Raw genomic sequence first — 107,254 nt, forward strand, 5'->3', positions numbered from 1 at the left:
GGATTCACCGCGTCAGTATTGGTATACAATCTTTTGACAAACAGGCCGCCGGGCTATTGGGTCGGCCACAAGAAATATTAACTGTTCTACGTGCGTTAGAGTTGCTGTCAAAGTACAACTTTCCCGTGCTGAATATTGACTTGATCTATGGCCATCCGGAGCAATCTTTATCGACTTGGCTAGAAGATATCAGGCAAGCTTTAAGGTTTGCTCCCAACGAGTTATATCTTTATCCGTTATATATTCGGCCCCAGACTGGCTTGTCGAAAATTCTCCCGTACCAGCATACGCACCGTGTTGATTTATATCAATCAGCGCGAGGACTGTTGCTATCGGAGGGATACCGCCAGTTGTCGCTGCGCGCCTTTCAAAAGCCAAGCGCTGCCCGCCACTCGACTTATGCTTGCCAACGCGATGGTATGATTGGATTAGGCTGCGGTGCTCGCTCTTATACACAGGAAATCCACTATGCGACACGTTTTGCGACGACACAAGCTGGCATCCAAACAGTGCTCGCTGAATGGATTCAGCAGACTCCAGCGGAGTTTGCATTAGCTACGCATGGTATCTGGTTGTCACGCGAGGAGCAGTTTCGTCGCTATTTGATTTTGAGCTTACTGCCCGTGGAAGGAGTTTTGTTAACTGAACTACAAAATCGTTTTCCCGATTTTGACTATCGTGACTTGTCTGGTATCAAACAACTCCAAGAGCGTAACTGGGCTGTGATTCAAGACCAGCGACTGCAATTGACACCTAAAGGTTTACAATACTCAGATCAAGTTGCTCCGCTGCTCTATTCGAATACAGTACTAGATAAACTCCAAGCTTTTGTGCAGTTTCAATCATCTCGCGAGCCGGTGATATGAAACTGACCATTCTTTACCGCGGTGAATTGGCTAGTTGCAACTATGCTTGTGGCTATTGTCCGTTTGCCAAACGCCGTGATACACAAAAACAATTGCAACTCGACCGTGTGGAATTAGCCAGGTTTGTCACTTGGTTGAAGGAGCAAGACCAACATCAGTGGCAGTTACTGTTCACACCGTGGGGCGAAGCACTGATCCGTCCTTGGTATCGTCGCGCGATCAGTGAACTGACTTTTCAGCCTCACCTCCAATCGGTTACGGTACAAACCAATTTGACTTGTCCATTACATTGGCTACTGGATTGTCAAAGCACGAAGCTTAATATTTTGGCCACTTTTCATCCAACTGAAACAACAATCCCGCAATTCCTGAAAAGAGTTTCGGCAGTTCAGTTGGCTGGCGTGCACATTACAGTGGGCATGGTAGCCGTGGCTGAGCAATTAACGTTGATCCACGAATTCCGTCGTCAATTACCCTCTGAAATCTACCTATGGCTAAACCCGCAGCAACCTCGCCGTCGGCCTTACACCACCAACGAGCTTGAGCAGTTTGAGCAGATTGATCCCTACTATCAACTGTCAGCGCAACGCCTGCTGTCTCAGGGTCTTTATTGTCCCACGGGCGAAACCTCGTTTACGGTATCGGGCTCAGGGGCGATGCGTCGTTGCCATTTTATAGATCAAATAATTGGAAATATTTACGACTCTGACTGGTTCTCAGCGTTACAACCCCGCGCATGCACGCGTAAAACCTGTGATTGTTACTTAGGCAAGTCTCAATTTTCCGCAAAGAAAATCGAGCCGATATTCGGAGAATTCACTTTGACGCGCACGCCCCTGCAGTGGCCTGCTCTGACTGGAATGATTTAGCATGTGCAGCTGAGTTGCTAAAGCAAGATTGCCTTGTTGCGTTATTCTAAAGCGATTCGTGGGACACAAAAATGATTCGTAAAGCAAATGGAATGTGAAATGATCATTTCCAAAGGCATTTCTTTACCTAAGCAGTTTTAGCACCCCACGCAACCTCTGCGCCAGGGAGTTGAATACCCGGATTTGTTATATAAAGTGATCCCTATAAAACGATGACCTGAGTGCCGTTATGCGGTCCATGCTCCGCCATGGCACCGCAAAAAGTGACCCATACCAAGCTGGGGGGGAATGGTTCCCCTCTGGAATTTAACCCAGCAGCAAAAACATGCGTCTGATTTTCCCCATTCTAGTCCTGTTGACTTTACCCGGTTTTACGGTGGTGGCTCATGCCGCCGACGTCGCGGGGCGTTCCCCCGAGTTGCAGGTATTGGACCGTTTTGTGGGGACCTGGGATTTTACCGTCACCGCCAAACCGCGCGACGGACAAGAGTCCACCCACAAAACCTCTGAAACACGGCACTGGTCGCTGGGCGGAAAGTTTGTCCTGTTCGAGAACGCGCAGACAGAGAATCCGGACGAGCCCCATCTTCATTTGTTAGTGACCTACGATCCCTCCACCAAGTCGTATCCGGCGGTCATGATGATCGGCGCCACGCGTTGGCTGGTCGACGGCACGTGGGATGAACAGAAAAGCACGATGACTTTTATGGGGAATTCGCCCGTGGATGGCCAAACCTTTGTCGTTCAGAATCGATTCGTCGACAAAGATCACTGCGAGACAACGGGAATGCTCAAAAACGCCAAAGGCGAGGTCTTTTTGGAACTGACGCAAAAGCAAACCCGCCGCGCGCAGTAAGTACCGCGACACACGCCACGCAACCGGGGCAATTGCCATGGTGAAAGTGTGGGAGTGCGTGGCATGACCGCATCGCGGTCCAAAAAACCGCACAGCGATCCTGTGTCAACGCCCAAGGGGCCTTCAATTGTTCATGAGATAATTCCTGCCCCGGGGCAAATGCAGGATACGGATTGAGGCCGTTTTGCGTTAGAAAGTGCCGTAGGGCAAAACGTGTCTCGCAAGTTAGCGTAGTTCCGACTTAGCACGGTAACAATGCCCCATAACATCGCCGCGATCTAAAACAACAGGACGTGATGCGCTGTACGGATTTGCTCCAGCCCTCCTTGTGTTGACACCGCCCTGCACACTACTTCACTCCGGCCCTCTCCCGAGAGAGGGTTGGTTAAGAATAATTCGCAACCATCGGGAGAGGGGGAAGAGTCGTGGGGCGGAACGTGTCTCGCCATAATGTCTGTCGGACCAGACATTACCGACACCAAGTGCTCGTTTCTTATTCACGCAACAAAAATCGCCCCTGGTTCGAACGGATCGGACCAGGGGCGATACACCAGAAGGTTTTTAGATCAACTTGAGCACATGCTCGGCAAGGTTTTTCTCGCCCAGCACCACGCTCAAGCGTCCCGCCGAGGCGATTTTTTCCAGGATTTCCAGTTCCCGGAGGCGCATCAGCGTGGGATTATCGGCCAACAATTTGGCGGTGTTGGACTGGCTGCGCATGGCGGCGGTTTCCTCGCGGCGCATGATCAAGTTGGCTTCGGCCGCCTTGCGCGACTCGATCACCTTGTTCATGAGGTCCTTCATGTCCCCCGGCAGGATCACGTCGCGAATACCGACCGAGCGAATTTCGAGACCCAACACCAAAGACCGCGTTCGCAGCGCTTGCTCGATTTCCCGAGCCACTGTGTCCTTGTCACTCAGGAACGCATCGAGTTCGCGCATGCCGATCACGCCCCGCAAAACCAACTGCGTTTCCCTGTAGAGCGCCTGGCGCGCGTCCTCGGTTGCGCTGACCGCTTGGCGGGCATCGGCAATCCGGTATGTCACCAAGGCATTCAAGCGCAGGGTCACCTTGTCGGCGGTCATCAGTTCCTGGCCGCTCACCTCGGCGGTCAACTCGCGCAGATCGACCTCGACCACCCTTGCGTCCGCCGTGCCGCGCCAAAACGCGTATAGCCCCGGCGAGAGGGTATCCGCGTACTTGCCGTCGATGTACAACACGCCGGCATGGTCTCGATCCACCGCGCAAATATCCAGCGACACGCGGGCCTGCGGCCAGCGCGCGATGGTCTTGAAGTGTTCATGCTCGAAACGCGCCTGACGGGCATCGATCACTTCCACCGCCACCTGCTTGTGGCCCAGCCAGTATGCGTACAAGCCGGGCGCCAGGATTTGGCTAAAGCGGCCATCGATCCACACGAGTGCCCGCTGGTGATCCCGCAAATCGAGCACTTCGGCCTTGCCGGCCAAAGCCCCCGACTTGACGATCAGGTCGAGTTTTTCGTGCGTAATCCAGGGGTCGCGCCGCGAGACCACATCCACCTTTACCTCGCCGAAGGGATCAAGCAGCCAATGCGCGCCGCTCCCCAGCACTCCGGCGAATTCGCGATCGCGAAAGCACAAACCATACTCGTCACTCCGCACCTTGATTCGCTTGACGCCGAACATACCGACACCTCCACTTCCATCACTGCCACAAAAAAAACAGGAAATAATTTGCCGACATTCGTGCCGGCAAAGGAATAAATGCAACACCGTTGGATGACAAGACGTTTGCCAATCCCACGTTTTCCGGCGGAATGCCCTTAAGCCGCGACTGGTTGGCGAGGTTCGCTAGTTTTAGGCGTGGAACGCGCTCCGCCGTAGACAGAGCGTTGTTTCGCCGCCGTTCACAAGTTACTATTCACCGGCCAAGCACGGCGGTATTCAGGCATTGCAAGGCTGAAATTCATGTTGCCGCGCGTCATGCCCAGGGCAACGCGCGCGGCGGATCGAGCGATCGTATGTCATCCGCGGGTTTCAGGGTGGGCGCTTGCGCGCCCGCGGACCGGTTAGCAACCGGTTGTTGGTACGGGAGTCGAACCCGCGACACTCAGATTCTTAGTCTGATGCTCTGCCACTGAGCTAACCACGCTAGGATACCCCGTCGTTAAAACCCATGTACGGAACACGGTCAAGGAAATGGAAACCATCCAGACCGCGCCGCTGGCCGGGAGTATCATTGCTTGCCTCTAAAAAACGCCCGTGGGAGTCGAACCCACGTAGCCCTGGTCGCAGCAAAGCGCCTTGCTGGCTGACTCTGGCGTTAAACAGTTTCCTGCCAGGATTTTTCAAACCATGTCAGGCGGTTAAAGAGATTTCCAGCCCACCCGCCAGCGGACTGGTAAATTTCAAAAGAGAACGACTGTTTAGCGTTCCCATAGCTCCGCCGTGCCAGAGCGCCGCCTGCCCGTCGGACGATCAACCCTTTATGTAGATAACCAAGCCCCGCGCCGCGGAAAGGATCAAACCTTTTCGCGACGCGCGCTTGGCTTTAATCGAGAAACGCCACGTGCCGCATGGCGGGCGCTTCGCTTTCTCGATTCATCAACACCTGGTGCCAATCGTGCAGGACGATCGTGGCGTGATCCGGATGGCGAACCCGTCCCCGGGCATATAAACCAGGGTTGCGAACCATGATTCGCCACTCCTGGTTTTTCTGGCGGGGACCGCGATTCATCAATTCGCGATATTTTGCCTCGGTGATTCCCGTGGGATAACGGGCCGAAACATACACGCGCTCTCCGCCCGTGCGATACGCATACTCCAGCCAATGCGATTTTCCGCGTCCGCGGGAAAGGCGTTCGTTATTCAGCACCGTCCGCGGATCGATCCGCAAACCGTTGACTGGCACGAAAAACCATTCCCCTTGACGCAGAAACGCCGCGTTATGCCGGGTATGCCCCTGCGCCTGCGACAACCGCAACTGCGACTGACGCTCTCGTACCTGCGCGGGTTTCAGAGCCTCCATCGCGTTGCGGACCGTCGATGTTGCGCCGTCCGGAACCGCCGCCACAAACCAATGCCGCTCGTCATGCCCGCACAGGAACTTGTGTTTTTCCCGGATCGTGGCATGCTCGCGGGTCATGAGCAATAAATGGCGCAGCTTGGGCTCCAGGTTGAGGACCAGCATTTCGGGCCGCGAACCCGGGGTAATCCGCACGTCAAAGTATTCACCCCGACGGTCATGCGCAATGTCCAGAGTCACCATACCCGAATCTTGTCCCCAATTGGGACGCGTTCGCTCATGCACCCGCACGCGGGCTCCAATGCGCGAAAACTGCCGTTCTAAAATGGAAATATCCATAGAATTTTCCCGTGAAAAATTCGGATTAACCCTCTCGGACCATCCGAAAGGGAACAAAACAAAACCGTTGATACTTTTCCGCTAAACAACTTGGCATGAGTTCCCTCCTTTCACAAAAAAATGGGGATGAACGGCCGGATCGCTATTCTGTGTAACGCCTGGCCAACGAATGTGCCCGGGCCACTGGGCCGCGGGTTTTACCGTCAATTCTGGGAGAAAGGACAGTCGGGCGGGAACTCGGTTCGCGCAAGAAAAGACGAAATTTATTACAGACTCCCTGCGAATAGGCCGATATTTTCACCGCTTGGGGGAAAACTTATTATCAGTACGCAATCCTAATTAACCGATCATAGTTGGATGGACCGGGAAACACGTTCCCGGTGAGGGTTTAGCCACGGTTAGTTGCAATCGGGCGGATCGTGTTCCGCCATCGTGCCTGATATAATGCGCCATATCGATGCGCTGTAATGCTGCGGGGGATCGTGTTCCGCCCTACGAACTACACTATGCGCTGCTGGCGCAATGTAACTAGGCGCGGCATAACCAAGCATCATCTGCCTCCTGGATTCACTCATACCATCGTGAAATCAATCTTCAGCCTGGCCGGGTTCATTTGGGCGTCGCCGAATACGCTTGTGGGGCTGGTTATCGGATCAATAGGACTTCTGTTTGGCGGTCGAGTGCGGGTCGCGGGACGGGCAATCGAGTTCTATGATGGCGGAATCAAGTGGTTCGTGCATCGCTTGCCTCACGGGCAGTTCACCCTGGCCCTGACGCTTGGCCATGTCGTTCTAGGCCAGACGGATGCGTCCTTGGTCATTTCCCGCAAACACGAGGCGGTCCACATTGCCCAATACGAACGGTGGGGGCCATTCATGATTCCCGCCTATTTCCTGGCTTCCCTCTCTGTTTATCTTGCGGGAAAACGATTCTATCGCGACAATCCCTTTGAACGCGAGGCCTATGACCGGGATGGGGGGGAACACGATCCGTGACAACGCGGCCCGCGAATACTCATGGTATTCCAACTCAACAGGCCACACCGCAAACTTTGTTATAATAAAGCCAATCCAATCAACTCACCAAATAGCGCGTCCTGCCCAAAGCGTCCAGCGCGGCGGCCCGCTCCTCCACTCCTGTCGCCAAAGGAGAACAGTTCGATGAAGAACGTTTTTTGCTTCGGATTCCTCTGCCTGAGCGTGTCGCTGGCCGCGTTATCCCATCCCCTGGCGGTAGGTCAATTGCCAGTTCCGTCCGGCGGCAATGCCACAAAGCCGGTCCAGCCCCGTCAACCTGGTGGTAGGCTGGGCGATCAACTGGGCGTCTACTTAACCATCGAGGGTGTCAGGTCCGAGGGGGCCAAGGTCGAGACCGGGACGTTGTTGGTGGATACCGTCGATGGAAAAAAACTTGAACAGCCGATACCGCTGGTCATCCGGGGGGCTATCGTTGCCGACCACAACCTGCAACCGGCCCACCTGAGTCTGCCCGCCCAGCGGCGTTGCATCCTCCGGGGATATGAGTCGGGGGAAATGATCGGTGTCCCGTCCGCTGTCTTGGCAGCCGCCAAAGAACAAGGCTGGGAGCAAGTCCCCCAAAGTCCCGTCGCATGGCAATGGCGTCCGTACTTTAACGCGCTGGTGGTGGTTGAACCGCAAGACTTGGAGCTGCGTCAATACTAGTGCCGAATTAGCGTTAGCAGGGGATACGCGGGAATCGCGGAATTGCTTCTCAACTTTGCCGCGCAGCCACAAGGGGAGGCATTAGCAGCCCAGAGGGCAATACTAAGGACCATGAAACTGGCTTGAGCAACGACCAGCACACAATCTTTGCTGGGCGCTGGTGTTATGGTCGGGTTAATGTGCGCTGTATCGACCAGGCGCTATCACTCACCCGTAAAAACTTTATGAAAATCATTTTACTCGGTAACGCGGGTTCGGGAAAAAGCACCCTGGCAAAGCTCCTTAGCGCGCGGCAGCCTACGGATGTGGCCAGATTGTCTTTGGACCAAATCGCCTGGGACAACGGCATAAACCGCAAACCCTTGGCTGAAAGTCAACAATTGCTGTTGGAATTTATCGCCACACACCAGCATTGGATTATCGAGGGGTGTTATTCCGATCTGCTCGTAACGGCAATCCCCTTTTGCGAGGAACTCCGCTTTTTAAATCCCGGCGTGGCGACTTGCATCCGTCATTGTCGTAGTCGACCCTGGGAACCGGAAAAATTTACAAGTCCGGAGGAACAAGCGGAAATGCTGGAACGTCTGATTGAATGGGTGGGAGAATACGAGACCCGGACGGATGAGTTTGGACTCGCTCGTCACCGCGCTATTTTTGAGGGATTTGCGGGAAAGAAAGTCGAATATCAACGTGTTGAGGATTACCAGGCCGACTAGGGGACGATGCCTTCGCTGTTAGCTGTAAATCATTTAAATATTCAACTTGCTAACTCATTCGGCGAGAGAATCGGCACGTACATTCTTTACAAATCTCCCGTTTCTCCGTCTGCTACTTCTCGCCTCTGGGCTTTGCCTCTTGTTCCCTCTGCGCGCCGCGGTCCACGGGCACACGCCCCCTACGTATGCCTTACCCCTGGTATAAAATTTGCTTAAGCTTTCCAAGCTTGTAATACCTTGGAATAGCCAAAAATTATATAAGGGGGTCTTTTATGGATAGTCTGCAAGTTCCCGTCGATCCCGTCGCCGTGGCGCCTGACCAACGTGACGAAATTCCCCCACGACAGCAAAATCCTGCCGGGCAGCCCTCGCGGGAAGCTGACTCGCCGGACGATGGCACACACCAAGTGGTGGCGGATCTGGCGTTTCAACGCCTGATGATCGCCAACGTTGTCTACTTTGGCCAGCCGGATGGCACTAACAGAGCTTGGGTTCTGGTAGACGCCGGCGTGCCCGGGAGCGCCAGCTCCATTTTGAGCGCCGCCGAAAACCGTTTTGGCAAAGGAAATCCCCCTGCGGCGATCATACTCACCCATGGACACTTTGACCATGTGGGGGGATTGACCCAATTGGCGGAGCGTTGGAATGTGCCAGTCTACGCGCATTATCTGGAAATGCCGTATTTGGATGGGAGCGCTTCCTACCCCGCCCCGGACCCGACCGTGGGTGGGGGCCTGATGTCCGCATTATCCAGTTTTTACCCCCGCGGGCCAATCAACGTGGGCGAACGACTCCAACCTCTTCCGCGGGATAACAGCGTCCCCGGCATGCCGGGTTGGGAATGGATTCATGCCCCGGGCCACACTCCGGGTCAAATTGCCCTCTGGAGGGAAACCGACCGGTTTTTGATCGCCGCCGATGCCTTTATAACGACCAGGCAAGAGTCGGCCTATGCCGTGCTGACCCAAACTCCGGAGTTGCACGGACCGCCGATGTATTACACCCAGAACTGGGATCAAGCCCGGGAGACCGTCCGGCATTTGGCGACGCTCGAGCCAGAATTTATCGTCACTGGTCATGGGCCGGCGATGCGTGGGCCAGAAATGCGCCAGGCTCTGCACACCCTGGCGCGGGACTTTGACCGGGTGGCGGTCCCCACCCAAGGGGTTTATGTGGAGAATCCGGCCACCGCCGCCAGCGGCACGGCATATCAACCGGCGAATTAACACAGGCGAATGGGTGAAGTGTCTCAGCCGTAAGGGAGGAGCGGGTACCGGCATGGTATCCTGATTGCGCCCCAGTGCAATAGAAAGGAACGTGTTCCGCCATTACCCGGTAACGATCTGCCGTAACGCTGCGGCGATGCAAAACGGCGGATCGTGATCCGCGCGACGAATCTAATTCCGCCGATGCCATCGGCGGCTTTGTACGCGTCGCGGCTAACCATCGCACGACTCCCCTACGCTTCTCGCTAAGCGGGCAAGCTGCGCATGTGCTCCAACGCGATGTAGACTATAAGGATTTCGTTGAATAAGATCTCAGGATATCTCTATTCAGGTTTTTTTACCCGAAATGCAATTTCTAGGCTCAAACCAACCGCAAATACAATCAAACCTGTATTTCTGATAAAAGCAAATGCACAATCCGGCCCACACGGGGGTGCAAGGAGCGCGCCAGCCATTAAACCCAGCACCAAATATAGCAGGCAGCGTGACAGTCGCTCGAGCGAAAAGAATTTACCCATCTGGAGTATTCCGGCGGTATCGCTGCCTCAACCACTGGCAAGGGGGCAATCATCTCAGGGGGATAGTTTTTGCCTACTTGCCGCAAATCCTTCTAATGCAACTTCGCCTACACTTCGGCGACAGAGTCGCCTCCTACAGCCTCTGCATTCGGCGACAGAGTCGCCTCCTACAGTTCAATTCTCTCCTCAAACTTCTCACTTCCCTCTGCACTCTTTCCATCCCCATTGTTCGAAAATCCCCGCGGTTCGCTTCCCGCCCAATCGATTTCCAGTTGGACGCCAAAGACCTCGTTAAACATCTCGGTCCGGCGACGCGCCCCCCACAGGTCGACTTCGGGCAGTTCTGGCGCCAGGGCCAACAGCTGGCATTCCTTTCCTTCGCAGAGCAGCCGGACGCCGCGCACGGTTTGGGTGCGGCTGCGGTCTAAGCCCCCCGCCACCCGCAAGATCGCCGCCAACTGCCGCACTTTTTCCTGGTCCGCTTTTTCCAGTTGATTAAAATTCTCGTGCTTGGGCTTGGGCTTGGCCCCGCGGTGATAGCGGGCGACATTGGCAATAAGCTGCAATTCCCGCGGGCGAAAGCCGGGCAGATTGCTATTCATGATCAAGTGGTAACTATGTTTATGATGCTGATCGTAGTTAATCAGATAGCCCACGTCCTGTAGCCGCGCGGCGGCTTCCAGAATGGGCCGGTCGGTCACATCCAGGGCAAAGCGGGGAATCATTTGCTCAAAGAGCATCCCCGCCAGTTGGGCCACGTGGCGGCCATGTTCGGGCTCTCCGCTACAGGCCAGGGCAAACCGCTCGAGCGCGTCCTCCCGGCCGGCGGCATGCTGCTCGGCGGCGCCTTGTTGTTCCTCGAGCATGGTCAAGATCAGCCCATCGCGCAAACCCCGGTTATGGATTTGCAGCATGTTGATTTTAAAGCGGGCCATGATCCGGTCGATAATGGCCAGCCCCGTTACCATAATGTCCGCCCGGTCGGGGGTCATGCCGGGCAAGTTGCGGCGCTGTTTGAGCGGAATCTTGCGCAGGCGATCGAGCAGGTGGCTCACTTCCGCCCGCGTGACCAGATAGCCGCGCACCGGCAGGCCGATCTGCCCCTTTTGGGCCATGATCATTTCGGCCAGGGTGGTAAACGTGCCGCCGGTCCCGATCAGCAGGTGCGGCATAAAGAGGGGCTTGCGGGTGTGCTTTTTTAAGAGGTCTTCCACATCGGCGATCAGTTTTTCGTATCCGCCGGGGATGGTCGAGGGTTCGCTGCCGTGAATTTCGGTCAGGCGGACGGTCCCCAGCGGCGTGGAGTAGATCGCCTCGATCGCGTTGCCGCTGGCCATGACAAATTCGGTGCTCCCCCCGCCAATGTCGACCACCACCACGTTTTTTCCCGTAAGGTCAAACGCCCGCTGCACGCTGGTAAAGGCCAGCCGCCCTTCCTGCTGGCCGCTGATCACCTCGATGGAGAGGCCCAACTCTTCCTGGGCGCGGCGGACAAAGTCTTCGCGGTTGGCCGCTTCGCGGACGGCGCAAGTGGCGATGCAGCGCAGTTGGGCGACCTGAAAACCGGCGGCGATTTGCTTAAACCGGCGGAGCGCGGCTAGGGAATGTTCGATCGCCCCTTCGTCCAACATGCCCGAGGAATCGAGCGAGCGGCCCAGGCGGGTCGGTTCGCGGTCTTCGTCCAAGATGCGGTAATTACCCCCGCGCAGCGGTTCCGCCACGATGAGGCGGACGCTATTCGAGCCGATGTCGATGGCGGCCAACCGGGTGGCCAGTTCCGCAAAGACCTGTTGTTCTTCCATAGAATTCCGCAAAAGATTCTAGCGCACGCCTCCCCGCGAAAAAGCGGTCGTGCGATACTTTTATCATAGCATGAAAGGGAAAAATTCGGCAGGCCGCGGCAAAATTGTCATTGCCCCTCGTTTTTAACCTGACCTTTCAAAAATTCCAAATTCACCATTGGGGTTAAATTTGTTACTATTACATATTGAAACAGAGCCATTTTTTTGATGGGGCCAAAAAATAATCTCCATCGTCCAGCCCGCTTAACGTCTGTATTTCATTTGCCGCATGCTGGTTGCCCATACGCCTTTGCCCCCTCCGAATTTCTTTGGCCAGGGGGGCTGCGCGCTGGCTATTGGCAACTTTGATGGCGTCCACGGCGGCCACGCGGTACTGCTCGAACAATTGGTCCAGTTGGCCAACTTGCAACAGTTGCCCGCCGTGGTCCTGACGTTTGAACCGCATCCCCTGGCCTTGCTCAAGCCCGAGCTGGCCCCCATCCCCTTAACCACGTTAAACCGCAAAATCGAACTCCTGGCCGCGCGGGGCATCGCGGGGGTCTGGGCATATCCCACCACGCCTGATTTTTTAAATCTTTCGGCGGCGGACTTTTTTCAGAGGTTGGTGGTCGAGCAACTAGCCGCGCGGGTGTTGGTGGAGGGACCCAATTTTTATTTTGGCAAGGATCGGTTCGGGGATGTGCGCTTGCTGGGCCAATTGTGTGCGGCGGCAAACATTGAATTGTGCGTGGTTCCCCCCCAGGCGGTCGCGGGAGAGTTGATCTCGAGCACGGTTGTGCGAAATTTGCTTAGCAGGGGGGATGTCGCGGCCGCGCGGAGGCTGCTCACGGCCCCTTACCAAATTAGCGGCCAGGTCACGCTGGGGGCGCAGCGCGGGACGGGACTGGGCTTTCCCACGGCCAATCTGACGCGGATCGCCACGCTCATTCCGGCGGCCGGCGTGTACGCGGGCCTGGCAAAAATCGGCCCGCAAACGCTGGCTGCGGCGATCCATATCGGGCCTAATCCCACCTTTGGCGAAACCCGGCCCAAGTTTGAAGTGCATGTGCTGGATTGGTCGGGTAATCTGTATGATCAAGAATTGACGGTCACTTTTTTGTGCCAGTTGCGGGGCGTCCGGACATTTGCCAACGTGACAGAGTTGCGGCAACAGTTGCAAGTCGATATCGCGCGGACACGCGAGGCAGCGGCGACGGAGCTGCGGGGTTAGAATTATTCCTATTTCAGCAACAAAAGTCGGTCCCTTATTTTTGGCCATGGAGGAACCTCCTGGGGGCAAATGTCTAAATTCCTCCAGAATTTCTCCGCCAGACTGGCTAGCTGGAATCGTCTGCATGAAGGATAATACCAATGCCCCCCATGAAAGCAGATCATGCTCCGACAACTGTTGTCGGATGCTCGGCCTTGTATTCTGCCCTGCTTCGCACTCCTTTTTGCCTGCATCGTTATCATGAGCCAAGTGGACTGGGTCCGTTTTTGCCAAGTCATTCGCCAGCATGACCGTTTTTTGCTGACCAGCCATATTCGGCCCGACTGCGACGCCCTCGGCAGCGAACTGGGCATGGCGGGCGTGCTGCGGGCGATGGGCAAGACAGTGAAAATTATCAATGGGCACGCCACCCCCCCCAATTTGCGGTTTATCGATCCTTTACACGAATTGCAGGCGATCGGGGTAGATGTCACGCTCGAGCAAGTCCTGGCGGATGACTTTCAAGTGCTTATCGTCCTGGATACCAGCGCTTGGGCCCAACTTGGCCCCATGGGGGATGTCTTGCGGCAAACCACCGCCAAGAAAATCATTCTGGATCACCACCTGAGCAGTGACGATCTGGGGGCGGAAGAATTCAAAAACACCACCGCCGAAGCGACCGGCCGATTGGTTGTCGAGGCCGCCCATCATTTGGGCGTGGCGTTGACTCCGGAAATGGCCGCTCCGTTGTTCGCGGCGGTGGCCACCGACACGGGGTGGTTTCGGTTTGGCTCGGCTGGCAGCGGAACGTACCGGACGGGGGCGGAATTGATCGACGCGGGGGCCAAACCGTCCGCCATTTATAATGCGTTATACGAACAAGACACGCTCGCACGGGTCAAGCTGGTGGGGCGGATATTAGCCCGGGCCGAGACTCTGCTGGAAGGACGGCTAATCCACACGGCGGCGTTGCTGGAGGACTTTCAAGCGACGGGAGCCCTTCCCCAAGATACCGAGGACGTCATCAACCTGACGTTGCAAGTGGGAGGGACACAGGTGGCGATAATCCTAGTCGAGCAGGCCAGCGGCGGGTTCAAAATCAGCTTTCGCAGCCGCTGCCATGTCGAATGCAACAAACTAGCCGAAAAGTTCAATGGCGGGGGGCACAAAGCCGCGGCCGGGGCGTTTATTAAAGAGCCATTCGCCGTGGCACAAAAAATGGTACTGGAGGCGGCGGTTCAGGCAATTACGAATGACGAATTACAAATTACGAATTAAAGCCCTGCCTTGCCACCGTCCACTGCACACTATCCACTATCCACTATCCACTCCCCCCGCCCATGACTTCTGTTAAGCAAGAGACCCCGCCGCCACCGTCGTCCCCCCAGGCTCCGCGCCGTAGCTTTATGACAGCCGTGTTGGCGGGGACGATTGGGGCAATCGTGGGCCTGGTGCCGCTGGTGAGCGGGCTGATTATGTTTTTTGACCCGTTGCGGCGCAAGGGGGCCGCGGGTAATTTTCAGCGGGTGACCACGCTGGGGGCGCTTTCCAATCGTCCGCAGTTGTTTCCGATCTCGCAGGACCGAGTGGACGCCTGGAATTTTTACCCGGATGAACCGGTGGGAGCCGTCTATATCCGCCGCATCGGGGAGCAGCCACCAAAGATCCAGGTATTGCACGCCACGTGTCCCCACCTGGGCTGCGCGGTGGCGTTTTCGGCCGAGGGGAATAAATTTCAGTGCCCGTGCCACAACAGCGCGTTTGAAATCGACGGGGCGATGATCCAACCGTGCGCCAGTCCGCGAGACTTGGATGAGCTAAACTGGAAGCTGGTTAACGCCAACGGCCAGGAAGAAGTTTGGGTGGAGTTTCAAAACTTTAAGACCGGCATCGCCGAAAAACAGGTCAAAGCATGAGCGGTTTTGTCGTCTGGCTCGATGAACGAACGGGAATCCGAGGATTGATTCATGAGGCATTGTACGAGCGCATCCCCGGCGGCGCGCGATGGCGGTACGTCTGGGGGAGCACGCTGGTCTTTTGCTTTATGACCCAGGTCGTGACCGGCTTGTTTTTATGGATGGCCTATAGCCCCAGCCGCACGACCGCCTGGGAAAGCGTGTATTACATTCAGCATGAATTGGCGGGAGGCTGGTTTTTACGCGGTCTGCACCACTTTACCGCGCAGGCGATGGTAGTCCTGCTGGCGTTGCATCTGTTGCAGGTGGTGATCGATGGAGCGTACCGCGCCCCGCGGGAGGTCAACTTTTGGCTGGGGCTTGTTCTCATGCTGATCACGCTGGCCCTGGCCCTGACCGGCTATTTGCTACCGTGGGATCAAAAAGGGTATTGGGCGACCATTGTCGCGACAAACCTCAGCGGTCTTTCGCCGGGTGTCGGCCCGGAGGTGCAAACCCTAGTCGTTGGCGGTAGCGATTACGGCCAGTTCACGCTGACGCGGTTTTTTGCACTGCACGCGGGTGTATTGCCCGCGCTCTTGGTCGGTTTTTTGGTGCTGCACGTGGCCTTGTTTCGCAAGCATGGCATTCATGCGCCGGACCCCAAACGCGCCCCGGACGGCGTCTTTTGGCCGGATCAGGTGCTGATGGACGCGGTCGCCTGCCTGGCGGTGTTGCTGGTGGTTGTGTTTTTGATCTTGTGGCCGGGAATTAGCGGACGCGTCCCCTGGAGCGACACCGGCCACCTAGGGGCGGAGCTGGGCGCGCCGGCGGATGGTTCGACCACGTATTCCGCCGCCCGCCCAGAATGGTACTTTTTGTTTTTGTTTCAGTTTTTAAAACTCTTTGAGGGGCAGGGGGAGACCGGCGAGTTTTTGGGGGCGATCGTGGTGCCGGGGCTGTTGCTCTTGGTGTTGTTTCTCATGCCGATCCTAGGCCGCTGGCAACTGGGGCACCGCTTTAACGTGTTGTTTCTCGTAATTGTCCTTGCGGGCGCGGGGTGGTTGACCTACTCCGCCATTCATGAGGACACGCTGTCCCGCGGAATCGACCCCGCCCAGTTCGAGCAAATTTCGCGACAGGTCAAAGTTAAAAGCTATAACCCCGGGCACGCCTTTGCCGATGATCCCGACGGGAAACAGTACGCCGCGAACAAAAAGCGCTTTGATGAATACCTGAAATCGCGCGCGTACCTGGACGCCGTCGCCGCCGCCGAGCACGAGGCCCAGCGCGCGGTCGAATTGGCCGGCGGACCGACAAAAATTCCAATTACCGGAGCACTCAGCCTGTTGCGGCGGGACCCCGTCACCCAAGGACCGCGGCTGTTTAGCCAGCACTGCGCGGGTTGTCATGATTACGCCGCGCCGCATACCGCCAGCGCTAACGAAGCAGGTAAGGAGCATTCCAGCGCGCCGCGGATCACGCAGGATCGGCTGCTGCTTCCCGCGTATGACACCTTGGTCAAAAAAGATGCCGCTGGCAAAGACGTATCGTTTGCCCGGGTAAAACGGGATGAGAACGGCGAGGTGGTCTTTCCCCCCACGGGCGCGCCGAACTTGTATGGCTTTGCCACGGAACGCTGGATCGCGCGGCTGCTACAACGAGAGCCAGAAGTTGCCCAGCCGGTCGCGCCCCCTGCGAAAAATCCCCCGGAGATGAATCCCATGGGCAATAATCCGCAGCCAGCCCGCGCCCCCATCGCCCATGCGGACGTGGTGGTGTTGTTGGAGCCGGGGAAAAATGATGATGCCGAGAACGCGCTGAATTACCTTCGCGAGGCGCGGCACGCGAATTACTTTGGCAACACGGCCCACCGCGAAGGGGAAATGACCAGTTATGTGGAAAATGACATGAAGCTGGACGCCCAGCAAATCCAGGCGGTGAGCGCGGCCCTGGCGGCGGAGGCGAACTTTCCCGGTCAAGCAGAAGCGGACAAATCGCCCGACCGCCAAAAGCTGCTTGCCACGGGGCGGGGGATTTTGGTCAGTAAGCAGCACTGCGCGAACTGCCACAATTACCGGTTGCCGGACAAGCGGACGGAGCAAGTCGATTGGTCGAGCAAGGACTACGAGGATGTCCCCGACCTGGAGGGGTACGGCTCGCGCGAGTGGTTGACGGCGTTCATTGCCAATCCCGCCCATCCCCGCTTTTACAATAATAATAACGATCGGATGCCAGCCTTTGCCGAAAAGCCAGCGGGCGATCCGGGTAACAAGCTCACCCCGCGCGAGTTGGAATTGCTGGTCCGCTGGCTCCGCGGCGAGCGGGAATTGGTGAAGTAAAGTAGTCATCACACTCCGTGTGATGAAACAAGAAATAAGTAGATTGGTACTAGCCGCCCAACGGCGTGGCAAATTTGTATGCGTAAGCGGCGCAGTCACTTCTTTAACCAATCCACTCATCCCCTGGTTTGATAGTAAGGGAAATATCTGATTATAAAAGAGTGTCATGGTGCCGCTTTTCCCACCCTACCGCGGCAAATTGGAATTAGTGAAGTAGAGTGAGTGGGTGGTGGTTAGTGGAGAGTTCAATTCTTAATTCATAATTTTTAATTGCCTCACTCCCCGACCGCACCGCGCTTTCCATTGTCGCGGGCCAGCCGGTGGCGATCCAGTCACCCGCTAGGTTTAAACCAGGGATTTCCGTCCGCGCGGGGGGACGCAGAGCGTCGCAACCCGGCCGCGGGGCAAAGACCGCCCGTGGTTGACGGATTACCCGTGCTTGCAACAGCCTCGTTGTCGGCGGCACGGCAAATGCCCCTCGCAATTCGCCATCCACGGTGGCCCCCAGCCGTTCGTTTGACCAACTGAGCAGCTCATCCGCGGCGCTGATCACCACTTGGTAGAGGTACGCCAGCGACGGGGCAGGGGGGTTGGCGGATTCCGCCAAGGAAGTCTCATTTACATGTGGATAGCCCAATGGATTACTGTCGAATCTATCTGGGCTAGCGCCCATAAGCGACACCCCTCCCCGTGCAAAGACCCATTGGCTGACGCGCCCCGGCAACACCGCGTGCGGCAACTCGGTCAGTGGCTGGTCATACCCTAAATGCACGCTGATAATGGCCGTGGCTGGCAAAGTCGCCAACCCCGCTAGCCACGGCAATTGCGCGTGCCACGCTGGTTCGAGCACGCCCGCCACCTTATGCCACGGTACCGCCAGAATGACTCGCCTTGAAATCAGGCTCCCGCCGTCCGCTAATTGCACGCGGAATCCGCCGGGCGCAGCGGTCGTATTGGTTTCATCCGTGTTACTCCCCCGTTCCCCCGTGATCAGTTTGACCGTGGTCCCCAGTTTTACCTCCACGCCCTGTTCCCGCAGCCAAGGGAGCGCCCGCTCGTGTAGAATTTCCGCCAGGGGCCGCCGGGGGATTAGCATTTCGTACCCATCGCGACGGGATAAAAACGCGTCATAAAAAACCTTATGCGCGGCGGCGTAACCCACCTGCTCCAGCGTGTCCGAAAGCGCGCTTTCCACCACGGGCGTCCAAAAAAGTTCGCATAAACGGGGACTATTGCCACAGTCCCGCAAAAACCGGCCAAAAGTCAATTGCGGTGGCATTTTCCCCGGCGGGGACCGCCATAATCGCCAAAACGTCCAGCCGATCCGACATTTTTCGGCCCAGGTTAAGAAGCTTAAATTCCTCATGCCGCCGGCCAGGTGCAACGGCGCGGGAAGGTAAGGATTGGCGGTAAAGCGGCAGACGCGGCCGTCCGGGCCGATAAAATGCAGCGTCCGTTCGCGGATAAATTCATTTTCACAGCCCAGGCGTTGCATCAACCGCCAGAATTCGTCACAGCAACCCAGACTGACATGCTGACAGAGGTCCAGCCACTCGCCGGTTTCGGCATCGATAAAGGCTCCCGCGCGGCCCCCCAGGCTCGACCGGGCCTCGATAAGCGTGATTGGCACTTTTGGCTTGTTAGATTCGTGCTTTGCGCTTTGCGCGGCCTGCTGTGCCAACCGGGCGGCCGCGGCCAGGCCAGCCAATCCTCCGCCAATGATCACGACGGGGAAGGGGGCCCCTCCAAGCTGCTCCTTCGCATCTCTGTTGTCAGCCATGCGGTTGATCCCACAGCCAACAGCGGGCCGCAATCCGCAGCTTGTCCCATCTGCTCAGCCGGACCGGTTCTGTCCGCAAGGTCGCGATTCCTTGCCGTACTTTGGTTAAAATCGCCGCGTAACTGCTGTGCATGGCGGAGTACATCTTGCGCGCGGGTCGATCCAAATGTGTTAACAGCGACCGCGCCTCCGCAAATTCTTGCTCCGCCCGATCACAGCCCAATCGAAGCAAGGCGCGTAACGCTGCGGCTTTTTCCGTGATGTTCCCCTGGAGGTCATAGCCAGCCTGGGTGAAAAATTCCAGCGGCAGATACAGCCGACCAAGCAGCGCGTCCTCGTGCCAGTCGCGCAGGATGTTGGTCAGTTGAAAGGCCCGCCCACAAGCCGCGGCGGAAGGAAGGGCGGCGGGGGCATGCGCCCGCCAGATGCAGAGGCACATCCAACCGACCACCACCGCCACGCCGTGCAGATATTCGCAAAGTTCATCCCAGGTGGCGTATCGCCTGCCCGTCACATCCATCGCGGTGGCCCGCAGCACGGCCAGGAAGTATTCGACGGGAATCTGATAGCATTGCGCGGTATGGGCCAGGGCCCGGTGGACGGGATCGGGGTTTTCCCCGCGCAGCGCGCTTTCCAGCGCATCCCTCGCCCCGGTCAGGTCCGCTAACCGTGGCGGCGTCAGGGGGGATTGTTCGGCCACAAGCCAAGAGAGGGTCGTCCCTCTCTTTGGGCAAAAATCCGGCAACTCTGGCAGGCGGTCCGCGGATTGGGTGGTACTTACCTGCCGATCCACGAGCCCGAGTTTGTCGATGGCGGAAGACGTCGCGCCGCGGGGTGGATCATCAAACATATCGTCCACTTGCCGCAGCCACGCGTACAGCGCGTACATGGCCCGTCGCTGTTCCCGCGGCAACAGCGCAAATGAGTAGATAAAACTGCTCCCCGAACGCCGGGAAATACGCTGGCATACGGCGTAACATTCGTCCAGGGAAAGCCGGGGGGTAACGCGATGCGCGGTCGGAGAAAGCGGGAAATTCATCGGTCCCACTCCACGTCAATTTTTCGCTGAGCGGATTTTTTCCACTCTTCTCGCTCTGCGGCAGAATTAATCGCTTGCAATTCAAGGCTCATAGTATCCAAGCTCGCAAGCAATTCCCGGTCCAATGCCTCATAAGCGGAATCCTGGTTCCATCGGCCCGCATTCAACCAAGCTTGGCAGAGAATTGCCCCTTTGGTCCAGCGCGAGAGCCTGGGTCGCCTAACCAGGACATCGTACTTCTGCCTGGCAATCGCCTCGCAAATCGCCAGCCCCCCGCGCACAATTGCATCGATCACGCGGGCATAGGGGCGGGGAAGCAACCCCACGAGCGGCCAGCCCCCATATAAAAAGGCTTTCGCGCGCGACGTTTCAAAATCGACTAATTCTCGCAAGTTGTAACTGGAGATCGTCGCGGAAAAATCCGCCTCTGTCACGTCGCACATTTTCCACGAATCCCGCGGCAGATATATTCGCCCCCGCTGGTGGTAATCCGACCCAACATCCTGGCAAAAGTTGGCCAGTTGCAAACCTGTGCAAATGTGGTCTGAAAGTTCCTCCCTTTCCGCATACTCTGCGCTTCCCGCATGATAACCAAATAGCCCCAATACCAACCTCCCCACCGGGTCGGCCGAACCACGGCAGTAGCTCTGCAACTGGTTAAAACTATCGTAACGTTTGCGGTTTTGGTCTTGTTGAAAGGCCGTCAGCAAATCCAGAAAGGGCCGCAGGGGAAGTTGGTGTCGGGAAATGACGGTTTGTAGGGCGACTAAGATGGGGTGCCCCGCTTTTTCCCCGGCATGGCAGCGAATCGTCTCCTGCCTCCACCAGTCCAATAACTCCTTGCTTTTACCAAAATTGCCCGTTTCATCCGCCAGATCGTCCGCCCAGCGGCAGTAGGCGTACAAAGCGGCAAACGGTTCCCGGAGCTCCCGGGGCAGCAGCCAGGACAACACGGCGAAGTTTTCATAATGGCGACTGGCAAGCTGGCGACAATAGGTGAACGCCTGCGGCAGTCCGCCGGCAAAGGTTTCTTGCCGCGGCCCATGCCGGGCCAATTCGTCCATAAATTTTGCGCTGTCCGTCACGGCAAGGTGTTCCCTGGGCAGAAGTTACGCCAAAGATTATGATATTTTTTGGGTTCTTTGTCGATGCGGATTGCCTAGTCCTCTGGAATTCGTTTTAGAAGGGATTGATTAACTTATCCATTTGCAGCCCGACACCCCCAACCGATCCGGCCAAACGCCCCCAATCATTTTCGCTGACCAACGGAATTATTGCCATACCCTTATGTGACGGGCTGAAGCCCGCGTTATGATTTATGAAAATCCTGCTTGCCAGCCCCCGCGGCTTTTGCGCTGGTGTCAATATGGCGATCGAAACGCTCGATCTGTCGATCAAGCTGTTTGGCACGCCCATTTATGTCTATCACGAAATCGTGCATAACCGCTATGTGGTGGAGCGTTTTAAAAAGCTAGGCGCGGTGTTTGTCGATCATCTGCACGAGGTCCCCGTCGGCTCGCAATTGCTGTTTTCCGCGCATGGCGTGTCGCCAGAAATTCGCCAAATTGCCCAGGATCGCCAGCTTAAAACAATCGACGCCACTTGCCCCCTGGTGACCAAAGTCCACCTTGAGGCGATTAAGTTTGCCAAGGATGGCTACAAAATCGTGCTTATTGGCCACGAGGGGCATGATGAAGTCATTGGCACGATGGGTGAAGCGCCTGATGTCTTTGTGCTGGTCGAGGATACCGTGGATGTGGATGGGCTTCCCTTTGATCAAACGACCAAGCTGGCGTACCTTACGCAAACCACGCTTTCGGTTGATGATGCCAATCGGATTATTGAACGGCTAAAGCTGCGTTTTCCGCAGATTATTGGCCCACCGAAGGAGGACATCTGCTATGCGACGCAAAACCGGCAAGAGGCGGTCCGGCTGCTGGCGCCGGACTGTCAACTGGTTTTGGTGCTAGGGTCGCAAAATTCTAGCAATAGCCAGCGACTGGCGGAACTGGCCCGGGAGGTGGGTGTCCCCGCGCACCTCATTGATGGGCGGGCGGATATTCGGGACGAGTGGTTTACCGGGGTGGAAACCGTGTTAGTCACCGCCGGGGCGAGCGCGCCGGAATCGGTCGTCAGCGAGACGTTGGATTACCTGCGGGAAAAATTTGCCGCAACGGTGGAAGAGCGGAGCATCCGCGAGGAGGAAGTGTATTTCCCGCTGCCACGGGAATTGCGGGTGTTAACAAAGGTGTGATGGGATGGCTTACGGACGACTCAGGGTAAATTAGTTTTCCTATGCGAGTAGTTTTTGGTTTCCCTTAAACATAGCGGGCCAACGGCATTTGTAATTTTTTTTGCGGGCTTAAGGCCCGACCAATTCCAGCCCGGCGGCAAGTGCAGCGTCGCCCTAGTTTATAAACATTAATTCTGTTTCATCTCACGGAGTGAGATGAGTACACTACTTTCCCTTGGGTCGGGCGGCTTGGTCCAGGCGGAGTTTTTTGCGTAGTTCGGTCTCTAGCTCGGTGATGTGGATTCCCCGGTTGGCCACTTTGCCCGTTTCGTCCACCAGCAGCATGAGCGGCAAATTGAGCACGCCGATTTCGTTGGCCAGGCGGCTATCCAGGCCCCCCTGTTCGTGTAGTTGCACCCAGGGAAGGCGGTTGGCGGTAAGAAATTCCACCGCTGTCTCGGCGTTTTCGTCCAGGTTGACCCCGATTAGCTCAAATCCCTGCTTGCCGTACTTGGCCTGCAGTTCCTTCAATTGCGCCAGATCCACTTTGCACGGTTCGGACCAGGTCGCCCAATAGTGGATGAGGACCACTTTTCCCTTATATTTGGCCAGATCGACCGCCGCACCGTTCCCCAGGGCCTTTCCAGCCAGGTTGAATTGTCGGCCCACACAGTCGAGACGGGTAATGGCCCCCGCGGCTTTTTTGGCGGCGGCAGTCCCGGCAAAATTGGCAACTAACTTTTTGTACCATTCCTTGGCTGGTTCTTCCTGTCCGGCAAACTCCGCCGCGTTCCCCAGTTGCAACAGGGCGTCGGCGGCGTCGGGACTGGTGGGATATTTTTCGGCAAAAGCTGTCAACTTTTCGGTCCAATTGGCTTGGATTTTGGCGTAGTCGGGGTTTGCGCCTTGGAGGGCGGAATTGTACTCGGCCTGCAAAAAGCGGTATTTCACAAAGGCCGCGGTTTCGGCATCGGTGCCCGCCGTTTCCAATTCGTTGGCCAGTTTTTCGAGCCGCGCCAGGCCGGTGCTATAGTTTCCCGCCTGAATCGCGGCACTCAGCACGTCTGCCATTTGGCGGGTCCACATTCCCCGTTCGCGCGGTTCGGCCATCTCGGCCACTTGCGCCAGCAAGTCGGCCCGTCGGTCATTTAGCTGAATTAACTCCGCGGGAGCGGCGGTTTGATTGATTTGCGCGTCAATTTTTTGCACTTCCTCGATCAGCTTGGCCATCGCCTCATTGGGTGCGCTAGCGGCCGCGGCGTCTGTTCCGGTCAAGCCACTCTGGGATCCATGAAAGAACGTCCCCGCCGTGCTTTCGCTGGTGGGGGCTTCGATCAAACGCCACACCGGACCCGCCTGCACCAACGTTCCCACGGGCAATTGACCGCTTTTGCCGGCGGTCTCGATCATGGCGATCGCATGTTCATAGGCCGTCACATCCGCCGTGCTACCGTGTGTTCCGGCGGGAACCATGCCCGGCGTGCCCGCGGCAAAATCCACCCAGGTGCTGTCGGGAGTAATCAGCTTTTGCGATTTGACAAACGCGGCAAACCCCGCCGGAGCAGCAGCCAGTTTGGCCGATAACTCCGCTTGCAGGGTATCGCCCAGACCGAGGGATTTGAGTTCCGCGGTGGTCAAAAGCAGCCGACCATAACGCTGGGCGTCGGCGGTGCGGATGGCCGCGACCAATTCGGCGGTGACTTCCTCCGGGGAAATGCTTTTCCAGGCGTCGATTTGTCCATCCTGGTTTTTATCGACCCCCCAGCGGGTTCCCGCGGTGTTAAGCCAGCGGTGCTGGTCGGCTTTGCCATCAAAGTTTTCATCAATATCGCGGTAAACCTCGATCCCGTCCTTGTAGTAACTCCAGCGATCCACGACGTTGTCATTATTGGTGTCCACAAACTCCCGCAAAATCAGCCCGCGTGGATTGCGCACCACATAGCCGGACTGTACGCCGGTTTTTTCAGATTTGATCGTGCATTGGTCCAGTTCCGCTGCGGCGGGCTGGTCGATCACCACATCCCGCTGATGAATCGGGACCAGCTTTAACGCTTGGGTGGCGGTGGGATTTTGAGCGGCTAAATCATTTGTGGCAATTGCCCCCGCCACCACGACCGCGGAACCAGGAACCAACCAACGCCATGCGCGCGACATAGATCGCATCCTTGCAAAATATGGATATCAGAACCACCCACTGGACATAGCCAGCTAGGGTGAGTATCGGCAATCGAGCGCGCGTATCATCAGCCCCGGCGGGAAAATGTAACGATTGGGGGGCTTTTTCAAGCTGCTAGCGTGCGCAGTAGGTCCCGTCCGCCGGACGGGACTGGTGCAGCGGGAGACGGGAGACGGGAGACGGGACTCCACTACTCCAAACTCCACTACTCCATTCCTCCAACCTCCACCTTGCGCTCCAATCCAAAGTCCCCCCGCAAGTCCCGCCAAATGCTGTGGATGTGGTTGGCCATGTTCCCCTCGGCATCGGGTTGGGTGTTGTTCAGTTCGATGATAAATGTCGGCCCGGAAATGACATAATGGTGTCCCACACCCGGTTTTAACGCCCCTTGCCAGTTAAAACGAACATTTTCCCAGCCGCCGGTTTGGATTCTGGCCAGCCGTTCTTGCGCGACCAAAAAGGGCAAATTATCGGCGTAAACTTTGACCAGGGCCTGCAATTTTTGTTGTTGGGCCTGGTTCAGATCCGCAAATCCCACTCCTTGCGGCTCAAACGGCCCAAATTGGGCTTTTCCCGCGTCGCGGATATCCTTGGGCGCGGTCTCCGCCGTAACCGCGGCCTGTTTCTGTTTATCATCAAGGGAGTTGACCAACTCAAACGCCAGTTTTTCCTCATCGGCTAGTGCCCGCGTCCCCGTGGCTGGTCCACCGACAAAGGTGGTTTTGACCTCGGCGGGATTCGCTCCAAAAAACGTCGGCGTCGTTGCGGTCACGCGGCCATTTTCCACGGTAAAATTCAGCGACAAATGATGCCCTTCGATGCTGATCCCCCAAGTTTTGTCCTTTCCCGGCTCGCCAAAAAGAGTCAAATAATAACGCTCGGGATCGCGAATATTCGCCATCGTTCCTTTTTTAGACTCGATATCGCGCAGGATTTGCTCCAGCAGCATAATCGTGGTCGCCTTTTCGTAGCCTGTCTCGCTGGTCAACACCCGCAGTAAATCCCGCGATGCTTGGCGCTGCTCGGCGGACATCTCCTTGTACTGCAGTCCCTTGCGTTGGGCTTTGGGGATAAAATGCCAATCCACCCGTCGTTCGTCGGTATAGGGCAAGAGGGCCACGGTGCGTTGTTCGGGCGAAAGTAATTTTACAAAGGCCACCGCTGGAGAAACGAGTTCGTCTCCCGGCTTACGCAGGAACGCCCACGCGCTGGCCATGGTGATGGTAAAGGAAATCGCAAATAAACAGATGAGCGTGCGCATGGTAAAAAACGATCCAGCTAAAGGAACAGGCCGAGAGGGGGGATGGGTACCGTGTTCGGGCCGCGACAGGGGTCAGGTCAGTATTTGGGTCGTTACCGCCGAAATTTGCCGCTTTTTGCGGGAAGCAACACGGTTGGGACCCATTGGCGGGAAGGCGGGGGGTAAAATGATTTCAATCACAAGGGAAACCATCTACCGGGCTATAAGATAACCCCGTGGCGGCAAAATCTCCACTCTTTTCCGGGAAAAATTGATTTAGCGAACGAGCGGGGCCGCGGGATACCCGCAGCCGGTCCTGGCACGTGGCTTTCCACAGGAGATCAACATTCGGCGGAGGAGTGAGCGCCGGACCTGGGGGAAAGATCGCCGGGGGAGGCATTTGACAGGCCTAATTTGCAACTTACACTGCGCGAATTTCAATTCGCGGCCCCGTAGTCGGCGGCGCGGCGGCCATTTATCCGCTTTATCACGTTTAACGTGGTTCAACCTGCTCATTTTGCGGCTTTTTCTGGCGGGTAAAGGACTGTCTAGAGTGCCACTTGTGCCGGGGCTGACGATTAAGCCTGGATGATTGTTAAATATTTTTAGGACGGGCATGGATTCCTGGGATGCTTTTGCCCGGGCCAGTCGATCTGTAATCTTGGCCACAGCTAGAAAGACATAGTTCCCTTGTCTGTGGCCATGGAAACGGACTTCCATACGTGAACGGGACAAGGCGTCCCACCCCCAACTTAGGAATTACCGGACGACTCTCCCCCAGCCAGTAGGATGGCGCGATCAACGGAGAGTGAACGGAGTTTCCCATCTCACAGGAGTCACGATGATGAAGTCCGTCCGTAGAATGAGCGCGCTGGTGGTGTTGAGCGGTTTATTGACCGCCCCCGCCTATGCGCAAGATTTGGGCGCCGCGTCTTACCAGACCGGCCGCTATGCCCAACCGAGCCTGTTGCCGGAATATCAACCGGCTCCCGCGGTCATGCAAACCGCTGGGCAGCAACCTTATGGCAGCTACACCGTGGCCGCCCGCCGCGGTACCGAAGGGTTGGAAGCCGCCCCCGCCCCGGTGAATCCCCCCTCGGTGGTTTCCGGCAGTCCTTCCGATGAAACAGTGACCGCCCAACCACTGCCGCCGACTGGCGATTGCGGCGCGGGTTGTAATGGCGGAACGCCGATCTTTAGCGCTCCGGGTTATGGCTGCAGCAGCGCGAACCCCTGGACCGACGCCGTTTCCGGCAATTGCGCGAGCGGCGCTTGCGATGTGTGCCTGCCCACTTGCTGCCCCAACTGGAGCGTGTATGTCGGCGGCGTGGTGATGAGCAGGGATTCGTCAAATAAGAAATGGTTGACGTACGAAACCGGCAACAACGCCAACCAACTGATGTACCCGCCCGATGCCGACTGGGGTGGCGGACCCGAAGTCCGGATCATGAAAGCCATCGGGTGTAACCCCTGTGGCGGCTGCCCGGCCAACTATATCGAAGGCGTTTACTACGGTGTTTATGGGATGGACGGCTATGATAGCCGATATAGCCCCACTAACCAGTTGAGCACGCCTTTGGATGTCGGTTTTGTGAACTATGTGAGCGCCGGGTTTCCCGCCGTGGGCTTTTTTGACAACGCCCGGGAACACCGCGTTTGGCGCGAAGACGAATTCCACAATGTCGAAGTCAACTGGGTGCATTACTTTTGCGGCGGTTCGCCTGGCTGCAACGGCCAACCCTTTTCGATCGCGGGCGTGGCTGGTTTTCGCTTTATCAAATTCCAGGACGAATTGCTGTTCGGATCGGTCTCGAGCGGTAACGAATTCGGCAGCAACGGCGGCGTGAACGAGGCGTACTTTACCAGCGATGTCGATAACAACCTGTATGGGTTTCAAATCGGGGCGCTGATGTCGCATCGGATCGGCTGCAATTGGAATCTGTTTGCCGCACCCAAAATTGGTATCTTTGGAAACCATATCGAATTTTCCACCCACGGTTATCGGGGAGACGGCGCCACCGCGACCTTCTCGACGACTGGCAACGCCTTTAACCTGTCCAACCAAAAAGACGACTTTGCGGTGATGGGCCAATTGGACCTGGGCGTGGATTATTGCATCAATAGCAACTGGAAGATCACCGGTGGCTATCGCGTGTTGGGGATTGCGGGCGTGGCCCTGGCGGATGATCAAATTCCGGCGTATTTGGCGGCGGAAAATGATTGGACGGACATTGAGTCCAATGGCACGCTGATCATGCACGGGGCGTTTGCGGGAGTGACTTATAGCTGGTAAGGAATGGGGCAGTTGGCCGGGATGTGCAGCAGTGAGTGACAGCAAGACGGAGTTTCTGCGAGAGAAAATAGCTGGAACGTGTGTGTGGTGCCGAGGGTGGTGTGCCAGAGACGTCCTGGCACACCGCACGGCGGTAAAAAACAGCAATTAGGCCGGATTTATCCGCCCCGGTTGCGAAACAACGACCCGGTTGCCCCTGGCAGCCGGGTTTTTTGTTTTTACGGTGGTTTGTGATGTTCCAACGGGTGACGCGACGGGAAATGCTTGGGCAAAATTGCAGAAGCGCGGGGCGAATTTTTCTCCAGGATTTTCAGGGGAAAAGACGATAGTAGTTGCTCTGTGGAACAACCCCAGGGAATTTCAAGGGCTGCGAAGGAGGAGGCAACGAGGGGAATCGTGACAAATTATCCACAGAACAACTACGGAAATTGGCCGTAAAAATAGGGTCAAGAGGTTTTAACCCGGTAATCAATCGAGGCCCTTGTGGGTCGGGCTGATACCGATATAATAAATTTCTTGCTGCGGTAGAACCAAATTCTAGCGTGGTCGTAGAAAGAGTTCCGGGTTATTCGAGACCTAAAAAATCAATAATGCCAGCGTCGAGAGTTGGCAAAAATATTTTTTAGACCCCCCTTTACTCGGTAACAAGATTTGAATAGATTTGTACTTCTGTCACTTAACTGACCCCAGTTGAATTGACAGGTGAAAATGGCACGCGGCCAAGTTCATTTGTGGAATGCCGATTTTTTTCTAACATTATGTTAGGCAATCACTTGTGGCCTGCTTGTTGAGTCCGGGTGGTTGTGGGATTGGCATTTTGGCACATGGTTTTGGCCCTGCGTTATTTTTAGCAGGATGAAGGTTGGTTTCGTGAGAAATCGATTTTCAGTAGTTCTTTGACAATTTGATTGTGGAAGATTGGCATCTTCGAAGAAGCACGACTGGTGTGAACCTGTTTTGCCCGTGAGGGTATTTCGGGGGAAACACCGGAAATGTTCTTCCAAAGCACTTAGCTCCAGGGGATGTAACAATACTTTTTGGTATTGCTTATCCGCTGGATTTCGGATGAATCGTTTTTTACGGATTGCCGTCAGCCTGTCGCGCTTGACAGGTGGCAATTCGCGATCAGTCTGAATCAGCCCACTTTATGCTATCGCCTTTAATTCTGGCAACGGAATTTTTGGGGATTTGATAGAGTCTTTGATTCAGGTGGTCAAGTTACTAAGGGCGCATGGGGGATGTCTTGGCGTTAGGAGGCGTTGAAGGGCGTGGAAGACTGCGATAAGCCTAGGGTAGCTGTCAAGCAAGTGATGATCCTAGGGTACCCGAACAGACCGGCAATGAATCCATAGTTGCCGGTAGCGAACGTGGACAACTGAAACATCTCAGTAACCACAGGAAAAGAAAGAAAAATCGATTTCCTCAGTAGTGGCGAGCGAACGGGAAACAGCCCAAACCGCGAGGATTTTCCTCGCGGGGTTGTAGGGCTCTTCACATGAGAGTTACCAATCAATTCGTTAGCGGAACGGTCTGGAAAGGCCGGCCAAAGAGGGTGACAGCCCCGTAGGCGTAAACGAATTGACTCTCGAAGAGTACCTGAGTAGGTCCAGTCACGTGGAACCTGGACTGAATCTGCGGGGACCATCCCGCAAGGCTAAATACTACCTAACGACCGATAGTGAACTCAGTAGGGCGACTGAAAGATGGGAAGAACCCCGGAAGGGGAGGTCAGTGAACCTGAAACCATGTGCCTACAAGCGGTCGGAGCTCGTAAGAGTGACGGCGTGCCTTTTGCATAATGATCCGGCGAGTTGCTGTTAGTGGCATGGTTAAGACCCTCAGGGTCGAAGCCGAAGGGAAACCAAGTCTGAATAGGGCGTTAAGTCACTGGTAGCAGACGCGAAACTGCACGATCTACCCATGAGCAGGCTGAATCTCGGGTTATACCGAGTGGAGGGCCGAACCCGTCTGGGTTGAAAACCGGTGGGATGACTTGTGGGGAGGAGTGAAAGTCTAATCAAGCGCAGAGATAGCTCGTTCTCTCCGAAATATATTGAGGTATAGCCTCGGGCAACTACGCAGTGGGGGTAGAGATACTGAATCGACTTGAGGGCCTTTCCTGGCTACTCTGTTGAACCAAACTCCGAATACCATTGCGACTATCCCGGGAGACAGTCCGCGAGCGATAAGGTTCGTGGTCGAGAGGGAAACAACCCAGATCATCCGCTAAGGTCCCCAAGATGTACTTAGTCACTAAGGAAGTTGAATTGCTGTGACAGCTAGGATGTTGGCTTAGAAGCAGCCACCATTTAAAAAGTGCGTAACAGCTTACTAGTCGAGCAATTCTGCGCCGATAATGAACGGGAGTAAGTACATCACCGAAGCGGTGGGCTCGAAAGAGCGGTAGGAGAGCGTTGTACACCAGATACACGGCGAACCGTAAGGAACGCTACCGGGGTGTACAAGTGATTATGCCGGAATGAGTAACGATAAAACAGGTGAGAATCCTGTTCGCCGAAAGCCTAAGGTTTCCTGGGGAAGGTAATTCCGCCCAGGGTTAGCCGGTACCTTAGTCGAGGCCGAAAGGCGTAGACGATGGATAGCAGGTCAATATTCCTGCGCCATATTCATGAACTGATGGAGGGACGGCGTGTCAACGGTGAGGGGGTGTTTAGTCGCGCCCCTCGCTTGCAGGGACTCCGGCCGTAGGCAAATCCGCGGCCATCAGGGGTTTCTGTGAGACAAACGTTGGATAGTCATCCGCGACACGTCCAAGAAAAGCTCCTAAAGGTTAAAGTGAATATGACCGTACTAAAACTGACACAGGTAGGCGAGACGAGAAGTCTAAGGCGCTCGGGAGAACTCTGGTTAAGGAACTCTGCAAAATGATCCCGTACGTTCGCAATAAGGGATGCCCGCTTAGCGGGTCACAGTAAATCGGGAGCAGCAACTGTTTATCAAAAACACAGGACTCTGCAAACACGCAAGTGGAAGTATAGAGTCTGACGCCTGCCCGGTGTTGGTAGGTTAAGGAAGAGGGTTATCGCAAGAAAAGCCCGCGACCGAAGCCCCAATAAACGGCGGCCGTAACTATGACGGTCCTAAGGTAGCGAAGTTCCTTGTCGGGTAAGTTCCGACCTGCATGAATGGCGTAATGACTGCTCTACTGTCTCAACCAGAGACCCGGTGAAATTGTAGTCGTGGTGAAGATGCCACGTTCCCGCAGTGTGACGGAAAGACCCCATGAACCTTTACTGTAGGCAGGTATTGGTCTCGAATGTGTTCTGTGTAGGATAGGTGGGAGGCTGTGAAGTGGTGGCGCAAGCCATCATGGAGCCAACGTTGAAATACCACCCTGAATATGTTTAAGTTCTAACGCTAACCCGTGAATCCGGGTAGCGGACAGTTCCTGTTGGGCAGTTTGACTGGGGCGGTCTCCTCCGAAAGAGTAACGGAGGAGTTCAAAGGTACCCTCAGCCTGGTCGGCAATCAGGCAACGAGCGTATAGGTAGAAGGGTGCTTGACTGCGAGACTCATAAGTCGAGCAGGGTCGAAAGACGGACTAAGTGATCCGGCGGTTTCTGTATGGAAAGGCCGTCGCTCATCAGATAAAAGGTACTCTGGGGATAACAGGCTTATCGCTTCCGAGCGTCCATAGCGGCGAAGCGGTTTGGCACCTCGATGTCGGCTCATCACATCCTGGGGGTGGAGAAGCTCCCAAGGGTTTGGCTGTTCGCCAATGAAAGTGGTACGTGAGCTGGGTTCAGACCGTCGTGAGACAGGTCGGTCCCTATCTGCTGTGGGCGCACGAAACTTGAGAGGATTCTTCTTTAGTACGAGAGGATTTGGAAGGACGGACCTCTGGTGTCCCAGTTGTCGCGCTAGCGGCACGGCTGGATAGCTATGTCCGGAACGGATAAACGCTGAAAGCATATAAGCGTGAAGCCCGCTCCAAGATTAGGTTTCGTTGGGCTTAGGCCCGAAAGTCCCCTGGAAGACGACCAGGTTGATAGGCTGGATGTGTAAGTGGGGTAACTCACTCAGCTAACCAGTACTAACGGACGAATACTTGACCACTTGTATCAAAAACTCTAACTGATTCAAGGATTGTTTGTGAAAACAGTCCTCCGAATTCAGCTAAGTGCTGACAAGTGACACAATCCCACGTGTTTTTTCGCGTGCGGAATGTGGCCACCAATCTTCCACAATCGTAATTTGCGTGGCCGATCGAGACATCGGTCGGTCACGTCTTTTTCCGGTGATCACATCTGAAAGGTCACACCTGTTCCCATCTCGAACACAGCAGTTAAGCTTTCAGAGCCGATGATAGTTCCAAAAGAGCGAAAGTAGGTCTCGCCGGAAATAATTCAAAATCCCCAACCAGGCACAGCCCGGTTGGGGATTTTTTTTATTTTCCATTCCTTTCTGATATACTAAAAATCGCTGGGTGGTACTGTCGCAATTAATCCATATCAGCTTTTCTTAGCATTACATTAGCGGGTGAAAAATGGCCACCGCGGAAATTCCCTTACCCCTGTCGACACTAGACCCGTTACCCGCAGCCCCCACGGGGAGCGGCATTCCGCCTTCAGGCACGTGGGATTTCGGGGAAATTACGCTCTCCTTGGCACCCTTGTTTTCTTGCAATGAGGAGCAATTCTGCGATCTCGCCGCGCAAAACCCAGAACTCCGCTTGGAGCTTTCACCCACGGGAACTCTAATTATCATGGCACCCTCTTTTAGTCTTACGGGTAGTTACAATGCAGATGCATTAACACAATTAATGGCTTGGGCACGCCAGTTTGGCGGCAAAGTCTTTGATTCCAGTGCCGGATTTAGGCTCCCTCTCGGCGGTGTGCGCGCGCCGGACGCTAGTTGGATCGCACAGGAGCAATGGGACCAGCTCTCCCCCGAAAAGCGCGAAAAATATGCCCATATATGCCCCGATTTTGTTTTGGAATTGCGCAGCCCCACCGACCGGTTGGCCACACTGCAAGCAAAAATGGTCGAATATCTGGCCAACGGTGCCCGCCTGGGCTGGCTAGTCGATCCGGTGGAAAAGAAGGTTCACGTCTATTTTCCGGGCAAGGAACCGGAAATACTGCAAAACCCCGCCACGGTCAGCGGGGATCCGGTGTTGCCGGGATTTGTGCTAGCGTTGGCAACGATTTTTACGGATCAAACCTAAGCCTTATCTTCAGGTGATTGCCCATGTACCCCAAAATTCCCAATCAATTTAACCGGAAAATTTAGTTAAACTTCTATAGTCGCGTTAACCGATACATTGTGCGCCACAGACTCTGTGGATTTTTTACCAATGTGTGGGTGAAACTGATGAATGCGCGCATCTTGGCATTTGGCCTGGTAATCTGCCTGGGATTGAATTGGCTGGGGACCGCCGCGGCTCAATCCAGCACGGGCCTGGGTGGGTGGTTTTCGTCGGGATCAACGGCCAAAACCGGGGAAAATGGGAACATCAGCGACGCGATGCCTCCCCGCCCCAAACCCGCCAACGCGAAAAAGCCCGGCTCGCCTGCCAAGCCTAGCCACATGGTCCCGCCGCAATCCGGGCGGATGGCGACAGAGGCTCCCCGCTTTACCCCCAATGCCGCCACTTCCCAGGGAAAATATGTGGCGGCGGATCAATCCGGCGGGCCGATCAATCCTCACTCGATCGTGCCCGAGGAAGTGCCGACCATCCCGCGTCGCTCGGGAACTCCGACTCCCTATCAGCCAAAAAGCTCAACTCAATTCTCGGGTATGGACGGGTTTGACACTTCCGCCGCGCCCACAGGCGGTGCTTCCCCGCAGCCAGGCATCAGTTCCCAGGTTCAGACCCAGCGTCAATCCGCCAATTGGGGTGGGGCAAATCCTGGCACCACCAGCCCAGGCATGGTCAATCCCGGCCGCAACCCCAAGGCCAATATCCCCCCCCAAGTTGTCAATTCCCAAGTGGGAAGCAGGGCGAAATCCGCGGGGACGACTGTAACCCCGGACGTTCCGCCAGCTTCAGCCAGTGGCAATGGGCTGGGAACATTAAAGGAACGATTAGCCGCCGCGCGGCGCAATTCGCGCAATACGGCGCCCGTGCACGGCGAAAATGTCGCGGCGGACAATATTGTGATCGAATCCAACATGCCTAGCGATGCCATTGATAATAATAACGCCATATCGGGATCACTACCGGAAAATTCGGCCCCCACCCCGTTTGGGACGGCAAATCGGTTTAACCCAAATTCCTCCATCAATCGCCAAGCCATCCCCGCGGAGGTGGAGAATCCCCTGGCCCAACCGGCGCCAGGCACTTCCCCCGTGAGTTCGCGAAACTCCAACATGGCCAGTTCGCGAAAAGTCGATCCCGCGCGTGGAGTTCTCAATCGGCCGTTGCCCACCCCCGCCGCGGGCCATCTTGGCGGCGAAGAACCAGGCGGCACGGACACGGATGAACAACATCTGGATATCTCTAGCGGTAATCAGCCCTCCGCAACCTCCAGCGAGGAGGAATTGACCGGGCGTACCCTCCCGTCCAGCGCCAGAAAAGGGAATTCGCTAGAAAATTTTGCGCCTCGGACAGCCAGTCGAGACAACGCCTTGCCGTCCGTCGAGGCACCCGGCGCGACGCCGGCTCCTTTGTTTATTACCCGGCAATCCCCGCAAATCGCGATCGAAACCACCGGTCCCCGCACGATCACCGTGGGCAAGGAAGCGGTGTATGTGTTGACGATTCGCAATTCCGGCAGCCAGGCGGCCCAGGATGTAACGGTGAAAGTCTCTGTGCCGGAGTTTGCCGAGGTTATCAGCGGCAAGACCACCAGTGGCGTGTATCAAGCGGCTCAACCGGCGGCGGTGTCGGCCACGACGGGGGGGATGGAACCCGCGCAGTGGAATTTACCGCGACTCGAAGCCAACGGTCAAGAGACGCTGACCCTGCGCTTGATCCCGCGCAAGAGCCGGCCGCTGGAAATTGGCGTGCAATGGACGGTATCGCCGGTCACCAGCCAGGCCGTGGTCGAAGTCCAAGAGCCAAAGTTGGCCATGACGCTTACCGGCGCCGAGGATGTCCTCTTTGGCCAAACCAAGATTTACAAGCTGACGCTAAGTAATCCGGGCAGCGGCGACGCCGAAAACGTGATGATTCATTTGTCTCCGTTGACGGATCAAGCGGCGGCAATGACCAAGCATGCCCTGGGTACGATTTCCGCGGGGGACAGCAAAGTGGTGGAAGTCGAAATGACCGCCCGGCAAGCGGGCAAAGTGGCGATCAAGGCGATTGCCACCGCGGATGGCGGTTTGCAGGCCGACGCCATCCAAGAAGTCCTGGTCCGCCGTGCAGAATTGCAAGTGGCCGTCCAAGGGGCCAAGGCCAAATATGCCGGCACCGCCGCCAGTTATGCCATTCACATCACCAATCCCGGGAATGCCCCGGCGGAAAACGTGCAATTGGTCGGGCAGCTTCCCACGGGGGCTAAGCTGCTCTCCGCGACCGGCGGCCAGGCCGATAACGAAACCGGCAAGCTGACCTGGACACTCCCCACCTTGCGCGCGGGCGAAGAGCAAACCTTTGAGGTCAAATGCCTGTTGTCAAATCCCGGGCCAAATAAATTTGTCGCGACTGCCAGCGCGGGTTCGGAAATCAGCGTGAACCATGACTTCACCACGCAGGTCGAGGCCCTGGCTGATCTCAAGCTGGAAGTCATCGAGCCGAAAGGCCCGCTGCCAATTAATGAGGAAGTGGTCTACGAAATTCGCCTCAAAAATCAAGGAAGCAAAAGCGCCGAGCAGATCGTGATTAATGGCTACTTTAGCGAGGGGATCGAACCGACCGGAGCGATCGGCGGCGCGCATGAATTATCTCCGGGGATGGTGCAGTTTCAACCCTTGGCCACGTTGGCTCCGGGGTCGGAGGCCAGCGTGCGGATCAAGGCCCGCGCCACGGCGGCGGGAAATTTGATCTTTCGCGCCGAAGCGGTTTGTGAACTCAATGGGACAAAGCTGGTCCAACAATCCACGCAGTTGTATTACGACGAGCAAGGCCCCGCCGCGGGACCAAAGCCGGTGGCCGGACCCAACGACGACATCAATGCTCCCGCCACGCTTCCCTCGCGCAGCGCGACCGATTCGGCCCGCAAACAACCGGCCCCCGTCGGGACCATAAATTCCGCGCCGCTGCTGGATTCCCCGGCCCCCGCAGCGGGAGCGCCCGCCACGGTTCCCGTGGTCATGCCGCCGTTATCCACCGGGGCCAGCGCCCCATCCCCCACGGGCGTACCCCGTGGCCAGGAAATGACCTGGGGGAGCGCGGTCCCCAGCCCCCGCGCGGCCACCCCCGCCAGCATGTATGTGCCTGTGGATAGTGCCCCCGCGGCGACAACACCTAGGGTGGAATCCCCCTTAGCCGCTCTCCCCCCGGCACCGGCGGAAAAAAACAGCGCGGCCAATGCCCCCGCCCGCTTGCCGGTGAAGTAATGTCGTAGGTCGGAACATGTTCCGCCGTTCTTGGCATTTAGAGGCGCTGATCTGGGTTAGGGCGTCAATCCTTTGAGTCTCGCTCTGGGGGCCAACGGCCACACCTATCCCAGCCTAGGCCAACGGCCTAGGATAGTGAGCAGCCTTGCAATGAAGGGGCTGAAAGCCCGGTTCCTGGATTCCAAGGGCAATAATGAAATTCTATAGCCTTCCCAATTCATGATCGGGTGGCACCGGAACTTGTTCCGGTGTGCAAAGCACAAGAGACACACTGCGTAGATAAAAAACCACACTACCCAGTACGAGCGGCACACGACGCGGCATAAAAGGCACATCGGTTGGGGCGCAATTCCATGAAAGTTTGCTTCTTGCCGCTCCGCGGGCAACAAATAAGTTTCTTGGGTGGCCGATGAATGAGCTGGGGTACCCGCAGCATCGCTTAATTAGGTTCTTATCTGGGGCAATGGAATACTATAGGCTTTCAGATCCGCGATCAGTCGTGGAAGAATTTTATCGAATACCTGCGGATGATTGCTTCGATTGAAAACAATGTACTCGTAGATGCTCTGAAGCTCGCCGACGTATTGCGTATCAATTGAGTCCTCGACAAGGAGCAGTGGCTGTTTGCCGAAGGCGACGGCCACTCCGGTTTCTTGATAAAGCCAAACGCTCGACGCGAAAGTACCGCTTGACAACTCAATTCGTTTCGTGACAAGGCAGATAAAAAACCGTGCGCGTTTGATCTTGGTGAGGATCGATGTCCGAAAGTCCTCAAGACCCTCAGCTCGTCCATCAACCAATTCGAATCCGGCCGGCGTCAGCACGCGGTCACGAATGTAGGAAACCAGCGCGGTATCGTCGGCGTTGAATTGATGCGCGACAAATACTTGGTGTGGTTGCTGCTCTTGATACAAAAGTGATCGGTCGTCGTCAGGAAGTCCACCTGCATCTGCTGCATCGCGTCCTTTTTGCGTCAATTGTTTCCAGAACGGGCCACGGATTGTCGCGCTGCTTTCACCGATGTAATGGCTGTATTGCAGCCAACAGATTGCGGCGTCGATCTCTGCCATCGGATAGCGAGTTAGCAAGTATCGATAGAGGTCGGCATCCGTGAAGGCATCTTTGTGGCGGGAATTTTGTTCGCTCGGCGGATCAGACACGTGCATCGTCGTTGTCAGCGTGAGCGTTCTTCCTCGCGCGAATTGGAGAATATTGAGGCAGATGGATTCGGAGACCATTTTGATGTGTCTTCTCTGCTGTGGACAGTCGCGCCTACTCAAAGAACCTAACGCTACACGTCACCGAGCGACCAGTGACTAACATACCATTGGAAAACGCGACGCCGGTCGGTTTGGTGCACGTGTTTGTTATTCCGGTTTGTCTTCTGCTGGGTCGGTGTCAAACACCATGATACGAGACGAATCAGCAAGAAGGCTAGAGATCTGTTCAGGTTTCAATTCCACATTGATTTGAGTTATGGAGTAATTGTTATGAGTGATAGAAGCGTTTCTGGATTTTCTCGAAGCGACCCATGCAGCAAGAACAGTGCCGATAGCCGTAATGAAGGTGGTAGCGATAGTGATAACATCTCCACCAGCCACAACGTTTCCAGGTGCGGGACGGTTACGGACATACGTAATGCCAGAACTGTCAAGAATAGCGATAAAGGCTGCACTGCCTTTGCCAGTCAAGCTGACCCGGATGCCAGGTTCGACGTTTTCCGTTTTACTACTCATGGGTTGTTGCCTCGCTTGCGTGTGGCATGGTCATTGGTTCAGTCAGCGGATGGCGTTGCTATAACGGGGAAAGCTATTTGGGGTCGAAAGCCAGACGTTCGGGACGTGGTCAAAAATTGAAGGAATAACGACAGGATCACGCGGGCGGCGCGAGTGAACCAACCATCGTCTACCGATGCGAACGCCGCCTCGCGTGCATCCGGTGGTTATGCCGTTTCATAATCCCTGCAATAGTGCTTGTTGGAACTCTGCAAAGCTGAGGGCGTTGCGTTGGATATCTGTGACGAATTCCGGACGCTGTTTGAGCGCTGAAAACAGGGTAAGCATTCTTGAAGCGTGTTTACGCGCTTTTGAACCCGGAGAGAACGTGGTAAATCCGCCGGCACCCTTGACCTCGACATTGTATGCTTTCGAATATCGAGTGACATCCAAGAACTGTCCGGCGGATGGCTCGACGTACGGGAGCATGGTTGCGAATTCTATCGTTACTCCTTTGACCGTTTGCCGCGAAACCATATTGCTTGGAAAGCGATGAGTCGCGGACTTGTTGCCGGATGTTGCTGTTATTTGCTGAACCCCCAGAGGTGCGACTTGTGAGAAATGTACTAGCTTGAGCATCATGATTGGTTCATTCTCAGCGATTCTGATGCCGTAGACGATCTGTGCCGACTTACCTTGCGCCGTGATTACGTCAACATTCGGTATCATGTCGCCGGGAAACACAATGTCATAAAGCTCGTCGTCTTGAGTTCTGCCGACGATCATGCCTTCAGTAAGTGCTTTGAAGTCATAAGTAGTGGCGCTCTGAGTCTGCGACGAAGCGCCGTGACTGTGGGCAGGCGTCGAGTGCGGACGTGGTTTGCCGACGGGGGCGCGGCTGGGTGCTGTGTCGCCGCATCCCACGATGAAGACTGCGAGTATGATCGTCGCTCGGTTCATTGTTGTTCAACCTTAGTGCATAACGACCCAAGCACAGCGACCCGGCCTACGAGGGCGTGCGATTGCAACCGCGACGCTCACGCCGGGTTCGCTGCAGAGTGCATGGTTAGGCATCATGTCAATCTTCATGCTGACTCTTCGGCTGTGCCGTCTCGATCTCCGTGATATGATTACGAATGACGCTGCCGCATTTTCTGCAAAATCCTTCGACAACAATCTTCCCATCTTGCTCAAACTCGCGTGCATCTCGCATACCCAAATCTGCCGCCTCACAAACTTCACACCACGAATCTTCAGTGAGTATCTGCTGCTCTGCTGGAGAACGGGAGGAAAAATTGCGAGGTGTTTTCATGATGCCGAACAATCAGTATTCAGAAATCTGCATATTACAAATCTGATCCCATTCTGCATAATTCATGTTTACCGTCAATACTTTTCAGTAATTTTCCGACTTGCCGTTCTATCTGTGGATTTCTGTAAATTTGTGTTATGCCCAATCACTCATATTCCCCCACGCTGGCTGCCGTACCTCTACTGACGCAGGTGCGGCAATTGATGCGTCCCAGTTAGCTCTCGATCCCCATCGAACCAGCGGGTTAGCATCGAGAATTACAGCCTGCCGGTGTCGCACAGACCAGCGGGTATGGCGAGCAGGTCGTGACCTGATCCTGCGGGGTCGGGAGTCGTGGGCGGTGCAAACGTGTTTGGCTAGGCAGCGCAATTCGCCCAGGACTCCCGACCCCCTCACGCATGACATGCCCCAGGGGGACGGGAATCCTTGGCGACGATGCTGTGCAAATGACTGGCCCACTCGCGCCAACGATTCCCGACCCCGGGGAGTGTTTCTAGGGCGGCTTACCCCGGGTAGTCGCTGCGCTAACCCGGGGCTAAGGGCTGTAACCGCGTTGCGGTTAGGCAGGCATTTAACCAAAAACCAAATACCAGTAACCAAAAACCAGCAGGCCCCGCGCTCCGCTGCGCGTCGCGGGTGCGGTGGGATCGGCGAGCACAACTCGCCGCCACGAAGAATACGGCGACGAAACGTCGCCGCTACAGGAAGAACGGCGACCACGTCTGGATGTCTTCTCCGTGACCCTCGGTGACTTCTCCGTCACTCCGTGATAAATGTATTTTCGGGTCTGTCATGCCGCGCTCCGCTGCGCGTCGCGGCTAAACAATTCCTAGAAAATGCAATGGCGGAACACGTTCTGTTCTACGGGGCTGTAACCGCGTTGCGGTTAGGCAGGCATTTAACCAAAAACCAAATACCAGCAACCAAAAACCAGCAGCCCCCGCGCTCCGCTCCGCGTCGCGGCTAAACAATTCCTAGAAAATGTAATGGCGGAACACGTTCCGTTCTACGGGGCTGGCGGTATACATTCCGCCCTGCCTATATCTTCGCTAATCGGAACCTTCACCCTTAACCGCTATAACCCCGATTCCATCCCAGACTGCTAGCATTCTTGCGACTGCTAAGCGAGGTAAACTCGGCAGTCCCGGCTAAGCCTCTGTAGAGTGAGGCCAATCGGCCAGTCGATGCTACTGTCGGGTCGCTAGCGGCAAAACGGCGTTTGTGACGTGTGCCGCCGATAGCCGGAATCGTGCCAGAAATGGCAATCATGCGGATTATTTTTTGCCAGAACCGTGTCTGCCTCGCCAAAATCCCTTCCTTGCCGCCGTGCTCCATGATTGATTCGGTTTGGCAAAACAGCCGCGCATCGCAGCCGGGAGGCAACCGCAAGGGGTTCGCGCAAACGAACTCTGTCGCGAAACGGTTTACGTGGCAAACGTATTTCATCGTCAGTATTATTACTGTTGCAACCAGCATCTTTTGCATTGCAAAAACACTCGCTGAAGGGGGGACCCATCCCGCCGCTCCTCCCCCGGAATACCGTCCGCTGATCTTTCCCGAGCAACGCCGGATCGAAGTCCGAGCGCCGGAACAGTTTCGCCCGGCAAATTTGCCCCCCGTCCCCACGCCCCCCACTGTTTCCCAGCCCCTGCCCGAGAACGCCACCTGGACTCTCAGCTTGGACGAGGCGATCCGCATCGCCCTGGAAAACAGCGATATCGTGCGGGTGTTGGCGGGAAATACGGCGGTCCCTTCCGGGGCGACTATCTACGATCCCGCGATCTCCAACACCCAAATCGATCTGGAACGGGGGCGGTTTGATCCCCGCCTGCGGAATGACACGTTTTGGAATCAATCCGACCAGCCCCTAGGCCAGTTTAATCCCGCGCCCCCACCCACGAGTATTATTACCGGCAGTCGGGCGGAAGGATTTTCCAATTCCACCGGCATTAGCAAGCGTCTGCTGACCGGAGCCACCGCCGAGGCCAATTTCAACGTCAATCGCAACGACAATCGGTTTGGCTTCTTTCCCCTGAATCCGCAAACAGCCAATAGCACCGAACTGGCGTTGACGCAGCCGCTATTACAGGGGGGAGGCTATCGGGCCAATATCGCCCCCATCATCATCGCCCGAATCAATACCGAGTTTAGCTTCTTTCAATACAAAGACGCCGTCCAGAACCTCGTCTTTAGCGTGATTGAGGCGTACTGGAATTTGCAATTTGCCCAAATCGATGTCTGGGTGCGCGAGCAACAGGTCAATTCCGGACTGGAAGCGCTCGAACGGGCCGAAGGGCGCGCGCTGGTCGGCCTGGCCAATGAAGGGGAAGCGGCCCAGGCCCGCGTCTCGTATGAAAACTTTCGCGCCAATCTGATTGCCGCGCAGGCTAATCTGTGGGCGAGTGAGGGAGTGCTGCGGAATTTGCTGGGAATCAGCCCTTCCGATGGGCGACGGATTGTGCCCGGGACCCCTCTGTCCGTGGAGCAAATTCCCCTGGACTGGTACGGCCTGCGGGCCTTGGCCGAGACTTATCGTCCCAATCTGATTGAACTCAAGCTCATTTTGGAGGCCGACGAGCAACAATTAATCCTGGCCCAAAACCAGGCGTTGCCGCGCCTGGACGCCGTGGGGTTGTACCGCTGGAATGGGCTGGAGGGGAAAACGCCGGAGGGAGTGCGGATTGTCGGGGATTCCGCGGATTACCAGGAATGGCAGACCGGCGTGAATTTTTCAGTGCCGCTGGGCCTGCGCAGCGAGCGGGCCACCCTGCGGCAGCGGCAATTGTTATTGACGCGCGACCGGGCCAATCTGGACCAGGGGCTGCACCAGGCCGCGCATGAATTAGCTGCCAGCTACCGGGATTTGGCGAATACTTACGAGCAGTATTTGGCGTTTAAACGGACACGGGAAGCGGCGTTTATCAATATCGAACAGCAACTCGCGGCGTTTCAGGCGAACACGCGCATTTTGTATTTGAATGTGCTGTTGGCCATCACCGATTGGGGCAACTCCGTCCGCAACGAGAATCAAGCGTTGGTTTTATACAATACGGTCCTTGCGCGGTTGGAGGCCCAGACGGGGACGATTTTGGAAACCCACGGCATTCGATTTGCCGAAGAGCGTTATGGGTCCGTTGGTCCGTTGGGGAGGCATTTTCGACCGGTGTTGTATCCCCAGTCAATGCCCCCGACGCCCAATGTTGACTTGCCACGGGCCAGCGGCGAACAGGCCTACAAACTGCCGGAAAAAATCGTGTTGCCCGAGATTGAGGACATTCCCCCTCCCAATTCCGCCCCCCAGCCCGTCCCCCCCGCGCTGGAAGCCCAGCCGCAATCAACCCCGGCGGAGGAGCTTCCCCCTGTCCCGCCACTGCCAGATCCACCGCTATCAGGAGGATTAAACAAAGGAGCCATGCGGAATATAAACAAACCCAAGTAGCTATTCCGCAGTTGTTACTTGTTAGCCTCCGCCGGTCAGCGCGGATTTGATACCGGTGACGATTTGGTCGCCAGGTTTAAGCTTTCCCTCCAACAATTCGCTATGTTTGGCGTCGTTGATGCCGATGATCACGGGGACGGCCCGCAATTTTCCGCCATCGATCACCCAGACGTGCCGTTTACCCCGTTCGCGCGAGGCTTTGGCCAGGTCCTCGGCGCTTTGGCGCACGACGACCCCTCCGCCGCCGGTATTATTGCTGGCCTCGGCGGCTAAAATGGTCCCGTCCAAAATGCCCTGGTCTTCCGGGCGGACATCGGCCGCTTTGGGATAAAACCGCAGTCCGGCATTTGGCAGGCGGATGGCGGGATCGCGAACCTCGATTTGAAAAGAGAGATTGGCCGTCATGCCGGGCAAGAGTTTGAGTTGTTCGTTGGCGGCGGCCACCACCACCGTGTAGGTCACGACACCCTGGTTGGTGGTGGGGCTTTTGCGAATTTGTTCGATTCGCCCTTCGAACAGATCATCAGGATACGAATCCACCGTGAATTGAACCAGCTCATTGGCTTCTTCCGCCGCGCGAATCAGCCCGATATCCGCTTCATCGACGGCGGCATAGATGTGGATTTTTTTCTTTAAGTCCGGAGCCACCACAAACAGCGTGTCCGACTGAAAAGAGGCCACCACGGTTTGGCCTTCTTCCACCTTACGGTCGATGATGACGCCGCTGACCGGCGCGGTGATTTCGGTATAGGCCAGATTTTGCCGCGAGATGGTCAGCGCCGCCTCCGCTTGTTGAATGCCGGCTTTGGCCAGTTCGACCTGCGCCTCGAGCGCGGCGCGGTCGGCGGTAAACTGGTCCAGCTCTTGATCGCTGATAAAAGTTTTCTTCGCCGCGCGCAGATTTTTGGCCCGCTGTTCGTTATTGCGGGCATTGGTTAATTGCGCGGTCACCCGCTGCAGATCGGCTTTGTTATTGGCCAGAATCGCCTCGTCCCGCGCGACCCCCGCCTTGAACAAGCGTTGATCGATGAGGGCCAGCACATCCCCTTCCTTGACTTCGCTATTAAAGTCCACGAACACTTTTTCGACCGGGGCCGAGACAAACGCGCCAACCTGGACGCTTTTGACCGGTTGGACTGTCCCGCTGGAATTCACCACCTGCACGATACGGCCTTTATCCAGCTTTCCCAGACGAAAGCGTTTTGTCAGATCGGGAGTGCCCCAGGTGTAATACATGGCCCCCGCGGTCCCACCCAATAACACGATCGCCACGCCGACCCAAAGAATGTTGCGCCACATGATGTTCAATTGCCGTCCAAAGTAGGCCCTGGTCCGCCGATCCGCCGCTGGTGGTAAAAGCTCTATTTTAGCATATATTGCCCAAATCCCAAGTTAATCCAAAGCTGGGTCAATCCGGGGTGGGGGCCAGTTCTTCGGCTGGTTGCTCGCCATGCAGCATTTCGATGGCCCGCTGAAAATCCGGCGTGTCGGCCACTATGTGCCCATCGCGCAGGACCACGGCCCGTTTGGCGTTTTTAGCCACGACCTGGTCGTGCGTCACCAGGATAATCGTGATCCCGTCCCGTTCGTTTAACTCGCGAAAGAGATCCATCACTTCGCGGCTGGTGCGGGTGTCCAGATTGCCCGTCGGTTCATCCGCCATCAAAATCGACGGGCGATTGACCAACGCCCGGGCGATCGCCACGCGCTGTTGCTGGCCCCCGGACAGTTGGCCCGGATGATGGTCCAGGCGATTCCCCAGACCCACTTTTTCCAGCATTTCGACCGCCCGCTCGGAGCGCTCGCGGCTGGAAATTTGCCGCGAGTACAGCAGCGGCAATTCCACGTTTTCCTGGGCGCTGGTCCGGGCCAGCAGATTAAAATTTTGAAACACAAATCCAATCTTTAGATTGCGCAGCCGTGCCCGTTGATCGCGGTTCATGCTGACAACCTCCAACCCGTCCAACAGATAACTGCCGCTCGTGGGCCGGTCCAGGCAACCCAGCGTGTTCATCAAGGTCGACTTGCCGGAGCCGGACGGACCCAGGAGCGCCACATAATCCCCCGCCTCGATCCGCATGGTCACCCCGCGCAGGGCCGCGACCTCCACGGATTCCAGGTGGTAGATTTTACGGACATCCGTAAGTTGGATAAGGGCCATAAGCAAGCGAACACGGGCGGCAGGCGGGATCCACGCGGCTATCTTGATTACCAGGATGCAAAATAACAACCAAGTTAGCGCGGATTTTTGTCAGGAGCGGACATTTTTGCGGGATCCACCACCACATGGCGGACTTTTTTTCGTTTCCAGGTATAGCTGATATGCACGCGGCCATCGCTAGTTTGAATGATCGCCGGATAGCTAAATTCCCCTCCCGGTTCATTTTCTAGCATCCCGACTTCGGTCCAGGTTTGGCCATCCCCGCTGATCGCCAAATTCAGGGGAGAACGGTCCCCCCAGCCATTTTCCTTTGGTTGAGGCGTAACACGATTATACACCAGCAAATGGCGACCTTCCGCCAGCGTGACGGCGTCGATGCCGGAATTGGGGTTGGGCAGGGACGTGGCAGCCAGTTCACTCCAGGTTTTTCCCCCATCCGCCGACCAGGTTTCCACGATTTTACTGATTCTACTTCGGCAAAGGGCCTGGAGTTTCAATTGGCCGTGGCTCAAGATCGTGGGTTGGATAACCCCCGTCTTTTGCGGGTTGGGGACTGGCTCTTGCAGTTGCCAGTGCCATTTTCCATCTTTCCAGGTTCCTTTTTCAAAATGGATTCGCCACCCTTGGTCCTCGGTGCTGGTGGGGCACAGCAAGGTGCCGTCGGCCAATTCCACCGGTTTATTCTTGATCGGTCCATAAATGCCCTGGGGCAACCGCTGGGGCTGGCTCCAGGTTTGACCGTTATCGTCGGATGTCAGCAACATGCCCCACCAAGTGTCGGGATCGGGCCCGACTTTGTAAAATAGCAGCAAGGGGCCTTGGCTGGGCTGAAATAACACTGGATTCCAGCAAGGATAGCGAACTGCGGCGGATTCAACTCCGTTGGCCACTTCCACCGGTTTGCTCCAGCCAGTTTCCGTCTTACGAGCTACCCAAATGCCGACATCGGGATTTTTTTCTTTGGTGCCGCCAAACCAGGCCGCCACCAACGTGCCATCCTTGCATTGGACCAAGGTGCTGGCGTGACATTCAGGAAAAGGAGCTTGTTCGTAAATAAACTCCCGCGAAATCAATCCGGGAAAGCTTGGTTCCTGGGCGAGAGTACCCCGTGCTGAAAAAAACATAAACAGAACCAAGCAGAGAGCAGTGCTAAAGCGAAACTTGGGCATGCCGAATTCCCCTGATTAATACCGGTTGACTCGTATCTATTGCGCTTAACATAGCATATTTGACGCTGCATACGCTACTAACCGTGAATAGCTAGTGCCTTGTATGCTCTTTTTTTACAAACGACTGTAATGCAGAAAAATCGTAAAAAAAGGCGCGTTTTGGTGAAGAAATTTGGGAACACTGATCCTCGCTAATCGACACTAATCCAGAATGCTATTTTAACCGCGATCTAACTAAGCGATCCGCTTAGCTTGGAAATACCGTCTGGATTAGCGAAGATCAGCGCGGATTAGTGGTTCAGTTGTTTTTCCAGTTAAACCCAACGTGGTAAGAAATTTCAAACCTCACGAAATCACTTTGCTGCCTATTGAGCTTCAAAATACAGCCATAGCTACTGTTTGTTTTGGTACAGCGAATACCACGACGTCCTGATCCACGCCCAATTGCCAAAGACGATTGCACCGCGTCTGACTCCCGACTCGTGCCTACCAATCGGGATGCAAATCCGGCCGTTCATGTTGCAGTTGGATTTGGTATTCCTCGCGGAGGGGATTGCCGGCAAGGTAAAGCGATTCCAGTCGCGGCAGCTTTGCCAGTTCTAGCAATCCCACCCCGGTGATCCGCGCCCGGGTTAAAATCAAAAATCGCAAATTCCCGCATTTGGCCAAAGCCGCCAGCCCCGCGTCCTCCACGTCACTCATTCTCCAACAGAGCAATTCCAACCGGGGGTGCTCCGAGACAATCTGCAAGGCGCTATTTCCAGCCTGACAACTGGCCAGATTCAGTTGCGTTAACTCTGGCCAACATAATCCCGAGGATGATCGCAGTTTGGCAAAGTCGGCGTCGGTCAGGTTTGTTTCGCCCAAGCGCAGGATTTGCAACTGGGTAATCGACAAGAGTTTTTCCCAGGCGTCACTGTCACAGGCCGCGCGGGGTAGTTCGATTACCTTCAGTTCCGGCAGAGCACTTAACTGGGCCACCTGCGCGTTGGAAAGGGGCTGATCAAAGAATATGTGCGTATGGCCCGCGGCCCGGGTGGATTCCAGCAATTTGGACCAATCGGCAGCCGTCGCAGCCGGGTCCACGGTTGTAGTAGCAGGTGCGGATGGCGGGGAGGCCGCGGGGTGTTCTTGGCAACCAAGGAGCAAAGCGCAAATCAATCCCCCGATTCCTCCACGACAAATCCCTTGATTTACAACAAAACGTGGCATGCGTGGAACGGGTTAAAACCGGGCGGAGGTCTGGTCCTGGGCAATAGGGTCAAAATTCATTATATTTTAACAGGTTACTCCAGCGAAATCCCCCGTTATAAGGGATTTGATCCGGCTGGTTCACCTAGCGGATAATTCGCCTAGCGCTCCCTTTGTCGTTCCCGCCATTATCGCACAAGGGGCTACCCAGCGCTCTTTCCCACCGCCCCCACAGTCCTTTTTGCTGGTTAGCATGAACTTTATACCCGCGACAAAGCTATCGGACCGCTCGTATGTGGGATTGGTATTGTCGCAATTTCTGGCGGCATTTAATGATCAGGCGATTCATATCGTGGCGATCTTTTTTGCCAGTGATTTGCTGCATGGGTATGTGCATCTGCCGGGCTTTGACCAAAAAACGATCGTGTCGATTGTAACGGCCTGCTTTATCGCGCCGTTCTTTTTGTTTTCTCCCTTGGCCGGTATTTTGGCGGACAAGTACAGCAAGCAAAGAACGATCGTGTTTTGGAAAATCGCGGAGGTCTTTATCACGGGGCTGGCCCTGGTCGGTTTTTTGCTGCCCCATACGGTCGGCTGGGGTTGGGCCGACTCCAAAACCATCGCCACGATCAGCGCATTTTTGGTCATTGCGGCGGTCTTTTTGATGGGGACGCATAGCGCGTTTTTTGTGCCGGCAAAATACGGCATCATGCCCGAAATCTTGCACACGAGCGTGCTCTCGCGCGGGAATGGCATTCTCGAGGGGACCAGCTTTGTCTCCAATATTTTAGGAACCTCGTTTGGAGGTTACCTGTACTTTTTTTTAAAGAACCGCGCCGACCCGCTGGCCGGGGGAGAATGGGTGATCGGACTGACGTTGTTTGCCCTGGCCTGGCTGGGAATGGCGTTTGCGTATTTGGTCGCCCCCATCCCCGCGGCTTCCCCCGATCGCCAGTTTACCCTTAATCCGCTGGTTCCCTTAGCCAAAAATTTTGGCGAATTGCGCCGCTCAAAACCCTTGGTGCTGGCGGTGGTCGGAATCGCCTTCTTTACATTTATGACACTTTTTGTGCGGCAGACGCTGCTCTTTCAGGGGGAATCCGCCAAGGAACTGCACGAAGCCCGCGCCCATCTGGCGGAAATGACTCCCCCCGCATCTTCCTCAAATAATCCCGTCCCTCCCGCCGGTGCGACGCCAGACGCCCCCGCCCAGACCTCCACGACGTTATTGCCCACTCCGCTCGTGCCTCCTTCCGCGCAGCCCTCGCAGCAGCTCGATGAACTCTGGATTGCCACGCTGGTCGCGCTGGTTGGCTTTGGCGTGGGGGGGGGTGTGCCCTGGCTGGCAGGTTGTCTGGTTCGCGGGTAGAGCTGGGCCTGGTGTTGTTTGGCACGCTGGCCCTGGCCCTCATGACCGCTTGCCTGGCGGTGGTGGCGGCTCCCCCCATCGCCCCGAGTGGATCGAGCGGCCTCTGGCAGACGCTGCTTCAAATGGCCCAATCCCAGGCCCCGACGATCATCTGTTTGGTGATTATTGGCCTGGTATCGGGTCTATATATCGTGCCTTTGTACACACTTTTGCAGCACCGGGCCCCCAAGGATAGCAAGGGAAACATGGTGGCCACCAGCAATTTCTTAAACGTGACCGGCGGCTTGATCGCCGTGGCCAGCTTTTATTGTGTGACCTTGTTGCTGCAATCTTGGACGGGCAATTCGTTGACCGCGGGAGCGGTGGAAGAATCCCACGACCCCGCGGTCTGGCGAGCTTTTGTCACACAACTGGAGGCCCAGCAATCCATCCCGCAGCGGTTGTTTCTGACCGCGAGCGGTTTTACGTTATTGATGTTCGCCCTGATGTCTTGGATGCGGCCCGACTTTTTATCCCGGACGCTGTCGTATTTGCTGATGCCGCTTCGCCGTCGGTTAGAGGTAGACCACGCCGATTTTGTCCCCTCCTATGGACCGCTCTTGGTGGTGAGTAACGCCTCCAGTCTGACGGAATGGCTTTGCATCGTCTCGGCCATCGATCGCAAGCTCTGTTTTATGTGGCAACCTACCGCCGCCGATCAGGGGATGCTGGCAACCTTGGTCCAAGCCACGGGAATTGGACGGGCATTGCCCGCAACCAGCGACGATCTGCCGCAATTTCTGGAAAAATCGCTGGTCCTTGCTGATGAGCGCGAGTTGCTATGGGGTGTGACAGCACCCGGCGAGGCGGGCACACATTCCCCGGCGTCCGACTGGTCGCGGATTCTTTCCACCTTGCAAGATTCCCTGGTAAAAAATCAGTTGGCCGATCGCTGGCGCATCTTGCCCGTGCTGGCTCGCAATTTTTCCCCGGCCCCTGACCGTCAATCGACGATCCCCGCCATCAGTGTGGGGCACCCGCTACCAGTGACCGCCACGGCGAGCGAAATTGCCGCTGTGCTGGGGCAATTGGCCACTCATTGAAAGAATACGCTCGATGCGGTAGGTTAAAGTTTGACTAGGAAGAGCTGCCACATGCAAGTTCCAATGGCGGAAGTGCTTTGCTGGCAGTAACTTAGGTTAACGGGGTGGCTTTGACGGCCGCCTCGCGCTTCTGGCTGTCGATTTTTTTGTCCGCTTTTGCCACGCCCCGCGCAATATCGTTTATTGGGGCAGGAGATTTGCCATGTCCGCCAATTATGTCCACCCCGAGGTTCTGGTTAGCACCCAATGGGTGGCCGACCACCTGCATGATCCCGCCGTGAGGATTGTGGAGAGTAGCGAGGATGTGCTGCTCTATACCCAGGGGCATATCGCCGGCGCGGTGATGATCGACTGGCAGTTGGACCTGCAGGATGCCATCGTGCGGGATTACATCGATAAAACCGCGTTTGAAAAACTCTGCTCCAGCAAGGGAATTTCCAACGACACCAACGTGGTCTTTTACGGGGATAAAAATAACTGGTGGGCCTGCTACGCTTTTTGGGTTTTTAAATTGTATGGCCACAAAAATTGCGTCTTGATGGATGGCGGACGCAAAAAATGGGAACTGGACCAGCGCCCCTGGACCAAAGAGCCCGAGCCAACCTATCCAGCGACCAGGTATCGGGCGAGCGACCCCGACCCGCGAATTCGGGCGTTTCGGGACGAAGTGTTGGCCCATTGCCGCGCGCGGCGGCCCCTTATTGACGTCCGTTCGACGGGGGAATACACGGGCGAGTTGCAGCACATGCCCGAATATCCGCAAGAAGGCTCGTTGCGGACGGGACATATTCCCGGCGCGGTAAGCATTCCCTGGCCCAAGAATGTGCGCGAGGACGGGACGTTTAAACCGGCGGAGGAGTTGGCGGCGATTTACCAAGGCTATAATAAGGATGAGCACACGATCGCCTATTGCCGCATTGGCGAGCGTTCCAGCCTGACCTGGTTTGTGCTGACGTATTTACTGGGCTTTCAAAGTGTCAAAAATTATGACGGCTCCTGGACCGAATGGGGAAACATCGTCGGTGTGCCGATCGTAAAGGGGAATGAGCCGGGGTGAATTCAATTAAGAATTATGAATGAAGAATGAATTATTGTTATGCGGGGTGTGTAACAGAAAAATCCGTATTACTGATTCACAAATTTGAAATTTCAAATTGAGATTTGCAATTAAATCTCCGTGGGCCTCGCATCTCTCCAAATATACTCCGTGCTAAATTACCGTTTTCATGACTCTGGAATACATCATCAACGAGTTCGCCGACCTGGAGCCACGCGAGCGGCTGGAACTGCTCTTGGAATACTCCGAGGGTTTGCCTCCCCTGCCGTCAGAATATGAGGCCCAGCGCCTGGCGGGGGAGCACCGCGTGCACGAATGCCAAACCCCGGTCTTTCTGTGGGTAAATGTTCATCAGGAAACCACGGGGGTTGAAACACCGGATTCAGCGTCTAAAGATTCGCCGCCCGCCCAGGCCCAGGTTGAAATTCACGCCTGGGTCGCTCCCGAAGCCCCCACGGTCAAAGGTTTTGTGGCGATCCTGCGGGAGGCGTTTCATGGTCAAGCGGTGGAAACGGTCCTGGCCGCCCCGCTGGATTTGTTACAGCGGCTGGGCCTGGCGCAGGCCCTGGGCATGATGCGCACGCGGGGATTATCGGCGATCTTGCACTACATCCGCCGACAAGTGGAGCGAGGCGGGAGCATCGATGGCTCATATACCTAAAAGTAAATTTTCTGATGAAATCAATTTATGCTGCGGATGAGCGGACCTAGCCGTGGAGGCCGGCGCTTCGTTAAATAATATTGAGATAGGCCGACTTATTTGGACTTATCGAACTTTTTGAGTAATTCACGTTTTTGCTTATCTTCATATCGTCGTTCTTCCTTCCCCCAAGTGTAAATTGTGCTAGGTATTTGACTCGCTTCGCGAAATTTGCGGGTCGCGGCCATGCTTACATCCGTATTTTGGAGATAGAGGTGTTTAAGTTCCGGGATTTGTTCCAAGAGCCCAAAAATATCATCGGTCAACTTCGTGCTGCTTAAATTGAGATACGATAGATTTGGTAAGGGCAGGAATTTACGATAACCAGTTATTGTGAGTTTGGTTTGTTCCACGTCTAAGATTTCAAGATTGGCGAATTGTTTTAGATTCTGTGCATGGGTGTCTGTCAATTGAGTGCGAGCGAGGCTCAAGTGTCGCAAGGTATTGGAGGATTTCCAGTTATCAAATCCAGCGCCAGTCAAGGGATTACCAGAAATATCCAAGTGGCTCAACTCAGGTAAATCCGCGAGTGCGCGTAAGCCAACATCATTTATAATGTTGTACTGATACCTATTATCCTTGCCGCGCTTGAGTCCGAATTCCAGTTTCTGCGTAATGTTCAAATTATCCGGTAAACCTGGCAACATTACATAATTGAGCTTCTTCAGTTTCGCAATGTAGGTTAATGATTCATTGCCTAGATTATTATCTTTTAGGTTGAGTTTACGCAAATTCGTCAATAGCTCTATCCCCCGTATTGTCTGGTCATTGAGCGCACATGACCGTAAATGTAATTCTTGTAGAGATGAAGCGGTAGCAAGTTGCTCCCAATGATTCAAGGTCATCGTTTCCGAAAATAACTCCAGGAATTTCAATTTGGATAATTTGGCGATTGTGCCCAAATGTTCCGGTGTAAGCGTGCTCCTTCCCAATGCAAGCGTCTCCAGATTGGGGCATGTTTCGACGACCGCACGCATTCCCTCAACTGTCAATGGATTGCCAGTTAAGGCAAGATAGTTGAGTTTCTCGAATCTAGAAAGCTTGGCAAACCCATGCCCCTGGATATCGTTATTTAGTAACACAAGAGATTCTAAATCTGGGTGCGCAGCTAACCAGGCCAAATCCTTGTCATCGGCATCGCCATCAATGGTAATTTTTTTAAAAGAGGGGAACTTCTGCAATTCCTCGGCTAATCTAATCAATTGCCCCTTGTTCAAGCCGAAGGAGATGTCCCTTAGATTGGGAAGAGTTTGAAGTTTGTCCCAAACATCCGGCGGAATTGCGACTGTGGCATTTTCGCTAATGTGTTGCCCTAACTGTAATTCTATTGTCTTAGGATCCTCTTGCGAAATTGCGTAACTAATTTCAACGCCAGCTACACGCTCTTTCAATCCCGCGAAAAACTCAACTAGATCAATCGATTCCTCTGTGGTTTGCGATAGTAATCTTGTGGTTGCAGCACAAAGACAGAAAGCAAGCAACCAACATTTGACCACACAAAGAAGATTAGACATTGTGGTTTCCATCAAATGATATCTGATTTATCAAACCAACATTACGCGTAAACTTCCCCCTATAACACTTCCCGGATCGGCTCCACGCCGCTATCCACCGGGTAGCGCGGCGTGCCCGAACCGTCAAACACCCGGTCGCGGTGCGCGTCGATCCCCAGGTTGTGATACAGCGTGGCGAACACCTCTTGAAACTTCACTGGACGATCCTTTGGCTCTTCGCCGTTCCGCGTGGTCGAGCCGATCACCTGCCCCGTCCGCATGCCACCCCCCGCCAAGATACACGCATTCGCCTGCGGCCAGTGGTCCCGGCTGTTCATGGCGTTGATCTTGGGCGTGCGGCCAAATTCTCCCCACATCACCACCGACACATCTTTGTCCAGGCCCCGCTCGTGCAAGTCAGTGACCAACGCCCAGAGCGCTTGATCGAGCATGGGAAATTCCACCCGCGAACTGGGGAAGTTCATTCCGTCCCCGCCATGCCAATCCCAGCGGCTATAATTGAGCGCGACGTACCGCGCGCCCGCCTCGACCAGGCGCCGCGCCAGGCAAAAGTTTTCCACCATGCGGGGCGCGCCGTCGCGCTGAAACTCGGTATCGGACTGGCCATAGCGGGCCAAAACTGCGGGGTCTTCCTTGCTCAGGTCCAGCGCGTCCCCCAGCTTGCTATCGGTCAATATGCCAAGCGCCTGCTCCATGTTGGCGTCCAGGCTTTCATATTGGGCCAGGGTGTCCGTGTCGCGGCGAAAAGTGTCCAGCGACTGGCGCAGTTGTTCGCGATCACGCAGCCGTTCCAGCGTGATTCCCCGCAGGACCATGTTGTCGGATTTTTCGCGGGCTTTTTTGCCCACGGCGTTAAAGGGGTTATGTTTCACGCCTAGGAATCCCGCCGGATAGGGGTCTCCCCAGGTTTTATTTCCCGTGGCGTACATGAGCGCCATATTGGCCGGGACGCCCGGATCGGCTTGCCCCGCCAGGCGCGACACCCAGGCTCCCGCCGTGGGCCAGCCGCCATTGGGGGCTCGTTCGTTCTTTTTGTGTCCCGTCAGGCACTGGTAGCCGTCATGGTCGCCGCTGGAATCGGACAGCGACCGGACAATGATCAGCTTGTCCATGATGCTGGCCAGCTTGGGGAATAACTCGCAAATTTCGATCCCTGGCACGTTGGTGCGAATGGGCTGAAACTCGCCCCGTATTTCGGCGGGGGCGGCAGGCTTCAAGTCAAACATATCCAAATGCGACGGTCCGCCGGGGAGATAAATATTGATGATGGCTTTGTGCGATTTACCGATGCCAGCGCGCGACTCCAATGCCAGCAAATTGGCCAGCGAGAGGCCGCCGATACCCGCTGCGCCAATGTGCAAAAACCCGCGGCGGCTGACACGGTCGCAAAAATTTGTCGCGCGATCAGGTTGACCCAGGATGGAGAGCATGACGGTTACCTCGCTATTATGTCGTAATTATTGTCAAAAGTGCTTCAAGAAAGTACGACGCGCGCAATGTTAGCTTGACGATCAACAGCCCCTCTGGGAGCGGGCCACGGATTTACACCCTTTATGGTAAGTTTATCGACCGGGCGAAGCAAGGAAAATGGCGATTTTCGGCCCAAGTGTGACGCGCGGCTCCCAAGGTGGCGAAAAAACCGTGCATTTATGCCAAAGAGAACCGTTGGCGGCGGGGTGGTAGTAATTATTTTACATTTTAACTACTCGCCTGCCTCAAAAATTGAGCAATCTCTTGTTTTGTCGCCATGCTTTGGGCCGTCCGCAATACCAAGTCCACGAGCAAATCATCCGTCGTGTTGACGCTGTGTCCGTTAAGTTCTAAAAATAGCAAAGCCGCTTCCAGACCGACCCGCTTATTCCCATCGAGGAAGGGATGATTTTTACCAAGTGAAATAAGTAGGCGGCGGCCATTTCAAAAATGTCGGCATGCAAGAATTGTCCGCCGAACATTGCCGCTGGTTGGGCCAAGGCGGATTCTAGCAGACCAAAATCGCGAATTCCCTCCCCACCGCCATAAGCGGCGAGCTGCGCGGCGTGGGACTCCAGGACCTCATCCAGGGATAAAAACTGAATCATGCCCACTACTCCGCCAGCTTTTTAAATGCTTTGTTATACTTGGCATTAATTTTACCGCGAGCCGCCCGCACCGCCGACTTACGATCAGTGGGTTGCACGGGGGCAATCCTGATGGACTCTCCATCGGTCGATAATTCAACTTGATCCGTGGGGCTAATCTTCAACAGCTCTAAAATCGGCTTATCAATCACCAGCGCGTAACTGTTGCCGTGTTTGACCAGTGTTTTGAGCATAAAAAAGTCCTTCAAGATAAGGTTGCACAATGTATCTACATTGTAGCACTTAAGTCACGCTTTGCAAAGTCAATCTTTTAGCAGCCGCGCTGCTAAAGAGTTGATAAAAGTCTTAAAATCGCGTTATTACACGCCCAGGGTACGCTTCACCCGCGAAAACGCCGCCACCGCATATTCCAAATCCTCCCTGGTATGGGCGGCGGAAAGTTGCGTGCGGATACGGGCCTTGCCTTGGGGAACAACGGGGTAACTAAACCCAATCACATAGACACCTTCGGCCAACAGCAGTTCGGCCATTTTGGCGGCGAGCGCGGCGTCCCCCAGCATGACCGGCACGATCGGGTGCTCGCCGGGGATAATGGTATAACCTGCGTCGGTCACTGCCTGGCGGAACCACTGCACATGGCCCATGAGGCGGTCGCGCAGTTCGGTGCTGGCCTCAATAATGTCGAGCGCGGCTAGCGACCCAGCGGTGATAGGCGGGGCGACGGCGTTACTAAACAGATACGGCCGCGAGCGTTGCCGCAAATAGGCGATCACGGGCGCGCTCCCGCTAATGTAACCGCCGCTGGCCCCGCCGAGGGCCTTGCCGAGGGTGCCGGTTAGCAGGTCAATCCGTCCCAGACAGCCGTGATGTTCGTGAGTGCCGCGACCGGTCCTACCCAAAAAGCCGGTGGCGTGGCAATCGTCCATCATGACGAGCGCGTCGTATTTATCAGCCAGTTCGCAAATGCCGGGCAGGTTGGCAATCACGCCATCCATGCTAAAGACGCCGTCGGTGGCGATCATGCGAAAGCGCGCGCCAGCGGCTTCCTTAAGCTTGGCTTCCAGGTCGGACATGTCGTTGTTTTTGTAACGGAACCGCTGCGCCTTGCACAGGCGGATGCCATCGATGATGCTGGCATGGTTCAGTTCATCGCTAATGATCGCATCCTCTGGGCCAAGGAGCGTCTCGAACAGGCCCCCATTGGCATCAAAGCAACTGGAATACAATATCGTGTCCTCGGTGCCGAGAAATCGGCTGAGGCGCGTTTCTAGTTCCTTGTGCGGGGACTGCGTGCCGCAAATAAAGCGGACACTGGCCATGCCAAAGCCAAATTTGTCCAGTGCGGCGTGCGCGGCGGCGATCACCGCGGGGTGATCCGCCAGGCCCAGATAGTTGTTTGCGCACAGGTTGAGCACGTTGTCACGCCCACTGGCGGAAATATGCGCCCGCTGAGGAGAGGTAATCACCCGTTCGGGCTTTTCGAGACCGGCGGCAAGAAGTTCGTCAAGCCGGGATTGAATATGTGCCGTAAAATTTGACATGGCAAAGCTGCAAAAAAAGCAAGAAGAAGTGTAGCCGCAAGGAAAGCAAAAAAGGCAAAAAAGGGGGATGGTTTGGGTAAAAGGAAATGACTGAGTTGTCGCAATCAATCTAGCACAGCTTGATAGCTTATTCGCCGGGGATTGCATCGGAACAGTAATATTTCTTTACCGCAAAGGTCCGGCTGCCAAAGTTCACCAGCAGACCATGTTCCAAGCGCGTCGCCCGCAAATAGCCCAGTATCTGCGCGATATGATCGTTCAGGATTCCCGCGACCGCCTTGGCTTCCACGATCAAGGTCTGTTCGATGAGTAAATCGGCAAAAAACTCCCCCAGGATTGTGCCGTCCTCGTCATAGACTTGGCAGGGATGCCGGGGTTGGACATGCAGGCCGCGCTTGCCCAGGCGATTAACCAGGGCGTTGACATAGACTTTTTCCAAGTGGCCCGGCCCCAAGTATTTATGGATGGCAAAACCCGTTTCCCGCACGATGTCGCACAGCTCAAAAATCGGATCCTTTTGCATGGGTAGCTCCAAAAAGGTGGCCAGAAAAAAATTAGATTATGCCGCAAGAAGAACAAGAAAGGCAAGAAATAGGGGAAGAATTAATTAGCCGCAAGAACAGCAAAATAATGCAAGAAAATGGAAAAAGAGTATATGCCGCAAAAACAACAAAGAAAGCAAAAAAAGAGCCAAAAACTCAAGTATTGCGAAGATTCAACATCTGCCACCAGCTACTAAACAAACTCTTTGCTCTTCTTGCTATTCTTGCGGCTGGCTTTCCCTGCTTGCTGTTCTTATGGCACTTTCGCGGCCTAGTCATGCCAGTGCAAGATCACCTTACCCGATTGTCCGCTCAGCATCACATCAAACCCCGCTTGAAAATCCACCACATCAAAATGGTGCGTAATCACCGGCGAAATATCCAACCCCGATTGCAGCATCACGGTCATTTTGTACCACGTCTCGTACATTTCCCGCCCATAAATTCCCTTGATGGTCAGCATATTAAAGACGACGGTGTTCCAGTCGATCGCCATCTCCCGCTCGGGTATTCCCAGCATGGCGATCTTGCCTCCGTGGGCCATGTTGGCCAGCATATCCCGAAACGCGGCGGGGTTGCCCGACATCTCTAGCCCCACGTCAAAGCCTTCTTTCATGCCTAGCTGTTTTTGGGCGTCGGCCAGGGTTTGCGCGCGGACATCGACGGCCAGGTCGGCCCCCATGCGACGGGCCAGGTCCAGCCGATAGGGGTTAACATCGGTAATGACCACATACCGCGCCCCCGCGTGTTTGGCGATGGCGACCCCCATAATGCCGATCGGCCCCGCGCCCGTAATCAGCACATCCTCGCCCAAGAGGTCAAACGACAGCGCGGTGTGAACGGCATTGCCAAAGGGGTCAAAGATCGCCGCCGTACTGAGCGGTACGGCGGGGTCGTGGACCCACACGTTTGTCATCGGCAGCGAGATATAATCGGCAAAGGCCCCCGGCCGATTGACGCCGACCCCCTGGGTATCCTTACACAGGTGCCGCCGCCCGGCCAAGCAATTGCGGCAGCGGCCGCAAACGACGTGCCCTTCGCCGCTAACCAGGTCACCCACGTGAAAGTCGTGCACATTCGCGCCGACTTCCACGATCCGACCAACAAATTCGTGCCCGACTGCCATCGGGACGGGAATCGTTTTTTGGGCCCAGGCGTCCCATTTGTAAATGTGGATGTCGGTGCCACAGATGCCGGTTTGCAGCACTTGGATCAGGACATCGTTAATGCCGATCGTGGGCTGGGGAACATCCATGAGCCATAATCCGGGGGCGGCATGTTGTTTAACCAAGGCGCGCATGGTAACTGCTTTTTAAAGAAAGTTTTTGGAACAGGAAAAAATGCCCCGGCTAGTCTCGATGCGGTAAATGACCTAAAATGCCTTGACCGAGCGAATTATTATTGCAAAGGATAAAAAAGATGCAACACCGCGTGTTTCCAGTGTTTGGTGGATTTTTATTGGGGAATTTGTGTTGGTTGGCCACGATCTCCGCGCTCGCGGCGGATCCGGCCCCTCCCGCCACTGCGTCAGCTACGCCCAGTCCCTTGGAAAGTAATTTTCTTTCCAATGTGCGCCAACTGACCTTTGATAAGGATTTTACCAAGGCGGGGGAAGGGTACTTCTCTCCCGATGGCCAGGAGATCGTGTATCAAGCCGTTCCCCGGGATTACATCTTTTATCAAATATACCGTCAACCGCTGGTAGATGGGACGCCCCGGCGGGTTAGTCCGGGACGGGGGCGCACGACATGCAGTTATTTTAGTCGGGATGGCCGGGGATTGTTGTTTGCCAGCAGCCATTTGGATCCAGATTTATCCACCACCGAGGAATCCGCCCGCAAACAGGCGGCCGAAGATGCCAAAAGCGGCACGCGACGACGTTACCAGTGGGACTTTGACCCGCACATGGATATTTTTGCCGGCGATGCCGAGGGGAAAAATCTGAAGCAACTGACCACGGAAAAAGGGTACGACGCCGAGGGAGCCTATTCGCCGGATGGCAAGCTCATCGCGTTTTGCAGCGATCGCGACGGCGACCCGGATTTGTACATCATGAACGCCGACGGCACAAACGTGCGGCAACTGACCAATGAGCCAGGTTATGACGGCGGGCCGTTTATCTCTCCGGATGGCAAATGGGTGATCTATCGCAGCGACCGCAAGAAAGAGGGCTTTTTGCAAATCCACGCCATCGGCATCGACGGTGCGAATGATACCGCGCTCACCGACAACGTGGGCGTAAACTGGGCCCCTTACTGGCATCCCACCCAGCCGTACATTATTTGGACCGGCGCGGACCATACCGATCCGGCGGCCCGGCCGAATTATGATTTGTGGTTAATGAAATATGACCTGCGCGACGGGAAAATCAGTCCCGGTCCGATTACCCGGGTGACGGATCATCCCAGCGCCGATGTGCTGCCGGTCTTTTCGCCGGACGGGACCAAGCTGATGTGGACGAGCAACCGGACGGCGGATCGCCAAAGCCAGTTGTTCATTGCGAATTTTCAGTTGGGGGAGTAAAAGGGAATCCTATTTCTGGCACGACTGAAGTACTTCAAAATTTCAATTGCCGTTACATTTAGTTATGCCAATACCAAATGCTGAAAATGCGTTTGTTACGCGGGGAAAAATTATTGATTACCTTCTCAATTTTGAACATTCAGAAGGTGCCGCGAAGGCAGTTTGATTATATTCATTGGGGTACACAAGAGATAATTGGCAAGAATTGGCGATCGATCTCTTAGAGCTTTGCAAAAATAGCGAAACCTTCGATGTGGAAAACACGAAATTTGGTGTAAAATATAAAGTTGTGGGAGAAATTGCCAAAGAGGGATTTTATCCCGGTAAAGTGCTGACTGTGTGGATCGTAGAATCTGGTATGTTTCCCCGGCTCGTTACCGCAGTTCCTTATTCATGACCATGATTACAGAACATTCATTAGTCGCTTTAGATTGCGAAACGCCGAATGCGCGACTAAGTCGCGGCGATGTAGGAACTGTGGTGCATGTTTACGATTCGGGTCTAGCTTATGAAGTGGAGTTTGTGGATGGTGGTGGCAAAACCGTTGCGCTACTTACTTTGGAAGCGACCGCCGTGCGTAAAATACGAGCTGGTGAACTTTTGCACGCACGGCAAACAGGGTAGTTTTTCAAAGGAACTCTTTGAATCTTTCAATATACAAGTCAATTCCGAAGACGTTTTGAATTCTGCGCAATGGCGGACCGTGGGCAGTGTAAATCAACCTACGGCGTAAACCATCCTACTACTGACCCGCCGGTGGTGTTTTGGCCAGTTCTTTCTTGGCATGATCGCGCCAGCGTTTGGCCGCGGCCTGGCGGGTGGCGGCCGGGCTATCGGGAGAATAGCTAAACGTGGGAAACGACCCGGTCACCGGATCGGTAAATACGTCCCGCAAGGCGTGATAGGCCAGCACCCGCGTGTCCAGGCTTTCGCTTTCCAGGTCATCGAGCAATCCTGCGAGCGCGCCATTCAACAGATCGGCTTTGGTGTAGCCTTTCAGATGGCGGTAAAGCTTGGGTCCTTCGTTGCGGCGCAGTTGCTCAAAGGTTTCGCGAATTTTGGCCGCTGTTTCGGGACCGCGCGACAGGGCGGCCTGCAGGGCGGCGATCTCCCGCGACCAGACGGCCTTTTGGTCGGTATCGTTAAATGAGCCGATGAATAACTCAAAGTCGTCAATCAACGCCAAGCTGCGCGCGGCCAGGTAACGAATTTCCGCGCGGCGATGCGCGGCTAATTCGCGTAACACCAGCTTGACGGGCCGGTTGGGATCCAGCATTTGGCCAAAAGGCATGGTCGCCTGCTGCTCAAATCCGTTTAATTCGTTTCGTTCGATCCACTTTGGCAGGGGGGGCATGTTTCCGCTGGTCGCGGGAATGGCCGCGGGGGCCAGGGACAAATGAGCGGGGCTGGAAATGGACTGGGGGAGTTCATCCACGCCCGGGCCTTGCCACTGAAATTTTCCCTCGGCCCCATAAATGTCGATCGCCAGTTGCGGCGCGCTAGTCTCGGGGTCGGATCCGGAATCCAGATAACGCCGCACGCTAATTGCAACCTTGCTGACGGGGTCGTTTAGCACCAAGGTCCCGGCGCTCATTCCCGGCTCGATGCTTAGTCGGGTGTTTTGTTGACCATTATTACTGATCACTAACTGGCCAAACAATATGCGTATGCGGGTTGGTTGATCCTGGGGCACCGGTGGAAATTCCACGAGTGTCTCTCCCACCAGTACCAAGCTGATTCCCGATTTGAGCGTGATGGTTGGTCGATACGTATGCAAACTCAGGATACGGCTGCCATCCACAACGGGCTCCCCCGCTTGAATTCGTTGCCAACTGCTTTCAGTGTTGTTCCAGCGTAATACCGCTGGGCTAGAGTCCTGGGCCAGACGGCCTATCGCCACCCCTTCGGCGGCGCTGGCTGCGACCGCACTGGTTGCCGGTGCGTCGGTCCCCGGCGGGGGGGCTTGATCGACCACCGGGGCGTTGTTACCCGCCGCGGGTGTGCCGGGAGGCGTGGTTTCCGCGGGTAGCGGGGCAGGGGGGGCATTCGCATCCCCCACACTGTTGGGATCGACGGCCTTGGTCGCGTTATCCGGCGTGGCCGGAATATTGGCAACAGGGGGTAATGTTCCTTCGGGTAATAAGGCCTGCCCCGCGTTTGGTTGGACAAGCGGCGGGACAACCGTGGGATTTGGCGACGCGGCGGCATTGGGTAAGTTCACATCCGCTGCGGGATTGGCGTCTGTGGCCGGCGTCGAGATACTGGGAGGATTTTTACCGGCGGCCGTGACCCCCGGATCATTGGTGCCTGGGCTGGCGACATCGGCATCCGGAGCAGCGTTGGAGTTGGGCAAAGCATTTGCCGGAACAGCGGCGGCGTTACCTTGAGCGGGTAAAAGTGGATTTTGCGGAGCTGCCGCAGGTAAAGATTTGCCATCGGCGGGTTGCGCGGGAGCGGCATCGACCAGCCCCGTCATGGCTATCCACGGATGCTGCCGGTCAAATTCGCCATAGAGTCGGGCTATCCCTAACAAAGCCGCCCCCGCCACTAACAGCGTGGCCACTACCGGCCAAAATCGCCCTCGCTGGGGTTCGCGTAAATATTCGGGTACTGCGGGGCGTTCGCGGGGGGCCAAAGTGACAGGGTGGGGGGAGACTGCCGCGACCGCGGAAGAATGATCTTTGGGCGGGTGGCCATTGGGCCGATGATCGGTTTGGGCGTCCGCCCCTGCGCGAGCCAGGTACTCCGCGGCTAAACCGGGAATTTGGTACATTTTGCGACGCAAATTTGGATCAATTTCCGCCGGCTGGCTGGTTACCAGGGCCAACACCTGATGGCAGGCGGCCACTTCCGCCATGTGCACATCGGATTGCAGCAGCATTTTGTCAAATTCTTGGACGACATCGGCGGGCATCACATTATCCAGATACGAAGCCACGCTATTGGCGTCCCCGCCCATCCCCTTGCCATGCACCTTGGGTGTTCCCAATCGTAAATGCTGGGTCACCTCGCGAATATGCTGCATTAAATTGCGGGCAAATTCAGTCTCTTCGATTTTGTGCGCGATTTCTTCCCGTTGGGTGGGATCCTTCAGGGATTCATCCATATATGCCAGCAACGTGCGTAAAGTCAGACGCATAATGCACACCCATCAATATCAAAAGGAAGCCTGCATAGGAAATAAAATGGCAGGCAAGCTACAAGGCAGAGTATCCGCCATTATATAAGTGGGCTTTGGACGGCGATTCCGTGCAAAAAACTGCTACGAAATCAATTCTTAGTGAATTAAATAGGTCCGTTATGAGGTTGATAACAATTTTTAATGCTAGGCCGTGTTTTGTATTAGCGGCTGTGTGTTTTGCGGGTTTAAGTGGAGGAACGGCTTGCTCGACATGTCAGCTCAGGCGGGCCAAAACTCTGCCACGCTCCCAAATAGCCAGCAAAAAAAATTTGCAGGACCGCCCAGATCCAGGGTGCGGGAGAGGGTCTGTGTGTATGCGACCAGAGGGGACTGGCCAGCAAGGGGAAAAACTCTGTCGTGTCGGCCTGTTGTGGGCTGTGCTCTAAGAAGTGCTGATCAGTTGTTGCCGAGGGGGAAGAATCGTAAGTACGGGTCGGGGACTTAGCCGTGGCGGGGACAGCCGCTGTCAGCGGGGGTCGCAGGGGAACACGGTAAGGGATGACCGTGGATTGCAATAATTGCGGCGCAATCTTGTTATTTTCTGCTTGTAACGTTGGCACCGGTGATAAGGGGAGATTACTACACAACCAGAAGTACATTACCAGATTAAGTGCCATAATTTTCGCCAAACAGGCATGGACGAATGATCACGCCCAGTACCGTTTCTTTGGCTAACGCCAGATCTAGAACAGCGATGAGCTTATGCAGAGGGGATGCAAGCGCTGTGCCAGCGGGGATTGGCGATTTTTATACTAAAATTTCCGGCAAATTTGTGGCATGGATTAGTCGTCATGCCGTCTTTTTGCAACACAAGGGGGTGGCAAAAAGGCAACCATCTAAACAAGTGTTTCCCCCCCAGTTGGTGTTAGATGGTTTATTGCGGTCCACCGCCAGTGCGGTATGTCGTGGCGTGCAAAATCGTATGTTGCGGTTGCCCGCGCGGGCTAAGATCCTTTGTCTGCGATTTTTCATAAACAGCAATTTTTCCCGCAAAACACGGGGAATTTAATAAAGTCCAGGATTTTTATGCAATTTTATACGGGGATAAAAAAAGTCCTGGTTTTTATTTGCGATTGCCTGATTTTGGCCTAAGTTTTTGTAGCAATTCACTTGTCCCCACCAATGTGGGTTTGGGGATTCTACGCCGTTCAGCCCACATCTTTAGATCACCATATTTAGGTTCGAAAACTATGAGTGCAGCCCCTACGACGACGCCCCCCACGTTTCAACAATTATTGGCTAATGCCCAACTGCCGGCTTTGCCGCAAAGTGCGATTCGTTTGATGGAATTGTCGCGAGATCCGAATAAGGGTCCGGCGGATTTTGCGGTTCCGATTGAGGCGGACGCTGGATTGACTGGCCAAATCTTGAAGTTTGTCAACTCCGCCTATTTTGGTTTTTCGCGTGAAATTTCCAACATCAAGATGGCAATCACGCTGGTCGGTATTCGCACGATCAAGAATTTTGCCCTGTGGAGCGCGGTTTTTAGCCTGATGCCCAATCCCAAATGCGGGCCGTTTGACCTAAAGCGGTTGTGGCAGGATTCGTTGCGTCGGGCCTTATTTGCTCGGGCATTTGCCAAGCAAAAAGGGATGAAGGACGCGGAAGAGGTGTTTGCCGCGGCCTTGCTGCAAGATATGGCCGTGCCGCTCTTAGCAAAGGAAAAGTCCAAGGATTATCTGGAATTGTTAGAGACGCGGGCCGCCACCGGCAAGCGCCTGTCGGAATTGGAACAAGAGCGATTTGGCTTTCAGCATGCCGAAGTCGCGGGGGCGATGTCCCGCAGTTGGAAAATGCCCGAAAGCTTTGCCCTGATGCTGGATAATCACGTCGATTTGCAAAAGCTGATGACCGAGTCCCATCCCGATGTGGGCAGCATATCGGTCGCTTTGTCGGCATATTTGCCGTCGTGTAGCGATAATCAGTGGGGAGAGTGCGGGGTGTTTGATCAATTTTATCAACAGCTCAAGGATCCCCGCGGTCCCAGTGTGCCGGAATTCCTGGCCCTGGTGGACAAGGAATATACCGATTTCGCGCCCGTTCTGAAATTGCCCGCCCCCAGCAAGACATTGCTTGCCAGTTACGAAGAATCATTGACCGAAGCGGCGCTCTAGCCGCTGGTCGCGGCCAGACTCCCTCCCAAACACCAAAAGCGCCGTGATGCTAATCACGGCGTTTTTTTTGTTAAAAAAATGGCGTGGCTGATTTTTGGGTGCCGGAAAATACATTGGAATTTTTCCCTCCGGGCCTGTTGCCAGCAAAAAACCACAGGAACTTTTTTACCGCACCACTTTGGCTTTTCAACGTATTTTGAATTGGCAAGTCACAGGAATCGATTAAAATGTAGTTAGTGGCTGTCATTTCACATTTGTTTCCCAAGTTTCACCCTGTGTCGTAAATCGAAACTGTGTCGCAAATCGAAACATCCCGCCGCCGCATGATTCTTCGCGAAGTCGAGGGATACTTGGACTTGCTGCAGCTCTTTGGCGAGCAGTGGGTTCCCGTCCCCGCGCAACGGACCGCGCTGGCGGAGCGGGCCATAGGCACCCTGAATAAACTGAGCGAGGAAGAACGCCTCAGCCCCCCCGCCCAAAATTTGCTCGGACAGGCCTATCGCTCGCTGGAACGCTATGCCGAGGCGATTCCCCCCCTGCGGATAGCCGCCGACGCCGAACCAAAAAACATTCACATTTGGCTGGCATTGGGCTGGTGTTATAAACGAACATCCAGATTGGATCTGGCGATTGAGTCCTTGGAAGAAGCGCTCGAGGCCAAGCCCAACGTGGCGATCATTCATTATAATTTGGCCTGTTATTGGAGCCTGGCCCAGCATAAAGAGCACGCGTTAAAGTACCTGGCGAATGCTCTGCAGATCGACCCGGATTATCGCGACTTGGTGGCACAAGAGCGGGACTTTGACCCGCTGCGTAATGATCCTGACTTTCGGGCGTTGACCGCGGTGCTGGTGTAAAATAGCCGGTGTATCGCAAAAGATAATGGCTATTCTTCTCCAAAGGCAAAATTAACCGTCGCCATCTCCAGGTTTTCCGCCATCCAGTCCGCTAAATCGATTCCTCCGGCGGAATGCAACAGTTCCGGCAAGACATTTGTCGCCTGCAACCGCGTTCCCGTTGTTAGTTGCCTTAGCTCCCCGCGCTCCACGACAATCTCTCCCGCGTGAATCGTATACACCGGCACGCTAAACATCTCCTCGTAATTGTCGCTGGGGGCATAAATCGCCAGATCCGCCACGGCCCCCGGTCCCAGATGACCCCGGTCCGCCAGGCCGAGCAGGCGCGCGGGGGCAGCGCGCGTGAGAATGCAAATCTCCGCCAGTGAATATTCCCGTTCCAGTTTGGCCACGGTCGAACGTTCCCGCACCCGCCGGGGGAGGGTTTGCCACACTTCCCGCCGGTACGCGCTGTCCATGAGCAGTCGGATCAGCGTGGGATACCGCCAAAACACGGCTCCGTTGGGGTGATCGGTGGTCAAAGCCAATCGCCACGGGTCCGCGGCGGTCAAATACCACTCCAGCCCAATCGCGAACTGCCAGGCGTGGATCAGGCTGTGTTGCTTGTACTCGACCGGGATCACGCCGCATCCGCCGCAGCCCGCCAGATCATGGTTGAAGCGCCGTCCGCCGGTGATCCGGGCCAGATATTGCGCGGCCGCGCTGTCCCCCGTCATGCTGATGGTTGGGCCAAAGAGCGCCTGCCCCACGTCCACGCTTAATTCCGGGTGGCTGTTAAACCAGTCCACTAGCGGACCCACACCGCTGCCAAACGACCCTTCGTCCCCCACACCGCCGCTGTAACTGTGAAACTGGATATGCGTCAGATGCGCGGGGAGACCCGCCAGCGTCCGCATTGTTTCCAGCGTTGTGCGATAATTTCCCGCATGGCCCAGATTGTTGCAATGGATATGGGCGGGATGGGGCAATTTGAGTTCGACGGCCAATTCGGCGATTTCCCGCAGGATACGCCGGGGCGTGAGGGGTAAATCCGGCAATTCCTGATCGAGATCGGCAAAATCGCCACTGCGGCCCTGTTTCCAGCTCTCCACACCGCCGGGATTTACCACCTTGAGCGCATAGCCACGGGCCACGTTCAATAGCCAAGCCAAATAGCCTAAGGAGTCCTCCCGACGGTTTGACGCTAGTAACTCTAGCAACCGCCGGTCATTTCCCACCAGTAGATAGCAGCCAGTATCCAGATTGGGGATTTCGTCTAGGTCGCGATGGGCCAAACGGGCCAAAAGCGGCGCGACCGCCGCATCAAAGACTGTCGTATAGCCCAATCCGCAGTAGCGGTATCCCGTGGCCAGCGTGGTGGGGACAATGCCGAGCGAACCGGGAGGAAGAAATTCGCTATTCTGGGAGATCGCGGCTTCGTAATGTTTACCGGTGCGCCGCGCTTCGGGCAGCATGGCCCGGCCGGTGTTGACCTTGCCGCCGGCCACGTGGGAATGCATGTCGATTCCGCCGGGAAAGACCACATAACCGGTCGCGTCGAGTGTGCGGTAGGGAACTTCTGGCGGCGCGGATTTGGTTGTGCCAAATGTTGCTGAATCTGTTTTTGCAACTTGGGGCGCGGCCACAATTCGCCCATCCCGGATCCATAATTCGCGCACCTCCCCCGCGATGCCATTTGCCGGATCGTAAACCTTGCCACCGACAATGTTCCACAGTTCCGTCATGGGCGTGAATGAGTGTTGAAAGTTAATACCGCAACGCGGTTGCGTAACTCAGCCCAGGGTTGCCGCGCAGCGAGTACCCTGGAAATACTTCAAAAACTGCTAACTCTGTTTTTTCGCGGATCAATGACCGGCCGTGTGTTTTTCGACCAGTTCCAACAGTAATTTCAGCACGTCTGTCAGGGGGGGCAAGGAGGTCTCTTTTGCGCCGTCCATATAAAACGGCACACCATCCGCCTCCACCATTGTTCCCCGTTCCGCATTTAACACATCGCGGGTCTGTATTGAAAAATCCCCATGCCGGTCGGGCCACTGATCCACATCTTGATAATTGTTCCAGAGATGCACCAGGGTGTATTTTCGTCCCGGATCGAGCCAATCCCACGGGATATCATCGGCCACGACCAGCGCCACATCCGTCATGCCCCGGGACATCACCGTGGCGGCATCGGTCACGCCGGGAAAGAACTCCGTATTGCCGCGTAAATAGCTAATCGCCGCCGGATAGCCGCTGCGCGCGGTCAGGACATACGCCGCGCCTGTGGTGTTATAGCCGCTTGTCAGGGGATACACGGCACAACGGCCAGTCTTTCCACGGGCGAGGGCCAGTACTTCGATCTGTTCGCAGATAGCCGCGCAGCGAACCGAATCGTGATAAATATCCCTGGGGAACAGTATTTCCAGTTCATACGGAGAATACTCAATCACCGGATACGCGGCTTCCTCCCAGGCGCGCAGGAATTCAGCGCTGACCAGCGCGTGGGCGGCGGGGTGGTTATTTTCCAATGACTCGGCCCGGCGTTGCAGATAGGCGGCATACTCTGCCGAGCCGGACTGCGTATAAACCAGCAGTTCATCCAGGACCAATTGCAAATGTTCCGCCGGAATCACCGTATGATGAATCGCTTTTCGCAGGTCGGTCGACATGAGCGAATCCGACGCGGCAAAATTGACGGCTGGCGAAGTCAATTGCCAAAAGTGGTTGCCCGTCCCTTGCTGGGCGGCGTCGTACAAATGCGGCGGACACGCCAGACCAATCATCAATCGCAAATCGCAACGGTGTGTGACTTCCGCCGCCGTGGTGCGCATTTCACCCACGGTCATGAGTGGCGTGCCCCTGCTGGGGATCAGCGCCCCCGCCGGCACGTCCAGCAGCCCCCGGCACCGTTCCGCCAGCTTGACCGCCAGTTGTTGGGCCTCGCACGTGGCGGATGACAGCCCATAGATCAGGGGGTAATGGGCACGAGATAACAGCGCGGCGATTTCGGCGCAGGTGGCTTGCCATGCGGCGGGATGGGGTGCGTCATTCATTGGCAAATCGTGTCACAAAGCCCCGTTATCGCCGTCGATGCTCGTACGTGGCTAAAAGTCCCAGGGCAATGACAAAAAACGTAAAAAAGTAGATCCCCTGGGCGACCGTACTGTCAAACAGCCACCGCGCCAGCACAAAACTAACAACCAAGATAAGCGACAGCGCAAAATACCCATACAAGGAGATTTGTCCATGTTTGAGCGAAAAGAGCCGCCAACTGGTCCGTTCCTGGTGATCGGCCAATTTCTCGCGAAAGATTTTTTGAGCGGCGTTCCGCATGGCCTCGGCCCGTTCAAATTCTCCCTGCAGTTCCGCGCGGGTTTTTTCGGGGGGAGGTAACAATCCAAATTCGGCTGACTCTGGATCGCTGGCTGTAGGTTGATAGTAAACCTCTTGGCTGCTGGGGATCACCGCTGCGCGCTGGCCAGGAAAATCCTCTTCGTCCGCTTCCTCGGCAAATTGGCCGCGCACCCCCGGAGCCAGCACCACCCGCGGTTGCGCAAGCGTGTTGCGAAAGATCGGCGGGATCGGCGGTTCGGGACCAAAGTGAGTTTCGCCAGCGGAGCCTTGTTCCGGAGACACGACCACCGGAGGGGGAATGACGGCCCAATCGGCCAGGGGAGGGCCCTCCACCTGGGGAAGGGGGATTGTTTTCCCAGGGTCGGTACTTTCGCCGGTGCGCGCGGCGGGGCCATCCTCTTTTGAGGGAGGGATGGAAATCGGCGGCGGTTCTGGCGTTTTGCGAAAAATAAATATGTCCCCGACGATAACCCCCGCGGCCAACCATTGTCATTCATGCATGCGCGTGCTCAGCCCGGCAGCTTGCCGCTGACCTTGGCTGCCGGCACGTCCCTGTCCTTTATCTTAGCAAACTCGTCCCGGATTTTCCCACACGGCGCTTGGCGGGAAATATAAAAAAATGACACTTCTCCCCGCTCTCCGAGGACTTTTTCGATGCGCCGCGAACTTTAAATCCTGTAAAAATCGTAACTCGCGTCTAGCCGCGCGGCGGGATTCGCGTTTTCCCCTTGTCCAGCGGCGGCATTTTCCGCAAACTAAAGCCTAGAAGAGCAGTTCCCGTATCGTACAAGGCACCGACATTGATGAAGCCCACTCCCTCGCCCGCCGAGCCTCTCCGCACCGACTTTATCCGCGATATCATCAACGAACATAACGCCAGCGGGCGGTTTGGCGGACGCGTCCATACCCGCTTTCCCCCGGAACCAAACGGTTACCTGCACATCGGCCACGCCAAGAGCATCTGCCTCAACTTTGGTATTGCCCGCGATTACGGTGGCAAATGCAATCTGCGGTTTGACGATACCAATCCCACCAAAGAGGACGAGGAATACGTCAACTCCATTATGGAGGACGTCCGCTGGCTGGGATTCGAGTGGGACGGCCTGTATTACGCCTCAAATTACTTTGACCAGCTCTACGATTGGGCCGTGCAACTGATCAACGCCGGCAAAGCCTACGTGTGCGACCTGACCCCCGACCAAATGCGCGAATACCGCGGCACATTAACCGCGCCGGGCCGGCCCAGCCCTTTTCGCGAGCGGACAGTCGCCGAAAATCTGGACCTTTTTGCCCGGATGAAGGCTGGCGAGTTTCCCGACGGCGCGCGTACCCTTCGGGCCAAGATCGACATGGCATCCCCTAATGTCAATCTGCGCGATCCGGTGTTGTACCGCATTTTGCACGCCACCCACCACAACACCGGCGACAAGTGGTGCATCTATCCCATGTACGACTACGCCCACGGGCAAAGCGACAGCATCGAGGGGATCACGCATTCCATCTGCACGCTGGAATTTGAAAACCACCGCCCCTTGTACGATTGGTGCCTGCGGGAGTTGGGGATTCATGCCCCGCAACAGATCGAATTTGCCCGCCTGAACCTGACCTATACCGTCATGAGCAAGCGCCGGCTGCTGGAACTGGTTAAGGGAGGGCATGTATCCGGCTGGGATGATCCCCGCATGCCCACGATCAGCGGCATCCGCCGCCGGGGCTACACGCCGGAGGCGATCCGCAACTTTTGCGACCGCATCGGCGTGGCCAAGACCGACAGCACGATCGACCTGAGCCTGCTGGAATTTTGCGTCCGCGAGGACCTGAATAAACGCGCCCCGCGGATGATGGGCGTGCTCTATCCGCTCAAGGTCATCATCGACAATTATCCCGAAGGCCAGGTCGAACAGCTCGATTTTATCAACAATCCCGAGGACCCCAGCGCCGGCACGCGACAGGTGCCATTCAGCCGCGAGATTTACATCGACCGGGACGACTTTCGCGAGGACCCCCCTAAGAAATATTACCGCCTGGCACCGGGGCAAGAAGTCCGCCTGCGTTGGGCGTACGTCATTCGCTGCGTCAGCGTCGAAAAAGACCCCGCGACCGGCCAGGTGACCGCCGTCCATTGCACGTACGACCCGGCGACCAAAGGGGGGAACACGCCCGACGGCCGCAAGGTTCAGGGGACGATCCACTGGGTGAGCGCGGCGCACGCGTTAACGGCAGAGGTCCGCCTGTACGACAATTTATTTAAGACGCTGGACCCCGGCGACGTGCCGGAGGGGGTCGATTACAAGACTAACCTCAACCCCGATTCGCTGGTGGTGCTCTCCGACTGCAAAGTCGAGCCGAACCTGGCCACCGCGGGTCCGGGGGACAAATTTCAGTTTGAGCGGATGGGGTACTTTTGCGTGGATAAGGAGAGCGCGGCGGGCAAGCTGGTCTTTAACCGCACAGTGGGGTTAAAGGATACGTGGGCGAAGATAGCGGGGGGGAAGAAATAAGGAGGAAGGTAATCAAAATCCCAAAATTAATTTAACCTATAAGTTACAGGTGTTCAATAAAATTCTGCGAATTTAATACCAAGTTAAAAGAAATAGCGCGGGCCAATTCGTATATCCGATTGCTCGTAAGTTTGCTATGGGACCAAATCGTGGCATAGGCGCAAGGTTGATTGTCAGCATCAACACCATTCCAAATCCCATACATTAAGCCTTCATCGTGATGATATAAAGTAAAAACCGAAACAAAGGAGTCTACGGAAGAACTTGCTTCCCTATTAACTTTTCTAGCATTTACACAAAAAACATTGCCAATTAGCTCAGCTCGCCTTATTGCAAACGTATCCCTATAGACATTGATAATTTGGCCTTTAAACCTAATTTTTGCATTATCATCCACAAATGTGTCCACTTGCGATAGCTTTTTGGGAATATTTAATTTGATTCGCTCCTCTTTCCAGTTAACAGTACTGTTGCTTACATCACGCTTAAAATCGAGATAATATCCATAATTCATGGATTGGTACCACTTAACATTCGTTGGGCTAATTTGTGTAAATGAAGGATTACCTGCGTCATTTTCGCGGTCAGAAAGAGTATTTTCGTCCATTTCAATTTCAGTGGTAGGACAATTGGTAATTTTGCGCACGTGACAAATCTGATCTTTAATGTCTTTTAGCATACGGTCATAAGTTGAGTTCAGAAAGGAACGGACACTACATTTCATATATGCGGATATGCCAATTCCAGGCAAAACTTTACGACTTATTGGTGCAAAGTATAATGCACCTTGCTGGCGATATCGCACTAAATCACCGCAAATTGCAGGAATTATTGCATAATCCGCAGCATGAGCGCGAACATTGGCAATTAATGATTCTAGAGAATCAACAATAATTCTACTTCCATTGTTAGAATAATCAGGAAGTGGCAGTAATTTCATGAATGGTTGACTATCACGATCCATGACACAAAATCTCCGAGTTGCAAGCGTAGTAAAATTAAGCGCACCATTCTGAATACATGAATCTAGATAACTTTCACTATGTGATATGAGCAGCATCGGGATATTTGTTGCTAACTCATGTCTACTAATACTTGGAAAATTGGCTTCACGTTCTTCATGAGACCAACAAATAGCAATGCCGATTTCGTCATTGTGAATTTGGCGTATAATATCATAAAAATCCAATTGCTGTCGACACTGGATGTTGACAGCTATGTCAGGAGAAGTATTGTCAATAATTTTACGTATTGCTGGCGAAAGAATATCCAAGGTCAGCAAACTCTGAGAAAGATATAAATTAACAATATGCGTAATCGCCGGTGTCTCAACTAATTGCTTAATTTTATTAAATAGTTTTTTACCGTTGATCGTTAACCTGTATTTCCCATTTGAATACTCCTCTATAAGGGGACCAAGAGATTTTTCAAGTGCGGATATGGATTCGCGTAATGGATTTGCACTACTAGAATAGCCAAAGTTTGTTGCTGCTGAACGCATACTGGCACCATTTTCTATAAGCTGGGCAAGCTTGTAAAAACGTGCAAAGTGATCGACGGGACTAACTGTTGATGAACGACCCATGATTTGACCAAATTAGAGTTTACGCGTATCTAGAAAAATTAAAAATGAATGGAAACCTCATTTAATCCTAATAGAAGTGCGTTAGCATCCTTCAAATAGAGGAAACGACCGCTTGCTGTACTTTATCGCGCGGTTGGTTTCCTTGCAAGCCCAACTAATGGAGTGAGTCCCATGCCTGCTAAAAAAAAATGGACAGTATCCGATTTTTCAGCGTTAATGGCGATCCTTGCGGTTTTTGGGGGGTTCGTTTGGTGGCTTTACACGGAGTTATATGTTCGCACTGACTTGGTACTGATCTGCATGGAAACGGAAGATGGGTACCCACTCACCTCGGGCTTTTTGCACCACGAATCAGGTAAAAAATATACAGCTGACTCTCGTGGGGAGATCTGGGTGGATCGAAAGTTTATGGGCGATCCGGCCTGGTTTAGCATCGAAAGTCGCCGAATTGCTAACATTACGGAGCTCAAAACGGGTAGGATTGTTGTACCGATTTCGGTTGTGGAGAAGAATATATCCAGGCAGTCAACTTTTCCGTTGAATTTACAAGTTGAGCCATTCAAATCGATGCAGCCGCTTGATAACCGTCCAAGTACAGTTGAGGCGAAAGTGTCAAGCTAAAACAGATACCATCGGCGTCTTTGTGCGGTGGGTTGCTAGCACCTATCATCCCAGCAACCAAAAGCCAAATACCACGCTCCGCTCCGCGTCGTCGCTAACCGTTTTCCCCGCGTCCCGCGCCTCTCACCCCGCCCCCCGCATCCCTCGTCTCCCCACCCACCAGACCACCGATGCCATCGACGGCTTTGTGTGCGGGGTGACCATGCCTGCTACATTGCCACGGCATGGGGACCATGTCTGCTACATTGCCCCGGCAGGGTGACCATGCCTGCTACATAGCCACGGGCATGGGGACCATGCCTGCTACATTACACATACAGATATCGTTCCACGCCGTGGTCCACGTAGACCACGCCGCTGCCGGCCACGTCAAAGCTGTTATTCAACCGCCGGACGGTGTCGTTACCCGGACCCTGCGACTCGCGGATGACGGTGTTGTCCGCTTCCACCTCCACCAGCACGCTCACCAGGTTGCTGGCCAGGGTGACATTGTCGTTGCCGGGACCCATGAACAGGGCAAAGCTGGTGATGACATTGGCCGCGATCTCGGCGGTATCGTTGCCAAAGCCAAGGTCGATTTGCAAGAGATAGACGCTGCTGCCGGCGTTGCGCAGGACGGTGGCCCCGTTTTCCACGGCGTAATACTTGCCCACTAGCAGGTTGTCATCCCCCAGGCCGGTGTACAGGTACATAAACGGCGTCAGGTTGGCATCTCCCACCGAGCGGGAAAACAGCAGTGTGTCATTGCCGTCGCCGCTATCGGCATACAGGTTGCCGTCGTACTTATTCACGTCCAGCGCGATAAAGTCGATTCCCCCCCGCCCATAAAAGTACGCGTCCTGTGCGGTCCGATTTCCATAATAGCTGAGCAGATCGTTCCCTTCGCCGGCGTCCGCGGTAAAGAGCGCGACGGAGGTCAAATACCCGATGCTGATGTTGTCATCCCCCGCGCCAGCATTCAGGTTAAACAACCCCGCGAAGTTGTTATAAACCGTGATTGTGTCCCGTCCCTCGCCGCCGGTGATCGTCTGTGCGGCATTGCCGTAAGTCCGCCCGACAAAGAGCGTGTCGTCGCCATTGCCGCCATGCAACGCCAACGCGTTGGTCAGCGTCGTGTCCACTGCGTTGGGGTCCGGCGCGCCGCCGATCGCCACATACATCCCCACGGACAGGTTGTCATTGCCTTCTCCGCCGTTGATAGTCCAGCTGTGGGCGGAGGTCAGATTTTTGAGCGTAAGTTCGTCATTGCCGCCGCGCAGATCAATGACGATGGGGCCAGTGATGTTAAAAGTGGCCTGGGGGGTGCCGTTGATCGTGGTGGCCTGGCCGGTGGCGGCGTCGACCCGCCCTTCCACGACAATATCCCCCGGCTGCGTCCCGGCAAAAATGGCGATATTGTTGGCCAGATCATCCCCGGTGATCGTCAGCGTCCCCAATGACAGCGAAAGAGTGACATTTCCGGCCAGGACCGTCCGTTCTTCAAGTGTTTCAAAATTGCGATATCCCGACTTCCGTGATTGGGTGAATTGTCGGCCATGACGCTTTGCGGGTTTCCGCAGCCAATTATAAAAAAACATAAATCACCCCTGCTGTTGTAAATGCTGTGATGTCAATTCCACGAAGTCAGACATTCAGGCCATACGCCAGTCACCGCGAAGCAAATCGTTACCAGCAGGGGAGATACGCTTTTTGCTAGGAACTGTCCAGAGCATAGCAAAAAGACCAACCTCAACCGCGATTATTCCGAAATGCCACCACTGAGAACGGAATTCCCGCGATCTTCCGCCAAACAAACCTACCTTATTAGCAAAACTACTGTCAAAAATCGTGCTTGCTAATTCCGGAGTGTTACACATTCCAGAGATAGATGCTTAATGCGAATTAGCCTACATGCGGGAGTGGAAAACTTTCGATTTGGCCCAAGAGGCAAGTTCACCAAGAAAATGCGGCATTAGCAAAGCGTTTACTGGAAACAGAGAATAGATACCCAGGTGAAATTAATTTACCAAGCTAGCAAAAACCCGCAAGTCTTTGGTTTATCACGAATTACAAAATATTTATATCCTTCGAGGGTAAATCCAGTAAATCGCGGCGAAAATGCCCAAAATACGCATTTTTACAAATTGTCTAAATGAAAAGTTGTATGCCGCGTAGCAGTATCGCCAGAATTCTGAAGTCTGCCACGGCACCTGGAAGGTGCCTGCAACGTAGTAGGCAGCGTCCCGCTGCCGTGAAACAAGTATGCTGTGCTTACACAGGAAATGACAAAGAATTTGGGAAATGCCACGGCACCTGGAAGGTGCCTGCAACGTAGTAGGCAGCGTCCCGCTGCCGTGAAACAAGTATGTTGTGCTTACACAGGAAATGACAAAGAATTTGGGAAATGCAACGGCACCTGGAAGGTGCCTGCAACGTGGGAACTTTTGCAAGTTCCGCTACGCCCTACGCCGTGCTGCGCGGCTTTTCCGCCAGTAAATGCACGATCGGCCAGACCCAGGTGATTTTGTCGTGGGCGGTTGTGATCTGAAAAGCCTGGCGAACCTCGGGCGGAGCCGTTTCTAACAGCACGCGCACGGCCTGGCGGTTCTCCGGCGTGGTATTGGCCGTGGAAAAGTACCATTCCAGATCGGGCTGCACTTTGGAGTGGAGCTCGAGATAGGTAACAGTCAGGCCCGCATGCCCACACAGGAGCCGCCAGGTGTTAGGGCTAAGGAACCGCTGATGGCTGGGGTCACGGCGTTTTTCGATGGCATGTAGCCAAGCCTCCGCCGTGGGTTGCTGATCCGGCACGGTGCCGTCGATCAGGGCCAGGTAGCCCCCCGGGACTAAGACGCGGGCGACTTCGCGGAGAAAGCGTTGGGGCTCGCTAAAGTGGTGGGCCGCCACGCGGCAAGTCACCAGTTCAAAGCTGGCGGCGGGGTAGGGGAGTTCTTCCGCCGCGTGCAAGGCGAGTGTGACGGTCAGACCACGCGCGGCCGCGGCTTGGCGGCATTGTTCGAGCATGCCGGGGGCCAAGTCGGCCAGCGTCACCCGCCAACCCTGTTCCGCCAGAAATAAGCCGGTATGGCCCGCCCCGGCGGCAATATCCAAGGCCCGCCGATTAGGCTGACGGTCCAAAACTGGCGGCAGATGCGCAAGCAGGCTGGCCACATCGGTCGTATCCGCCAAGATGTGACGCGAGCCATAGTTGGCGCTTTGACGGTCAAATTGTTGCTGCGCGGCAAGCTGGGCGGGATCGAGCGGCATGGCTGTGGAGTTTGGAGGCTGGAGTTTGGTTTATAGTAATTTCTATGTGGCATTGCCAGATGGAGATTTTATAGCAAACATAATAAACGCGTGATTTCAATAGAACGCCCTGCAAAAAACAATACTCGTCAATTTTAACAGAGTTTACATTCCCATGCACATTTCCCTGGGCTGCGACCACGCCGGATTTGAATACAAAGAAGCGATCAAGGCGTACCTGCAACAAGCGGGACACACCGTGACCGATTTTGGCACGCACTCCACCGAATCCGTGGATTACCCGGATTTTATCTTTCCCGCGGCCCGGGCGGTGGCGGCGGGTCAGGCCGACCGGGCGATTGTGCTGGGGGGATCGGGGAATGGCGAGGGAATGGCGGCCAACCGTGTGCGCGGGGTACGCTGCGCGCTCTGCTGGAGCGAGCAAACCGCGACCTGGGCCCGCCAACATAACAACGCCAACGCGCTGGCCCTGGGTGCGCGCACGATCGATCTGGACCTGGCCCTGCGGCTAGTCAAAATCTGGCTAGAGACGCCGTTCGAAGGGGGCCGTCACGTCCGACGCATTGAGAAGCTGGATGAGTAGATCCCGTCCGCCGGACGGGACTGGGAGACGAGAGACGAGAGACGGGAGATGAGAGACGGGGGTTAGGGGTCAGGGAACGGGGGTCGGGTAACAGGGGGTGGCGGGGGGCGAGCCTCAGCGAGCGACCCGTGGTGAAGTTGAGATTTCAGAGTGAAGAAGGCGAATCGCTGATTTTTTGGTATTCAATTCTTCATTCTTGACTCATCATTCTTGTATTTAATTGGGGGTCGAGGATCAGGTAGCCCCAGAAGGGGAAGGAGCAGGGACGAAGTGCAGGGGAACGGAGGGGCAGGGGAGCGGAGGTGGTTAGCCGCGACGCGCAGCGCGCTGCTGGGGGAGACGCTCACACAAAGCCGCCGATGGCATCGGCGGTGGAGCAAGCGGGAGTAACCAAATGGCCGCTTCCGCTGTATTTCTCACTATCCACTATCCACTATCCACTATCCACTATCCACTATCCACTAACCACCGCCCTCTACCTTCCGCCCAATACTTTCCGCCGCAATCGCCAGGCGATCGTCCCCGCGCCCGCCAAGCCCAGCAGCACCCAGGTGCTCGGTTCTGGAATGGGGCGAAAGTTGTTATACACATGGTCGGCGACATCGTTCCCCAGGCTGATGCCATCGATCGCGTCAAACGACCAGTGAATCCCCAGATAAATCCGGCTATAGGCGTTTTCATATTCCGCCTGTGAAAACGATGTGTAGTTGCGGGTGTGAAGGCCGGATGGCATTGACTCCGCGGAGTACAGCGTGTAATTCATCGTGTCCGTGCCATAAAACTGCCGCAGCACTTCATACGTGGCGGCCCCCATGGTGGCATGACCCGACACATACGCCGGGAACGGGGGGGTAAAGTTGGCCGCCTGGTTGTTCATGGGATCCGTCGAGCCGGGGGCGCCCAGCGGGACCCAGTTGGGATCCCCCGCGGTGTTCGGGTTGCCGTCGTTATCTCCTTCCCGAATGCCCGTGATCGGCCGCCAAAAATCATCCACAAACTTCACATCCCAGGCGGCAATGGCGGCATCCGCCATTGCCACGCTGGCCAGGGCAAAGAGCCGCGCGTTCTGGCCCAGGGTGTTGTTTTGTTGCGTGGCAATGTCATCCAGGTTGGCATTGTACAGGACTGGCGGCGGGCCCATGCCTTGGCGGTCATAACCCCAGAAGATGCCGATATCGGTTTCGTCGGCGGTGCGGGTGCTGCCGGTGGCGGCCCCTTTGGCTTTAACTTCGTTGTAAGAGTCGGTGTAAGCCTGGCTATTGAGCGGCGGCACGCCTGGCACCGTAAACTGTGTACTGCTATTCAGGGTAAACGTCTTGACCGCGCCCCAGCCGGGTCCCCAGGCTTCTTGCGTGCCGGGACGGGTGGGATCCGACGACCAGCGGCCCGGTAGGTTGGTTGGCGTATAAGGCACATTCACACTGGCGCCATCATTGGTCCGCCAGTTGATGTAACTTTGGGCCACTTGTGCTCCGAACGCCGTCCCCGCCGCGACAGCCGCGGGACTATTGTTGGCGTTGATGGTCGCCATGCGGGTGTTGTAATCGGCGGTGATCAGCGCCGCCTGATCGGGGTAACAATCCAAAAGAGCCACCCGCGCGGCCTCTGCCAGCGCCGCATCCTGTGACGCTCCGCCAGGGGCGGAACCTTGGTACAGATACTGGCTATGCGTGGGCGTAAAAGCCTGGTTAATGTCATACAGCGAGCCATTCAAAATCGCCATACTGCGGGTGGACCAGCCAGGATTGGCCTGGGTGGAGTTCCCCTGAACAACCGCGCGATACGTGCTGTTCCACTGCAAAATCGGATCAACCGCAAATGCGGTATTTGCCATCAGGCCCAAGAGGGTCCCCCAGACCAATACAAAACGACAGTTCATCAGAGAAGTTCCTTAATCATCAGTAAACAGGCAGAACAATCTTGGTAAGCTTCTTCAGTACCCATCCTAGTCATACCAAAAATGGCACTCTAAGGAATGGAAATTCTTTCCGGACGGGGAATTCCGTATGGCAGAACAGGTGCGGGTCCACGGTTTTTGCCGTTCTCATCGTGGGCTTGCGCCTGCCCGCTAGTCCGAAAACGAATCATTGACAGTGCACTCGTCATTTTGATTAAAAACTGGCTATTTGTAAAGGATTTTGTGCTAAAACAATTAGGTGTCCGTGGGGATTATGCCTGTTTTTTGGTTTGTAACAATGGTGTGGTGGGGATTTCTCCATCCCTGCCCCCCAAGGGTGGCTCCCCCCGCGGGCATCCTTTATAATGATGAGTTTTGTGCCGCTCCCCCCTTGCATGGCGATATCGCATGTCCGACCTTGCCCAAATCCAGGATTTGATGCGGCAGTACTTTGGCTATGGGGAATTTCGCCCGGGTCAGCGGGAAGTGTTTGAATGTCTGCTAGCGGGCAAATCCGCCGCGGCGGTCTTTCCCACGGGGGGTGGCAAGTCCCTCTGTTACCAATTACCCGCGCTCACTTTTCCCGGATTGACGCTGGTGGTCTCGCCGCTGATCGCGCTCATGAAGGACCAGATCGACGCCCTGCGCAAGCGGCGCATTCCCGCGCGGCGGCTGGATTCCACGCTGAACCTGGCCGAATACCGCGATGCGATGTCCATGCTGCGCTCCGGCGAACTAAAAATGCTATATGTCGCGCCCGAGCGGTTGCTGAATGAACGCTTTTGCGAGACGCTGTTGCAGGCCAAGATTTCGCTCTTTGCCGTCGATGAAGCGCATTGTATCTCGGAATGGGGACATAACTTTCGTCCCGATTATTTGCGCTTGGCCAGCTTTGCCAAAGCCTGCCGGGCGGAGCGGGTGCTCGCGCTGACCGCCACGGCGACCGCGCCGGTGCTGGCGGATATTTGCAAAAATTTTGAAATCGCCGCCGACTGCGCGATTCGCACCGGGTTTTATCGGCCTAATCTGACATTACTAGCCACGGAGATTGATCGCGAAGCGCGTGAGCGCGATCTGATCGCGCGGTTGCGTGACCGCCCCGCGGGGCCGACCATTATTTATGTTACGTTGCAGCGCACCGCCGAGGAACTAGCAGAAAAGCTGACCGCGGCGGGGCTTTCCGCCCAGGCCTATCATGCCGGGCTAGAGGATGGGGACCGGGCGCGGATTCAGGATTGGTTTATCCGCGGCACGCATGAAATTGTCGTCGCCACGATCGCCTTTGGCATGGGGATCGACAAGGCCGATATCCGGTATGTGTACCATTATAATCCGCCCAAGAGCCTGGAAAATTACGCGCAAGAAATTGGCCGCGCGGGGCGGGATGGCCAGTCGGCAATTTGCGAATTTTTGTTCGTGCGATCGGACTTGTTTGTGCTGGAAAACTTTGTCTATGGCGACACACCCACGGCGGCGAATGTGCGGGGTTTTGTGGATGAATTGTGGAAGCACGGCGGCGAATTTAGCGTGAGCCAGTATGATTTATCCAGTAAATTCAATATCCGCATCAATGTGGTGCGGACGTTGTTGACGTACTTGGAATTGGCGGGGCATTTGTCCGGCGGCACGCCGTATTACGATAGCTACCAAATCAAGCCGCGCGTCCCCTCGGGCAAAATTCTGGCCAACTTTGATGGCGAGCGACGCGAGTTTTTGACCAAGCTGTTTGGGCAATTTGTTAAAAAGAAAATCTGGCTCCAACTGGATCTGGAACAGGCCTGCAAAAATCTGCGGCAATCCCGCGAGCGGATCATCCGCGCGCTCGATTATTTGGCTGAACAGCAATATCTAGAGCTCAAGACCGCGGGGTTGCGGCACCGGTACAAGACCGTCGGCCCGCGGCCCGACCTGGCTAAATTGGCCAATACACTGTACAAACGACTCAAGGATCGCGAAACCCGCGAATTGGAACGCCTGCAGGGCGTGGTCGATTGGGTGGAGCATCGCGGCTGCCAGGTGCGGGCTTTGGGGACGCACTTTGCCGAGACCGAGACCGTCGACTGTGGGCATTGCACGTGGTGCCTGGATCGGGAACGCCCCCGGGCTGCAAATACCCTGGCGGCCCCGCAAATTGCGGATCAACTATGGCGGCAGGCGCTGGCCGCGCGGCGCGCGGGAGGTACCGCCCTGGCCGATCCGCACACGTTCGCCTGCTTTCTGTGTGGACTCCCCGCGCCACTCTTTACCAGGCAAAAATTGACCACCCAGCCTGGCTATGGACTGTTGGCGGAGGTTCCCTTTGCCACTGTTCTGGAAAAAGTGCAAGCGGTGGGAGCCGCGTAGCAGTCTGTTGAAATTCAAACCACAGGCACGGAACCTGGACTTTTTTGGTTCGCCAAAAAATGGAGCATTTTGTTCCAGCAATGACTTTTCAACAGGCCGTTAGAGTTATGTTATACTAATCACAAGTAATTGTAGCGCAGGTTTTACCCAGTTTACAAGGGATCCCGTAACTCCGTTGGAGTAGGAGTTCTTTGGTTTTGCCATTTTTCCCAGGGTTGTTCGCTGCGCTCCAACCCGTGGGCTATGATCCCCAGTATTACCATTCAACAGGGCGCGTTGCGGTAGAGGAGTACCGCAACGCGGTTACGAAACTCAGCCCTAGGTTGCCGCGAAGCGGCTACCTAGGGAATACGGCAAGCCAATAATTACTACCGCAACGCGGTTGCGTCATGCGGAAATAACTCATGAATGCTGGGTGCCTTCCCAAATTGCTAGCCGCGCTACGTTTAACTAGAAGGCGAATTATATATTTTTATATGAAGAATTTGTGAACACTAATCTTCGCTTATCAACACTAATCCAGAATGCCATTTTGCCACCGCAATCAACCTCAACGGTCTGTTAGCTGGGAAATCCTGTCTGGATTAGTGAAGATCAGTGCGGATTAGTGGTTCAATTGCTTTTTTCAGTTAAACCCAGATCAGTCTGCGCGCGGGGAGCAATCTCTCGAATTTGCGGGCAATTTTTGGCGCGCTTTTCCTGGGCAATTTCCGCGACCGCCTATAATAAAGGGGTGCCGGGCAGAGAATTGTTGACATCAAGATAAAAATTTACTTCAGGAAATTTTCAAGCATGCATCGTCCCCAGACATTAGCGGAATTAACTGCCAGCGGCTGGCAATCCAAAACGGTCAAACAAGAAATTCACGATAACTTTCTACGAATGTTACGGGACGGGGAAGAACTGTTTCCTGGAATCATTGGATACGAAAGCACCGTCATTCCGGAAATCAATATCGCGCTGTTGGCCGGGCATGACATGCTGTTTTTAGGGGAAAAAGGACAGGCCAAGAGCCGATTGATGCGGCTACTGCCCCGTTTTTTGGACGAATATGTCCCGTACTTGGACATTCCCGGCACCGCCGTTCATGAGGACCCCTTACGGCCGATCACCGCCGCCGGAAAGCGGTTTGTGGCGGAGCACACGCCAGAGCATGTACCCCTTGGCTGGTGGCACCGCGATCAGCGCTATGCCGAGCGGCTGGCTCCCGGGACCAAATTTGCCGATGTCATCGGCGAAATCGACCCCGCCAAACTGGCCGGCGGCGTTAGCCTGGGGACGGAGGAAGCGCTTAGCTTTGGGCTGATCCCGCGCATGCATCGGGGCATCTTTGCAATGAATGAATTGCCGGAACTGGACGAACTGGTCCAGGTCGGCCTGTTTAATATCCTGGAAGAACGCGACGTGCAGATTCGCGGTTATCCCATCCAATTTGATCTGGACCTGCTGATTTTGTTTTCGGCCAATCCCAGCACGTACAATCGCTCGGGCAAGGTGATCCCGCAGTTAAAGGACCGCATTGGCACGGTCATCCATACGCATTATCCCCGCCAGCGCGACCAGGGGATTAGCGTCATGCTGCAGGAGGCGGAGATCGATCTAGGAGGGGAATTTCCCGTGGTCGTGCCGTATTTTATGCAAGAGATCATCGAGCAAGTCACCATCTCGGCCCGGCGGAGCAAGTATATCGACCAGCAATCTGGCGTCAGCGCGCGGTTTAGCATCGCCAACTTTCGTACCATGGTCGCCAGCGCCCGCCAACGGGCCATCCGCCTGGGGGAGCGTCCCGCCGTCCCGCGCATCAGCGATCTGGCCCATTTGCAGGCGTCATCCCTGGGCAAGCTGGAATTGGACCTGATGGGGAGCCACCAGATGAACGAGCGGCAAGTCCTGGCCGCGACCATCGCCGACGCGATTCAAATAGTGTTTGGCGAGTATGTCGAAAAGCACGGTCTGGAACAAATTGCCCAAATTTTTGGCGAAGGGGTCAAGATCGAGGTGGGTGACATGCTCCCCAGCCGGTCTTATGTCGAACGGCTGCAGCGCGTGCCGCCGATATGGGATAAGGCCTTTGAGGTGAATGCCAGCCAGGACCCGGCCGTGCGGGCCAGTTGCGTGGAGTTTGTCCTGGCGGGTCTACATGCCCTGGACAAAATCAGCCGAGCCGAACACCACGGGCGAATTGTGTATGAGGTGTAAGGCCCGCCGGGGTCGGGAGTCTGACGCAGTGAGTGCGCTTTTGGCGGATAAGCTTATTCGCGGAGGAGTTTTGCCCCCCTTTGAGTAGCATCCTTCAGGGGGACGGGAATCCTGGTCGAGTATGGATTACCAAGAATTGCAAATCTCTGACGACCACGATTCCCGACCCCAAACTTAACACTATGGCACTTACGACAAAGATGTTAACTTACATGCATGCCAGTTCCTTCCCCCGTACCCCCGATCGGCTTGGTCTTTGCCCTTGAAATTGAGGCCGGGGGAATGCTCGATCGGTTGCAACATAAAGTAACCACCACTGGCCAGGGGTATAAAGGCCAGGGATTTACGATTGTCACGGGGCATCTGCCGGAATTGTCATCCACGCTATTCGGCTCCGCCGACAGTCCGGACCACACTACCCATCCGCGCGACCGTCCCGCCATCGCTATCGCCTATGCGGGAGCCGGCAAACAGGCAGCCACCGTTGCCACCCAGGCGTTGATCGCGGGGCATCATCCCCGCTGGGTCATTTCCGCGGGTTTTGCGGGGGCCTTGCAGCCAGAGTTGGCCGTGGGAGACTTGCTCTTACCCACGGGCGTGCAAAATGCCCAGGGGGAAAAACTGGCCATCGATGTGCAGGGAAGGCCGCCGCCGCCGGGCGAGGCAAAAATCCATCACGGCTGGCTGTACACGGCGGACCGGGTGGTGACGACCGCGGCCAGCAAACTAGCGCTGGGCCAGTCGTCCGAAGCACTGGCCGTCGATCTAGAGACTTTTGCCGTTGCCCAATTGTGTGTGCGGGAAAAGCTGCGATTTTTGGCGGTGCGCATCATCAGCGATCACGCGGGAGAGGATTTGCCCCCCGATGTCGCGGGACTCATGCGGCCGCAGTCCACCGCCCGACTGCTGGGCCGGGTGTTGGGGGGAATTTTTCGCCGGCCGCAAATTGTGCCGGAATTATGGCGCTTGCGCGAACAGGCGCTCCTTGCCACGGACCGGCTGGCGGACTTTTTGTGCCGGCTCATGCCGCTTTTGCCCTGATAATATTCCGCATCACGGCTCGCGGAGGTCAGACGCGGGAAAAATCCTGGTCGCAGGCAGCGGGCAATTCTGTAATTTCGCGCTGCATGCTAAAATAGGGAAATTCAGCCCCTCGCCAGGCAAAATCCGCGGCAAACAAGTCGTGGATTGATTGATTAGCGCTGGCGGCATTTTTCTAAATTTATCTGGTTGATTTGGCATGCATTGGCTGGCACTGGATATCGGCGGAGCGCAGCTTAAGGCGGCGGATGGCCTGGGCTATGCCGCCAGCCAGATGTTTCCGTTGTGGGAAAAGCCCTTGCAATTGACCGAAGCCCTGCGCGGCATGCTGCGGGCGGCTCCCGCGTGCGATCATTTGGCCGTGACGATGACGGGTGAACTGGCGGATTGCTTTACCACGCGGACCGAGGGGGTCCAGTTTATCCTGAGCGCGGTGTCCATGGTGGCGGAGCAGCGGCACACCCGCGTCTACCTCAGCGACGGCCTGCTGATGGCGCCGCAACTGGCGCTCCGTTCGCCGTTAAAGGTGGCCGCTGCCAACTGGCACGCCTTGGCCAAGTATTGCGGACGCTTTACTCGCCCCGGCTTGGCGGTGCTGGTGGATATTGGCTCGACCACGACGGATATTATTCCCATACTCGATGGCAAGGTCGCCACCCGCAGCCAGACCGACACCGACCGCCTGCTGGCTGGCGAACTGGTCTACACCGGCGTGCAGCGGACCCCCGTGGCGGCCGTCGCGGCGATCCTCCCCTATCGCAAAAATCTGATTCCCGCCGCAACCGAACGCTTTGCCACGACCTGGGATGTTTTTATAACCCTGGGCCTGCTCCCCGAGGAACCGGCGAATTTGCACACCGCGAATGGCAAGCCCGCCACCCGCCTGCACGCCCGCGACCGGCTGGCCCGGATGCTCTGTTTGGACCGGGACGCCTTTGACGAAGCGGACGCCGCCACCCTGGCCGAAGGGGTCCTGCGGCAGCAGTTGGGCCAAATCGCCACCGGTTGGGGGCATGTCACCGGCCGCTTTGACCAGCCCGTGACCAGCGTGGTGATCAGCGGGCAGGGGGAATTTTTGGCCCGGCAACTGTTGGAACGACTGCGGATCAATTGTCCGGTGGTGGCCCTCTCGGCGGAACTAGGGCCGCAACTGTCGCGCTGCGCTCCCGCGCATGCCCTGGCGGTCCTCGCGCGCGAAGGGTAGCGTCATGCCGCAAAAAATCGCTCCTTTGCGCGGGCGGGTGATCAAACTGGGTGGGAGCCTGCTAACGCTGCCAGACTGGCCAGAGCGACTGCATACATGGCTCACGCGGCAAACGCCGCTCCCCGCGGTGTTAATCGTCGGCGGTGGGGATCTGGCCGATCTCTTGCGGGCCGAACACGCGCGGCATCCGGATTATTCGCAGGAATTAATGCACGCCCTGGCGATTGCCTGCATGGACCTGCATGGTCAATTGGCCCTGGCGCGGCTGCCCGGTGCACGGCTGGTGGAGGACCTGGCCGCGGCACGGCATTTTCTGCAAGGGGGACTAGCGACAGAAAATATCGGCCACGCCCCAGGTCCATTTTCATTGGTAAGAATCCCCGCGATGGGCCGATGGCTGGGGGTCAAGCCAAATTTCGGGAGTGGCGAAGATTTACTTTTGGTTGAACGCTCGGCTAGAGGAAACGATCAAGCTTTGCCCGCCACCTGGGATGTCACGAGCGATTCCATCGCCGCTTGGGCAGCACGGGAATTGGCGGCGGAGGAGCTGGTGCTGCTAAAATCGTGTTTGCCGGACGTGGATATCGCGACTGAGAATGTTTATCCTCTCATCGCGGAGAGTGGCTACGTGGACCGCTATTTTCCGGTTTTGGCGAAAAATTTGCCGAGCGTGCGATTTGTGGATTTGGGAGAGAAGGAGCGGGGGGAATTGCGGGTGGAAGTGTGCTGAAGCTGGATGTTGAAAGAGTGTGGTAATGGAGGTTGATTCTGAAATTTCAAATTTGAGATTTGAGATCTGCGATTTGAGCTTAGCTCTGCTTCCCATGCAACTGTGATGTTTCCCTTATTTCACATGCCTACTTCACACCCTTTGGCGGCTTCTATTCCCCTCGTTTCCAACTGGGGCCGGTGGCGGTTTTATCGAGCGCGGGAATGCCGTTTTTATCAATTCTGGCTGTCAGCACTTCCCAGGATGCTACCCCTTGCCGGTCGCAATGCAGCCGCAGCACCCAGCCCACCAGCGCGTCGGGCCGCTCAAAACCATCAAACACAAAATTTCCCAGGCTATACACAATGGGCTTATCCGCGTGCGCGTCCCACCCCTGGGTGTTATGCGGATGCGCGCCGATCACGGCGCTCGCCCCCGCGTCCAGCATTTGGCGGCTAAACGTGGTTTGCCGCTCGCTAGGTTCGGCGTCCCCTTCGTGCCCCCAGTGCATGTAGGGCAAAATCAGCGCGTGTTCGTCCCGTTGGCGGGCAAGTTTGATATCCTCTAAAACATGTTCGTCCACCCCCCAAGCGCAGCCGGGCTGCGTGTCGGTGGCGGCAAAGGAGCGGGGTTTGAACTCGTTATAGCCGAGCAGCACGATCTTGAGTCCCCGTTTTTCAAATGTCAGCGGTTGCCGGGCGGCGGCGAGATTTTTCCCCCCACCAAAGTAACCGACGTTTCCGCGCAAGTGATCCAGTGTTTCTAAAAAGGCGTCCGGGCCGTAATCCCCCGTGTGATTATTTGCCACGGAGACCGCGTCAAAATACTTGGCCAAATGCGGCACAACCCGCGGATGCGCCTGAAAGGTCCAAGGTTTGTCGATGGGCTTACCGGTCGTTCCCACCGCGCATTCCAGATTCCCCACCACCAGATCCGCCTGTTCAAAGACTTCCGCAAACGCGGTAAACGGGTCTCCCCCCGTGGCGATAAACTTACCGGGAAGATCGGCCAGCATGATATCGCCGACGTAGATGATCTCGACGGTTTCTGTTGTTTTGGCATCTGGGGGGGCTGACGGTTCGGCGGCGGGGCCGTCTGTCAGAAAATTTCCCCAAATTGCAAGGAGTAAGATGAGATTGCGAATCTGAGCCCGCATGTGTAAACCGTGGTTTGTAATTTTAGACAATTGAGTTTTGAGTTCTACGCACAAAAAATCCTAGCCGATTAACCGCTTTACAACCAGTCGGGAGTAAAGAAGATAATCGGCTAGGAATGGTAATGGATTACAGATAGAGGAACTTGCCCAAAGTTCCGGATGGATGCCATGTGTGTCGGAATTCTGGTGAATTCCGCTATGGAAGTTTACTTCTTTGCGTTCCACCACCAGTTGTCGCCACGCTGGGCCAGGGCAGTTTCTTTGGCTTTGGCCGCGGCGGGATCGTCGGTGCTCTTTTGCACTGCTTCCCACGGTTGAAAGGCCACCCCTCCGGATGCGCTAATCACCCAGGTGCTCCCTTTTTTCACGGCGCTGCCGATCGTGGGGACATTCTTGGGGACGTTATAACTTGCCAGGGGAAGAGTGTTGTCATCTAAAAAGGTGGCAAAGGATAGCTCGAGCCGGTCGGTCAACCGCTGTTGCTGGATGAGGGCGCTGACCACGGCCAGGTCCATGCAGGTGCGGAGTTGGGCAAAGACCGGTTCTTTTTGGCACAGTTCTTCGTATTTGCTGGTCATCAGGTCCGCCCACTTCTTGGCGCTGCCGCCAGCCGCTTGGGTTTCTACACGTTCACCGCTAGCGTTAAAGTGGTCGTCGGCGGTCAGGCATTTCACGCCCGTGCCGCGAATCTCCCACGCCAGGCCATCGGCCGATTTGCCCAGGGGTTCGTAATTGGGAGCCAGCCACCAACGGGGGAACATGTTTTCCTTGGCTCCGGCCATTTCCAGATAGCTGGGAAAGCCCTTGATCCCCGATTTGTCAAAATTCATCCCCAGTCGTTTCATCCGGTAGTCGGCGGCAACCAACACCTGGGCAAAGTGGGAATCCGCCTGGACACCGGTAACACTGACCACTTGCAGGCCCATCCGTTTTTCCAGTTCGGCGGAAACTTGCCCGGCTTTGATTCCCTTGGGAAGCTGGCCCAGGTAATCCTGCGCGGCCTGGACAGCGGCGGGCGTGGGATCAATGGAGCAGGTGATGCCGCCATTGCGGGCGTTATCGATGGCGCGGAGGGCGGCAACAAAATCCTCGAGTAGGAGTACCGGCTGATTGGTGGTCACACCGACAATGTTCCCCAAGGCGTCGGTTTTCCAGGCTTCGGCGGGGCCGGCCAAAATGATGTCTTTGTTGGCTTCGTCGATGAATAGATACTGTACCCGCTGCAGGCCACCCATGAGCACCGCTTCTTGGGGGATTGGCTGTTGCTGGGCGACTTTTTCGGCGATCAGGTCTTGCAGCTTGCGCAAGGAGATCATCCGCAGTTCGGTGGTTCCTTGGAAACCCAGCGGGACTTCCTTAAGGGCTTTGGAAAGGAGTCCAGCCAGTTCCTTGCGTTCGGCGGGATCGACATTGCGTAGGACCCCCTCGGTGTCAACCGTCACGCCACCAACCTGGCGGACGTTGGCAAAGCCTAAGCCGACATTGGGATCATTCTGGGCACAGAGGTATTCCCCGGCCAAATGGTTAATCACCCCTACCGCCAGGAGCATACAGATTCCACGCAGACAGACTCGCAACATAAAATTCCTCCGATGTGCGCGCCGCTTTCTGTTCCGGAAGAGAAAGCGCGGCCGATAAATGAACACCCAGAAAAGTCAGCCCTTTGATTAGGAATAGAATTATTTTAGTTATAAACTGACGGTAGCTCAACTAATATTATGATTTTTAGGGTAAAGATGAGGGGGCGGGGGGCGTATTTTGGCGGAAAATACCAATTATCAGGCGGGAAAATTCGGTTATAATCCAAAAATTCCCCGATTTGCGGCGGGGTTTGCTTATCCTGATACCCATACTTTTCGGCAGCGGCGAACTGGCTCTTCATGGTTACCTGGTTGGCGCGATCCCTGCAATTTTCCGCCTTGGTCGGCTTGCCGGTCGTGGCGCTGGCCTTGTACAACGCGCCAGTGTATTTGTTTGCGGCCCTAGGTTTTTTTTCCGCGCTGTTTTTTTTGGGTCGCTACCTAGAGGGATATACCGCGCCGCACAAATGACAATCCTTGTAGATGGCGACTGTTTTTCCTCCTCCAGATCCCGGGCTGTTTCCGGCCCCGTCCATGTCTGATTTTTATCCATTTCGCATGAGTCCCATCTTTCGCCGCTACCTATGGGGAGGCCGGCGTTTGGGTGAACTTTTTCATAAACCCATCGGTCCCGAATCCGACTACGCCGAAAGTTGGGAGATCGCCGATCGCGGACCCGACCAAAGCCGCGTGTTTGCCGGTCCGTGGCAAGGGGCCACGTTGGCGGAATTAATGCGCGATCATCGGCGCGACTTATTAGGTGATCAATGGAGCGGCGGAAATTTTCCCTTATTGGTCAAATTGCTGGATGCCCAGGCCGATTTGTCGGTGCAGGTCCATCCCAACGACGAACACGCCGCCCGATTGCAACTAAACGATGCTGGCAAGACGGAGGCTTGGTACGTGGTTGCCGCGCGGCCCGGCAGTAAAATTTATGCCGGTTTAAAGCCCGGCTTTGACAGCGCGGCGCTCGAACGGGAAATAACCCGCGGCGCGTGCGAGCTTTGCCTGCATAGCTTTGAACCGCAGGCGGGGGATATTGTGCATTTGCCGGCGGGTACGGTCCATGCGTTGGGGGCGGGGATTGTCGTGGCCGAAGTTCAGCAATCCAGCGATGTCACCTACCGCCTGTTTGACTGGAACCGCGTCGGCGCGGATGGTCGGCCCCGCCAATTGCACCTCGAGCAAGCCCTGCAGGTGATTGACTACGCCACCGGGCCGGTGCAACCACTCCGCCAGGACTCCACCCAAAAAAATGCTACCGCTGGCGGCTGCCAGCAATTATTGGCCAACGCGTACTTTCACTTGGCGCAACGCCAGTTTGACCAGCCGGTGGAATTTGCCGCCGCGGGGCGATGCCGGATTTGGGTGGTGCTGGCGGGTGCGCTCCAGATCGCGGGTGACCCCTCTCCCACGCCCACGCTCCCCGGGCATACCATTCTCTTTCCCGCTAGTTGGCCAGTGATCCAGGCGGTCCCGCTCTCGCCGGTGACGCTGCTAGAAATCACCTTGCCGGTATCCTCCGCTTAGTTGGGTTTTTTGTGCATTTCCCCGGCTGGCGGGCATTCCCGCTAGCACAAATTGCGCTATGCCGGGGCGGGGGACCGCTTTACAATTTGCCCCGTCAATCGCCAACAGGTATTCGCGGCTCGAGCGCGGAGGCTGTCTGGCACTTGATACCTCCCATGTTTTTTTAGTTTTTTTGAAAGCGCTAGCCATGTCCCACGCCTGTGACAGCCGGGGAAAAATATCCCTGGCGGCGATTTCCGTGTGCGTCGGAGGCGTCATCCTGATGGCTGGTTGTCAGTCGCATAACGGGCGGAGCATTTTTGATCCGCCGGGGACGATCACCGAACAGCGGAATGAAGCGGTGCGCTTTGACCCGTTTACCGATAACGACATTGGACCCGAGGTTGATGGGGGCCGCCCGCGCGATTACAACCGCCCCATTCCCGAAGTGCAGCGCGCCCGCTGGCAGTTGCGGTAAACGCATCTTGGCCTGCGCGGGGTCTTTAGCCGCGGCGGTGCCCCTGGAATCGATTCATTCGTTAAACCATCTAGCTTGACGTCGGCACTTCGTCGCGCAGATCGTCCATGACGGCGCTCGCGGTCCCCAGATTTGTCGCCAACGGCACGGAATGGACATCGCACACCCGCATCAAGGCCGAGACATCCGGCTCGTGCGGCTGCGCGGTCAGCGGATCCCGCAAAAAGATCACCGCGCGGATTTGCCCCAGCGCGACCCGCCCGCCAATAATCAGGTCCCCTCCTTCCGGCCCATGTATCACGCATTCCGTCCGCAAGCCCAGTTGTTCATTGAGCAATTGGCCCGTGCTGGCGGTCGCCACCAGGTTAAATTTTCCCAGCACGGCCTGATGGGTGCGGACAAAATCCAAGAGCGCGGGTTTCATCCGGTCATGGGCGATCAGGGCGACAGTGGGTTTTACGGGTGGTGGCATGGATTTTTACAGAGTTAAGACTTGAAATTTGGAATTTTAGATTGCGGTGTTAAAGTTTTCCCTCTAAATGATTTGTGAGCATCAGTCAGTTCCACTTTTGCTGCGTTCTCTCTGAAAATGCATTTGAGCCACGGATAGGCACGGATTTTCACGGATTTGAAATTTCAAATCTGCGATTTCAAATGTAGTTTTATAGATTCCCTCTTTTTGATCCGCGAAAATCACTCAAATCCGCGTCATCTGCATTTCCCTCTGTAATTCTTCTCCGTGAGTCTCAGTGGATTCTCCGCGACTCCGTGGTGAATGAATTCTGTCCCTTGCTAACGCTGCGGGCTTGGGTTGTGTCCCAACTATCCACTCGTCACTCGCCACCCTAGTTCCGTCCGGCGGACGGGACCTACTGCCCCTCGTCCCTCACCCCTTGCCCCACGCCTCTCGTCCCTCACCCCTCGCCACCCTAGTTCCGTCCGGCGGACGGGACCTACTGCCCCTTGCCGCTGTTGACGCAGCGGGCTAGCGGTCATTCATTATCCGCGCGTTGCCATTGGTGTCAAATTCGATCTTTCCTGGATTAAATTCCAGCGGCGGCAAAGGTTGACCGCGCACCGCGGCATATTGATACTCGGCCAAATTGGTGCGGGCCAGCTTGCGCAGGCCGACATACGATGTCGTCCAGCGGGGATTGATTTCGATGACAACGTCTTCAAATCCCGCCGCTGAATTCGCCAAGACCAGATCCAGGCCCACATACCCGCGAAACGGGGGTAAACAATCGAGCGCGCGTCGCGCTAATTCGCACATGCGCCGCGCTAGTTCGTCGCCCAGTGGGATACGCCCCCCCACATAACTTATATCCTTACGTGAACCATATATCAGCATTTGCTCTCCAGGAGGGCAAAGTTGGTAATGCTTTTGACCCGTTGCAGAGGAGCCCATCCCGATCGCCGCAATACTGGCGGGCATACCCGGCACATACCGCTCCCAGCGCCAGGCATCCAGCATTTTTCCAGTGGCTGTTTCCCGATGCCAATCCCTCATTTCCCGCTCGCCAGTTAATATCCGCACCCCCCAGCCCCCCGCTCCAGCGCGCGGTTTGACGACAATGGCAGGCCAGACGGCTTGACTCTGATACAATTGCTCTAAAAACTGCTCCTCGCTCTTCGGCACGATACCACCGATTGGCACCGGCACATCGGCGGCGCGCAAAAACTCGCATAACTGGTGTTTATCCGCCGCCAGCCGCACCCAGGCAGAGTCTGGTCCCAGTAAGCGCCCCCCGGCTTCTTCGATGATTCTACTGCGATGTTCCAAGAGTCCATCCGTCTCGGGAGCAAGAATCCCCACTGCGTCACAATCCTTTGCCGCCTGGCTTAAGAAATCATCAATACTATCCCGCAGGTTTATGGCGCGCAGTCGAACGCGCTCACATAATCCCAAGGGTAGCTCCGATTGTGCGCTCCAAGCCAGTTCGACCGTGAACCTCGCCACTGCGGCAAAGTCATTTGCCACGGCGCAAATCAGGGCCCCCCCCTCGGTTCGAATCTTATTTGCCAGACTTGGCGTGGGATCGCCATTTGCCGCGACTGCGTTGCATTCTTCCCATAAAATGATTTTAGGCATGGAATCTATCCAAAATTTACGGCGCTATCGCGGGTTCACGTGTTTGCCTGGCTTAACACGATCTGAATAATTACATTCGTCGGGAAAAGATGGATTAGGAAACCATTTGGCAATTTGCGTGAAGGGCGGTATGTTGACGGAATTGCAAATTTACGATTCCCAACTTAACTTTGTCGGCGCATGATGACCACCTTAAATACCTCGTTTTACACTTGGTTTGCAATCGGTTGGCTGGCTCTCCCCGTTTGCCTGTCCGCCCATGAAGGCCCCGACCACAAACATCCTCCGGCCCGGCCTGTCGCTCCGCGCGAGTTGTACCGCCCGACGGCGGCGCCTGACCGGGTGATTTTGACCCTGGCAGCCGACCCCGCCCGTGCTCAGGGTGTCACGTGGCGGACTAGCACCGAGGTCGCGCAGGCCAAGGCGCAGATTTTACCCGCGGAACATGGGCCAATTGATCCGCGCAAAGCGGCTAATAGCGAGGCAGTGACCACTCCCCTGGCCACCGATCTAGGGGATGCCCATTATCATAGCGTGTTGTTTGCGGACCTGCAGCCCCGGACCAAGTACGCCTACCGCGTGGGGGATGGAATCAACTGGAGCGAATGGTTCCACTTTACCACCGCCGCGGACAAGCCGGAGCCATTTTCGTTTATCTATTTTGGCGACGCGCAAAACGACATCAAGTCGCAATGGTCGCGGGTCGTGCGCGAAGCCTACGGCGACATGCCCGACGCCCGCTTTATGTTGCACGCGGGAGACTTGATTAATAATCCCAATAGCGACGCCGAATGGGGGGAGTGGTTTTTTGCCGGCGGTTGGCTGAATGGCTCGCTCAACACGTTGCCGACGCCGGGTAATCATGAATATGGCAAAAAGACTCCGCTGGGGAAAAGCGAGCTCTCGGGACATTGGCGGGCGCAATTTACCCTGCCCGAGAACGGCCCCGCCAACCTGCCCGAAACGGCCTATTTTATCGATTACCAAGGCACGCGGATTATTTCGCTAAATAGCAATGAGCAGCAAGCGGAACAAGCGGCCTGGTTGGAAAAGACGCTAGCGGATCACAAAGGGGGCTGGAAGATCGTGACGTTTCACCACCCGATTTATTCCCCCGCCCAAAACCGCGACAACCCCGTCGTGCGCAAGCACTGGCAACCGCTGTTTGACAAGTATGGAGTCGATTTGGTGTTGCAGGGGCATGATCACACCTACGCCCGCACGGGGGTGGTGACGATGGAGGATACCCCGGTGGGGAGGGCCGCGCCCCAAAATCCAGCCCAAGCCAAACCAGCCGAGGTGACAGAAGCTAAAACCACGGCCAATGGCGAAGCCAACAGCGGCACGGGGCTTAACTATCGCAGTCCTGCCGGTACGGTCTATGTGGTCTCCGTCAGCGGACCAAAGATGTACGGCCTGGGCGTGGAAAACCAAAAGTATTTTACACGGATTGGGGAAAACACGCAGTTATACCAGCTCATTCATATTGACGGGTCGGTGCTGCGCTTTGAGGCCCGGACCGCGCGGGGGGACCTGTACGATGGGTTTACCCTGACCAAACGGGAAGGCAGGCCAAACGAGCTCGTGGAGGAACAACCGGAAGTCGCGGAGCGGCGGTTGGAAAAGTAAGAAGCAGGGGGTTGGGAGTTGGCTCAAGGCAAAGGCTAGGAACGCGGATGACTCTCATGCGATAGATTCACGCGGATTTAGCGATGGGAAGTTTAAAGTCACGGAAGGGCACTGATTTACACGGTTTTGAGATTTCAAATTTGAGATTTCAGGTTTTTAATGTGGGACGGTTCGCCTGTCTAATCTGTGAAAATTAGTTTAATCAGCGTCATCTGTGTTCTGTTTGAAATTCTCCGTGAGCCTTTGTGACTTTCCCGTGGCTCCGTGATAAATGTATTTTTCCCTGGCTGACGCGGCGGGCTGCGGTTGTGTCTCCACTACCCACACCCACTACCCACACGCCCCTGTCCCTGGCTGACGCGGCGGGCTAAATTACCTAAATATCATAATACAAGCAAAATTCGAACGGGTGGGGGCGGATGCGGATCGCCTCCACCTCGCGCTCGCGTTTGTAGCGGATCCAGGTTTTGATCACGTCGGGCGTAAAGACATCTCCCCGCAATAAAAATTCGTGATCATCCTCGAGCGCGGCCAGCGATTCGGCCAGGCTAGCGGGCGTTTTGGCCACGTTGGAGAGCTCCTCCGGCGGTAAATCATAAATGTCCTTATCCAGCGGCTCTCCGGGATGCAGCTTGTTCTGGATGCCGTCGATCGCCGCCATCAGAATCGCCGCGAACGCCAGATACGGGTTGCAACTAGGGTCCGGGCAGCGAAATTCGATCCGCTTGGCCTTGGGGTTGGGGCTGTACATGGGGATGCGAATCGCCGCCGAGCGATTGCGCTGCGAATAAGCCAAATTCACCGGGGCTTCATAGCCGGGAACCAGCCGCTTGTAACTGTTGGTCGTGGGGTTGGTCAGGGCGCAGATGGCCGGCGCGTGCCGCAGGATCCCCCCCATGGCAAATAGCGCGGTATCGCTCAGGCCCGCATAGCCGCCGCCGGCAAAGAGCGGCTCGCCATGTTTCCACAGCGATACATGCGTGTGCATCCCGCTGCCGTTGTCGCCAAAGATCGGCTTGGGCATAAAGGTCACGGTCTTTTGATGCCGCCGCGCCACATTCTTGACGATGTATTTATACAAACACATCGCGTCCCCCATTTTGACCAGTTCCTGATACTTCAGGTCGATCTCGCACTGGCCGCCGGTCGCCACCTCGTGATGCTGGGCCTCGACATCCAGGCCGCAGTCGATCATCGTCTGCATCATTTCATTGCGCAAATCCATCATTTGATCCGCGGGAGGGACGGGAAAATACCCTTCTTTGTGGCGGATTTTGTAACCCAGATTGGGGGCGTTGCCCTGGCCGCGATTCCATTCCCCTTCCACGCTATCAAGATGGTAGTACGCCTCGTGGGCGTTTTGGTCAAAGCGAACATTATCAAAGATAAAGAATTCAGCTTCAGGACCGATGTAGCAGGTGTCGGCAATGCCGGTGCCGCGCAGGTAATTGACCGCCTTGCGCGAGACATTCCGCGGGTCGCGGGAGTAATCCTCGCGGGTAAGGGGATCCTGGATATTACAAATCAGCGCCAGCGTGGGAATGGTGGCAAAGGGGTCGATGATCGCCGTGTCGGGCTGGGGGACCAGCAGCATATCGCTTTCGTTGACCGCCTGCCAGCCGCGGATGCTGGAACCGTCAAAGCCCAGGCCCTCCTCAAAGGTGTCCTCGACCAGTTTGGTCACGGGAATGGTAAAGTGTTGCCATAAACCGGGAAAGTCCATGAACCGCAGATCGACGGCACGGACTTCTTTTTCTCGACAATAGGCCAGAACTTCACGGGGTGTCATAGGAAATGCCACGGGTGACGGAAAGGGTTATGTGAATATGGGTGATGGAATTGCACAAAAGGGCGTCGCGGGTGCTTGATTTACATTGTAATTACGAATCTTTGTGTGATTGGGATAATTCGTGGCTCATAGAGTTGTAAGCCACGGATGGGGACGGATTTTCAGGTATTTTAAATTTCAAATTGGGGATTTGCCGATTCTGTAAACCAAAGGGGTACGTCTCTGGCTGACGCCGCGGGCTGAGGTTGTGTCTCCACTAACCACTTGCCCCTGGCCTCTGAGCACCTTCGTCCCGTCCGGCGGACGGGACCTACTTCACCTCGCCCCTAGCACCTAATCCCTTTCCCCTCGCCCCAGTCCCTGGCTAACGCTGCGGGCTGAGGGGGCTAAGTGCTATTCAAAAAATTGATCAGTTCCCGCAACCGGCCCAGGCTGCGGCGGTTAAACTGACACGCCAGGCGGGGAAGCAGGATCAAGTTCGGCTCGTCGGCTTCCTCGGGCCAGGCGGAACATTGGGTGAATTCGCCGCTGGCCAAAATGCCGCGAAATTCCCGGTTGATGATGGCCAAGGTTTCCTCGCTCAGCGTTTTTGTCAGGCGAATCAGCAGGGTGTTTTTTACATAACGCATGCTGTGGTACACGTGATAAAAGTTTAATAACTCGGCGACGGTTTCCTCGATGCTGGTGGTCATCTTAAATAATGACAGGTCCTCCGGACTGATCATTCGCTCCCCCAGCAGTTTGTCGTGGACAAAGTGGCGAAACGGTTCCCAGAATGTGCCTCCAGGGGCGTCGAGAAAAACCACGGGGACCATGTCGCGCTTGCCGGTTTGCAGGAGTGTGAGGACCTCCAACCCCTCGTCCAGCGTGCCAAAGCCGCCGGGCAAAAGAACCACGGCATCGCATTCCTTGACAAACATTAGCTTGCGTGTAAAGAAATACTTCATGGTCACCAGCTTGGCATCGCCGGCGATGATTTTATTGGATCCTTGCTCAAAGGGGAGCATGATATTCAGCCCCATGGAGTTTTCGCGTCCCGCGCCCGCATGACCGGCCTCCATGATGCCGCTGGCGGCGCCGGTGACCACCAGCCAGCTTTGCTCGGCCATGGCGCGGGCGAGTTGCAGCGCGGTTTGGTAGGCAGGGGCGGTCTCTGGCGTGCGAGCCGAGCCAAAGATCGAAACTTTGCGCCGCGACCGGTATTGCGAAAAGACCTTAAACGCGTAACGCAACTCGCGCAGCGTTCGGCTGAGGATTTTTAGATCGCCGATCGCCGTTCGGTCCCGCGCCAGTTTATCCGCCGATTCCTTTATCTGGTCGATCAATTCCTGGATGCGGGCTTCATTGAGGTGGGGATCGATGACAAGCTCGCCGCTGGACGCGGGGGGTAGCTCTAAATCGTCATCCGCTTCGGTAAGTCGAGTCACAGGAAAGTATATAAATGGGGGAGAAAGGTTAATTTGCTGGCGGCGGGAACGCAACGGGTTATGTCCACCCGGACCGCGGTACCGCAACATGGCACAATATAGCAAGTCCCGGCCATTTTGGCACCGTCCGGGCACGGAACATTTGGCGGCTTTGTGGCGGTTGGCGTCTAAAGCGCCGGATGGTTGCTTTTTTCGGATGCTGGACGGACTTGCCTGAGATGGGGTTTACCGCGAAGTGTCTTCCAGCGGAACGTGCTCTATTGCGGGGGTAATTTCTGCCGCTTGGGACTTTGCCGGCGCCGCTTGCTCCAGGATGATTCCTCCAGCGTGAATTTCCCTCACCAGCGCCCCCGCGGATAATCGCTCTCCAGGACGGACGATCTGATTATTCACCAGCGCGCTCCATCCCGCCGCCGATTGGTACACGGCCTGCAACCGCGGAAGCGACAGCGTCCCCGGGCGAGTCCCCCCCCGCGCTGAAATGAATGCTGAGTCGGCTGGATCTGTGGATTGGGTTGCTTGCGTCCCTTCATCGGCAGACATGGGGTGCGTGAGTTGTTCCGCCTGTGACAACTGGGAGTTGTCGCCAGGTCCATCGACTAAGAATGCGGCGGGCCGTTCAAACGGGTTATGCAGCGTTATCGTTTCTAATGGGATAATTGGCCAGTGACGCCGCTCCCGGACAGCGCTGACGTCTGGTGAAGCCGTTGCGCCTTGGCCCGCGTCTTCGCCAGCAATATCCAGTCCCAGCGGATCTTGACGCGCGATGTAATTGTTCCAAACCACCCAACCTAGCACCAGCGCCAGGAGGGGAATCAGCATCAGCTTGGAGCGTTGATAAAGGTTCTGATAGCGGCCCATGGGACGATTTCCCTAAAGGTAAATGCGACTAGGCGCAGGGTGTTTCCGTGAGTAAGGGAAGTTCACTGGGACTTGAGCGCGAGTTTGCGATTGGGTGAGACCAAGGGGAGGTTGCCCGCCACGGGAAAACGAAGTTGAATTTCAATATTGCAATCTCCCCGGGGCTGGGGTGGTTCATTAATACTCAGGTTAGAGACGTAACACATTCGCGGCAGTCGCGAAATGCCATCCAAAAAATGGCAAATTTCGGCAAACGTCCCCTGGGCCCGAATTTGTAACTCTAGCGCCGAATTGTGGGTTGTGCCCACGACTCGCCCGGGGCGAAATTCCTTGATGTTTACCTGGGTGGCTAGCGCCAGTTCCGACAAGTAACCCAAAAATTCGGCTTCGGCGGCGACGGGTGCCAAGCGCTCATGGATGGCGGCCAGGCCGTCCTGGGCGGCGGCTAATTCCCTTTCCAATTTTTTAGTGTGGGCGTTCAATTTACCGCTGCGCTGCAATAGTTCGCGCAGTTCGGTGGCGTGCGCCGCTCGTTGTTCATATTGGGTATGAATCATGTGCTGGCACCAACTGGCAAACCACAAGATCAACAACGCCACGCTTGCCCCGGCGGCATGCAGGCAACCGCTCCATAACCGCAGGGCCTGGTTGTTTGTTAAGTTGCGGATCATGGCGCACCCCCAAAGCGGCATTCAATTTGAAATTGGCGGCCTCCGTCGCGGGGGAGGGGGAATTCCGCCGTGGATTTGAGTTCCACATTTTCAAAGACGGACGCATGTTGCAATCGTTCCACAAACTTCATGACGGTGGCATCATCCGCGGCGATCCCCTGTAACTGTAAGGTTTGCTGCGCGGCCCGCAACAATAGTCCCTGGTCGGCGGCTGTTTTTCCCCGCGTGGCGGCCTCCCCCGCTGCCAGGTCTGTCTCTGGGACCAGGGAGAGGGTGGCACGCTGCAATTGCAGCTTTTCTACGTGCCGGGCGGCGTCGGATAAAATGCCTAAGATGACCAGGGAGCGCTCGGGGGGTTGTAGTCGCCGCATGCGCTGTTCTTCGGCGCGGGTTCGTAGGATCGAACGATCTAGGTCGTCATTGCGTGCCTCGGCCCATACCATGGGCTGGACGTCTTGTTCCAATTGCAAAAGTTCCGCAAGTTGCCGCCACAAGCTGAGCGAGGGTTCCGTTAACCAGAGCAAAGCCCCGGCCGCACAGCCAATCCAGATCACGCACCATAACCGTAATTGGCGTTGAATGAGGCAGTTTTTTTGAAAATGAAACGATAACAGATTGACACTCATGCCGGTTCCTCCCAGGCCAAGGCCGACAAACCCGCCGCCATGGCATACGGGGCGTCCGCTCCGGCTGACCATACCGAAATCAGGGGCTGCAAGCTCCACGGTTGCGTGACGATTTCAAATTTTTGCTGCAACACTCCATCCAAACCGGGAATTTCGCCGCCGCTGCCGGTCAACCACATTGTTTCCGGCAGCAGCTTGGGGTAAACCCGCCCCACATAGGCCCACGTGCGGTCCAATTCACCGCACAATTCGCCACAGACTCGTGCCAGCAGTTGATTCAAGAGCGCGGAGACATTTCCGCCGCCGCGGTGGGAATCGCCAGCCAAGCCCGCTTTTTTCAGGATTGCGGCCGCTTCACTAGTCGATATTTGCCACGCTTCACAGATCGGCGCCAGCAATTGCATGTATCCGATTTGCCGCACCTGGCGAATATACAGGGGTTTGCCAGCCCGGCATAAAATAATGCTGGTATCCCGCTCTCCAATGTGCAGCACCGCATATGCTCCGCACAATCGCGGCTGGGCCAGCAAAACGCTGCGGGCCAAGGCCCAGGGCGCGACTTCGCAGACCTGGGGCAAAAAGCCGGCGGCTAAACAGTCATTCGCGATCCGCGTGGAAAAATCCGTGGCGACTCCGACCGCCAGAACGGGCGTGATGCCATCGCGAAGGGATTTATCCCCCTCCTCCACGCGCCAATAATCGCTAGCGATTTCTTCGGGATCGAGCTGCATCTCCGCGGCCAGTTCCTGGTGCGCCATCTGCCGCAGTTCCCGCTCGTCCGCCGTCGGCAACTCCAGGTTGCGCCATTCCCATCCTCCCGTGGGAAGGCAAAAAGCCAGGGCTTTGCCCCGAAACAGCTTCCGCGTGGGGGCTAGCTCTGGACAAATCTCCCGCAGGTTCGTCGTGCTGAGATCCGCAGGGGGGGCATCGAGTTCGGACCATTCGGTTGACCAGCGCCGCGCAATGGCAAATTCGGTTCCCCGCCGCTCTAGCTGCGCCCAGCGCAGGCCGTGCGCGCCCAACTCCAACCCGATCCAACCAAGGTTTGACCTTAATAAACCGTGGGAATCGCGCGCGCGGCCAAAGCACCTCCCCGGAGCTTCCCAGGCGGAAAATATGTCGAGCCAGTCGGTGAGCAAGGTCGTGGGCACGTGTTGTTCGGTAATGTAAGGCCGGCGCGGAACAAACCGGGCACGGCCGTCAAATGGTTTAGTTGGAAATGGTGGAAACATCCAATAAGGGCATGATGATGGCCAACACCACCACCGCCACCACCACGCCCAGCATGACAATGATCGCGGGTTCGAGGATGCGGATGAGATCGCGCAGATGGCGTTCCCCGTCATCCTCAAAGTGTTCTCCGACCGCTTGCAGGACCTGGCCCAGCTTGCCGGTGCGTTCGGCGGTGGAGACCATGTGGGCGGCCCCCAGGGGCAAAAAATTCACGGCGCGCAGCGATTTGCCCAAGGCTTCTCCCCGCAGGATTTCCTGCTCCGCCTGGGCAAAAAGTTCCTTATACAGGTGATTGCGCGAGGCCGCGCGGCACAGGCGGATCCCCTCGATCAGGGGGACGCCGCTGGTCAGCATGGTTCCCAACAGCCGAAAAATCCGTCCGGTGATGAGCGCGCGGCTGGCATGTTTGACCGGCACGGCATACAGGCAGAAGCGATCCCACAACTGCCTGGCCAGGGGGGTCCGCGCAAACATCCAGCCCCCGGCGCACACCCCCCCCAACAGCAAGGCCACCAGGAGGGTCTGCTGCCGCAACACATCCCCAATACCCAATAAAAAAGCGGTCAGCGGGGGGGCGGGACGCTCCAAATCGGCAAAGACCTGTGCAAATTGAGGGAGCACAAAAAAGAACATGGCCACGATTACCATGCCCGTCACCGCGCACAACACCAAGGGATAGGTCAACATGGACCAAACGCTGCCCCGCAACCGCAGGTCGCCCCGCAGCAGTTGGGTCAGCCGTTCCAGGACCTGGGTAATGGTTCCCGATTGTTCCCCGGCGCAAATCGCCGCGACAAAGGACTCGTCAAAGACGCGCGGATGCTTGCGCATGGCGTCCGAGAGGGAGGTACCGGCCGTAACATCCTGATAGAGAGCGTTCAACACCGCGCGCAGCGCGGGTTGGGGAAATTGCTCGGCCACTTGCTTGAGCGCCTCGGCCAGGTCTTCTCCGGATTGGCACAAGATTGATAATTGGGATAAAAACAACAGCAGATCCGCGGTGCGCACTTTACCGCGGCCCCGCGTGGGCCGGGAGAACCGCGCGACGATGGTTTGCCGTTGCCCGCTTACGAGCGAGACGACATACAACCCCTGCGAGCGTAATTTTTGCCGCGCATCCGCCAGCGTGTCACACTGGATTTCTCCGTGAGTCAGTTGACCGGCGCGGGTTTTGGCGGAATACGCAAAATTCATGGGATGGGAAACTACAACTAAGGCTAGCCCGAAGCGGGCGGCATTATTTCTTGCTGGTTGCAGGGGCTAATCCACAAAGGCGACACGGGTGACTTCTTCCAGGCTGGTTTTGCCCGCCTCGGCCAGACGCAACCCTTCGTCCAGTAGCAGGGTTCCTCGATTGGCCTGGTGGGAGCCGCGCAGCTCCGCCAAGTCGGCGCCCCGCGCGACCAGTTCCCTGATCTGGCGATTGGCGGAAAAAACCTCGTACAGGCCGATCCGGCCGCGAAAGCCGGTGTCAAAACATTCGCGGCAGCCTTCTCCCCGCACAAATTGCCGCCGCCGGTCCCCCGCGTAATGCAGCAGATCCAACATTTCCTGGTGCGGAAAATAACTGGTTTTGCAGGCGGGACATATCGTGCGCACCAGCCGCTGAGCCACCACACCCACCAGCGCGGCGGCGATTTTGAACGATTCGATCCCCATATCGCGCAGGCGGGTCACCGCGCTAAAGCTATCATTGGTATGAAGCGTGCTAAGGACCAGGTGCCCCGTCAAGGCCGCCTGAATGGCGACGGCGGCGGTCTCGGCGTCGCGAATTTCGCCCACCATGATCACATCGGGATCCTGCCGCAGGATGGAGCGCAGCGCCCCGGCAAAGGACATCGTCTTATTCGCCCCCACCTGGACCTGGTTGATTTGTTCCAACTGGTATTCCACTGGGTCTTCCACCGTGATAATGTTGCGGTGGATCGATTTGATTAATTCTATGGCGGAATACAGCGTGGTCGTTTTGCCGCTGCCCGTGGGACCCGTGACCAAAAACAAACCATACGGCTTGGACAACATTCCCTTGATATCCGCCAGCAAATGGGCGGGCACGCCCAGTTGGTCCAGGTTAAAGGTGACGTTTTTGCGGTCCAAAACGCGGAGCACGACTTTCTCGCCCAGGATGGTGGGCAAAGTTGACACGCGGAGGTCGATTTCCCGCCCCTCCACCAGCACATGGATGCGACCATCCTGGGGGAGTCGATGTTCGGAGATATCCAGTTTGGCCATGACCTTGAGGCGGGAGACGAGCGCGGGATGAAATTCGCGGCGGGGCCGCAGCACCTCGCGCAATTGGCCATCCACGCGAAAGCGGACCGTGGAGTAGCGTTGCCCCGGCTCGACATGGATATCGCTGGCTTTTTGCCGCAGCGCGTTGACGATCATGTAATTGACCAGATTAATGATCGGGCTGCCGTCCGCCAGCGATTCGATATCCCCCAGCGCGATATCGATCGTGTCGGTTTGCAGCTCGACGGCGTCCTGGGCCAGGTCGGCCGTCACGGCGTCGACGGCAAAATTTTCCTCGTAACAACGGGGCAGCATCTTGGCGATACTGCCCCGCAGGGCCAGGACCGGATTAATCTTTAACCCGGTGATCCGCTCGAGTTCATCCAGAATGCGCAGGTCGCGCGGCTCGGCCAGGGCCACGGTGAGCGTATCATGGACCTGGAACATGGCCAGCGCGCATAGGGATTCGGCCTTGGACCGCGGAATGCGCTGCACCACGGCCGGATCGACCATCCCCGCCCGCAGCCGCACCGCCGAAATCCGCAGTTGCTCTCCCAGGTATACCAGCAGCGTGTCTTCCTCGACAAAGCCCAGCTCCAACAACAACTCCCCGAGTTGCTTGGACTGGACTGATTGCTGGTTGAGCGCCGCTTCCAGTTCATTTGGCGTCAGCACGCCCGCGCGAATCAGGCGTTCGCCCAGGGGAAGCTGGCGTTCCGGGGCCGGGCGCTTTTGTCCAGAGCGGTGTTTGGCCCCCAACGGGGGAGAGAGCGCGCTCATTGGGCAAAGCTCCCCACGGCGGCGTTTAGCGTGTCAAACAGCACAAACTGGTTGACCAGGCCCGTGGCCACCAAAATGTCCCGGCACAGATGATTGGGCATGGCCAGTTGCAGGCATCCCCCGCGCTGCGCGCAGCGTCTTTGGGTATCGACCAATAGTTCCAGACCAGCGCTGTCGATCAGGGCGATTCCCTGGAGTTGCAGCACGAGCTTGGGTTGGCCTTTGGCCACCAGTTGGGAAATCAGCTTTTCCAGTCCGGGCAAGTGCTCGCGGTTGAGCGGCACGGACCCGCTGATGATATGCACCGCTCCTTGTAAATTGGCTTCGAACATGGGACGGCTCCATTAGTGCAGGGGCACCGTCAAGCTAAATCGCGAACCTTTGTTCAATTCGCTGCGAATCGATAATTTACCCCCATGCAGTTGCGCTACTTCGCGCGCAAAGGCCAACCCCAATCCGCTGCCGTTCAACTGGCGGACGCGGGCGTCCCGGCTGCGAAAGAACTTCTGGCACAGTTGGGGGATTTCCGCCTCTTCGATCCCGATCCCCGTGTCTTCCACATGAAAATGCAACTGGTGGTTTTCTTCCTCCAACTGCAGCCGCACATCCCCGTCCTCGGGCGTGTATTTGACGGCGTTACCCAGCAAGTTGATTAGGGCCGCGGCCAGCTTATCCTTGTCGGCCCGCAATTTGGGAAGCTTCCCCGGCAGGCGGCAATCAAACCGCTGCCGCTTTTGTTGTAATTGGGGTTGCACGTGTTCAGTGACTTCCCGCACCAGCCGGTCCAGGTCGACCTCGTGTCGTTCGATGCCGATCGCTCCGGCTTCCATTTGGCTGACATTCAGCAGGTCGTCGATAAACCGCGCCAGGCGGGTCGCCTCGGCGTTGATAATATTATAAAAGCCTTGTTGCCGCGCCAGGTCGATATCCGGGGCGGCCGCCAGGGTTTCGGCATACGCCTTGATATTTGCCAAGGGCGTTCGCAATTCATGCGTGGCGGTGGTGACAAACTGCGTGCGGGCGTTTTCAGCCAGCTTTTGTTGGGTGATATCGCGAATCGACCAAAGATATTCCCCCGTCGGTTGGTTCGCCTTGAGCAACGGAAGACAAGCGACGCGCCACACGCCGGCGGCGGGCGTGTCCCCCGGGATCACTTCCCAGGCTCCCCGTCGCCGCGACTGGTCCAAAAAATCCCAGGCGGGCATTCCCCCGGGATGATCGGCTAGCAAGGATTGCAGCGTGCGACCCACGATCGCCGCCGGGTCGGTCTGTCCAAACAGACCCAGCCAGGTGGGGTTGGCCTGGAGGATGACATCTTCGGCGTCGCAGATGGCCAGTCCTTCGGCGATCGCAGCAAAGACCCCCTCCCAGCGTTGGCTGGCGGGACTTGCCAGGATTTGGCCCAGGCGTTCCTCCAAGGAGCTCCAATGGCCGCGTTCTTGAAATTCGCGGATTAAAAGGTTCCACCCCTGCGCCGCGGGTGCGTCGGCGGGGAGTTCGCGCAGCCTTGATTCCCACTGAACGGGAGCCCGCATGATCGATACCAACTGATTTTCGATTTTCTCATGAATGCCGGCCGCGTGGCGCAGGGCCAGGGATCCCGCCAGCAAAAAGATGATCGGCAGCACTACCCAGGCCGCGGCCCAACTAGCCAAGGTTCCCTGGCTGGCCAGCAAGAGGGCCAGCACCACGCACGAAAACAGACCCGCCAGCCCGAACAAAAAATAGTAGTCGGTCAAGCGCCGGGTCAGCGGTAAATGCAGATTCGAGCGCAACATGGCCAAAGGGGCGCTGGACCGGACCAGTCGCGATGCATACGGCGGGGGGTGGGGGGGCGGGTGGGTACAATA

The 107,254-nt window shown here is 56.0% G+C and carries 82 protein-coding genes, 1 tRNA gene and 2 rRNA genes (1 of these 85 running past the window's edge); 39 read left to right on the forward strand and 46 right to left on the reverse strand.

What is annotated here, in order from left to right:
* From SFX18_03865 to SFX18_03875, 3 genes are all read left to right on the forward strand, one after another.
* A protein-coding gene (locus SFX18_03865) for an STM4012 family radical SAM protein (GenBank protein ID MDX1962264.1) crosses the window boundary here: on the forward strand, positions 1 to 866 show its 3' portion. It extends 469 nt beyond the left edge of the window; the window shows 866 of its 1,335 coding nt (coding positions 470–1,335); its start codon lies beyond the left edge, outside the window; its stop codon occupies positions 864 to 866.
* Complete coding sequence (locus SFX18_03870) at positions 863 to 1,735, forward strand: STM4011 family radical SAM protein (protein MDX1962265.1); 873 nt, start codon at positions 863 to 865, stop codon at positions 1,733 to 1,735. The genes SFX18_03865 and SFX18_03870 overlap by 4 nt, the downstream gene beginning before the upstream one ends.
* Before the next feature lie 325 nt (positions 1,736 to 2,060).
* Positions 2,061 to 2,591, forward strand: coding sequence for a DUF1579 family protein (locus SFX18_03875; protein MDX1962266.1), 531 nt, complete (start codon positions 2,061 to 2,063; stop codon positions 2,589 to 2,591).
* A 561-nt stretch (positions 2,592 to 3,152) separates the two neighbouring features.
* Here SFX18_03875 and SFX18_03880 read toward each other — a convergent pair.
* The 3 genes from SFX18_03880 to SFX18_03890 form a co-directional block, all read right to left on the reverse strand.
* Complete coding sequence (locus SFX18_03880; GenBank protein ID MDX1962267.1) at positions 3,153 to 4,259, reverse strand: slipin family protein; 1,107 nt, start codon at positions 4,257 to 4,259, stop codon at positions 3,153 to 3,155.
* A gap of 394 nt (positions 4,260 to 4,653) precedes the next feature.
* Positions 4,654 to 4,724, reverse strand: a tRNA-Leu gene (locus SFX18_03885).
* Between the two features lie 400 nt (positions 4,725 to 5,124).
* Entirely contained in the window at positions 5,125 to 5,937 is an 813-nt protein-coding gene (locus tag SFX18_03890; protein ID MDX1962268.1) for a hypothetical protein, read from the reverse strand.
* A 581-nt stretch (positions 5,938 to 6,518) separates the two neighbouring features.
* Here SFX18_03890 and SFX18_03895 point away from each other — a divergent pair.
* The 4 genes from SFX18_03895 to SFX18_03910 all read left to right on the forward strand — a co-directional run bounded on the left by SFX18_03895 (position 6,519) and on the right by SFX18_03910 (position 9,561).
* Entirely contained in the window at positions 6,519 to 6,932 is a 414-nt protein-coding gene (locus SFX18_03895) for a hypothetical protein (GenBank protein MDX1962269.1), read from the forward strand.
* A gap of 165 nt (positions 6,933 to 7,097) precedes the next feature.
* Positions 7,098 to 7,619: a hypothetical protein gene (locus SFX18_03900; GenBank protein ID MDX1962270.1), complete on the forward strand. Its 522-nt coding sequence runs from the start codon at positions 7,098 to 7,100 to the stop codon at positions 7,617 to 7,619.
* A 224-nt stretch (positions 7,620 to 7,843) separates the two neighbouring features.
* The gene (locus SFX18_03905) at positions 7,844 to 8,335 is read left to right on the forward strand and encodes a hypothetical protein (GenBank protein MDX1962271.1); all 492 of its coding nucleotides are present in this window, start codon (positions 7,844 to 7,846) and stop codon (positions 8,333 to 8,335) included.
* Between the two features lie 272 nt (positions 8,336 to 8,607).
* A complete protein-coding gene (locus SFX18_03910) occupies positions 8,608 to 9,561 on the forward strand; it encodes an MBL fold metallo-hydrolase (protein ID MDX1962272.1) in 954 nt (317 codons plus the stop codon).
* A 685-nt stretch (positions 9,562 to 10,246) separates the two neighbouring features.
* Here SFX18_03910 and SFX18_03915 read toward each other — a convergent pair.
* A complete protein-coding gene (locus tag SFX18_03915; GenBank protein MDX1962273.1) occupies positions 10,247 to 11,881 on the reverse strand; it encodes a Ppx/GppA phosphatase family protein in 1,635 nt (544 codons plus the stop codon).
* A 268-nt stretch (positions 11,882 to 12,149) separates the two neighbouring features.
* Between SFX18_03915 and ribF the strand changes: the two genes are divergently transcribed.
* The 4 genes from ribF (at position 12,150) to SFX18_03935 (ending at position 17,307) form a co-directional block, all read left to right on the forward strand.
* Positions 12,150 to 13,091 carry a riboflavin biosynthesis protein RibF gene (gene ribF / locus SFX18_03920; protein MDX1962274.1) on the forward strand — a complete coding sequence of 314 codons (942 nt, stop codon included), beginning with the start codon at positions 12,150 to 12,152 and terminating at the stop codon, positions 13,089 to 13,091.
* A 240-nt stretch (positions 13,092 to 13,331) separates the two neighbouring features.
* The gene (locus tag SFX18_03925; GenBank protein ID MDX1962275.1) at positions 13,332 to 14,348 is read left to right on the forward strand and encodes a DHH family phosphoesterase; all 1,017 of its coding nucleotides are present in this window, start codon (positions 13,332 to 13,334) and stop codon (positions 14,346 to 14,348) included.
* 62 nt (positions 14,349 to 14,410) lie between these two features.
* Positions 14,411 to 14,986 carry a Rieske 2Fe-2S domain-containing protein gene (locus SFX18_03930; protein ID MDX1962276.1) on the forward strand — a complete coding sequence of 192 codons (576 nt, stop codon included), beginning with the start codon at positions 14,411 to 14,413 and terminating at the stop codon, positions 14,984 to 14,986.
* On the forward strand, positions 14,983 to 17,307 hold the full coding sequence (locus SFX18_03935) for a cytochrome b N-terminal domain-containing protein (protein ID MDX1962277.1): 2,325 nt from the start codon (positions 14,983 to 14,985) through the stop codon (positions 17,305 to 17,307). Before SFX18_03930 ends, SFX18_03935 begins: the two co-directional genes overlap by 4 nt.
* Before the next feature lie 205 nt (positions 17,308 to 17,512).
* On the opposite strand, the gene hpnE is transcribed toward SFX18_03935, so the two are convergent.
* The 3 genes from hpnE to hpnC are packed head-to-tail and all read right to left on the reverse strand — an operon-like array spanning position 17,513 to position 21,211.
* A complete protein-coding gene (hpnE, locus tag SFX18_03940) occupies positions 17,513 to 19,087 on the reverse strand; it encodes a hydroxysqualene dehydroxylase HpnE (GenBank protein ID MDX1962278.1) in 1,575 nt (524 codons plus the stop codon).
* On the reverse strand, positions 19,080 to 20,126 hold the full coding sequence (locus tag SFX18_03945) for a phytoene/squalene synthase family protein (GenBank protein MDX1962279.1): 1,047 nt from the start codon (positions 20,124 to 20,126) through the stop codon (positions 19,080 to 19,082). The genes hpnE and SFX18_03945 overlap by 8 nt, the downstream gene beginning before the upstream one ends.
* Positions 20,123 to 21,211, reverse strand: a complete 1,089-nt coding sequence (gene hpnC / locus SFX18_03950) for a squalene synthase HpnC (GenBank protein ID MDX1962280.1) — start codon at positions 21,209 to 21,211, stop codon at positions 20,123 to 20,125. Before hpnC ends, SFX18_03945 begins: the two co-directional genes overlap by 4 nt.
* 233 nt (positions 21,212 to 21,444) lie before the next feature.
* Here hpnC and ispH point away from each other — a divergent pair, with 233 nt between their 5' ends.
* On the forward strand, positions 21,445 to 22,380 hold the full coding sequence (ispH, locus tag SFX18_03955) for a 4-hydroxy-3-methylbut-2-enyl diphosphate reductase (protein ID MDX1962281.1): 936 nt from the start codon (positions 21,445 to 21,447) through the stop codon (positions 22,378 to 22,380).
* 204 nt (positions 22,381 to 22,584) lie between these two features.
* Here ispH and SFX18_03960 read toward each other — a convergent pair whose 3' ends face one another.
* Together SFX18_03960 and SFX18_03965 are read right to left on the reverse strand one after the other, a co-directional pair.
* The gene (locus SFX18_03960) at positions 22,585 to 24,513 is read right to left on the reverse strand and encodes a thioredoxin-like domain-containing protein (GenBank protein MDX1962282.1); all 1,929 of its coding nucleotides are present in this window, start codon (positions 24,511 to 24,513) and stop codon (positions 22,585 to 22,587) included.
* A 227-nt stretch (positions 24,514 to 24,740) separates the two neighbouring features.
* Positions 24,741 to 25,796: a DUF3500 domain-containing protein gene (locus SFX18_03965; GenBank protein MDX1962283.1), complete on the reverse strand. Its 1,056-nt coding sequence runs from the start codon at positions 25,794 to 25,796 to the stop codon at positions 24,741 to 24,743.
* 820 nt (positions 25,797 to 26,616) lie between these two features.
* On the opposite strand from SFX18_03965, the gene SFX18_03970 reads away from it, so the two are divergent.
* The 5 genes from SFX18_03970 (at position 26,617) to SFX18_03990 (ending at position 36,534) form a co-directional block, all read left to right on the forward strand.
* On the forward strand, positions 26,617 to 28,068 hold the full coding sequence (locus SFX18_03970) for a BBP7 family outer membrane beta-barrel protein (protein MDX1962284.1): 1,452 nt from the start codon (positions 26,617 to 26,619) through the stop codon (positions 28,066 to 28,068).
* A gap of 1,211 nt (positions 28,069 to 29,279) precedes the next feature.
* Positions 29,280 to 32,145 (forward strand): 23S ribosomal RNA (locus tag SFX18_03975).
* Between the two features lie 177 nt (positions 32,146 to 32,322).
* Positions 32,323 to 32,430: ribosomal RNA gene (gene rrf, locus SFX18_03980) — 5S ribosomal RNA — on the forward strand.
* Between the two features lie 145 nt (positions 32,431 to 32,575).
* Positions 32,576 to 33,256, forward strand: a complete 681-nt coding sequence (locus tag SFX18_03985) for a Uma2 family endonuclease (protein MDX1962285.1) — start codon at positions 32,576 to 32,578, stop codon at positions 33,254 to 33,256.
* A 146-nt stretch (positions 33,257 to 33,402) separates the two neighbouring features.
* Complete coding sequence (locus SFX18_03990; protein ID MDX1962286.1) at positions 33,403 to 36,534, forward strand: hypothetical protein; 3,132 nt, start codon at positions 33,403 to 33,405, stop codon at positions 36,532 to 36,534.
* Between the two features lie 443 nt (positions 36,535 to 36,977).
* Here the strand turns inward: SFX18_03990 and SFX18_03995 are convergent, their stop codons facing one another.
* The 4 genes from SFX18_03995 to SFX18_04010 all read right to left on the reverse strand — a co-directional run bounded on the left by SFX18_03995 (position 36,978) and on the right by SFX18_04010 (position 39,561).
* Complete coding sequence (locus SFX18_03995) at positions 36,978 to 37,772, reverse strand: hypothetical protein (protein MDX1962287.1); 795 nt, start codon at positions 37,770 to 37,772, stop codon at positions 36,978 to 36,980.
* Positions 37,773 to 37,901: 129 nt separating this feature from the next.
* Positions 37,902 to 38,270: a hypothetical protein gene (locus SFX18_04000; protein MDX1962288.1), complete on the reverse strand. Its 369-nt coding sequence runs from the start codon at positions 38,268 to 38,270 to the stop codon at positions 37,902 to 37,904.
* Between the two features lie 216 nt (positions 38,271 to 38,486).
* Positions 38,487 to 39,209 carry a hypothetical protein gene (locus tag SFX18_04005; GenBank protein ID MDX1962289.1) on the reverse strand — a complete coding sequence of 241 codons (723 nt, stop codon included), beginning with the start codon at positions 39,207 to 39,209 and terminating at the stop codon, positions 38,487 to 38,489.
* A 118-nt stretch (positions 39,210 to 39,327) separates the two neighbouring features.
* Positions 39,328 to 39,561, reverse strand: a complete 234-nt coding sequence (locus SFX18_04010) for a hypothetical protein (GenBank protein MDX1962290.1) — start codon at positions 39,559 to 39,561, stop codon at positions 39,328 to 39,330.
* Between the two features lie 1,333 nt (positions 39,562 to 40,894).
* Between SFX18_04010 and SFX18_04015 the strand changes: the two genes are divergently transcribed.
* On the forward strand, positions 40,895 to 43,000 hold the full coding sequence (locus SFX18_04015; protein MDX1962291.1) for a TolC family protein: 2,106 nt from the start codon (positions 40,895 to 40,897) through the stop codon (positions 42,998 to 43,000).
* 21 nt (positions 43,001 to 43,021) lie between these two features.
* On the opposite strand, the gene SFX18_04020 is transcribed toward SFX18_04015, so the two are convergent.
* The 4 genes from SFX18_04020 to SFX18_04035 all read right to left on the reverse strand — a co-directional run bounded on the left by SFX18_04020 (position 43,022) and on the right by SFX18_04035 (position 47,542).
* A complete protein-coding gene (locus tag SFX18_04020) occupies positions 43,022 to 44,299 on the reverse strand; it encodes an efflux RND transporter periplasmic adaptor subunit (protein ID MDX1962292.1) in 1,278 nt (425 codons plus the stop codon).
* A gap of 109 nt (positions 44,300 to 44,408) precedes the next feature.
* Positions 44,409 to 45,161: an ABC transporter ATP-binding protein gene (locus SFX18_04025; protein MDX1962293.1), complete on the reverse strand. Its 753-nt coding sequence runs from the start codon at positions 45,159 to 45,161 to the stop codon at positions 44,409 to 44,411.
* A 74-nt stretch (positions 45,162 to 45,235) separates the two neighbouring features.
* Positions 45,236 to 46,330 (reverse strand): sialidase family protein, encoded by a 1,095-nt coding sequence (locus SFX18_04030; protein ID MDX1962294.1) that lies wholly within the window; start codon positions 46,328 to 46,330, stop codon positions 45,236 to 45,238.
* Positions 46,331 to 46,816: 486 nt separating this feature from the next.
* Entirely contained in the window at positions 46,817 to 47,542 is a 726-nt protein-coding gene (locus SFX18_04035) for a leucine-rich repeat domain-containing protein (protein MDX1962295.1), read from the reverse strand.
* Positions 47,543 to 47,774: 232 nt separating this feature from the next.
* Here SFX18_04035 and SFX18_04040 point away from each other — a divergent pair, with 232 nt between their 5' ends.
* The 4 genes from SFX18_04040 (at position 47,775) to SFX18_04055 (ending at position 51,690) form a co-directional block, all read left to right on the forward strand.
* Positions 47,775 to 48,890, forward strand: a complete 1,116-nt coding sequence (locus SFX18_04040; GenBank protein MDX1962296.1) for an MFS transporter — start codon at positions 47,775 to 47,777, stop codon at positions 48,888 to 48,890.
* Positions 48,872 to 49,972: a hypothetical protein gene (locus SFX18_04045; protein MDX1962297.1), complete on the forward strand. Its 1,101-nt coding sequence runs from the start codon at positions 48,872 to 48,874 to the stop codon at positions 49,970 to 49,972. The genes SFX18_04040 and SFX18_04045 overlap by 19 nt, the downstream gene beginning before the upstream one ends.
* A 202-nt stretch (positions 49,973 to 50,174) precedes the next feature.
* Positions 50,175 to 51,029, forward strand: coding sequence for a sulfurtransferase (locus tag SFX18_04050; protein ID MDX1962298.1), 855 nt, complete (start codon positions 50,175 to 50,177; stop codon positions 51,027 to 51,029).
* A gap of 169 nt (positions 51,030 to 51,198) precedes the next feature.
* Positions 51,199 to 51,690 (forward strand): SufE family protein, encoded by a 492-nt coding sequence (locus SFX18_04055; GenBank protein ID MDX1962299.1) that lies wholly within the window; start codon positions 51,199 to 51,201, stop codon positions 51,688 to 51,690.
* A 95-nt stretch (positions 51,691 to 51,785) separates the two neighbouring features.
* On the opposite strand, the gene SFX18_04060 is transcribed toward SFX18_04055, so the two are convergent.
* The 7 genes from SFX18_04060 to tdh all read right to left on the reverse strand — a co-directional run bounded on the left by SFX18_04060 (position 51,786) and on the right by tdh (position 58,704).
* Positions 51,786 to 53,243 carry a hypothetical protein gene (locus SFX18_04060; GenBank protein MDX1962300.1) on the reverse strand — a complete coding sequence of 486 codons (1,458 nt, stop codon included), beginning with the start codon at positions 53,241 to 53,243 and terminating at the stop codon, positions 51,786 to 51,788.
* Positions 53,244 to 53,302: 59 nt separating this feature from the next.
* Positions 53,303 to 54,673, reverse strand: a complete 1,371-nt coding sequence (locus SFX18_04065) for a DUF1501 domain-containing protein (protein ID MDX1962301.1) — start codon at positions 54,671 to 54,673, stop codon at positions 53,303 to 53,305.
* Positions 54,674 to 55,063: 390 nt separating this feature from the next.
* On the reverse strand, positions 55,064 to 55,321 hold the full coding sequence (locus SFX18_04070; protein MDX1962302.1) for a hypothetical protein: 258 nt from the start codon (positions 55,319 to 55,321) through the stop codon (positions 55,064 to 55,066).
* Between the two features lie 5 nt (positions 55,322 to 55,326).
* On the reverse strand, positions 55,327 to 55,554 hold the full coding sequence (locus tag SFX18_04075; GenBank protein ID MDX1962303.1) for an AbrB/MazE/SpoVT family DNA-binding domain-containing protein: 228 nt from the start codon (positions 55,552 to 55,554) through the stop codon (positions 55,327 to 55,329).
* Positions 55,555 to 55,680: 126 nt separating this feature from the next.
* Positions 55,681 to 56,862 carry a glycine C-acetyltransferase gene (locus SFX18_04080; GenBank protein MDX1962304.1) on the reverse strand — a complete coding sequence of 394 codons (1,182 nt, stop codon included), beginning with the start codon at positions 56,860 to 56,862 and terminating at the stop codon, positions 55,681 to 55,683.
* 127 nt (positions 56,863 to 56,989) lie between these two features.
* Positions 56,990 to 57,385 carry a GxxExxY protein gene (locus SFX18_04085; protein ID MDX1962305.1) on the reverse strand — a complete coding sequence of 132 codons (396 nt, stop codon included), beginning with the start codon at positions 57,383 to 57,385 and terminating at the stop codon, positions 56,990 to 56,992.
* A 290-nt stretch (positions 57,386 to 57,675) separates the two neighbouring features.
* Positions 57,676 to 58,704: an L-threonine 3-dehydrogenase gene (tdh, locus tag SFX18_04090; GenBank protein MDX1962306.1), complete on the reverse strand. Its 1,029-nt coding sequence runs from the start codon at positions 58,702 to 58,704 to the stop codon at positions 57,676 to 57,678.
* A 119-nt stretch (positions 58,705 to 58,823) separates the two neighbouring features.
* On the opposite strand from tdh, the gene SFX18_04095 reads away from it, so the two are divergent.
* The gene (locus SFX18_04095) at positions 58,824 to 59,927 is read left to right on the forward strand and encodes a biopolymer transporter Tol (protein ID MDX1962307.1); all 1,104 of its coding nucleotides are present in this window, start codon (positions 58,824 to 58,826) and stop codon (positions 59,925 to 59,927) included.
* A 393-nt stretch (positions 59,928 to 60,320) separates the two neighbouring features.
* Complete coding sequence (locus tag SFX18_04100) at positions 60,321 to 60,551, forward strand: DUF4926 domain-containing protein (protein ID MDX1962308.1); 231 nt, start codon at positions 60,321 to 60,323, stop codon at positions 60,549 to 60,551.
* 118 nt (positions 60,552 to 60,669) lie between these two features.
* Here the strand turns inward: SFX18_04100 and SFX18_04105 are convergent, their stop codons facing one another.
* Entirely contained in the window at positions 60,670 to 63,066 is a 2,397-nt protein-coding gene (locus SFX18_04105; GenBank protein MDX1962309.1) for a hypothetical protein, read from the reverse strand.
* Between the two features lie 1,232 nt (positions 63,067 to 64,298).
* Between SFX18_04105 and SFX18_04110 the strand changes: the two genes are divergently transcribed.
* On the forward strand, positions 64,299 to 65,222 hold the full coding sequence (locus tag SFX18_04110) for an HDOD domain-containing protein (GenBank protein ID MDX1962310.1): 924 nt from the start codon (positions 64,299 to 64,301) through the stop codon (positions 65,220 to 65,222).
* A 293-nt stretch (positions 65,223 to 65,515) separates the two neighbouring features.
* Positions 65,516 to 66,079 (forward strand): tetratricopeptide repeat protein, encoded by a 564-nt coding sequence (locus SFX18_04115; GenBank protein ID MDX1962311.1) that lies wholly within the window; start codon positions 65,516 to 65,518, stop codon positions 66,077 to 66,079.
* A gap of 29 nt (positions 66,080 to 66,108) precedes the next feature.
* Here SFX18_04115 and SFX18_04120 read toward each other — a convergent pair whose 3' ends face one another.
* From SFX18_04120 to SFX18_04130, 3 genes are all read right to left on the reverse strand, one after another.
* Positions 66,109 to 67,803: a formylmethanofuran dehydrogenase subunit A gene (locus SFX18_04120; protein ID MDX1962312.1), complete on the reverse strand. Its 1,695-nt coding sequence runs from the start codon at positions 67,801 to 67,803 to the stop codon at positions 66,109 to 66,111.
* 120 nt (positions 67,804 to 67,923) lie between these two features.
* A complete protein-coding gene (locus SFX18_04125) occupies positions 67,924 to 69,111 on the reverse strand; it encodes a hypothetical protein (protein MDX1962313.1) in 1,188 nt (395 codons plus the stop codon).
* Positions 69,112 to 69,136: 25 nt separating this feature from the next.
* A complete protein-coding gene (locus SFX18_04130; GenBank protein MDX1962314.1) occupies positions 69,137 to 69,895 on the reverse strand; it encodes a hypothetical protein in 759 nt (252 codons plus the stop codon).
* A gap of 320 nt (positions 69,896 to 70,215) precedes the next feature.
* On the opposite strand from SFX18_04130, the gene SFX18_04135 reads away from it, so the two are divergent.
* Positions 70,216 to 71,913 carry a glutamine--tRNA ligase/YqeY domain fusion protein gene (locus SFX18_04135; protein ID MDX1962315.1) on the forward strand — a complete coding sequence of 566 codons (1,698 nt, stop codon included), beginning with the start codon at positions 70,216 to 70,218 and terminating at the stop codon, positions 71,911 to 71,913.
* 43 nt (positions 71,914 to 71,956) lie between these two features.
* Here SFX18_04135 and SFX18_04140 read toward each other — a convergent pair whose 3' ends face one another.
* Positions 71,957 to 73,498: a hypothetical protein gene (locus SFX18_04140; GenBank protein ID MDX1962316.1), complete on the reverse strand. Its 1,542-nt coding sequence runs from the start codon at positions 73,496 to 73,498 to the stop codon at positions 71,957 to 71,959.
* 171 nt (positions 73,499 to 73,669) lie between these two features.
* Here SFX18_04140 and SFX18_04145 point away from each other — a divergent pair, with 171 nt between their 5' ends.
* Both SFX18_04145 and SFX18_04150 read left to right on the forward strand, forming a co-directional pair.
* On the forward strand, positions 73,670 to 74,119 hold the full coding sequence (locus SFX18_04145; GenBank protein MDX1962317.1) for a hypothetical protein: 450 nt from the start codon (positions 73,670 to 73,672) through the stop codon (positions 74,117 to 74,119).
* Between the two features lie 22 nt (positions 74,120 to 74,141).
* Positions 74,142 to 74,381 carry a hypothetical protein gene (locus tag SFX18_04150; protein MDX1962318.1) on the forward strand — a complete coding sequence of 80 codons (240 nt, stop codon included), beginning with the start codon at positions 74,142 to 74,144 and terminating at the stop codon, positions 74,379 to 74,381.
* Positions 74,382 to 74,427: 46 nt separating this feature from the next.
* Here the strand turns inward: SFX18_04150 and SFX18_04155 are convergent, their stop codons facing one another.
* Both SFX18_04155 and SFX18_04160 read right to left on the reverse strand, forming a co-directional pair.
* The gene (locus tag SFX18_04155) at positions 74,428 to 75,696 is read right to left on the reverse strand and encodes a hypothetical protein (protein ID MDX1962319.1); all 1,269 of its coding nucleotides are present in this window, start codon (positions 75,694 to 75,696) and stop codon (positions 74,428 to 74,430) included.
* Between the two features lie 865 nt (positions 75,697 to 76,561).
* Complete coding sequence (locus SFX18_04160; GenBank protein MDX1962320.1) at positions 76,562 to 77,365, reverse strand: class I SAM-dependent methyltransferase; 804 nt, start codon at positions 77,363 to 77,365, stop codon at positions 76,562 to 76,564.
* A 154-nt stretch (positions 77,366 to 77,519) separates the two neighbouring features.
* On the opposite strand from SFX18_04160, the gene rpiB reads away from it, so the two are divergent.
* Complete coding sequence (rpiB, locus tag SFX18_04165; GenBank protein ID MDX1962321.1) at positions 77,520 to 77,948, forward strand: ribose 5-phosphate isomerase B; 429 nt, start codon at positions 77,520 to 77,522, stop codon at positions 77,946 to 77,948.
* A 475-nt stretch (positions 77,949 to 78,423) separates the two neighbouring features.
* Here rpiB and SFX18_04170 read toward each other — a convergent pair whose 3' ends face one another.
* Positions 78,424 to 79,827 (reverse strand): phosphatase PAP2 family protein, encoded by a 1,404-nt coding sequence (locus tag SFX18_04170; protein ID MDX1962322.1) that lies wholly within the window; start codon positions 79,825 to 79,827, stop codon positions 78,424 to 78,426.
* A gap of 426 nt (positions 79,828 to 80,253) precedes the next feature.
* On the opposite strand from SFX18_04170, the gene SFX18_04175 reads away from it, so the two are divergent.
* The 5 genes from SFX18_04175 (at position 80,254) to SFX18_04195 (ending at position 87,362) form a co-directional block, all read left to right on the forward strand.
* Positions 80,254 to 82,188, forward strand: coding sequence for a RecQ family ATP-dependent DNA helicase (locus tag SFX18_04175; GenBank protein ID MDX1962323.1), 1,935 nt, complete (start codon positions 80,254 to 80,256; stop codon positions 82,186 to 82,188).
* 792 nt (positions 82,189 to 82,980) lie between these two features.
* Entirely contained in the window at positions 82,981 to 84,387 is a 1,407-nt protein-coding gene (locus tag SFX18_04180) for a magnesium chelatase (GenBank protein MDX1962324.1), read from the forward strand.
* A gap of 216 nt (positions 84,388 to 84,603) precedes the next feature.
* Complete coding sequence (locus SFX18_04185; GenBank protein ID MDX1962325.1) at positions 84,604 to 85,428, forward strand: hypothetical protein; 825 nt, start codon at positions 84,604 to 84,606, stop codon at positions 85,426 to 85,428.
* Between the two features lie 199 nt (positions 85,429 to 85,627).
* A complete protein-coding gene (locus SFX18_04190) occupies positions 85,628 to 86,632 on the forward strand; it encodes a hydantoinase/oxoprolinase family protein (protein ID MDX1962326.1) in 1,005 nt (334 codons plus the stop codon).
* Positions 86,633 to 86,636: 4 nt separating this feature from the next.
* Positions 86,637 to 87,362: a hypothetical protein gene (locus SFX18_04195; GenBank protein ID MDX1962327.1), complete on the forward strand. Its 726-nt coding sequence runs from the start codon at positions 86,637 to 86,639 to the stop codon at positions 87,360 to 87,362.
* Between the two features lie 151 nt (positions 87,363 to 87,513).
* On the opposite strand, the gene SFX18_04200 is transcribed toward SFX18_04195, so the two are convergent.
* Positions 87,514 to 88,497: a CapA family protein gene (locus tag SFX18_04200; protein MDX1962328.1), complete on the reverse strand. Its 984-nt coding sequence runs from the start codon at positions 88,495 to 88,497 to the stop codon at positions 87,514 to 87,516.
* 206 nt (positions 88,498 to 88,703) lie between these two features.
* Complete coding sequence (locus SFX18_04205) at positions 88,704 to 90,077, reverse strand: DUF1598 domain-containing protein (GenBank protein ID MDX1962329.1); 1,374 nt, start codon at positions 90,075 to 90,077, stop codon at positions 88,704 to 88,706.
* A 300-nt stretch (positions 90,078 to 90,377) separates the two neighbouring features.
* Between SFX18_04205 and SFX18_04210 the strand changes: the two genes are divergently transcribed.
* The 3 genes from SFX18_04210 (at position 90,378) to SFX18_04220 (ending at position 92,064) form a co-directional block, all read left to right on the forward strand.
* Entirely contained in the window at positions 90,378 to 90,548 is a 171-nt protein-coding gene (locus SFX18_04210; GenBank protein MDX1962330.1) for a hypothetical protein, read from the forward strand.
* 87 nt (positions 90,549 to 90,635) lie between these two features.
* On the forward strand, positions 90,636 to 91,607 hold the full coding sequence (locus SFX18_04215) for a type I phosphomannose isomerase catalytic subunit (protein MDX1962331.1): 972 nt from the start codon (positions 90,636 to 90,638) through the stop codon (positions 91,605 to 91,607).
* 187 nt (positions 91,608 to 91,794) lie between these two features.
* Positions 91,795 to 92,064, forward strand: coding sequence for a membrane or secreted protein (locus SFX18_04220; GenBank protein ID MDX1962332.1), 270 nt, complete (start codon positions 91,795 to 91,797; stop codon positions 92,062 to 92,064).
* Positions 92,065 to 92,134: 70 nt separating this feature from the next.
* Here SFX18_04220 and SFX18_04225 read toward each other — a convergent pair whose 3' ends face one another.
* A complete protein-coding gene (locus SFX18_04225) occupies positions 92,135 to 92,536 on the reverse strand; it encodes a methylglyoxal synthase (GenBank protein ID MDX1962333.1) in 402 nt (133 codons plus the stop codon).
* A gap of 513 nt (positions 92,537 to 93,049) precedes the next feature.
* Positions 93,050 to 94,156: an ATP-grasp domain-containing protein gene (locus tag SFX18_04230; GenBank protein MDX1962334.1), complete on the reverse strand. Its 1,107-nt coding sequence runs from the start codon at positions 94,154 to 94,156 to the stop codon at positions 93,050 to 93,052.
* 180 nt (positions 94,157 to 94,336) lie between these two features.
* On the opposite strand from SFX18_04230, the gene SFX18_04235 reads away from it, so the two are divergent.
* Positions 94,337 to 95,785 (forward strand): metallophosphoesterase family protein, encoded by a 1,449-nt coding sequence (locus SFX18_04235; GenBank protein MDX1962335.1) that lies wholly within the window; start codon positions 94,337 to 94,339, stop codon positions 95,783 to 95,785.
* A 376-nt stretch (positions 95,786 to 96,161) separates the two neighbouring features.
* Here SFX18_04235 and glnA read toward each other — a convergent pair whose 3' ends face one another.
* The 10 genes from glnA to SFX18_04285 form a co-directional block, all read right to left on the reverse strand.
* The gene (gene glnA, locus SFX18_04240; protein MDX1962336.1) at positions 96,162 to 97,574 is read right to left on the reverse strand and encodes a type I glutamate--ammonia ligase; all 1,413 of its coding nucleotides are present in this window, start codon (positions 97,572 to 97,574) and stop codon (positions 96,162 to 96,164) included.
* 386 nt (positions 97,575 to 97,960) lie between these two features.
* Positions 97,961 to 99,091 carry a TIGR00730 family Rossman fold protein gene (locus SFX18_04245; GenBank protein ID MDX1962337.1) on the reverse strand — a complete coding sequence of 377 codons (1,131 nt, stop codon included), beginning with the start codon at positions 99,089 to 99,091 and terminating at the stop codon, positions 97,961 to 97,963.
* Between the two features lie 135 nt (positions 99,092 to 99,226).
* Complete coding sequence (locus SFX18_04250; protein MDX1962338.1) at positions 99,227 to 99,862, reverse strand: hypothetical protein; 636 nt, start codon at positions 99,860 to 99,862, stop codon at positions 99,227 to 99,229.
* A 62-nt stretch (positions 99,863 to 99,924) separates the two neighbouring features.
* A complete protein-coding gene (gene pilO, locus SFX18_04255; GenBank protein MDX1962339.1) occupies positions 99,925 to 100,533 on the reverse strand; it encodes a type 4a pilus biogenesis protein PilO in 609 nt (202 codons plus the stop codon).
* On the reverse strand, positions 100,530 to 101,159 hold the full coding sequence (locus SFX18_04260) for a PilN domain-containing protein (protein MDX1962340.1): 630 nt from the start codon (positions 101,157 to 101,159) through the stop codon (positions 100,530 to 100,532). The genes pilO and SFX18_04260 overlap by 4 nt, the downstream gene beginning before the upstream one ends.
* Positions 101,156 to 102,310, reverse strand: coding sequence for a hypothetical protein (locus SFX18_04265; protein ID MDX1962341.1), 1,155 nt, complete (start codon positions 102,308 to 102,310; stop codon positions 101,156 to 101,158). Before SFX18_04265 ends, SFX18_04260 begins: the two co-directional genes overlap by 4 nt.
* Positions 102,311 to 102,368: 58 nt before the next feature.
* Entirely contained in the window at positions 102,369 to 103,586 is a 1,218-nt protein-coding gene (locus SFX18_04270) for a type II secretion system F family protein (GenBank protein MDX1962342.1), read from the reverse strand.
* A gap of 66 nt (positions 103,587 to 103,652) precedes the next feature.
* The gene (locus SFX18_04275) at positions 103,653 to 105,404 is read right to left on the reverse strand and encodes a GspE/PulE family protein (GenBank protein MDX1962343.1); all 1,752 of its coding nucleotides are present in this window, start codon (positions 105,402 to 105,404) and stop codon (positions 103,653 to 103,655) included.
* A complete protein-coding gene (locus tag SFX18_04280) occupies positions 105,401 to 105,736 on the reverse strand; it encodes an STAS domain-containing protein (protein MDX1962344.1) in 336 nt (111 codons plus the stop codon). Before SFX18_04280 ends, SFX18_04275 begins: the two co-directional genes overlap by 4 nt.
* Before the next feature lie 12 nt (positions 105,737 to 105,748).
* Positions 105,749 to 107,254, reverse strand: a 1,506-nt coding sequence (locus SFX18_04285; protein ID MDX1962345.1) for an ATP-binding protein, incomplete at its 5' end; no start/stop codon positions are given.

Source organism: Pirellulales bacterium (assembly GCA_033762255.1).
GTDB lineage: Bacteria > Planctomycetota > Planctomycetia > Pirellulales > JALHPA01 > JANRLT01.

Excerpts from the sequence above, each read along its gene's own strand:
- SFX18_03870 (MDX1962265.1), top strand. The coding sequence starts at position 863 with ATGAAACTGACCATTCTTTACCGCGGTGAATTGGCTAGTTGCAACTAT.
- SFX18_03875 (MDX1962266.1), top strand. The coding sequence starts at position 2,061 with ATGCGTCTGATTTTCCCCATTCTAGTCCTGTTGACTTTACCCGGTTTT.
- SFX18_03880 (MDX1962267.1), bottom strand. The coding sequence starts at position 4,259 with ATGTTCGGCGTCAAGCGAATCAAGGTGCGGAGTGACGAGTATGGTTTG.
- SFX18_03890 (MDX1962268.1), bottom strand. The coding sequence starts at position 5,937 with ATGGATATTTCCATTTTAGAACGGCAGTTTTCGCGCATTGGAGCCCGC.
- SFX18_03900 (MDX1962270.1), top strand. The coding sequence starts at position 7,098 with ATGAAGAACGTTTTTTGCTTCGGATTCCTCTGCCTGAGCGTGTCGCTG.
- SFX18_03905 (MDX1962271.1), top strand. The coding sequence starts at position 7,844 with ATGAAAATCATTTTACTCGGTAACGCGGGTTCGGGAAAAAGCACCCTG.
- SFX18_03910 (MDX1962272.1), top strand. The coding sequence starts at position 8,608 with ATGGATAGTCTGCAAGTTCCCGTCGATCCCGTCGCCGTGGCGCCTGAC.
- SFX18_03915 (MDX1962273.1), bottom strand. The coding sequence starts at position 11,881 with ATGGAAGAACAACAGGTCTTTGCGGAACTGGCCACCCGGTTGGCCGCC.
- ribF (MDX1962274.1), top strand. The coding sequence starts at position 12,150 with ATGCTGGTTGCCCATACGCCTTTGCCCCCTCCGAATTTCTTTGGCCAG.
- SFX18_03925 (MDX1962275.1), top strand. The coding sequence starts at position 13,332 with ATGAGCCAAGTGGACTGGGTCCGTTTTTGCCAAGTCATTCGCCAGCAT.
- SFX18_03930 (MDX1962276.1), top strand. The coding sequence starts at position 14,411 with ATGACTTCTGTTAAGCAAGAGACCCCGCCGCCACCGTCGTCCCCCCAG.
- SFX18_03935 (MDX1962277.1), top strand. The coding sequence starts at position 14,983 with ATGAGCGGTTTTGTCGTCTGGCTCGATGAACGAACGGGAATCCGAGGA.
- hpnE (MDX1962278.1), bottom strand. The coding sequence starts at position 19,087 with ATGGCTGACAACAGAGATGCGAAGGAGCAGCTTGGAGGGGCCCCCTTC.
- SFX18_03945 (MDX1962279.1), bottom strand. The coding sequence starts at position 20,126 with ATGAATTTCCCGCTTTCTCCGACCGCGCATCGCGTTACCCCCCGGCTT.
- ispH (MDX1962281.1), top strand. The coding sequence starts at position 21,445 with ATGAAAATCCTGCTTGCCAGCCCCCGCGGCTTTTGCGCTGGTGTCAAT.
- SFX18_03960 (MDX1962282.1), bottom strand. The coding sequence starts at position 24,513 with ATGTCGCGCGCATGGCGTTGGTTGGTTCCTGGTTCCGCGGTCGTGGTG.
- SFX18_03965 (MDX1962283.1), bottom strand. The coding sequence starts at position 25,796 with ATGCGCACGCTCATCTGTTTATTTGCGATTTCCTTTACCATCACCATG.
- SFX18_03970 (MDX1962284.1), top strand. The coding sequence starts at position 26,617 with ATGATGAAGTCCGTCCGTAGAATGAGCGCGCTGGTGGTGTTGAGCGGT.
- SFX18_03985 (MDX1962285.1), top strand. The coding sequence starts at position 32,576 with ATGGCCACCGCGGAAATTCCCTTACCCCTGTCGACACTAGACCCGTTA.
- SFX18_03990 (MDX1962286.1), top strand. The coding sequence starts at position 33,403 with ATGAATGCGCGCATCTTGGCATTTGGCCTGGTAATCTGCCTGGGATTG.
- SFX18_03995 (MDX1962287.1), bottom strand. The coding sequence starts at position 37,772 with ATGGTCTCCGAATCCATCTGCCTCAATATTCTCCAATTCGCGCGAGGA.
- SFX18_04000 (MDX1962288.1), bottom strand. The coding sequence starts at position 38,270 with ATGAGTAGTAAAACGGAAAACGTCGAACCTGGCATCCGGGTCAGCTTG.
- SFX18_04005 (MDX1962289.1), bottom strand. The coding sequence starts at position 39,209 with ATGAACCGAGCGACGATCATACTCGCAGTCTTCATCGTGGGATGCGGC.
- SFX18_04010 (MDX1962290.1), bottom strand. The coding sequence starts at position 39,561 with ATGAAAACACCTCGCAATTTTTCCTCCCGTTCTCCAGCAGAGCAGCAG.
- SFX18_04015 (MDX1962291.1), top strand. The coding sequence starts at position 40,895 with ATGATTGATTCGGTTTGGCAAAACAGCCGCGCATCGCAGCCGGGAGGC.
- SFX18_04020 (MDX1962292.1), bottom strand. The coding sequence starts at position 44,299 with ATGTGGCGCAACATTCTTTGGGTCGGCGTGGCGATCGTGTTATTGGGT.
- SFX18_04025 (MDX1962293.1), bottom strand. The coding sequence starts at position 45,161 with ATGGCCCTTATCCAACTTACGGATGTCCGTAAAATCTACCACCTGGAA.
- SFX18_04030 (MDX1962294.1), bottom strand. The coding sequence starts at position 46,330 with ATGCCCAAGTTTCGCTTTAGCACTGCTCTCTGCTTGGTTCTGTTTATG.
- SFX18_04035 (MDX1962295.1), bottom strand. The coding sequence starts at position 47,542 with ATGCCACGTTTTGTTGTAAATCAAGGGATTTGTCGTGGAGGAATCGGG.
- SFX18_04040 (MDX1962296.1), top strand. The coding sequence starts at position 47,775 with ATGAACTTTATACCCGCGACAAAGCTATCGGACCGCTCGTATGTGGGA.
- SFX18_04050 (MDX1962298.1), top strand. The coding sequence starts at position 50,175 with ATGTCCGCCAATTATGTCCACCCCGAGGTTCTGGTTAGCACCCAATGG.
- SFX18_04055 (MDX1962299.1), top strand. The coding sequence starts at position 51,199 with ATGACTCTGGAATACATCATCAACGAGTTCGCCGACCTGGAGCCACGC.
- SFX18_04060 (MDX1962300.1), bottom strand. The coding sequence starts at position 53,243 with ATGTCTAATCTTCTTTGTGTGGTCAAATGTTGGTTGCTTGCTTTCTGT.
- SFX18_04065 (MDX1962301.1), bottom strand. The coding sequence starts at position 54,673 with ATGCTCTCCATCCTGGGTCAACCTGATCGCGCGACAAATTTTTGCGAC.
- SFX18_04070 (MDX1962302.1), bottom strand. The coding sequence starts at position 55,321 with ATGATTCAGTTTTTATCCCTGGATGAGGTCCTGGAGTCCCACGCCGCG.
- SFX18_04075 (MDX1962303.1), bottom strand. The coding sequence starts at position 55,554 with ATGCTCAAAACACTGGTCAAACACGGCAACAGTTACGCGCTGGTGATT.
- SFX18_04080 (MDX1962304.1), bottom strand. The coding sequence starts at position 56,862 with ATGTCAAATTTTACGGCACATATTCAATCCCGGCTTGACGAACTTCTT.
- SFX18_04085 (MDX1962305.1), bottom strand. The coding sequence starts at position 57,385 with ATGCAAAAGGATCCGATTTTTGAGCTGTGCGACATCGTGCGGGAAACG.
- tdh (MDX1962306.1), bottom strand. The coding sequence starts at position 58,704 with ATGCGCGCCTTGGTTAAACAACATGCCGCCCCCGGATTATGGCTCATG.
- SFX18_04095 (MDX1962307.1), top strand. The coding sequence starts at position 58,824 with ATGCAACACCGCGTGTTTCCAGTGTTTGGTGGATTTTTATTGGGGAAT.
- SFX18_04100 (MDX1962308.1), top strand. The coding sequence starts at position 60,321 with ATGACCATGATTACAGAACATTCATTAGTCGCTTTAGATTGCGAAACG.
- SFX18_04105 (MDX1962309.1), bottom strand. The coding sequence starts at position 63,066 with ATGCGTCTGACTTTACGCACGTTGCTGGCATATATGGATGAATCCCTG.
- SFX18_04110 (MDX1962310.1), top strand. The coding sequence starts at position 64,299 with ATGAGTGCAGCCCCTACGACGACGCCCCCCACGTTTCAACAATTATTG.
- SFX18_04120 (MDX1962312.1), bottom strand. The coding sequence starts at position 67,803 with ATGACGGAACTGTGGAACATTGTCGGTGGCAAGGTTTACGATCCGGCA.
- SFX18_04125 (MDX1962313.1), bottom strand. The coding sequence starts at position 69,111 with ATGAATGACGCACCCCATCCCGCCGCATGGCAAGCCACCTGCGCCGAA.
- SFX18_04135 (MDX1962315.1), top strand. The coding sequence starts at position 70,216 with ATGAAGCCCACTCCCTCGCCCGCCGAGCCTCTCCGCACCGACTTTATC.
- SFX18_04140 (MDX1962316.1), bottom strand. The coding sequence starts at position 73,498 with ATGGGTCGTTCATCAACAGTTAGTCCCGTCGATCACTTTGCACGTTTT.
- SFX18_04145 (MDX1962317.1), top strand. The coding sequence starts at position 73,670 with ATGCCTGCTAAAAAAAAATGGACAGTATCCGATTTTTCAGCGTTAATG.
- SFX18_04155 (MDX1962319.1), bottom strand. The coding sequence starts at position 75,696 with ATGTTTTTTTATAATTGGCTGCGGAAACCCGCAAAGCGTCATGGCCGA.
- SFX18_04160 (MDX1962320.1), bottom strand. The coding sequence starts at position 77,365 with ATGCCGCTCGATCCCGCCCAGCTTGCCGCGCAGCAACAATTTGACCGT.
- rpiB (MDX1962321.1), top strand. The coding sequence starts at position 77,520 with ATGCACATTTCCCTGGGCTGCGACCACGCCGGATTTGAATACAAAGAA.
- SFX18_04170 (MDX1962322.1), bottom strand. The coding sequence starts at position 79,827 with ATGAACTGTCGTTTTGTATTGGTCTGGGGGACCCTCTTGGGCCTGATG.
- SFX18_04175 (MDX1962323.1), top strand. The coding sequence starts at position 80,254 with ATGTCCGACCTTGCCCAAATCCAGGATTTGATGCGGCAGTACTTTGGC.
- SFX18_04180 (MDX1962324.1), top strand. The coding sequence starts at position 82,981 with ATGCATCGTCCCCAGACATTAGCGGAATTAACTGCCAGCGGCTGGCAA.
- SFX18_04185 (MDX1962325.1), top strand. The coding sequence starts at position 84,604 with ATGCCAGTTCCTTCCCCCGTACCCCCGATCGGCTTGGTCTTTGCCCTT.
- SFX18_04190 (MDX1962326.1), top strand. The coding sequence starts at position 85,628 with ATGCATTGGCTGGCACTGGATATCGGCGGAGCGCAGCTTAAGGCGGCG.
- SFX18_04195 (MDX1962327.1), top strand. The coding sequence starts at position 86,637 with ATGCCGCAAAAAATCGCTCCTTTGCGCGGGCGGGTGATCAAACTGGGT.
- SFX18_04200 (MDX1962328.1), bottom strand. The coding sequence starts at position 88,497 with ATGCGGGCTCAGATTCGCAATCTCATCTTACTCCTTGCAATTTGGGGA.
- SFX18_04205 (MDX1962329.1), bottom strand. The coding sequence starts at position 90,077 with ATGTTGCGAGTCTGTCTGCGTGGAATCTGTATGCTCCTGGCGGTAGGG.
- SFX18_04210 (MDX1962330.1), top strand. The coding sequence starts at position 90,378 with ATGGTTACCTGGTTGGCGCGATCCCTGCAATTTTCCGCCTTGGTCGGC.
- SFX18_04215 (MDX1962331.1), top strand. The coding sequence starts at position 90,636 with ATGAGTCCCATCTTTCGCCGCTACCTATGGGGAGGCCGGCGTTTGGGT.
- SFX18_04220 (MDX1962332.1), top strand. The coding sequence starts at position 91,795 with ATGTCCCACGCCTGTGACAGCCGGGGAAAAATATCCCTGGCGGCGATT.
- SFX18_04225 (MDX1962333.1), bottom strand. The coding sequence starts at position 92,536 with ATGCCACCACCCGTAAAACCCACTGTCGCCCTGATCGCCCATGACCGG.
- SFX18_04230 (MDX1962334.1), bottom strand. The coding sequence starts at position 94,156 with ATGCCTAAAATCATTTTATGGGAAGAATGCAACGCAGTCGCGGCAAAT.
- SFX18_04235 (MDX1962335.1), top strand. The coding sequence starts at position 94,337 with ATGATGACCACCTTAAATACCTCGTTTTACACTTGGTTTGCAATCGGT.
- glnA (MDX1962336.1), bottom strand. The coding sequence starts at position 97,574 with ATGACACCCCGTGAAGTTCTGGCCTATTGTCGAGAAAAAGAAGTCCGT.
- SFX18_04245 (MDX1962337.1), bottom strand. The coding sequence starts at position 99,091 with ATGTTGCGGTACCGCGGTCCGGGTGGACATAACCCGTTGCGTTCCCGC.
- SFX18_04250 (MDX1962338.1), bottom strand. The coding sequence starts at position 99,862 with ATGGGCCGCTATCAGAACCTTTATCAACGCTCCAAGCTGATGCTGATT.
- pilO (MDX1962339.1), bottom strand. The coding sequence starts at position 100,533 with ATGATCCGCAACTTAACAAACAACCAGGCCCTGCGGTTATGGAGCGGT.
- SFX18_04260 (MDX1962340.1), bottom strand. The coding sequence starts at position 101,159 with ATGAGTGTCAATCTGTTATCGTTTCATTTTCAAAAAAACTGCCTCATT.
- SFX18_04270 (MDX1962342.1), bottom strand. The coding sequence starts at position 103,586 with ATGAATTTTGCGTATTCCGCCAAAACCCGCGCCGGTCAACTGACTCAC.
- SFX18_04275 (MDX1962343.1), bottom strand. The coding sequence starts at position 105,404 with ATGAGCGCGCTCTCTCCCCCGTTGGGGGCCAAACACCGCTCTGGACAA.
- SFX18_04280 (MDX1962344.1), bottom strand. The coding sequence starts at position 105,736 with ATGTTCGAAGCCAATTTACAAGGAGCGGTGCATATCATCAGCGGGTCC.